Origin of the sequence: Virgibacillus kekensis (assembly GCF_042654125.1) — a bacterium.
Classification (GTDB): domain Bacteria; phylum Bacillota; class Bacilli; order Bacillales; family Amphibacillaceae; genus Lentibacillus; species Lentibacillus kekensis.
In genome coordinates, this window is sequence record NZ_JBHSFU010000006.1 from 1 (window position 1) to 115,343 (window position 115,343).

Here is a 115,343-nt window from a genome sequence, read left to right on the forward strand (position 1 = left end):
ATACTCCCTTCATAAGTAGTAGGAGAATTTTTTATTATTTCTCTGTCTACTATAAAGGGAGCATATCAGATTGTTCGGATTACTATATAATTTATACACTTTACTCCCAGCCTCTTAGATTGCGTGAACTCCTATTCTGTTACAGTTCCATAGATTAGCGGCGGAGCTTCTACGGGTTGATCGGATACGGTGATGCTAGCGTATAGTTTTTCTTTCACGTCTGATATATCCTCATTATTTGCGTAAATTGTCAGTAATGGTTCACCTTCTGAAACATGGTCACCAATTTTTTTATGAAGGATAATTCCAACTGCTAGATCAATTTCAGATTCTTTCGTTGCTCGTCCGGCTCCTAGCATCATTGCAGCCGTGCCAATGTTATCGGCAACCATTTCAGAAACGATTCCTGATTTCAATGCAGGTAGTTCAACTTTATGGGACGCCTGTGGCATAATTTCCGGATTATCAGCAACTGACGGGTCACCACCCTGTGACTCAAGAAAAACCTTGAACTTTTCCAGTGCTTTGCCGTTTGTCAGATTAGCTTTCAACTGTTCTTTTGCTTGTTCAAGACTGTCTGCTTTGTTTGCCAGAACGACCATTTGGCTTCCAAGTGTCAGGCACAGTTCCGTTAGATCTTCAGGCCCTTCACCTTTTAGGGTATCGATTGCTTCTTTTACTTCAAGCGCATTTCCAATCGCATTACCCAGTGGCTGACTCATATCGGAAATGACAGCCATAGTATTTCTTCCAACCCGGTTACCGATTGATACCATTGCGGCAGCCAATTCATTCGCCTCATCCAATTCTTTCATAAATGCACCGGCACCGGTTTTTACGTCCAGCACGATAGCATCGGCACCTGAGGCTATTTTTTTGCTCATAATCGAACTTGCGATCAGGGGGATGGAGTTAACTGTGGCTGTAACATCACGTAGACTGTACAGCTTTTTATCAGCTGGTGTCAGATTACCGGTCTGCCCTACCACTGCAACTTTATTTTTATTTACCAAATTAATAAATTCATCACTTGTGATTTCCACATGGAATCCTGGAATAGCTTCCAGTTTATCAATAGTTCCACCTGTATGGCCCAGCCCTCTTCCACTCATCTTCGCTACTGGCACACCAAGGGAAGCAACTAGCGGAGCCAAAATCAAGGTAGTCGTATCACCGACTCCTCCTGTTGAGTGCTTATCAACTTTAATACCTGAAATCGCAGACAAATCTATCTTATCACCTGAATCCACCATGGCAGATGTCAGGGCTGCACGTTCCTCTTCGGTCATATCCTGGAAAAAAACAGCCATTAACAGAGCACTAACTTGATAATCCGGAATTTCACCTTTTGTGTAGCCGTCAATAAAAAAGCGGATTTCCTGCTCGCTTAACTGTTCCCCGTCTCTTTTTTTCTGAATGATGTCATACATTCGCATAATTTATCACCTTTATTTTTATCAGTTTGGTAGTGTACGGATAATTTCTTTTACTAATCGAAGAAAGTCTTCCCGGACTTTTTCGGTAGTTTCAATTACTTCGGTATGTGTCAATGATTGATCAAGTATTCCTGCGGCCATATTTGAAATACAGGAAATTCCCAAAACACGCAAGCCGGAATGACGAGCAACAATTACTTCAGGAACAGTGGACATTCCAACGGCGTCCCCTCCCATTGTCCGCAACATTTTAATTTCGGCTGGGGTTTCATAGGTTGGTCCTGTGTTACCTACGTAAACACCCTCCTGTAGAGATAAACCTAGTTTATGGGCACAGCTTTTGGCATGCTCGATATAAATATAATCATAACTCTGTGACATGTCCGGGAAGCGATCACCCAAGGTTTCATTATTAGGTCCTATGAGCGGATTATCACCCATATTATTTATATGGTCGGTAATCAGCATTAAATCACCTGGATTATAGGTTTTATTTATTCCCCCTGCAGCGTTCGTTACCATTATAGATTCAATACCAAGTGCTTTCATTACCCGAACAGGAAAAGTTACTTGCTGCATTGTATATCCTTCGTAATAATGGAAACGTCCCTGCATGGCAATTACCGGCTGACCTTCCAGCATACCTGCAACAAGCTGTCCCTTATGACCCGAAACAGTAGATTCAAGGAAATGCGGAATATCTTTATACGGAATAGTCACCGGATTATCAATTTCATCAGCCAGAACTCCAAGACCGGACCCAAGAATCAGGCCAACTGAAGGGGCAATGTTTAATTTGTCTTTTATGTGGGCTGTTGCCTCTTTTATAATTTGCTCATCCATCCAATATCTCTCCTCTTATTTAATTTCATTCAAAAAACTTGATCCGTGCTCAGGCATGGTAATACGGAAATTCTCCGCAATTGTCGCACCGATATCAGCAAAGGTCTCACGTAAAGGCAGTGATTTACCATTTTCAATCCCTGTATGATGGACCAGAAGTGGGACATATTCGCGAGTATGATCAGTACCATGATGGACAGGATCGTTTCCATGGTCTGCAGTAATGATCAGCAGGTCATCAGGTTGCAATTTTTCCAGAACTTCAGGTAACCGCGCGTCATACGTCTCCAAAGCTTTTCCATACCCCTTTGGATCACGGCGGTGCCCAAATTTCGCATCAAAATCGACCAGGTTGAGAAAGCTTAGGCCATTAAAATTCTTATCCATTGACTCGACAAGCTTAGTCATCCCATCTTCATTATCAGCCGTGCGTATTGTCTCCGTTACGCCTTCCCCATCATAAATATCGGAAATCTTCCCAAGCGCAATAACATCTTTGCCGGCATCTTTCAGTTCGTTCATAACCGTACGACCAAATGGTTTCAATGCGTAATCGTGTCTGTGAGAAGTCCTTTCGAATGCCCCAGGTTGACCAACAAATGGACGTGCTATAACGCGGCCAACCATATATTTCTCATCAAGCGTAAGTTTCCGGGCGATTTCACAGATTTTGTACTGCTCTTCAATAGGAACCACCTCTTCATGCGCTGCAATTTGAAGGACAGAATCCGCGGAAGTATAAACAATAAGAGCTCCGGTTTCCATATGTTCCGCCCCAAGTTCATCCAGGATAGCGGTACCTGAAGCCGGTTTATTACCAATTATTTTTCTTCCAGTTTTCTCTTCCAGTTCATTGATAAGCTCGGCTGGAAATCCATCCGGAAACGTGCGGAATGGCTGCTGAATGTTCAGCCCCATTATTTCCCAGTGCCCAGTCATCGTATCTTTTCCGTTGGACGCTTCCTGCATTTTTGTATAATGGGCGTCTGGAGAATCAGCTTTCTCAATACCTTTAATTTCGCGGATGTTGCTTAACCCCAATTTAGCCATATTTGGCATGTGAAGGCCGTTCATTTGTTCTGCAATATGGCCAAGTGTATCTGCGCCTTTATCATTAAATTTGTCTGCGTCCGGAGCTTCTCCGATTCCAACAGAGTCCATTACAATTAGAAAAACACGTTTAAAATTATCCATGATGTAAAACCTCCCGTAATTTGTATTCCCTATTTTTACCGATTATATGTTAACGAAGATGTGTTGTAGGATGTCAGACGACTAAGAATAAAGAACTAGGCTCGCGGATGATAAGATTGGTAGATATCTTTTAATCTCGTCTTTGTTACATGTGTGTAAATCTGCGTTGTCGATATATCCGCATGCCCCAGCATTTCCTGTACGGAACGTAAATCAGCACCATTCTCAAGAAGATGTGTTGCAAAAGAGTGCCTTAACGTGTGAGGAGTTATTCGCTTTGTAATCCCCGTATCCTGTGCTATCCCCTTAAGAATCTTCCAGAAACCCTGACGGGAAAGCGGCCGACCATGCTGATTGACAAACAGAGCGTTCTCATCGTTCTTCCGTTTAACAAGAAGCCCTCGTGCCTCAGTAAGATAATTCTCCACCGCTTCCTTCGCAACATCGCCAAGCGGTACAATCCTTTCCTTAGAACCTTTTCCAAAACAGCGGACGAACCCCATTGTTAAATGAAGATCACTTACTTTTAGAGAAATAAGTTCGGAAACTCGCAGACCGGTAGCGTACAGCAGTTCAAGCATCGCCTTATTTCTAATAGATAAAGGGTTTTTCGGCTGTATTGTTAAAAGCGCGTCAACATCCTGTGGCGACAGGATGCTTGGAAGACGCTTTTCTTTTTTCGGTGTTTCAATATGTATACTTGCATCATGTGTTACAAGCCGTTCCCTGATCATGAACTGATGAAAGGAACGAATTGATGAGATGACGCGGGCAAGAGTTGCTGATGACTTTCCCTGATCTTTCATTTTGTATAGAAAACTAATGATATCGGCACGTACGACTGATTCCCAGTCAGATTTACTGCTGACTTTATCGATATAATTCATATACTGGACCAAGTCACGCTTGTAGGATTTTAAGGTGTTATCCGACAACCCTTTCTCCACCTGCAAATAATGTATAAAATCTTCAAGACTAGATTTGAGCATCACAATTACTCTCCCAATCGCAGAAATAAATTCAGTCGGTCAATGAAACTTTCATTCAGCTCAAACACCTTAACCGAAGGACCCTCCGGCGGGTCATAGCGGTGAAACTGTTCGTACTCTTTGTGCATCATTTGCAGACCGGCATAAAATATAACGGTGCACGCTATGAAAATCACAAACACTTTAACCGTGTCCCATATTAATTTTCGCATGTAGGCATGTCCCCTCTTCTGCATATCTATTATTAAAAGATATGCCAAAAAAGGATGACAATATACGTCCAAGCATAAAACTGCAGTTAACTTTTTATTTTTCCTCATGTGTTTTTAGATTAATAAAAAGCTAGCCTATTCTGTAAGTATGCTTGCATGAGAACCCTTTCGCATTTCATCTTTCTTCCATAAAAATAACCTATTTGGTCCTGAATGTAAATTAATTTAGGAATTTAAGACAAAATAAAAAGCCTTTCTTCAACTGATAGAAAAAAGGCACTGTGGTTTTATATGTTATGTCGAAGATTTCACGGTTACTTTTTGGCACTGTCTGCAGACACCGTGAAAAGTGAGCCGGTGATCTTTCACTTTAAATCCCCAGTCGTTTTCTACTATCTTTTCAACATCCTCAAGCAGATCATCCACTATTTCTTCTACTGAGCCACATTCAATGCACACCAGATGGTGATGAAAATGCTCGGCACCCTCTTTGCGGAGATCATAACGTGATACACCGTCACCAAAGTTAATTTTGTCCACGATTTTTAATTCAGATAATAATTCCAATGTACGGTAAACAGTAGCCAAACCTATCTCAGGTGCTTTTTCTTTTACAAGCAGGTATACATCCTCTGCACTCAGATGATCCTCTTCACGTTCCAACAAAACCCTAACCGTTGCTTCCCGTTGTGGAGTGAGCTTATAACTTTGTGCATGGAGCTGCTTCTTTATACGTTCTATCCGGTGTTCCATAGCAAGTCTCCTCCCTAATATCCCCACTTACTATTATATGCACTCCTATATAGCGTGTCAAAGTATAATTATTATAAACTGTTATCAATAATAAATATTATACAATAGTAATTATTATTTGTAAAACGACCTAATAATCATGCCCATTGCTTCGTTGGCGATAAATGCCTCTATTGCAGCTGCAACTATTGACACCACCAAAAGCAAAGAGAATACTGTGACATATTTTCCGAGTGGCTGGAGCACCGGCTGAGCGATTCGTCGTGTAAATAATTTTCCCAGTAATGTAAGTGAGAATATCATGGAGAGACTACCTGCTGTTATATAAATCGGAATGATTAACAGATTTTGCGGAGCGATGGACAATGATGCCAACAGAAATCCTTTCATTCCAAGCTGATTTACAATAAAGCCCACGGAAAAACCTACTACCAGTCCTTTTAAAAACAGCAGAACCCATACTAACGGTAATCCAACAACAGAAAGCCCAAGGATAAAAAGCAATAATAAATATTTCGCGTGATAAGAAAAACTGCTTTTTAAAATTTCATCTCCCGCTATTTGATCCTCATCAGCAATTTGCCCAAAAAATCTCTCCAGATAAAAAAACAAATCTTCTTTCTGAGCCCAATTCATACTGTTGACAATTATGGCACCGAAAATAACGCCGGTCAAAAACAGGATGATCATAAAGATATAGATGGTTGCATGTTCTTTTAAATGGTTTACGATAAGCGCACGTTTGGTATACATGGGGATCCTCCATAAGCGTTATTTTCCTTTTAGGCAGTTTACTGAAAGTACCCAAAACTTATATTCTTATCTGCCTATTTAAAAACTATGAAAAATTCCGTCCAAACATACCAAATTCGCATAGATTCTTTTACCTGTTTTCTTCACTCGGAACTGGTGATACTCCCGTATTTCCCGCCGCCACCAGCTTTAATGGACAATCTGCCCCCTCTCATATTTATAATGGCTGTTGCTAGTTTTACAGGGACAACTTTCTCGAGTTCTTCTTTTTTCACGTGATGAATGACATTCATTTCTGTCTGAAAGTGTTCTAGCAGTTTTGTAAACGTCTTTGGACCAAGTGCCGGCAGATATTCCAATGGCACCTGGTAAAGATACGGCGGACGTTCTCTTGAACCATGAGTATCAGCAAGTTCCTTGATGCGGTCAAAAACACCTTTGACAATCTTGGTTGATCCACAGTTCGAACATTTCGCTGCATCACGCGACAAAGGTTCCAGACACTGACTGCACACGGTCGTATGATATTTCCCCAGGTGAGGGTTCATTCCAAAATTCTGCTTGATTTTACGTCCTTCCACCTGATGCAATGCCCAATTGAATTCTTTAAAGGAAGGTTCCTCCATCAGGATTTCCTGATATTCACGTGCTATCTTGGCCAGTGAATGGGCGTCGGAATTCGATACAAATGTATAGTGATGAAGTTCCTGAATTTGGTCAGCCATTTCCGTATCGGAACTTAATCCCAGTTCGACCGCGTCAATCAAATCAGGGTCAAGCACTTCAGTCAGCGATTTTCTAACACCTTTCCCGTAGAGGCTTTTAAATGGCGTGAATACATGCGCCGGAATAAAGAGGCCATCCAGTTCTTTCACTTTATATTGAAGGTCCTTTGCCGTCCCGTAATAACGCTGGGAACTTAGGGTAATATTTTTCATTTTACCTGTAAGCCACTCAGAAAAGCGTGTGATTGTATTCAAGGTAGGGAAAAAACACAGCACATGTATAGGTCCCTGACAGTTCTCATCGTAAACCTCTATTTCAGATCCCAGCAGGAGTGTCACATTCTCAAAGCGTACTCCCCCCTCATCGAGTTCATACGCTTTTCCTTTTTCAATCAGCTGCCGGATCTCTTCCTGAACAGCAGGTGCATGACTATCAATTACACCAACCATATGAATTCCCTTGTTTCTGCTTGCTTCCAGCAAAACATTCGTAAGGGTCAACGTTTTAGCGCCAGTTATTTTTACCGGTTTGTTATATATATCTCTACCGATATGAATATGCATATCAGCGAAATAAGAGTTCAACATGACTTACATCCTTCCAACACTACGTAAAAAGCAACATCGTAGTTAATGTCTATTGCACTGGTTAAAGAGCAACAAAGTTTAATAAAAGAGCTTATAAAAATAACATTAGGTTAGATACTTTATGTTTGCTTACTAGCTAAATATAGAACCGCATAGTTTGTTTTCGCATCGTGGATCCGCTGGTCCTGCACATACTGTTTTGCTTCTTCAAGTGTAAGCTCCAGCAGCTCCACAAATTCATCGTCATCCCCAGCAACCGTTTCCTTAAGGGGCTCTATGTCTTCTGTTATATACAGATACATAAGCTCATCAGCAAATCCAGGCGAGGTATAAAATGAAGTTACGAATTCCATGGAGTTCGCAGTATAACCTGTTTCCTCCTCCAGTTCACGGTATGCGGTGGTTTCTGGTCCTTCCCCCGGCTCAAGTTTTCCTGCAGGAATCTCCACTAGTGATTTTTCGAGCGGCTTACGGTACTGCTCAACAAACAGTATTTTTTTATCTTCCGTAATTGCAATAACGGCTACAGCGCCGGGATGTTTGATCAATTCCCTTTTTGACGTCTTTCCATTCGGCAGTGTGACATCGTCGACCTGCAGGTTCACTACTTTCCCATCATATATTTTTTCTGTATGGATCGTTTTCTCCTCAAATTTCTTCATACATTTTACCCTGCCTTTTCTAGAATAGTCGTATATGAAATCTATTCTAGCATACGCGAATCAGTTGTAATACATGGAAGAATATCCGTACAATTAACAGAGGGACAGATTAAATGGAGGTCGATTACAGATGAAAAAGAATCAACTTGGGAATTCAGATATTTCCATCTCAGAATTGACGCTTGGCTGTATGTCGCTTGGCGCAGATAATAAAGCTGCCACGACTATTATTGATCAGGCAATTGATATGGGTGTTAATCACCTGGATACTGCCGATTTATATGAGTTTGGCGCTAATGAGGAAATCGTCGGGGAAGCCCTGAAAGGACGCCGTAACCAGGTTGTTTTAACGTCAAAAGTCGGCAATCATTTTGATAAGGATAAAAAAGACTGGTTCTGGGACCCATCAGAGAAACACATTAAAGAAGGAATCAAGGCGAGTTTGCACCGGCTGCAGACCGACTATATCGACTTTTACATGCTTCACGGCGGAACAATTGATGATCCGATCGATGAGTCAATTGGTGCCTTTGAGGATCTTAAAAAAGAGGGACTGATTCGCGCGTATGGTATTTCGTCCATTCGCCCAAATGTCATCCGTGAATATGTGAAGCGTTCCAATATCGATGGTGTGATGATGCAATACAGCCTGCTCGACCGCCGTCCTGAAGAGGAAGTTCTTGATTTGCTCAAGGAAAATAACATCAGTGTATTGGCACGTGGCCCTCTTGCCAAAGGGATGTTAAGCAACAATGCTGCTGAGCAAATTGCGAAAAAAGGGGCTGATGGTTTTCTGGATTATTCGCATGAGGAATTAGCCTCTGTCCACCGGCTCTTAACGGAAAAACTCGAACTGGAAGAGTCACTTAACACCGTCGCACTTAAGTATGTACTGAAACATCCGGCAGTCACAAGCGCTGTTTTCGGTGCCAGTTCGCCGGAACAGGTTATTGAAAATACCAGCGCTAATTTTACTAATGCCCTTTCTGACGAAGTGTACCAGACGCTTAAAGGGATTACCAAAGCAAATAAATACGAGAAACACCGATAATGGATGACAGGGAGGCAATATTTTTCACCCCCCTTTCTTTGTCTATCAAGGGATTTGGCTTTCACTTCCCCCAGTAGACGGATGAACACATATATTTCCATTGATTATAATTCGCTGATTAGCATATAATGAGAACAAACGTTCCTATTGAGAGGTGTAATTTGTAATGGATTACAACGATTACCCCCGCAACGATGTTCTTTGTATCGATATGCGATCATTCTATGCAAGTGTAGAAGCGGTTAAACTTGGATACGATCCAATGACTGTTCAGCTGGCTGTCGTCGGTGACCCTGAACGACGGGGAAGTATCGTGCTGGCGGCCTCCCCCACTCTGAAAAAGAAACACGGAATCAGTAATGTCAGCCGTTTTTTTGAATTGCCCGATGACCCGGAGATTGTTGTAGTTCCTGCCCATATGGCTGACTATCTTCAGGTATCGATGGAAATCACCAGACTGATCAATCAGTATGTGCCAAAAGAAGCGATTCACCAGTATTCAGTGGATGAAGTTTGGGTAACAGTAAACGGACTGGAACGCTTATTCGGTAGCCGTTGGCATGTAGCTAGACTGATTAAACAGGATATTATGGAAAACTTTGGAATAACTTGTTCAATTGGAATCGGTGATAATAAATTTCTGGCCAAAGTAGTAATGGACCTGCACGCCAAAAAGGTCGGTATAGCCGAATGCAGATATGAGGATGTAGAAGAAAAACTGTGGCCATTCCCCGTACAGGATATTTGGGGGGTTGGCCGAAGAATGCAAAACAATTTAAACCGGATGGGAATTGTGACCCTCGGACAGCTCGCTAGATTTCCGTTAAAGCAGCTAAAAAAGCGGTTTGGCATCATGGGAGAGCAACTGTACTGGCATTCATGGGGAGTTGACCTCAGTCCGGTGCTTGGTAATTTCACCAAGTCCGAACAGAAGGGATTTGGACATGGGATTGCCCTGTTGCGCGATTATTCTGGGGAGGAAACTGCCGCCTGTATTCTCGATCTCTGTGAAGAGGTATGCCGCAGGGCCCGAACAGCCGGGAAAGCCGGACGAACAATCCATCTCGGTATCGCTTATTCCAAGGTGACCGGCGGCGGAGGATTCAGCCGCTCACGGTCGGTTGCGCTTCCGACCAACATAACCATGGATATTTATGCAGTCAGTATGCAGCTGTTCCATGAATTTTACGACGGACAGAGCGATATCCGACATGTGTCTGTCAGTCTGGATAACCTGTATGAGAACGGTGAAACCCAGCTTGACCTGTTCGATGATAAACCAAAGAAAAAGGACATCGGTTATGTAATGGATTCTATCCGTGACACGTATGGGTCTACCGCCATCCTCCGTGCCACCAGTTACACGGAGGATGGCGTGACCATCGGCCGAAGTAAAAAAATTGGTGGCCATTATGCTTGATTATTTATATACTATTTGGCTCATACTAAGCCCTGATTATACTCAACAGGAATGGAGCTGAATTTATATGGAAACAGAGGCAAGAAATTCAACGGAGGCTGCATTGCTTCACTACAAAGAAGGACTGGGACTATTCAACAGGAAAATGCCAAGATTATCGGAACAGTATAATGCTTTTACGGAAGAATGCTTTGAAGAGGGGGAGTTATCCAAACGGGAGAAACAACTGATTGCCCTGGGGATAAGCCTGTATGCACAAGATGAATATTGTATTATCTATCATGTAAAAGGTTGTCTCGACCAAGGGTGTTCCGAGCAGGAAATCCTGGAAGCTGTGGGTGTTACAGCAGCATTTGGTGGTGGAGCAGCAATGAGCCAGGCTGTAACCCTTGTTCAGGAATCAATTGACGAACTGAATCAATTAACCCAATAGGAACATTAGAAAAGCCACCTAAAATCAGGTGGCTTTTTAAACTCCGCTTCACAACTACTCTACGTAAATTATTTTTTGTTAAATTGACCTTTCATCATCTTTTCCAACAAACGCGGAGAAAGATGATAAATTTTGGTGGCTGCCTCCATCCACCATGGCATATTAATCTCCCGTTTTGGCGTAAATAGGCTGTCAGCTACCTTTTCAGCCACTTTATCCGGATCAAGCATATACCGCTCAACACTTTGCTGATAGCTGCCACCAGGATCAGCCACAGCAAAAAAATTCGTCCGCACTGGTCCAAGATTGACGGCTGTAATATGTATATTATGTGGAGCAGCTTCCAGCCGGAGCGCGTTGGTAAACCCCAGAACAGCATGTTTCGTTGAGGCATACACAGCGGATTTGGGCGTGGCAATTTTACCGGCCATTGAGGCAATATTAACAATGTGTCCTTCCCTGTTTCCTTTAAAATGCGGCAGGACTAACTTCGTTCCTTGTACCAGCGCCAGCACATTAAGCTGGAACATCCGCGTAACATCTTCCCACTCCATATCCTCCACATACTCAAAAACGCCTGATCCTGCGTTATTAATTAAACCATGGATTGGAGGATGTTCATCCAAAATCCTGCCTATAACCGTTTTCAGCTCCTGTTCATTCAATAAATCAGCTTGATAGACATGGCTTTTCATGCCAAAAGCTTGCTCGATTTCGCGTTGATTCTGTTCTAGTTTATCAATTGAACGGGCAATCATGATCGGCACCCCGCCATTTTTGGCGATATACCATGCCAGCCTTTCCCCTATACCGGAAGACGCCCCGGTGATAATAATTTTTTTGCCTCTGATTCTATTTTGCATGATAGTAAAAAACACCGTCCCGAAGTGTTTTTTCCACTCGATTCTCATCCTCCAGAAAATCAAGCTGTCCCACTGTTTCGGAGATGGTGAGATCCAACTGTTTTTCATACTGCCTTGGAAAAATCTGCCGGCAAAGTTCAAAAACTGTCTGTGGCTTTGCCTCAAGTAAGCTATGTACTTTACCGGCCCGCTGTTCCTGCTTCTCCAGACGGACCGGTATCATTCCCGCTGTATCCGTAAAAATCTTCCCATGCCCAGGAAAAACTTTCCGGATATCAAGATCCAGGCACTTCAATAGGTTTTTACGGTACTGCAGCATTGGCTTGGAACGACTGGTTTCGCCGATCCTTGGTGGCTCAAGAAGCGGGTTCGGCGAGATATGCTCAAGCAGATGATCACCACCAATGAAAGCACCATCCTGTTCGCGCAGGAATGACAAATGGCTCTGTGCATGTCCTGCTGTTTCAATAACACGCCATTCCTCATGGCCTGGAAGGGTATGCCCTTCCTGAATTATCCCGGTAAGGTGCCCTTCTCCGATATACTTAAGCGGTGTCTTTAATTTATTCAATTCAGCAAGAAATTCGGACGGGATACCGCACTGCAGGAAAAATTCATAAAAAAATTGCTCGTAATGCTCAAAGTAAACCGGATCCCGGCGCAGCCACAAATCTACATCCTGATGTGCGACTATATCCTTTAATCGAGGAAACTTATCAACAAGTCCCATATGATCCGGATGATGGTGTGTCAAGATAACCTGCTCGATATCTTCAGGACCATAGCCAAGCTCGTTTAATTGGATTGTCAGAGCCTCCCAGGCCTCCTTGGTTTTTACACCAGCATCCACAAGGGACAACGTATCCCCTTTTAATAGATATACATGAACGTCCCCCACAGGAAATGGTGTGGGCATCGTCATTTGACTGATTGTTTTATCAAGTAACTTCATTAGTTCGAATCCCCCTGAAATGAATGACGATTCAGTTATTTCTTTTATTGTATCCCTTTTATCAAAAAAAGTCACATACTAACTGTCTATTTTCGCAAATAACTGATGAATCGTTTCTGTCAGTATAGATGGTAAATGGTCAAAGCTGTATGTCAATTCAATGCGTTCTGTCCACTGATGCGGGTCCTTTCCAAGCGGACCAACATTGAGAATGGGCATAGTAAGCCTCTCCATAATATCTTCAGGGAATACAAACCCATTATTCTGCAGCGGCATATTAGTTGTCAGCTGATTTAGTCTGCTTTTGGATGATACTGGTCCAAGAAAGCTTAAGTCCGAAAGCCCGGTGAAGTACTCTGCCACTGTCAGGTTAAGCTGATAATTATTTTTGGTGTAAGTTTTTACATAGTCCATTACCTCGGTGATATATGGATCATCGTTAGATGAAACTGCCGGATAAAACGGTGGACTGTAAAAAAGAACAATCAATGGCGCCAAATCCTTACACATGGCTGCCAATTCCTGAACAAGCAAGGTGGAAAAATCACGGTCCCCTTTATCCCGCTGACTGACCAGCAGATTCTGCCGCCTTGTAATTTCCTTCTCGCCATATCGTTTTGTCGCTTCCTCGTATAATTCTTCGTACATCATGACATTTACTTTTGCGGACGGCATGGAAAATTCGTCAGATACCTCTCCAAATCTAGCCGCTTTTTCGTTAATATATTTCTCGATTTCTTTAGCGGCAGTACATGCGCCGTTCAAAAGTTTTTCATTGATCTCCTTAAACGTTTGCTTCAAATATAATACATTGTACATGGATATTGCGGCCTGAGGTGTCTGGACAGAATATTCCTCTTTCAGGTCGCGTTGCATAAGACTGACAGGTGGTGGTGTCACTTCTCCATCAATCTTTTCGATAAAGTCCTCACTGAGTTCAAGCTGCTGGGATAAAAAGCTGGTCATCAGATTAGGATTGATCCCGGCAAAAGGTTCACCGACATGTGACCCTTTTCCATAACAATAGAATCCGGGCAGAACTTTTCCAATCGAGCCAGCATAAACATAATATGCGGGATCCCCAGGGTATTTACTGAACATTGGCTCGCCGTTCAAACAAGCATTATAGGTCAGGTTCTCTTCTTCTTTTAATTTTTCCAAAACGGGCAATGCTGCCAACATACCCTGGGAATTAACTTCCTCATCAGGAACCGTTAACAAAAGAATATTTCCGTCGAAATCACCATTAATCGCTTTCTCGAGCATGCAAAAATGCAGGGCAAGACCTGCCTTCATGTCCATAGAACCGCGTCCGAATAGCCACTCACCTGAATCAGAATTAATATCTTCCTTGACTGTATCCGGTAATTCATCTTTTATTTTCTCCATTTCCCGGGTTAGTTCCCTAGGATGGAAAGCAAGATTTTCCAGTGACCCATAATCCTCAATCCCGACCACATCAAAGTGGCTCAGTAATATCACTGTTTCAGATGTATCCTTCCCCTTTACGAGAGCTGTCAGCAGCCGTCTCCCGTCTTCAAGCGGATGAAGCTTTAAATGATCCGGGTTTTCCTGGTAATAAGGATTCTGCTGCAGCAAATGTTCCAGATATTCCGCAAGCGCAATCTCAGCGGTACTTCCTGTTATGCTCTGGTGATTAACAAGTGAGCACAAGAGATCTGTCAGTTGTTCCTTCGTTTGCCAATTATTCATCTAATCCCCTCCCATTTGAATTGACTTATACCCGGAAATCAAACACAATCTAACTTGAGGTGAGCGTATTGACTAAAATAATTGCACATCGCGGTGCGAGCGCGGTTGCTCCCGAAAATACCATGTCAGCCTTTGAACTTGCATATCGCGCGGGAGCAGAAGGCATTGAGACAGATGTCCATTTGACACGGGACAATATTCCGGTGCTGATGCATGACGAGCGTGTTAACCGTACGACTAATGGTACAGGCTACATAAAGGACTATTCATTTGCCCAATTACAGCAGCTTGACGCCGGGTCCTGGTTTGCTTCCCGTTTCAAGGATTCCAGGGTGCTTTCCTTAATGGAATTTCTCGAATGGGTAAAAGATAAACCGTTAAACTTAAATATTGAGCTAAAAAATAATAAAATAGATTATGAGAATCTGGAACAGATTGTGTATGAACAGGTTTCGCACTATCGATTACTAAATCGTACCATACTGTCAACCTTTAATCCAAGAAGTGTGCAGCGTCTGAAGCACGCTAACCAGGACATTGGGGTAGCCTTACTTACGTCCAGACGAAACCGGAATCTCGTGCAGCATGCCCGAACTCTAGGGGCCAATGCCGTACATATTAAATACCGGTTACTGAATAACCTTCTTGTTAATCAGTGTCACCAAGAAAAGATGTCGGTGCGTGTCTATACCATCAACCGAACAAGACAGATGGGAACTTGCTTTAGCCTGGACTGTGACGGTATTTTTACCGACGTACCACACCTTGCACTTGACTATCGAGATAAGTTCAACCAAAGCCATTGAAAAATATAGGAGGATTTAAAAATGCCAAAACTGTTCGAACCGATTAACTTTAAAAACGTTACACTTAAAAATCGGATCACTATGTCACCGATGTGTATGTATTCCTGTACAGCCCAGGACGGAAAGCTTACTCCTTTTCATTTTACGCATTATGTATCAAGAGCAGTAGGCCAGACCGGTCTGGTAATGACCGAAGCAACCGCTGTCCTTCCTGAAGGTCGTATTTCACCTGAAGACCTGGGAATATGGGAGGACGAACATACTTCCGGACTTAAGGAGCTGAATAGAGAGCTTCACAGCTACGGGTCTGCTACAGCAATTCAGCTTGCTCATGCCGGACGAAAAGCACGGCTGGATTCAAAAATTTACGCACCCAGCGCCATTCCTTTTAATGAATCATCCGATACTCCTGAAGAAATGTCTTCTGAGGATATTAAACGGACAATTGTAGCGTTTAAAGACGCTGCACGTAGATCTAAAGAGTCCGGCTTTGATATTATTGAAATTCATGCAGCCCATGGCTATCTCATTAATCAGTTTCTCTCGCCGCTAACCAATAAACGTTCCGATGAATATGGTGGTAGTCGTGAAAATCGTTATCGTTTTCTTTCACAAATAATTGATACTATTCAAACCGTATGGGATGGACCTTTATTCGTCCGAATTTCCACGGATGAATACAGTGAAGCGGGTAATTCGCTGGAAGATATGATTTATTTCGCGGAGCAATTGAATCATCAAGGGGTCGATTTAATTGATTGCAGTTCCGGTGGCGTCGTACCAGCGTCCATTAATCCATACCCTGGTTACCAGGTTAAGCGTTGTGAAGCAATTAAACATAAAGCATCCATTTCTACCGGTGCAGTTGGACTTATAACTAGTGGAATCCAGGCGGAGGAAATATTGCAGAACGACCGAGCGGACCTTGTATTTATCGGCCGTTCCCTACTGCGGAATCCATACTGGGCAAAAGCTGCAGCCGAGGAACTCGGATATTCACCGGAAGCTCCAAAACAGTATGAACGGGGATGGAACTAAATGGAACTGCATTTTCTTGGAACAGGTTCTGGTGTTCCATCCAAAGACCGGAACGTATCCGCCTTGGCTCTCACCCTGCTCCAGGAACAAAACAGTATCTGGTTGTTTGACTGCGGGGAAGCAACACAGCACCAAATCCTGAATACATCACTTAAACCAAGGAAAATCAATCGGATATTCATCACCCATCTCCATGGAGACCATATTTTTGGCCTTCCAGGTCTGTTAAGCAGCAGGTCATTCCAAGGTGGAGATGACCTCTTAACGGTATATGGTCCCAATGGAATCAAGGAATATATCGAAACGAGCCTAAAGATAAGTGGGACTCATCTGAAATATCCACTATCCATAGTGGAAATAACCGATGGACACGTAGTGGAAGATAAGCAATTTACTGTTACAGCTAAAAAGCTGGAACATGGTATCGACAGTTATGGTTACCGCATCACAGAAAAAGATAGACCCGGAGAGCTGCTGGCAGATAAATTGCAGGCAGCCGGAATTATGCCAGGACCGATTTATCAGGAGATCAAAGAAAATGAGAAGATATCTATCGCAGACGGAAAGGTTATTCTCCGAGAGGACTTTATTGGTCCTGATAAGAAGGGACGCGTCCTTACCATCCTGGGTGATACCCGGTCAAGCCATCAGTTTGCATCATTTGTAAAAGACTCGGATGTACTAATTCATGAAGCTACCTTTGATCAGTCAATGGCCGAAATGGCTCACCAATACCATCATTCAACTACTGTACAGGCAGCATCTCTGGCCAAAAACAGTCAGGTAAAAAAGCTCGTTCTTACCCATGTATCCTCCCGTTATCAGAAAGAGGATTACAAAAAGCTGCTTGACGAAGCAAGGGGAATTTTTCCAGACACAGAACTTGCGAATGATTTTTCAAAAGTTGTGATTAATTCCAATTAGTGGGGAGTGCTTTACATGCAAACTATTGAGAAACTGGTGAATAACCAGAAGGAGTATTTTTTCAGTGGTAATACACGGAAGTATGAAGTACGTAAAAACCAACTGAAAGCTCTTAAAAAGATGCTCAAGGAACATGAAGATGAAATTTATCAGGCCTTGAAAACTGACCTAAATAAATCACCTCATGAGTCACTGACAACAGAGCTGGGATTCCTTTATTCGGAGATTGATCTCACCCTTAAACAGCTAAAAAATTGGATGACACCGAAAAAAGTGTATGCTCCCCTCACACACAAGGGAACGAAAAGCTATATTATTAAAGAACCATATGGTACATCATTGGTGATTGCTCCCTGGAATTATCCCGTTCATCTGGCCATTGCTCCTGCAATTGGCGCAATTGCAGCAGGTAACACAGTTGTATTAAAACCTTCCGAGTTCACTCCTGCTGTATCGTCATTACTAGCTAATATGATTGGTAAAACATTTGATCCTTCTTTTTTTGCAGTAATTGAGGGTACAAAAGAGGTAAGCCAACAGCTGCTCGAACAATCTTTTGATTATATTTTCTTTACGGGCAGTACTGCAGTCGGCAAAATCGTTATGGAGAAGGCAAGCCGAAATTTAACACCAGTAACATTGGAACTTGGCGGAAAAAGCCCGGCAATTGTTAACAAGGATGCCGACATAAATCTTGCCGCAAAACGTCTTGTATGGGGCAAATTCACCAATGCAGGTCAGACCTGTGTAGCCCCCGATTATTTATATGTACATGAAAAAGCAAAGAAAAAACTGCTGAAAGCAATGAAGAAGTATATTAAAGAATTTTATGGTAAAAGCCCGCTTGAAAATGATGAAAATACCCGGATAGTAAACGAGAACCACTTCCACAGGTTAACTAAGTTCTTGACCGAAGGCGAGATTGTATATGGTGGCAACGGAAATCTGGAAAAGCGTACGATTGAACCGACTATTTTAGATAATATTAGCTGGGACGATGCTGTTATGCAGGATGAGATTTTTGGACCAATTTTGCCGGTATTATCCTTTAATAACCTAAACGAGGTAGTTGAAAAACTTAAGCGAATGGAAAAACCGTTGGCACTGTATTACTTTGGTGAAAAAGAAAAACACCAGCATTTAGTTCTGGAAAATATCTCGTTTGGTGGCGGCTGTGTCAATGACACCTTGTATCACCTGGCAAACCCCCACCTTCCTTTTGGTGGTGTCGGACACAGCGGGCAGGGTGCATACCATGGAAAATACAGTTTTGACACCTTCTCCCATAGGAAAAGTATTATGAAACAGACAACGAAATTTGATATCCCTCTACGTTATCCGGGAAGTAAAATCGCTCAATCGTTGGTGAAGACGATCATGAAATAATACGTATCCAAAGAAGGTAAGGGCTGGAACAAAAGTGTAGAAGTCATGAAAAATCCGAACTATCTTGTGTAAGGTAGTTCAGATTTTATGTTGTGTCATATAAGATATAAAATGCGGCATATCATCGAAGCTCCGCTCCGGCAGAACACTTCGCTTTCACCGCTCCGGGTGCAAGGTCAACATCTGTTCAAGCTAAAGCTTTCACAGTGTTTCCTTTGCCGTGGGCACGGCCTCAGCCTCCTCGTTTGCCAAGATCGCTCACTGTGGGTTCTCTTAGGCTCGTTGTTCCACAGGAGTCTTCGTGTATTGCTTACGCTTAGTGTCCATAACTTATAAGGGGTTGAGCATGTTTCGAACTGCCTTCCACTGATATCTGGTACTTCGGTAACCTGGCGTTGATTGGAGCGTAAGGCAGTCGACTCCAACGGGAAAAGCAACAGCTGAAAATCCCGCAGGAAGTGGTTTTCTTCCGAGGAAGTTGAAGCGTTGCCCGTGGAAAGCGACGGCCTGAAGCGGAAATCAACCTCGCTACTATGTCTCAATTTATAGAAACTCCGAAATAAGATTCACTAATAGAACATTTTAGTATTCCTATACTAATTCGTTCGTCTCACGAAGACTATCGTTTGTAATCATCGAGAAAATCTTTTTGAAAGCTTGTTCTGGGCTGCTCTGTCTTGTCCTCATTGTGAAGCCGGACAAATGGATTCTTACCAAACTTCTCTGAAAGTTCATCAATCGCCGTGTACAGCTTTTCTTTGCCAGCTTCTTTTTGGTATGTGAACAAGTCCAACTGCTGGGCAATATTCTGCTTCTCTTCTACATCCTGTACCGTAATCCCCAACAACCGGATCGGTTCTAAGTTCCAGTGCTTCTGAAAAAGGTCACTGGCAACTCCAAGAATATCTTCTTTGGTCTCGATATAGCGCTGCAGCTTTTTACTCCGGGTAACTGTTTTATGATCAAAATACCGGATCATGATCTGAACACTTCTTCCTGCAGCTTGCTTTCGTTTCATTCGACGGACCACATTGTCCGCCAAAAGATTCATCAGCGCCTTTATGTCTGTTTCGTCAGTCGTATCCTGTGGAAGAGTCTGTGAGCTGCCTATACTCTTAAACTCATGAACGGCATCGGGGTCGACAGGGCGTGTGTCAATCCCATTAGCACGGTTCTTGAGCCTTTCCCCATTTATTCCAAGGACACTCTTCAGTTGGTAGACATCTCCATTTGCCAGGTCACCAATTGTTTCCATATCAATTTTACGCAGTTTTTCAGCTGTCTTCGCTCCTACACCGTACATCTCCTCGAGCGGGAGCGGCCATAGTTTATGTTGGATATCCCTTTTCCGTAGAATAGTAATACCCATTGGTTTCTTCATATCAGAAGCCATTTTTGCCAGAAATTTATTTGGAGCAATTCCAATACTGCAAGGCAAATCCAGTTCTTGCTGGATCCGTTGTTGCAGATTGTTTGCTATTTCAATTGGCGTTCCATGTTTTTCGCTGTCTGTAATATCCATGTATCCTTCGTCAATGGAAACCGGCTGGACATACGGCGTTATTTCAGCCAGCATTCTGAACATTTCACGTGAAGCGGTCCGATAACGGTCAAAATTAGGGGGAAGCACGATTAACTCCGGACACAGCTTCCTTGCCTGCCACAACGGCATGGTTGTTTTTACTCCTTTTGCCCGGGCTTCATAGCTGCTAGTAACAATAATTCCTTTTCGTTCCCCGGGATTCCCCGCAATGGCCAGTGGTCTACCTTTTAGACTAGGATTATACGCCATCTCAACCGACGCATAAAAAGAATTCATATCTAGGTGAAAGATTACACGGCCTTTTTTGGGATACCATTGTGACATATCTATCCATCCCTTTTACAGAACTGTTGTTTCTCTATACCAATTATAACATACACAACAAAAGGGCCCTTTTGTAAGAGCCCCTTGTTCGGTTTTGGAGTACAAAAACATATTTAGAAGATAAAATAACAGCAAAATTATCGCACCGATTAACAAAGAATATAACACTATAAATTGGTAAAGAGCAACGCTTGGATTTTAAATATCCAAGCGTTCTGTTTACATTGTTTTGTTAAATTAAACTAGCACCCGTAAGCTTAAGAACATTCCAACTATCGCTATTTGAATTGAAAAGCTTTATTCCACCAATAATTTTCCATTCTTTTTAATTCTTACAACTATATCACCGGATTTCGCCAATTGAGTATGGTGTTGAACATATATTAGATCTTTAACATCATTAGGCACTTCATAAGTCAATAACGATTCTACTCTTCCTCCAGGCCAAACTCTAATTTTGTTCCATTTTTCTGATACAAGATTTTTGTAATGAACAGGTTTGTATTTGTTTCCTTTACTATCCATTAAATAGTAATAACCAAAATGAGGCTGGTAATGAAGTTTACCACCATTTTCATCGATAGTTACTTCTGTCTGTAAGGTTATTAACTCTGTATCCGTGCCTTTTCGTTTAACACCTTCAGGATGATTGGCTAAATCAAATGAAATATGCTCAGTGTAAACATCATAGTTTTCTCCTACTTTTAATAAACGATAAGCCTCGTTTATTTTAGCATTGAACATATCTGAGTTGGGTTCTTCAAGCAAGACCTCTGTATTCGCTCCTGTCTCTTTTGAAACAGCTTCCTCGGATTCTCCTAACAACTTGCCATTTTCCATTATACGAACCGCAAAAACCCCTGATTTTGGAAACTTACTAAGGTCCTGAACATAAACCAATTCTTTGATACTCTTGGGTACTTCATATGTTAGAAGAGATTTCACCTGACCGCCTGGCCATATATAAGTTTTATTCTCCCACTTCTCAGCGACCAGACTTTTGTAGTGAACAGGCTTATATTTGTTGCCCTCTCCATCCACTAGATAATAGTATCCGAAGTGTGGCTGATAGGAAAGCTTACTTACTAGGCCTTCTTCAAGGTTATCATTTTTTACATCGGTCATGAGAGTGATTAGTTGGTTATCAGGAGTTTTTTTCGTAACACCTTTTGGCGTTTCGGCTAGCTCGAAGTTCATATAGTAATCATACCCTTCATATTTCTCACCTAGTTGTAAGGACCGATACGCCTCTTCTATGATGGTTTCAGGTACGGGTTTCTCTGAATCTTCTTCGCTTTTCGCTCCATCCGCCTCTTTTTCTTCAGGTGAGGAAATAACTTCCTGTACTTCTCCTTCTGTTCCTTTCACCGCCCCCGATTCGACAGGTTGTGAAGGTGTGGCTTTTTCTTCCACATGCGGGATGGCTTGGGTTAAGAGGGCAATGATGCCCACAAATAAGAGAATTCCAACTGTGCTGAACGTATACTGAAAGCTTTTCTCCGCTTTTTTTGTATTCACCATGGTCCCAGTCATGCCCTGATATGGTTGGAGTTTTACCGCTTTAGAGGCAGGAAGCAACGCTCCAATCACTCCGGTAAGGATAGGAATGATGATCGTTCCTACCAAATATGGGAGCTCTTCTTTTGGCAATTGGCCATACATGAAACTTACCATGCCAAATGCCAGTGAGATTCCAAGCACACCCGCAATAAGACCGTTTAAAGCTCCTTCCATCAGGACCATCCAACGTACGGTGCTGTTCTGCCATCCAACCGCCTTTAGTACGGCAAGTTCCGGTTGTCGTTCTGCGACGTTTTGCCAGATAATCTCTGCCGTAGTCAGGATGGCAATCGCAATGGCTACTCCCATCGCCACGTAATGCATGGTGCCGACTTCCATGGCCACGTATTCCCCAAGCCAAGTGGTATACATAATCCCTTGCAGGCGGAACGTGATGAACAGGAAGAATACGAGTAAGCCAGTCGGTAATGCAATTGCCAGGATGGAAAGGATGCTGCGCTTCCATTTGCCGAGCAAATTATTCAAACTCATCGCTATTACGGATGTCGTTTTAAACAGATAGCGTTTCTGATGGGTGATTTCTCCTGTTTTCATGGTCTCGTAAGGGGATATTTTCCTCACCAAAAACCCGGGAATCATAGCACCCAACAGATAGATGGCTATCCCGAAAACCCCAATCAGCAATAAGCGCCAGCCGGACGTTTGAATGTCATTGGTTACATAGATATACCCCAGTATCAACCAGCTTATCATCGATACAAACAGACCGATCAAGGCAGCTTCCGTGAACAATAATCTGGTAAGCTGATTCGGCCGCCAACCGATGGAAAGCAGCACCGCGAATTCCTTTTTCCTCGCATACATCATAATGATGTTGGAAGAAAACACATAAACAATAGCCACCAGGATGACACTCGCAATAATGCCGGACATACTCACTTTCGATTCTTTGAAAATGGAAACAGAAGAGCCGAGCTTAATCCATGGCTGCTGAATCCAGCCAATATTCTCTCCGTTTTCCACACCTGGTATATGCGTTAATGCCGGTTGAGGAGAGGATCCTAACGTAATATCCGTAATCAACCCGGTATCCTTCTCAATTTGGTCAGCGACTGCTTGGAGTATCTTCTCACTTTCCTCTGTTAATTCGTTTATCCCGGAAACTTTCACCCGAACAGCAGATATTGGATTCTCACCAAGCACGTTTGCAGCTGCTTCAATAGTTGTTAACATCAACGGAGGCTTAGTCAGGAAGCCATATGGATTATTAAGCGGTTTCATTTGTTGAGGCGGGTTCACAGGTTTCTCGTTTTTATCGAGTACCCATTCCGCTTTCGATGGGAAATAGGTTTCCATTGGCAGTTCCGTTAAAGGGTCTTTGGAGATTTCAAGCTTCCCCGGGTCAAAAATGCCTTTAAAATCGAATTGCAGCCGCGGCCATTCCGAACTGTCCTTGCCAAACGATGTAACCGGCCGATAAGATTGATTGACGGCCAACAGGGAATCTTCAGGAATCGTATAGGGCTTCACTTCATAAGTAAAAGGCCATCTTTCCGGATATGGGCTGGATATCGGTCGATAATCAATGGAAGACGGCTTAAACATCATCCAGTGTGATTCATTAAGGGTGCTGCCATCCACGATTTGATTCACAATCTTTTCATGTGTCTCCTCCGTCGTATAGGTGTACTCCTCCACTTCTTTTCCGCTTTGTTTCTCCAGGAAACGGCGGCCCCCACTTTCTTTCACGCTTTCCATTGTTTTGGTCAAATTCGTGTCTTCCGAAAGTTCCAGTCGCTCAAAAGTGTACGTTATGTTTCCATCAACAAATTGCTGATTGCTTAACAATACTGGAATACTGGTCGCTTCTACCCCTTCTGTTACCTCAAACGTTTGAGGATTATCTGTATTAGAAATATAAGTGCTTTTCCCCTTGTTCACCAGGGCTTGATCAAGCCCAACCAACGCTGCTTCCGCCTCCGGATCAATCCCTGCAATCAATATGTCCGTTCCATAGGAGACCTCTCCCGTATACCGAGTCACTCCATACTCGCTTGCATCAGAAGGGGCTGACCAGGATCCTACCGTGAAATAAACGTTATCCTTCTGTGTTACATTTTCAATTCCATTGTTTGTAACCTTTTTAATCGTCATACGGTAAACGCCAGGTTCAGTGAAAATTGCTTTGTCCAGAGTTGTGGAATTATGGACATACCCCATCATCGAAATCGGAGCAGCGATATTTACTTCCGGGATATTCCTTATTTCTTGCAGTTGTTCAAGTGAAATACCACCTGACAAGCCACTGAGATAGTTAGGTTCCAAAAGATTTTTATCTTCGGTCACACTGCGGGTATCAGGTGGCCTGACAACAATATGGTAGGAAGACTTCCATCGTTTTTGCAGTTCATCCACAATTGTTCCTTTGTTAGCCTGTGTAATGCCAACTAAGTAACTTAATCCAATACTGACAATGAGCGCTCCGATAATTACTAACAGTAATCGTTCCTTATTTCGCCACCATGAGTTCCAAATAAACTTAAGCATATGCCTGCTTCCTCGTGTCCCTGACTATTTTTCCATTTTTCATTTCGACAATACGATCAGCCCGCTCAGCTAATTCAGAATCATGGGTAACAACAATTACTCCGCACCCCTTATTCCGATTGAGCCCATGCAGTGTATCGAAAATAATCTCCCCTGTATCGGTATCAAGATTCCCAGTCGGTTCATCAGCCAGCAGCCAGTTTGGTTCATGGACAAGAGCCCGGGCAATGGCCACCCGTTGCTGCTGGCCGCCGGATAACTGGGATAGAAGTGAATTGTATTTATCCTGCAAACCGACCTGATTCAGCATCGTCTCTGCACGTTCCTTTTTATTGTAGGGAACTTTTCTGGAAAACAATGGAGACATCACATTTTCCAGCGCCGTCAAAGTTGGCAGCAGATGGAATTGCTGAAAGATGAAGCCAATGTTCTCGAAACGGAAATCAGCCAGTTTTCTTGAAGAATACTCATTTAAGGGGGAACCGTTATAAGTTACATTTCCACTGGTAGTAAGATCAAGAGTTCCAAGCAAGCTAAGTATTGTCGATTTTCCCGAGCCTGAAGGGCCAACTATTGCCACAAATTCCCCTTCCTCAAACGTTACATTAATATCTTCCAGTGCATACGTACTAACTCCGTCGCCCTTGAACACTTTACTTACTTCAACACACTCCATTTTATGACTCACTTCTTAACTCCCCTTTTTATGAATTTTCTATTAATAAAATTATTTAAATTGTAACATAATTGTAAATAAAATCCATGTGATTTTTCATAAAAGAAGCTCAGCTGATTGAATATGCTGAGCTTGAATTTTTGATTGAAAAATGTTTAAAAACTATTAAATTGAATCAAACTGAGGGAGTTTAAGTACAATTATTCAAATTCCTATTATTATTTCAACATAAATATCCATTTTGCTTGCATATTGTATGGAAAATTAGCACAGCAATTAGAGCATTTTAGCAACCGAATTATGCAGTAGACAAGACTTTATGTTAAATCAGCAAAAATAAGCAGTCCAATTTATTTGTTAATTGAACTGCTAAAAGGTTTGTTATTTTATATTTGCACTCTTGTTATTTATTTGCTGTTTCCTGAATTATTGCAGTGACGAATTCAGTTATCTTAACTAGTTCATCCACCGGCATCCGTTCGTTTGTTGTATGAATTTCCTCGTATCCTACGGCAAGGTTTACTGTCGGAATGCCATACCCTGCGATAATGTTGGCGTCACTTCCGCCACCGCTTTTCTCAAGCTTGCTTTCCCGGCCAATTGTCTTTGCAGCTCTCCTGGCGACCTCAACCACTTCATCGCCTGCTTCATGTTTGAAGCCTGGATACATAATTTTTATGTCAACGTCCGCACTGCCACCTAATTCCTCGGCGGTTTTTTCAAATGCTTCCTTCATTTTGGCAACCTGTGCTTCCATTTTTTCAGGAACAAGTGAACGTGCCTCAGCAAGAATCTCAACATAATCACAAACTATATTGGTCTGCTGTCCACCCTCGAACCGGCCGATGTTTGCGGTGGTATCTTCATCAATACGGCCAAGCGGCATTTTAGCAATTGCCTTTGCTGCAAGTGTAATTGCTGAAACGCCTTTTTCCGGAGCCACTCCTGCATGTGCTGTCTTACCTTTCATAACCGCGAATATTTTTGCCTGTGTGGGCGCAGCTACTATAATATCGCCGACCGAACCATTACTGTCGATTGCGTAACCATACTTGGCATTTAATAAAGATTCATCCAACGCCTTTGCACCAACAAGTCCTGATTCCTCACCAACTGTAATCACAAACTGAATATCTCCATGCTCCAGATTATTCTCCTTGATTGTCCGGATGGTCTCGAGGATAGCTGCCAGTCCAGCCTTATCGTCCGATCCCAGGATAGTACTGCCATCCGACACAATATAACCCTCTTTAATCGACGGTTTTATTCCTTTCCCCGGGACTACGGTATCCATATGGGAAGTAAAATAAATCGGGTCAACGCCATCTTTATTTCCTTTTAAAGTACAAATCAGATTACCGGCACCATGCCCGGTTTTATCTTTACTATCATCCTCAATAACCTCAAGACCGAGTTCAGTAAATTTCTTTTTTAAAACGGCTGCAATTTTTTCTTCGTGTTTTGTCTCAGAATCTACTTGAACCAGTTCGAAAAACTCGTCAAGCAGACGTTCTTTGTTGACTGCTGTCATATAAGTTTCCTCCAGTACTAATTACAACGGTATATTCCCGTGCTTCTTTTTTGGTCTGTCTTCATGTTTATTTTGTAGCATTTCAAGGGCCTGTACTAGTTTAGTCCGTGTCTCGCGTGGATCGATTACATCATCAATCATACCAAGTCCGGCAGCGATATATGGATTTGCGAATTTTTCGCGGTATGTTTCAATTTTTTCCTGACGGGTCTTTTCAGGATTCTCACTTTCAGCAATCTCTTTAGCAAAAATGATGTTAGCCGCACCTTCAGGACCCATAACTGCGATTTCCGCGTTTGGCCACGCGTAAACTAAGTCAGCTCCTATTGATTTACTGTTTAATGCCACATATGCACCACCAAATGCTTTACGGGTTATTACCGTAATCTTTGGAACGGTGGCTTCAGAATAGGCATATAAAATTTTTGCGCCATGACGGATAATCCCGCCATGTTCCTGCTTGACCCCTGGGAAGAATCCTGTCACGTCTTCAAAGGTTATAAGCGGCACATTAAATGAATCACAGAACCGAATAAACCTTGCTGCTTTATCACTTGAGTCAATATCAAGCCCACCAGCCAGATATTTTGGCTGATTGCAAACAAGTCCTATAGTCTGACCTTTGATTCGTGCAAATCCTACTACAATATTTTTTGCAAAGTCTTTATGAATCTCAAAAAAGCTGTCCTGGTCGACAACCTGCTCGATTACCTGTTTTACATCATACGGTCGCGTTGAGTTGAACGGGACAATGTCAGTCATATCAGGCCGTGTATCATCGCCTGAGTCAGCTTCGGCAACTGGCGGCTTTTCAGTATTGTTTGGCGGCAAATACTTTACAAGGTTCTTAACCGCATCGAGTGCCTGCTCTTCATTTTCCGCCTTAATGTGCGCATTACCGCTTTTAGAGTTATGTACATGCGCTCCGCCAAGTTCCTCGGAAGTAATTTTCTCCCCTGTTACTGTTCCAATTACTTTGGGACCGGTGATGAACATCTGAGATGTCTTTTCCACCATAATGACAAAGTCTGTTATTGCCGGAGAATAAACCGCTCCCCCCGCACTTGGCCCCATAATAACTGAAATTTGCGGAATTACTCCTGAATAAATTGAGTTCCGATAAAAAACCTGTCCATATCCATCAAGGGAGGAAACCCCTTCCTGAATCCGAGCGCCGCCCGAATCGTTCAATCCAATAAAGGGAACACCATTTTTCGCAGCAAGGTCCATTACGGCTGCAATTTTTTTACCGTGCATTTCACCAAGAGCCCCGCCATATACGGTAAAGTCCTGAGCAAATAAATATACTGGCCGGCCATCGATTTTCCCATAACCGGTTACGACTCCCTCACCATTGGCAGTTGAATTATTCATGCCAAAGTCGGTCTCACGGTGTTCAATGAACGGATTCAATTCCACAAACGAACCTTTATCAAGCAGATAATCAATCCGCTCCCTGGCAGTCAGTTTTCCTTTTTCATGCTGCCGGTCAATCCGTTCATCGCCTCCACCTAGTTCAACTTGTCTTCTTTTATCATATAGTTCATTGATTTTATCAAATATGTCCATTACGATTCACTTCCCTCACTATGGTCACACATTTCAAAAAGAACCCCATTGGCAGCCTTTGGGTGTATGAAGGCTATACGGCTGTTGTGTGCCCCTGTTTTAGGCTGCTCATTAATCAATTGAATACCCTTTTTTTTCATGCTGGTTAAGCGCTCGTTTATATTGTCGACTTCCAATGCGATATGATGAATCCCCTCACCCTTTTTATCCAGGTAGCGTTTAATTGCCGACGATTCATTAAGTGGCTCCAGCAATTCAATCCGCGAATCACCAATCTTCAGGAATGCAACTTTCACACCTTCCGACTCAACTTCCTCTACAGCTTCCAATTGAAGTCCAAGTGTATCTGTGTAGAAGGAGAGCGCCTGGTCAATTTTTTTGACTGCAATACCGATATGGGCTATCTTTTCAGGTGGATCCACCTCTTCACTTTCCGGTTGAATCAACTGCTTTATATAGGTTGCTAACGCCTCGGTAGATGAACCACTTGTGAAAATCTTGTTAACTCCCTTTTCCAGCAGAAATGGTATATCTTCCGCTGGTATTACTCCTCCACCAACTACCGGAATATCTCCAGCATTACGCGCCTCGAGCGCTTCCACTACTTTTGGAAACAATGTTTTGTGTGCCCCTGACAAGGATGAAAGACCAACGACATCGACATCTTCCTGTATTGCTGCTTGTGCTATTTGAACCGGTGACTGTCTAAGCCCTGTATAAATAACTTCCATCCCGTGATCACGAAGCGCTTGTGCAATTACAAGGGCACCGCGGTCATGGCCATCAAGTCCCGGTTTGGCAATTAAAACACGAATTTTCCCCATCTGAGTCTCCCCTTTATTATCCTGCATATTCACCAAACTCCTCACGCAATACATTACAAATCTCGCCCACTGTTGCATATACCTTAACTGCATCCAGTATATACGGGATTAAGTTACTATCTTCATTTCTTGCATGCTGACGGATAGCTGATAAAGTTCGCTCGACCTCAGCCTGATCTCGGTCGGCACGAATCCGTTGGACGGATTCGATCTGATCCTTCTCCAGTTCCTCATCCACTTTCATTAAGTCCGGATTCACTTCTTCATCAAGTGTAAACTTATTGAGTCCAACAATAATTTCTTCCTCTTTTTCTATTTTTTTCTGCGTCTCATAGGCATTTCGGTGAATCTCACGTTGCATGAAGCCTTCCTCAACAGCCTGAACCGCTCCACCTATATCACGAATACGGTTCAGATAAGATTCTACCTCTTTTTCAATCTGATCAGTGAGTTCCTCAACGTAGTATGAGCCCCCTAGTGGATCGACCGTATCAGCAACACCACTTTCATTAGCAATGATTTGCTGGGTGCGAAGTGCAATTCGGGCTGACTCCTCTGTCGGCAAAGAAAGCGCCTCATCCCTTGAGTTGGTGTGAAGACTTTGCGTTCCGCCCAATACAGCAGCAAGCGCTTGCATTGTTACGCGCACCACATTGTTATCTGGCTGCTGCGCGGTAAGCGTTGATCCGCCTGTTTGTGTGTGGAAACGCAACTTCCAGCTCTTTTCATTTTTTGCCTTGTAATGGTCTTTCATGATTCTAGCCCAGATCCTTCTGGCTGCCCGAAACTTGGCAACTTCCTCAAAGAAATTATTGTGAGCGTTAAAGAAAAATGCAAGCCGCGGTGCGAACGCATCAATATCAAGACCCGCATCTAACGCTGCATCCACATATGCCATGCCGTTTGCAATTGTGAAGGCTGCTTCCTGTACAGCTGTGGATCCTGCCTCGCGGATATGATAGCCAGATATACTGATGGTATTAAATTTAGGAAGGTGGTTCTGGCAATATGCAAAAATATCAGTAATCAGTCGCATAGATGGTTTCGGAGGAAAAATATAAGTTCCACGTGCAATATATTCTTTTAAAATATCGTTCTGTATGGTTCCAGTAAGTTTTTCGAACGGCACTCCCTGCTTTTCTCCTACAGCAATATACATGCACAAGAGAACAGATGCTGGAGCGTTGATTGTCATGGATGTACTTACCCGGTCAAGTGGAATCTGATCCAGCAATTGCTCCATATCTTTCAGCGAGTCAATCGCTACCCCAACTTTTCCTACTTCTCCTTCAGCCATAACATCGTCCGAATCGTATCCGATTTGTGTTGGGAGGTCAAATGCCACTGAAAGACCTGTCTGCCCTTGGTCAAGTAAGTAACGAAAACGCTTATTGGTTTCCATTGCCGAACCAAATCCTGCATACTGTCGCATCGTCCAGAACCTGCTTCGATACATAGTAGGTTGGATCCCCCGGGTATATGGGTATGTTCCCGGATACCCCAGTTTTTCATCGTATTCCTGATCATTCTCAGGATAATATAAACGACCCACTTCAATGTCGGAGGAGGTAGTAAACGGTTCCTTCCGTTCTGGGAAACGTTCCACTGTCTTTTCGACGGCCGCTTTCCACTTCTTTTCCTTCGATTGAAACTTATCATCACTCATAGTTGGAACCCCCAATATAAATTTTTGTATCCGATTGCACTTGTCCAATCCCGTGATAAACGGTAAAATACAATTATGATACGGGATTGAAGGAGGATTAAAATTGGCTAAAAATCAAAATACACAGACGCCCAGAAGAAAGTCAAAGCGGGAACGAAGAATGAAGATTATTATTTATATCATGATTCTTGCAATGGTACTATCTTCCCTGACGACCGGCCTGGTAATGTTTTTATAATAGATAATAGATTAATGAATTCTCAAGACTGGAGGCTATGCCTTTCCAGTCTTTTTAATTCTTTTCTTTTCAGATACATCACTTTTCTTAAATTTCTTTTTAAGCAGCAGATAGTCCTCGATTTCATGTAACAGACGAAATAGGTTCGCCCGTGTCTCAAACTCTTCCTGTGTTTCAGGCAGGTTTTCCTGATCAAAACTGCGTCGCAATTCCTTCAATTCATCAAGATAAAGCACTGCCGTATTCCCGGGATGGACTGCATCGGACAGCTTCTCGAAAAATGCAGCTATTTTCCTTGAAATCGAGTCGGTATTTGGCAATCTGCTGACTAGAGGCAGCATCCGCTGAAGTAATTCAAACTGCTGTCTACGCATAACAAAATAGTCGTAATAAGGATGTTTATTCCTTAAAAGATGATTCTCCCTGTCCAATGATACCAGGTACATAGCATCCTGAAGAATATCCTCACAAATCGTCAGCTCTTTACCATCCCATGTTTCATTTTTGTCCCTAATGTAGGCAGCAATTTCCTCCAGAATCACCTGGAAGTTGTTCTCCAGTTCATCCTGTTTTTCCCTGAGTTGCTTTTCCATGCTTGGCATGTATACATTAACCAGCAGACCGACACCTATCCCAATGAGAATCAAAATAAACTGATCCAGGATAAATGAGAGCGAGATTCCTCCCTCGCCAAAAAAATTTAATATAATGACCGAGCTTGTGGCAATGCCAGGAGTGATTTTCAGATAAACCGTAACTGGAATAAACAATGCCAATATGATCCCTACCACCACTGGGTTATAGGCGATAGTTTCAAAAAACACCACGGCAAAAACAGCAGCGATAATACATGCCAGAAAACGATGCCATGCACTTAGAACCGATTTTTTTCTCGAAGGTTGAATACAAAGAATGGTAAGAATCCCTGCAGAAACAAAGTTTGTGAGCCCCAGCAATTGGGCAATTGTCATGGAAATGGGAGTACCGATTGCTGTCTTTATTGTCCTGGAGCCAATTTTCACACTCAAAATCTCCCCTGTTATGTAATAAGCCGGTAACTGATCGACTTAATAAAATGAGGCTGACCCGGTATGATTGAGACAGCCTCATTACAACTAGTATATTCTAGTCGATTTATATTTCCTCACAATGTTCATCAAACACCCGCTGAAGCTTGCCTACTACATCTACAGCGCTTGATCCTTCAATATCATGACGTTCAAGCATGGTCACGATTTTACCATCCTTTAGGAAGGCAAATGATGGTGATGATGGTGGGTAACCTTCAAAATATTCTCTGGCTTTCTCGGTTGCCTCGCGGTCCTGTCCTGCAAAAACAGTAACGAGGTGATCCGGCCGTTTATCAAAATGAATAGCATTCGCAGCTGCAGGACGTGCTACCCCGCCAGCACATCCACAAACTGAGTTAACCATAACAAGTGTGGACCCTTCACGCTTCATAGCCTGATCAACATCTTCAGGAGTTCTTAGCTCCTCATAGCCTGCTTCCTTAATATCCGTACGCGCTGCATCTACAACGTCGTTCATGAACAAGTTAAAATCCATTTGAACATCCATCCCCTTATCGAAATTAGTAAAAAATGTAGCTTAAATTCAGCTTACCAATTTCAGGACGAGATTTCAATCCATTTAAACTCTAGTAAACGTTTGTCGTATCAGGATTAATATTTTCAAGTATCTCTTTAACTCTTGCCAGGAATTGTCCACAAATCAGGCCATCCAGGATACGGTGGTCTAGTGACAATGAAAGGTTGACCATGTCTCTTGCGGCAAACATATCATCCACGATAACCGGGCGCTTCACAATGGACTCAACCTGCAGGATAGCTGCCTGTGGGTGGTTGATCACACCCATGGAATGAATGGAGCCGAATGAACCTGTGTTATTAACCGTAAAAGTACCACCCTTCATATCGTCAGATGTTAATTTACCAGACCGTGCTTTCATCGCAAGTTCGTAAATATCTTTGGCAATACCTTTGATGCTCTTCTCATCGGCATTTTTTATAACCGGGACAAATAGCTCCTGATCCTTTGCTACAGCGATTGACAGGTTGATATCTTTCCGCTGGATGATTTTATCTTCAGCCCATGTGCTGTTAAGTTGCGGATATTCTTTCAGTGCCTGCGCGACAGCTTTTACAAAGAATGCAAAGAACGTCAGCCCAAAGCCTTCCTTCTGCTTGAATTCATCTTTGATTTTACTTCTGTATTTAACTAGTTCGGTTACATCTGCTTCAACCGTCATCCAGGCATGCGGGATTTCAGTCGTGGAACGTACCATATTCTGAGCAATCGCTTTTCTTACTCCCGTAACAGGGATTTCTATATCACCTGTCTGTGCCGTCTGCTGTGGTGCTGGTGCAGCTTTTGGCTGTGACTTGGCTGTTTCTTTTTCAACCTGTTCCTGTTTGTGTGAGGAACTCTCTGCCGCCTGTGGTATTTCCCCAGATGCGATAATTTTCTCGATGTCTTTTCGTGTAATTCTTCCACCTCGACCTGAGCCATTAACCTGTTCCAGATCAATATCGTTTTCTTGCGCAAGTCGAAGAACAGCAGGTGAATAACGTTTTTTCATGGACTGATCAGCTGAACTGTCTGATTCCTGTTCCACTTGCGGTACCACTTCCTCCGTACCAGTTGATTTTGCTTCATCGGAAGATCCACTGTCTTCGGTTTCGATATAGCACATCAGCTCACCAACCTCGATGGTGTCACCTTCTTGTGCGACTAATTCCTTAATAACTCCAGTGAATGAAGATGGAACTTCAGCGTTTACTTTATCCGTCATAACCTCTGCAATCGGGTCGTACTTATTGACTTTATCACCAACACTTACCAGCCAGGAACTGATCGTACCCTCGGTTACACTTTCACCCAGCTGTGGCATATTTATTTTTTCGGTAGACATTATGGTTCCCTCCTTCTATCTTTACATCTATCATTTAGGCACGTTTTGTAAATTTTTGTTGCCCTTAATCTTCGCAGTTGATATAAATTGCGAAGTAATAATAATTTATAATGTGTTTTTCATCATTAGGCTAATGATAAGTTTAACCGACGCTGCGGAAAAACACTCCCTTTCCGGGGGCAGCACCTCAGCCTCCTCGCTCGTTCCCTCGCTGTGGGGTCTTCGGAAGCTGCTCTTCCCCCTGGAGTGTCGCATTTTTCCGCAGCTTAGGATAGCTTTCAAAATTAGGATGAAATAAACCTCATTCATATAACGAAGGACTGTACAAATCCTTGATCAAAATACTAACAAGCGGAGGAAATACACGAAGACTCCTGCGGGAAAGCGAAGACGTTGATACCCCACAGTGAGCGTTCTTGGCGAACGAGGAGGCTCAGCGCGAGCCCGCGGAAAGCGTAGTGTATTTCCGGAGCGAAGTCTCGCTGTTATGTCGCAGTTTATAGATCTTGCGTAAAAAGCAACAATCAGTTATAAAAAACAACATTCGTTTACAAAAGTTGTATTTGGTTGTTAAAATTCTGCAAGATTACGGATTGCTTTTTCAACTTTATCCGGATTAATCATAAAGTACTTTTCCATGGTAGGCGCATATGGCATTGCCGGTACGTCTGGTCCAGCCAGCCGTTCAACTGGTGCATCCAAATCAAATAGACAATTCTCCGCGATTATGGCGGAAACCTCACCAATAATGCTTCCTTCCTTATTGTCTTCGGTGATCAGCAATACTTTACCTGTCTTTTTCGCCGCTTCAATAATGGCCTCTTTATCAAGCGGATATACTGTACGCAAATCGAGGATATGTGCATCGATCCCTTCCTCTGCAAGCTTTTCGGCTGCCTGCAAAGCAAAATGGACACATAACCCATACGTAATAACCGTAACGTCCGATCCTTCCCTCTTTACATCGGCTTTACCAATTGGCAATACATAATCATCTTCAGGTACATCACCCTTCAGCAGACGATAAGCACGCTTATGTTCAAAGAATAAAACCGGGTCATTATCACGTATAGCTGCTTTAAGAAGCCCTTTTACATCGTACGGAGTCGACGGCATTACAATTTTCAGTCCAGGCTGGTTTGCAAAAACCGCTTCAACAGACTGTGAATGGTATAAAGCACCATGAACACCGCCACCATATGGAGCCCTTATCGTCATTGGAACATTCCAGTCATTGTTGGAACGATAGCGTGCTTTTGCCGCTTCGGAAATAATCTGGTTGACAGCCGGCATTATAAAATCAGCGAACTGCATTTCAGCAACTGGTCGCATTCCATACATGGCTGCTCCAATTCCAACGCCTGCAATAGCTGATTCAGCCAGTGGCGTATCAAGAACACGGTATTCGCCGAATTCGTCATAGAGCCCTTTGGTCGCTCCAAACACACCGCCTTTTTTACCGACATCTTCCCCCAAAACAAACACTTTCTCATCACGCTGCATCTCCTCTTTCAACGCAGCGGTGACAGCTTGAATATATGACATTACTGGCATAGCAATTTTCCCTCCCTACTTTTCTTCATATACGTATTTCAGTGCGTCTTCTGCATCTGCATACGGTGCATTCTCTGCATAGTCTGTCGCTTCATTCACAATCTCGCCAAGTTCGCCATTTATTTCTCTTTCCAGTTCCTCCGTTAAAATGCCGGCATCCCTCAGATAAGCGGCAAATGTTATCAAGGAATCCTTTTTCTTAGCTTCCTCGACTTCATCGCTTTCACGGTATTGACGGTCGTCATCATCACTTGAGTGGGCTGTCAATCGATAGGAAACTGCCTCAATCAATGTTGGGCCTTCTCCGTTCACTGCACGCTCTCTTGCATCCCGAACAGCTTCATATACTGCGAGCGGGTCATTGCCGTCAACAGTAAACCCTGGCATACCATAGGAAATCGCCCGGTCTGAAACATTTTCGCTGGCTACCTGTTTCTCCATTGGCACTGAGATAGCATACTTATTATTTTCTACCATTGTAATGACCGGCAGCTTATGTACTCCGGCAAAGTTCAGTCCTTCATGGAAGTCTCCCTGGTTAGAGGAACCTTCTCCCAACGTGACAAAAGAAACAAAATTCTTCTTCTCCATTTTGGCGGCTAGTGCTACCCCTACTGCGTGCGGAAGCTGGGTGGTAACCGGTGAAGACCCTGTCAATATTCTGTTCTTCTTTTGACCGAAATGTCCTGGCATTTGACGGCCGCCTGAGTTTGGATCCTCAGCTTTCGCGAATCCGGACAGCATCAGTTCTTTCGGTGTCATGCCAAATGCAAGTACGACTCCCATGTCCCGGTAATACGGTGCAGTATAATCTTCATCCCGGTTCAGTGCAAAAGAGGCACCTACCTGGGCAGCTTCCTGTCCCTGACACGAGATAACAAACGGAATCTTGCCGGCACGGTTCAGAAGCCACATTCTTTCATCAATTTTTCGTGCAAGAAGCATGGTTTTATACATATCTAAAACCTGCTCATCCGATAATCCTAATGATTCATGGCGGTTTTTTGCCATTAATAATCCCTCCCTTAAATTTAAACCTTGGTTTTATCCGTGAATCTGTTTTCCTTCTACAGCAAGTGCAGCTTCACCCATTACTTCCGACAATGTCGGATGCGGGTGAATGCTTTCTGCAATTTCCCATGCAGTAGCATCTAGAACCTTTGCAAGCCCTGCTTCTGAGATCATATCGGTAACATGCGGTCCAATCATATGGACTCCAAGTAAATCTTCGTTATCCTTATTGGTGATTACTTTGACAAAACCTTCAGAATCGCCATGCACAAGAGCTTTTCCGACAGCTTTGAAAGGGAATTTACCTACCTTGACTGCATACCCTTGGTCTTTCGCTTGCTTTTCAGTCAGTCCAACGCTTGCAATTTCAGGATTAGAATAGATGCATGATGGAACATTGTCATAGTTAATCGGCTGCGGACTCTGGTCTGCCATATGTTCGACAGCTGTGATTCCTTCATGGGAAGCCACATGTGCAAGCTGCATACCGCCAATTACGTCACCAATGGCATAAATATGTGCTTCCTTCGTCTGAAAATGCTTGTTAGTTTGGATAAATCCCCGGTCGACAACTATGTCGGTATTTTCTAGACCGATATTTGTGGTATTTGCTTCACGCCCAACTGAAACCAGCATTTTGTCTGCTTGGAATGTTTCGTTCTTTCCATCGATTTCGGCCTTTACCTTTACGCCGTCTTCTTTTTCAAGCGTATCTGGGAGCACTTTAGCACCTTTATAGAAAGTAATTCCTTTCTTCTTAAGCTGCTTTTCTGCCTCTTTTACTACTTCTTCATCCTCAGTCGGTAAAATCTGATTTAGGTACTCAACCACTGTCACATCCACACCGAAATCCGCCAGCATAGAAGCCCATTCGATTCCAATTACGCCTCCTCCGACAATAATTATCGAGGAAGGTAACTCCTCCATATTAAGCGCATCATCTGACGTCATAACGCTCTTTCCGTCGATTTCAAGACCTGGTAGCGATTTTGGCCTTGAACCTGTTGCAACTAGTACATATTTCGGAACAATCATGGTGTTTTCATCGCCATTTTCATACTCTATGGAGATAGTTCCAGGCATTGGGGAAAATATACTTGGTCCTAGAATCCGGCCAAATCCGGTGTACACGTCAATTTTCCCCTTTTTCATCAGTCCCTGAACTCCCTGGTGTAATTGTTGGACTATCTTATTTTTCCTTTCCTGAACTTTAAGGAAGTTTAGTGTTGTATTATTGGTTTCAACGCCATATTCAGTAGCTTCCTTTGTCTGCTTAAATACTTCGGCACTACGAAGTAAGGCTTTTGACGGAATACATCCCCTGTGCAGACACGTTCCACCAAGTTCTCCTTTTTCTACCACTGCTACCTGCATTCCCAGCTGGGAGGCACGGATTGCTGCCACATATCCGCCGGTACCACCGCCAAGTATAACTAGATCGTAATCTTTCGCCATTTGATGAACACCCCTTTATCTATTCGTTAGCAGGATACTGTTTCGATGTTTCTTCTCCCCGCAGCACCCTTAATGTTCCTTCATTCAAGGCTTGCAGTTCGTTTTCTCCCGGATAAACGATGATATCCGCTATCCATTTCACGCGTCTTGCAATCATGTCTACGAACACTTTTCCATATGCAAGACCCCCTGTGAGTACGATTGCATCTACTTCACCATCAAGAACTGCACCCATTGCACCTATTTCTTTTGCAATCTGATAGGCCATCGTGTCGTATACAAACGCTGCGTACTCGTCACCATTCTCAATTTTACGCTCTATTTCCAACGCGTCATTTGTTTTCAGATAGGCCATCAAGCCGCCATGGCCAACTATCTTCTTCATTACTTCATCCCGATAATACTGTCCTGAGAAACACATAGAAACAAGATCACCAGCTGGAATCGTTCCTGCACGCTCGGGAGAGAAAGGACCGTCGCCATGCAGACCGTTATTAACATCGATAACTTTTCCATTTTTATGGGCACCAACAGTAATACCCCCGCCCATGTGGGTAACAATCAAATTAACATCTGTGTACGAACTACCTCTTTCTTTCGCAGCCCGTCTGGCAACAGCTTTCTGATTGAGCGCATGAAAGATACTTTTACGCGGAATTTCGGGTACCCCTGATAACCTTGCTGTATCCATTAATTCGTCTACCACAACCGGATCAACAATATAGGATGGGATATTAAGACCCCCAGCGATTTCGTAAGCCAAAATCCCACCAAGGTTAGAAGCGTGTTCACCGTTGAACCCTATCCGCAAGTCAGCAAGCATTGCTTCATTAACCTCGTATGTACCTCCGGCAATCGGACGGAGCAATCCACCCCGGCCACAGACTGCGTCTAATTTTGAAATATTGATACCCTCATAATCAAGCTGGTCCAGAATCACCTTTTTACGGAACTCATGTTGGTTAATTACCCCGTTAAACTCGTCTAATTCCCCGGAATTATGGCGAATCGTCTTCTCAAAGATGCAATTTTCATTTTCAAATACCCCTATCTTAGTTGAGGTCGATCCTGGATTGATAACTAAAATTCTGTATTGTTGATCTGCCAATTTAATTTACCTCCGTACGTTAGACATCGATTTACCGTCTGCTTAGGGTATGATGTCCATTCAATAAAAACTGGTTTCGTGATTTGCTGACTGACTGGATCCGCTCCTCAGCCATGCGATCTGCAGCGACATAAGTTGGTACGTTATCCCGCTTAGAAATTTTGAAGACGTTCATCAGATTATCATAGATGCCTTCAACCTTTTTCATTGCTCGCGCCTGACTGTAACCGTTCAGTTCATCTGCCACATTGATGACACCACCTGAATTTATGACATAATCCGGCGCATACACAACACCCTTTTCATGGATAATATCACCATGTTTGGTTGATTTAAGCTGATTATTTGCGGAACCGGCAATAACCTTGGCTTTCAGGCGTGGAATAGTATCATCATTTATCGTTGCCCCTAGCGCACATGGAGCATATATGTCACAGTCAACGTCATAGATGTCATCAGGATCTACGGCCTCTGCACCAAATGCATCCACTGCACGCTGCACGGCTTCCTTATGGATATCGGTAACTACGAGTTTCGCACCTTCCTTATGTAAGTGTTCGCATAAAGTATAGGCTACATTTCCGACACCCTGGACCGCAACTACTTTACCTTCGAGTGAATCATCGCCATAAGCCTCCATCGCAGCAGCTTTCATTCCTTTATACACGCCATATGCTGTTATAGGTGAAGGATTGCCGGACGAGCCAAATTCTGGAGAAATTCCGGTTACAAAATCAGTCTCCATGTGGATTAGATCCATGTCCTGCACAGTGGTTCCAACATCCTCCGCAGTAATATAGCGTCCGTTTAAGCCCTGTATATAACGTCCAAAAGCACGGAACATCTCCGGATTTTTATCTTTACGTGGGTCACCAATAATAACCGTTTTCCCTCCGCCAAGATTCAGGCCTGCTGCGGCATTTTTGTATGTCATTCCTTTAGCTAGACGCAGCGCATCCTCGATTGCCTCTTCTTCTGAATTGTACGTCCACATTCTTGTACCACCAAGCGCCGGCCCCAGAGTAGTATCGTGAATGGCAATGATAGCTTTTAAACCTGAGTTTTTATCCTGACAGAAAACCAATTGTTCATAATCGTATTTTTCCATATAAGTGAAAATTTCCATTGTAATTCCTCCTAGAATGTTTTTGATGATAATAATGCAAGTGATAAAGAGTATAATTTGCTCTCACTGGAATCAGCTCGAGATGTTAGTACAATCGGTGCTTTTGCGCCGCTTAGCACAGAAGCTACTTTTGCGTTGGCAAAATACATAAATGATTTGTATAGTGCATTTCCTGTTTCAATGTTTGGAACAACAAGAATATCTGCCATACCTGCAACGTCCGAAGTTATATTTTTTTGACCGGCCGCTTTAAGGGATACCGCATTGTCGAATGCAAGTGGTCCATCAACAATACAGCCGCCGATTTGACCACGTTTCTGCATTTGAGTAAGCAAAGCAGCATCGGTCGTTGCCTGCATAGATTCATTCACAACTTCAACTGCTGCAAGCACCGCTGCTTTTGGCTCCCCTAAGCCTATTCCGTGAGCTACTTTTACCGCATTTTTTATAATCTCTGTTTTCTCTTTTAAACCTGGTGATATATTCATTGCGGCATCAGTCAGGAATATCACACGCTCATATGCTGGGATTTCGAAAAGGGCTACATGGGAAAGTACGGATCCACTCCTCAAACCCCATTCTTTATTCAGTACTGCAGCCAACAATGTCTTAGTCGGGACATTGCCTTTCATTAAAATATCAGCAGACTTATCATTTACGGTCCTCACCGCCGATCCAGCAGGGTCACCGCCAGCATCTACTACATTTATTTGATCAGAGTTCAAATAAAGTCCCACAGAACCCGCCTGTTTATGTATCTCCGCTTCATTTCCAAAAAGCAGAAAAGAACAAAGGTTGAGTTCTGCTGCTTTTTTTACAGCTATAAGAACTTCTCGGTCAGCCGCCGCCGCAACCGCGACAGTTTTCTTTTGTTCATGTTTCGCTTTTTCTGTAAGTTCCGCCAAAGTTTGCATTACTGCCTCCAATCTGCCTCCATTATTCCCTTGCAAAAACTATGCCAAAACCAAAATTAATGAAAGCGCTTTATTCAAGCGATTTTCTTTTTGCAAGAATCTGCAACTATGAATGATCTTGCGTGCTCTTTTTTTCAATATGATGTTTTTCAAGTTTATAATAAAGATTACGTATAGAGATATTTAAATCTTTCGCAGTCCGCGTTTTGTTAAAGTTATTACGCTCATAAACCTTGTGAATATATTCCCGTTCAAATCGATCAACAGCACCCTGAAGGTCCTGATCAAAAGTATTCTCTAAACTCATTGTATTCTCAGGGTTATCTACAGTGGCAGCTAATGCAGGAATGTGTTCTTTCCTGATAACTTCTTCACTAACATCCATGTAAATCATGGCCCGGCCGATAACATTTTCTAGTTCACGGACATTGCCTGGCCAATGGTATTCCTCCAAATGTTCTAGTGCGTCCTGATCGATTGACTTAACGCTCCTGCCGTAATCCTGATTTAGCTTTCCGATTAAATGCTGTGTCAGTTCAGACAAGTCACTTATTCGTTCTTTAAGACTCGGAATATAAATTGGAAGTCGGTTTAAACGATAATAAAGGTCTTCACGAAAAGTTTTGTTCATGATTGCTTTTTCCAAATTAGCGTTTGTTGCGGTAATAATACGGACATTAATGGAGATAGGATCAGTTCCACCCACTCTGACAATTTCATTTTCCTGTAGTACACGTAACAGTTTAGCCTGCATACTAAGAGAAAGTTCACCAATCTCGTCTAAAAAGATACTGCCCAGGTTAGCTTCCTCAAAGAGCCCTTTTTTACCACCCTGCCGCGCACCAGAAAATGCACCTTCTTCATACCCGAACAATTCGCTTTCCAATATAGATTCCGCAATTGCTGCACAGTTAACACGGATAAATTTGTTATGCTTTCGGTCACTCTCATTATGAATTGCATGCGCAAACAACTCTTTACCTGTTCCCGATTCTCCGCGTAATAATACAGTTGCAGGCGTTTTTGCGCCGACCTTAGCCTGTTCTAGCGCCAATTTCATTTCTGGTGAAGGACCTATTATGTCGTCAAAAGTATACTTTGCCTCCAGGTTTCTGATAATTTGCCTTGCTCGTCTTAACTCACTTGTCAGAGATTTGATTTCAGACACATCATGCAGTACACCAACACTTCCCTTAAGCTTCCCATCCACAATAACTGGTGCTACATTCACAAGCACATCTTTCTTGGCTGGTCCAACTTTCATACGGACTCCGCGGACACCCCGCCGCGTTTTCAGCACCTTCATATGCATGCTTTCTCCTTCAGAAATATCTGCAGTAGCGGGTTTACCCACTATATCCGTTTCTTTGAGTCCTGTAATTCGTGTATAAGCAGGATTAATCATTATCCCCGTTCCGTTTTCGTCTACAACCGTTATTGCCTCATCAGATGAATGTATAATTGCCTCAAGCATCGTTTTAATTTCTTTTAAATCGGTATTTTCCTCTGCTAAATTCACTACTTCAGTAATATCCTTGAAAACAGCAAATGCACCAATCAGACGGTCTTCCGCATTTATAATCGGAATGCGGGTGGTGATAATTTTTCTTCCATTTTCAAGAACCAATTTCTGATTCACTTCTCTACGCCGGCTCTGCAGCACGTGTGGTAACCTTGTATCAGAAATGACATTTTTTATATCTTGCCCAATTATTTCTTCCCTTTTCAAGCCCAGGATTCGTTCTGCACTTTTATTAACAAACTGTATTTTACTTTCATTATTAATCACAATCATACCATCACGTATGTTGTGGAGAATTAGTTCCTGGTTATTAGTCTGCAATTTTAACCGGTCCAACAGCGATTCCTTTTCTTCAAACAGTTCGGCTATTATGTATGCGACTGTACCAGGTATAACAACGGTCTTCCGGTCTCTGGCCTCAAGTAATCGTTCAAGTACAGATTCATCTCCGGTTGCTTCAACGATTATATCGATGTCTTTGTCTATCCAGTCTCCCCAATCGCTACCAGTAGGAATTCCAAGATCTTGTGCAGATTTCAATCCATCTGCATTCTTGTCTATATCCACCATACCAACTATTTTCATACGGTCTGTATTCAGTAATATTTCCAGCAAGGCACTACCGCCTTTGCCAGCCCCGACAATAAGTACGCGTTTCATAGACACCCACCTTGCAATTTTTTGCACATAATTATCATACGTTATTCTGCAGTATTAAGCAAATTTTCATCGATTCCTATTTTTAAAAGAATTTGCTATACTAATGTAATGACTTACAGTTAAAAGGGGAATAGACATGGCACGACTGATTGGGGTATCATTGTTACTAATTCCGGGACTTATTTCCGCATACGGAATAAAATTGATGCGGGATACCCTTTTTGACGACTTTAATCCTATTTTTTTACATATCGGTGTGCAATTCACATTGGGTATGCTCTTATTTGCAGGAGGGATTATTTTCATTGGGGGATTTATCGTGCATCGTGACAGAAAAAGACAGCAGAACAGGAAAAAGAATAGCATCGATAAGTAAAACAGTTATTACATAGAATGAAATCTCAGATAATGGAGCGATTCAAATGAAGGTAGCAAAATTTGGAGGAAGTTCAGTAGCAAGCGCCAACCAGATAAAGAAAATCAGCAACATCATTAAAAATGACAGTGATCGAAGAATTATTGTTGTTTCCGCACCAGGTAAAAGGTTTAAAAATGATATTAAAATGACTGACTTACTAATCCAGCTCGGTGACCTGGCATTGGCCAAACAATCCTACACTGAAAAATTAACAGAGATAATGACAAGGTTTTCCGAAATTATCGAAGAACTTGGCCTTTCCTCACATCTTACTGAAGAAATTGAAGGAACAATTAACTCCGCGCTGATTAGTAGTGAATCAGACGAAATGAAGATGGATGCACTGAAGTCAATTGGCGAAGACAGCAGCGCGAAAATCGTCAGTGAGTATTTAACTCAATCAGGATTAAACGCTCAATACTTAAACCCCAGAGAAGCAGGGATAATAGTAAGTGATGATCCTGGTCAAGCGCAGATCCTGCAGGAAAGCTTCACTGAATTATATAAACTCCGGAAAAAGGACGGAGTTATGGTTATACCAGGCTTTTTCGGATTCTCCAGGAAAGGGCACCTCGTAACATTTTCTCGGGGTGGTTCAGATATAACTGGCTCCATAGTAGCTGCCGGCGTTCAGGCGGATTTGTACGAGAACTTTACTGATGTGGATTCTGTCTATGCAGTCAATCCTACTATTGTTGATAACCCACAAAAGATTACTGCGCTTACTTATAAAGAGATGCGGGAATTATCGTACGCAGGCTTTTCTGTATTTCACGATGAAGCCCTGATACCTGCTTTCAAGCAGAAAATTCCGGTTTGTATAAAAAACACAAATAACCCCAGCGCCGAAGGAACTATGATTGTTGCTGAAAAAGAACAGCAAAACAATTGTGTGGTGGGGATTGCCAGTGACAATGGTTTTTCCAGTCTTTATGTAAGTAAGTATCTGATGAACCGTGAACTTGGTTTCGGGCGGAAGCTTTTGCAGATTCTAGAGGACGAGTCCATTTCCTTTGAGCATGCGCCATCCGGTATCGATGATATGTCCGTAATTATCAGGGACAGCCAGTTAACGCCGCATAAGAAAGAAATGATTACAGAAAGAATTAACAACGAACTAAACCCGGAAATGATCACTTTCCATCATAATCTCGCGATGATTATGATTGTAGGTGAAGGTTTAATGAGTACGATGGGTATAGCTAGAACAGCGACTACGGCTCTGACTGACGCAGATGTTAATATTGAGATGATAAACCAAGGTTCTTCAGATGTATCGATGATGTTTGGAATTCAGGCTGAAGGCTTAAATCGCGCAATCAGGTCACTATACAACGCTTTTTTCAATTAAGGTCATTGAATTTTTTAAATAAGTACATCAAAAAACTGTATGTGAGTGATTCACATACAGTTTTTTAAGATGAATTTCAGCTAGCTTTATGCTCCAGCCGCAAACGGTCTGCTACCATGGCGATAAACTCGGAGTTAGTTGGCTTTGCCTTTGAAATACTGACCGTATATCCAAACAAAGCAGAAATTGATTCAATATTACCTCTGCTCCAGGCAACTTCAATTGCATGACGAATTGCACGCTCAACCCGTGATGCTGTTGTATTGTACTTCTTAGCAATATCCGGGTAAAGAACTTTAGTAATAGATCCCAGCAATTCGATATCGTTATAAACCATTGTAATGGCTTCCCTCAAGTACATATATCCCTTAATGTGTGCCGGCACGCCTATTTCATGAATAATGTTGGTAATGCTTGTCTCCAGATCTTTTTTCCGCCGTTCGGTATTGTTACCTGATTTCTTTGGAGTTGTCTGAACTGGTGCATTACCCTGCACCTGACGAATCTGATCAGCCAAATTATCTAGCTCAAATGGTTTTAAGATAAAATATGATGCCCCTAAATTAACAGCTTTCTTCATTACTTCTTCCTGCCCAAATGCTGTTAGCATTATTACATGGGGATGTGATTCCATGTCCATATTCCTGACCGTATTTAAAACGCCCAGCCCATCCACATGTGGCATAATAATATCGAGTACCAGAACATCAGGATCAATTTCCTCCATCAATTCCAGGCATTCTCTTCCATTGTACGCAACGCCAATTATTTCTATATCATCCTGACCGTCAAAATATTCCTCCATCATGCTAATTAATTCCCTATTGTCATCCACCAAACATACTGAAATTTTCTCCACTTATTTACTTCCTCCTTTATGTATTTCGAGCTTCTTCCCACGTAATATATTCGACACAGGTTCCAAATATCCTTCTTTTTATTGAAAAACTTTAGATTTTTTTAAATTTGCTTAGATTTGCGCTGGTTTCCTATGAATATCGAGTTAATTCGATAATTTATGACAGAGAAATTTTGTATTTGTCGAAAAATATTTATTTGCTAAATTATACCATAAAAGAATGACTTGTTACAGGGATTTTCCCATAACAAGTCATTTCATCAGCTTGCTTTATCTTTAATTTTAAGTCCTGTTTCTTGAAGCATCCATTCAATATGCACTCCATAACCCGATGTAGGATCATTTACAAATACATGAGTAACCGCACCGATTAGCTTTCCGTCCTGTATGATCGGACTTCCACTCATTCCTTGAACAATTCCACCCGTTTTCTCAAGTAATTCCGGGTCAGTAATTTGGATGATCATCCCTTTGGTAGCAGGGAATTTTTGAGGAACGCTGCTTACTATTTCAACATCAAACTCCTCGACCTTTTCGCCTTCAATAACGGTTAGGATTTTTGCTGGTCCCTCTTTAACCTGGTGGGAAAGAGCGATGGGCAGTGGTTTATTATACTTTCCATTTTTTAGTGGTTTGTTTAGTTTCCCGAATATCCCAAATGGACTATTTTTACTGATGGTTCCTATCTTGTTTTCCTCTACGGAGAACTTGGCTTGCTTTTCACCCGGCACACCGTTATTCCCCTTCTCGATCGAGGTAACATTAGATCGGACAATTGTTCCCTTATGAATTTCAATTGGTTTTTGCGTATCCATATCTGAAATAACGTGACCCAGAGCTCCATATTTCTGACTTTCGGGGTTATAGAAAGTCATGGTTCCTATACCTGCTGCGGAGTCCCTGATATACAGACCTATCCGGTATTCATCTTCTTCATCGTCCAGTACCGGGTCCAGCGTGGTTTTTAAAGTTTCTTTCCCACGCTTGATGGTCAGTTTCAGCTCTTCATCAGCTTCCCCTGCTTTTTCCACAAGGGGTTTTACGTCTTCCATATCCTGGATCTCTTTTCCGTTAATTCTAAGAATAACGTCACCAACTTTTATATTGGCCTTTTCTCCAGGAGACACTTTACCATCTTTGCCATCAACTTGATGGTGACCAACAACGAGTACGCCAAGTGTATGGAGTTGAACTCCGATTGACTGACCTCCTGGGATAATACGCACGTCTTCAAGAACAGATACATCCACCTTTTTTACAGGAAGGCCTGCGACTTCGTAAAACAGCTCGCTATTACCTGTCTTATCTGTACGGATTGTTGAGGAATCTACGGCATGAATACTTTCTCCCGAAGCTTTAACATTTACATGGTCCTCAAATGCGGGGATATCAAGTGATGTGTTTTGGCTTTCAAACGCTAAAATCTGGTCAGGAATAGCAAGGTATTTCTGTACTGGTTGTGTAAAAGGAATAGCAGCTACTGCAATTAACAGCAGGATTCCCAGCCATATTCGGATTTTATTAAGGTTCATGTTTGAAGTTCACTCTCCTCTTCCCTAACCCATACCAATTGTTTTTATCTGTACTTCTAATTTGACCTAAGAAAGGTGGTTTTAAACTGGTGAAAAATAAGTAAAGATGTGTATCATTTCCTGTATAATTTCAATAAATATTCCGTATGGAGAGGGCCAACACGGAATGTTCCACTTTTAAATTAAATTGGAGATAATGTACATAATAAAAAAACCAGATAATATAGCATCTGGCTTTTCCGTTAAAAATATCCGTTATTTTGCTTTAAAATTGGATGCAAGTTCGAGCAATTCTTTTGCATGTTCCCGAGCAGTATCAGTTAGTTTTGTACCTGTTATCATCCTGCTTAATTCATCAATCTTCTGTTCTGTGGACAGCTCCATAACTGAAGTGGATGTACGATTATTGTGTTCACTTTTCTCAATCAGTTTATGCGTATCTGACATGGCCGCCACCTGTGGCAAGTGGGTGATGCATAGAACTTGTGAATCCCTGGAAATTTGGTGTATTTTTTCGGCTATTGCCTGTGCAACACGACCACTCACTCCAGTATCCACCTCGTCAAAAATAACACTTGTAACTCCCTGATGTTTGGCGAAAATATTTTTCAGGGCCAGCATAATCCTTGAGAGTTCTCCGCCGGAAGCCACTTTACTTAACTCTTTGAGCGGTTCACCAGGATTAGTGGAGATCAGAAAATGTACATAATCAAATCCGTTAGCATGTAATTTTACGGATGTATCTTCCTCCTGATCGGGATTTTCTTTTGTCTGAAAGGAAACTGAAAAAGTAGCTTTTTCAAGATATAGCCCCTTCAATTCTTTATGAATGTCTTTCGTCAATGAATCTGCAGCCTTTTGACGGAGATCGTGCAGTTGTTTTGCCTCTAGATAGGCATCCTGGGCAGTTTCTCTAATTTCATCAGCCAACCTCGAAAGGTGGGAATCTTTATTCGTAATTTGTTCTATTTCCTCTTCTATTTTCCCCATATATTCAATCATTTCATTTACCGTCGGACCATACTTCTTCTTAAGTCGGTTAATTTCATCCAATCTGGCTTCGATATCGTTCAGCCGGGCAGGATCAAACTGCATAGTATCAATATAATTCCGCAAATCATACATTAATTCTTCCAACAAATAGTAATGATTGGACATTTCCTCGGCCTTTTCAGCAATAAAAGAATCATGTGCAGCGTTCTCCTGTAAAGCCTGGTTGGCTGTACTCAACCATTCAATCCCTCGCTGTTCACCATACAATGCAGTGTATGCATCCTGCAGGCCTTTAAATATCCGTTCAAAGTTAGCCAATTTGCTTCGTTCTTCTTCCAGTTCCGTATCCTCATCAGGTTCAAGATTAGCCTGTTCCAGTTCACTGACCTGAAATTCCAGCAAATCAAGTCTATGGGTCATTTCCTGTTCATTCTCACTCAAATCTCTGTAGCGTTTCTTTAAAGTAGTCAGTTTGTCGTAAAGACGAGTATATTCCTTTTTAGCTTTTGCAATTTGTTTTTCATCATACGTATCGAGCAGGTTAATATGATTGTCAGGATCCATCAGTGACTGTGTTTCGTGCTGACTGTGTACATCTATAAGATTTCTACCGAATTCCTTTAAAATAGCTAACGTCACAAGTTTTCCATTGACTCTGCAAATACTCTTTCCATTGGCGGTTATAGTACGATGCAGAACAACCATATTATCCTCAATTTCAATACCAAAGTACTCTCCAGTCGAGTATATCTGGTGGTCTTTGGAATCAATGCTAAATAACCCTTCAATCTCAGCCTTCCTGGAACCATGCCGTACAAATTCCACCGAGCCTCTTCCTCCGGCAAGCAGTTGAACAGCATCTATGATAATTGATTTCCCTGCACCAGTTTCCCCCGTCAGTACTGTAAGTCCTTCATTAAAAGTGATGGAAACTTTATCAATAATAGCAAAATCCTGAATTGAAAGTTCTGTTAACAACACTGTCACCCCATTACTAAAGCATGTTCAAAAAACGATTCTGTATCGATGCTGATTCTTGCTCGGTTCTGCAGATAATAAGGCAGGTATCATCACCACAGATGGTTCCCATGATTTCCTCCCATTCCAGGTTATCAATTAAAACACCAATAGCATGGGCGTTACCTGGCAGCGTTTTAAGCACAATAAAATGCCCGGCATGTTCGATTTTCACAAAAGCATCCATGATTAGCCGTTTTAACTTATCATGCGGGTTAAAGCGCTGGTCTGCCGGCAGGCTATATTTATACCTGCCGTTTACTGACGGGACCTTTACTAGATGGAGTTCCTTAATATCCCTTGAAACAGTAGCCTGAGTTACATTGTAGCCGAGGGCTTTAAGATGGTCGACCAGCTCATCCTGGGTTTCGACCTCTCCCTCTGTAATAAGTTCGCGAATTTTTATATGGCGTTGGATTTTACTCATTGAAAGCCCCCATTTTTAACAAAATTTAGTTGGTCTGTTTGTTTGTAAGATCCTGGTGTGCAGTAGCTACTACCTGTTCAATTTCAATTTTTTCCTGGTCAACAGGGTCATCCTTTTTCCAACCAAAATGAGCCAGAAACTCAATATTGCCATCTCCACCGGTAATCGGTGAAAAAGTTAAGGCTAGAAGCTGGAACCCTTCATCCTCAGCAAACCTGATTGTGTTTTCAAGAACCTGGTTGTGAACTTTTCTGTCCCTGACGATACCTTTTTTCCCAACCTGTTCTCGACCTGCCTCAAACTGTGGTTTAATCAAGGCCACCACATCACTATTGGACTCGAGCAGTTTTCCAAGAACTGGTAGTATTAATTTTAAAGAGATAAAAGAGACATCGATAGTTGCAAAGTCAGGTCGTCCTTTGGTAATCATATCTGGTGTCACATAACGGAAATTTGTCCGCTCCATAACAACCACCCGGTCATCATTACGGAGTTTCCAGTCCAGCTGGTTATAACCCACATCAATTGCATAGCAAAGTTGTACCCCATTTTGCAGGGCACAGTCGGTAAATCCGCCGGTGGACGAGCCAATATCCATCATGATTTTGTCTTCAAGGTTTAACGAGAATTGCTGGAGTGCTTTCTCGAGTTTTAGTCCACCGCGGCCGACATAAGGAATCAGCTTACCTTTTATTTTCAAAGGTATTTCCTCATCCACTTTGATACCCGGCTTGTCCATACGGACTTCATCAGAAAAAACAAGCCCTGCCATAATTACACGTTTTGCTTTTTCCCTTGTCTCGATTAAATTCCGTTCAACCAGTAAAACATCTAAACGTTTTTTACCCATTCAAAATTTCCTTTTCTGATTTATTGTATGTTTCATCTTATAACTGCTAATCATATTAGTATCCTGAGATGTGTATTATACTTGTTTGTCCGCTTGTTTTTTACGCGGTAATATTTTTAATTTAAGGTTTCGTTCCAAAAATGCAATCGTTTTGCCAGCAAAGAAAATAATGCTTGTGGAGGCATTGATTGCAAAGTATTTTCCAATTGCCTTCCCTCCAACAGTAAGTGCAGCAACAAAACTGGTAAGGACTACTGATAAAGTGATCTGTACTGCTGAGCCTTCATCTGCCCCCAGGATATTCGCAATCTGAAGGATGACAATTGCTGAAGCTGTACCACTGACGATTCCGGAGATATCACCAATAACATCATTACAGAAGCTGGCAAACTTATCAGCATTTCTGATAATGATAACTGATTCTTTAGCTCCAGAAACTTTCTCGGCGGCCATTGCATGAAAAGGCGCTTCATCGGCTGCTGTAGAAGCAATACCAAGCATGTCAAAAATAACACCGATTAACACGATGATAAAAACAATAATCAACCCAACACTCCATACTACTTCACCTAGGATTGAGGAGGAAACTATTGAAAAAATAGCCGCTAACACAAATGTGATAACGGCTATGATCAGACTGAATCTAAGTGATTTTCTTATTTGTGATTTCATTTCAAACCTCTAAACTTTTTAATATGTATAAGGGATGGCCATTTAAAAGATTAAAATTGCGGCTTAGGTCCAGTAGGTTTTCCCAGATGGTTACCCCATGTTGCCATTGAGGCGGTTCCCCTTTAAAACCATCTTAGCCCGGTCACCCGAGGCTAGACTGGATTACCACTCAGTCCACACCATAATCCCTTTTAAATGTCCATCGGAACAGTCTAGGAGATTTCCTCAACAGTCTTTAACCGATCCCTAGCCTCTTTTGCAGCAGTGATTTCATAGAGATAAAAACACCAATCCAGTGGCCACCTGAGTTGGTATCTATGGCCCTAATCCCCTCACTGCCACTCAAGGCAGGCTACGCTGCAAATAGGATTCCCCACCCTATTACGCAGGTTCATACCCCATTCCATAATGATCACTAGCTTAGCAATCACCACAGATATGGGCCTCCGCGGTAATCGGGTCAACGCCCACATGCCTTTGTGGATCGCCCGAAAACCTTAACTCCCAGCACCGACCCAAGGCTGGGCGCCTCAAGCCAGCACAAGGAACTTCATCGATGTGCCCTTTGGCGGATTTTTAGGCCCGCCTTCAGAAACGGTAGACTGACTAGAATACTGCACCATCCCTTGATTAATTATATTATAGCATAAAATACAAAAAAACTCTAATAAGCGCTTGTTTTAGTGGTCTCTGTTACTGATGTAATCGGTAAAATCCATTAGATAAGAATCAGCAGCACTCGCCTGTTCTAGCGCCTGTTTTGCCATATTCACGTACTGATCTTTTTTCTCAATTGCCCCTTGAAGTCCAAGAAGTTTCGGATACGTATTTTTCTCATTCAGTTCATCACTGCCAACAGGTTTTCCTATCTTCTCCTGATCACCGGTCACGTCAAGAATATCATCCTGCACCTGAAAAATAAGTCCGAGGTAATGGGAGTATTCATCCAGTTTTTCAATCTGCTTATCCGTGGCACCGCCAAGGTAAGCTCCAGTTCTTACAGCAAACTTCAGAAGTTCTCCTGTCTTTAATTTATGGATGGTTTCCAATTCCTCCAAGGTAATCTCCCGCTTTTCAGCTTCCATATCAAGTATTTGTCCACCCACCATGCCATTTGGCCCGCTTGCCTTTGCTAAATGTTTAATGATAACTACTTTTTGGGTCTCGGTTAATGCAGGTTCATTTGCAATTATTTCAAAACTGTAGGTCAAAAGAGCGTCCCCTGCAAGAATAGCTGTAGCTTCATTGAATACCTTGTGATTAGTTGGTTCCCCGCGCCGCAGATCATCATCATCCATTGCCGGCAAATCATCATGAATAAGCGAGTAGGTATGAATAAATTCCAGTGCAACGGCCGAGGAAAGTACTCGTTTCATGTCTTCACTGTATGCTTTAAAACTTGCCAGCATGAGCAACGGGCGAAGTCGCTTACCTCCGGCTTTTACGGAATAAACCATGGAATCCTTCAATTGTTCAGGAATAGTTAAATTGTGCATTTGCCTACTTAATTCTTCCTGGATAATCTTCTTATTCTCTTCTATAAATTCAGATAAATTGTGCTGCACAATTATTCTTCCTCCTGTACCTCAAAAGGTTCAATTTCACCTTGCTCGTTCATAATACTTGTCATTTTCTCCTGTACGTTAGTAAGTTTTTCACTGCATAGCTTGGAGAGTTTCATACCCTCCTGGTAATATGTAATCGCCTTTTCAAGAGGCACATCGCCTTCTTCAAGCTTTTCGACAATCTGTTCGAGTTCCTTCATAGCCTCTTCAAATGTGATATCCTTTTCTTTATCCATTGCTCTCCTCCTTAATCTCCAGCACTCGACATTCAAGTGAACCATCAGAAAGTCGTACCGCAATCTGTTCATCTGTCTTCACATCGCCTGTTGACTTGATAAGCTCTCCTGTCTGTGCATAGGGCAAAGCATATCCACGCTTCATAACTTCAAGCGGATTTAGAAGTGTCAACTTTTCGAGTTTGTTCGTGAATTCAGCCTTTTTTTGTTCCAGTATCTTTTCCATTTGTTGATTATATCTTTTTTTTAGCAGGCTTAGTTCTTTTCCTGCCCGCTGAGTCTGGCGCTTTGGATGCTGTGCAGTTAGTCGTGTGTTCAAACTTAAAAGCATCTCTTTTCTTCGGTTCTGCGCATTTGCGGTTATTTTCTCCAGCCGCTCTACATGCCGGTCCAGTTCTTGTTCTTTTTGAGTAAGTAACTGTCCCGGATAACGGAAGGCATAAGATTGCTTAATACGTCTTAAGTGACGTTCCGCTCCGGTCGTTTTTTCTTGCATTGTTTTTGTCATGGAACGCTGAATGCTCTGTACTCTGTCGTAAAGGTCAAGTCTGGAAGGTACGGCAATTTCAGCAGCACCGGTCGGGGTGGCAGCACGGACATCGGCAACGAAATCACTGATTGTAACATCTGTCTCATGGCCAACCGCTGATATAATAGGTATAGTGGATTTGAATATCGCATCCGCTACAATTTCCTCGTTAAAACTCCACAATTCCTCTATTGACCCACCGCCACGTCCAATTATTAGTACGTCGAATTTACTTAGCTTATTAGCTTTACTTATAGCCTGCCGAATCGATTCAGCGGAGTTGGGCCCTTGTACAAGCACAGGGATTACCGTGGTATTTACTATTGGATACCTGCGTTTCAGGGTTGTGATGATATCACGGACAGCTGCTCCGGTAGGTGACGTGATAACACCAATATGTTCAGGAAAACGAGGAAGCTCTTTTTTTATACCTTTATCAAAATACCCCTGCTTATTAAGCTTTTCTTTAAGCTGTTCAAATGCCAGGTGCAAAGATCCAATGCCATCAGGTTCCATTTGCTGTATATATAGCTGGTATTGACCGTGTGGCTCAAAGACACCTATCTCGCCCTTGATCAGCACCTTCATCCCGTTCTCTGGACTGAATTTCAGAGAACGGTTATTACCTGCAAACATCACCGACTGTATTCGTGTATTGTCATCTTTAATAGTTAGATACATATGTCCACGACTGTGATGTTTAAAGTTGGAAATTTCACCTCTAAGCCAGACTTGCTTCAGATGAGGATCCGTATCGAATTTACGTTTGATATAGCGGGTCAACGCTGTAACCGTTAGATATTTATCTTTCACTTTCGGCCAGCCCTTTTGCCGCTTTTATCGTATTTTTTAGCAACATGGTAATTGTCATTGGACCAACTCCACGAGGTACTGGTGTGATGTAGGAAACCTTATCCAGAACACCATCGAAATCAACATCCCCGGTAAGTTTTCCATCTTCCTGACGGTTAATTCCTACATCTATCACGACCGCCCCCTTTTTGAGATGTTCTGCCTTGATAAAGTGTGGTTTTCCTATCGCAGCAATCAAAATATCTGCTGATCTAGTATAATCTAGTAAACTTTCAGTTCTGGAATGACAATATGTAACGGTTGCATTTTCATTCAATAACAACTGGCCAACTGGTTTACCTACAATATTGCTCCGCCCTACGATGACCGCATGTTTACCTTCAATCTCCACATCAAACGATTTAAGCATCGTTAGTATACCAAACGGTGTGCATGGTAGAAATGTATCCTGCCCTGTCATCATTCGGCCAATATTAACCGGATGGAAGCCATCCACATCTTTCTCCGGACTGATTGCTTCGATAATGTGCTGTTCATCGATATGGTCAGGCAGTGGGAGCTGAACAAGGATTCCATGAACCGCTTCATCATTATTTAATTGATCAATCTGTTTAAGTAATTCGGATTCTGTTGTAGAAACAGGTAGTTCAATAACTTCAGAAGAAATACCAGTTTCCGTTGAGGCTTTTCTCTTCCCGTTTACATATGATTTGGAGGCAGGATTATCCCCAATTAGAATTACTGTTAAATGCGGCACAATTCCATTGGCTTTCATTTGCGCGACTTCCTTACTCATTTCTGCCTTCAGCTTGTGAGCTAATTCTTTACCATTAATAATTGTTGCTGACATCGTGTGCATCCCCTTTAGGCTACAATTTTGGACAGAACTCCATTAACAAATTTCCCTGATTTCTCATCACCAAAGACATTTGCAAGTTCTACTGCTTCATTTATCGAAACACTGCTGGGTATATCTTCTTGGTATTTCAACTCAAAAACCGCCAAGCGAAGTATCGTTCGCTCAACTGCTGCAATCCGGTCAATTGTCCACTTCTCAAGGTGTTCAGTTATGACCTGGTCAAGTTCAGTCTTATGGGTGGAAACTCCTTCGACCAATGTCTTTAAAAAATTATCAATTTCTAGTGTATCTGTATGTTCTTCAATTGCTTCTTTTGCATCCCTGTCGTTTATCTCTAATTGAAAAAGTATCTGGAAGGCATTTTCTCTTGCTGTGTGCCGATTCATCCTACATTGCTCCTTTATTACGCATCTCTTAAAATCATAACATGATTGGCTGTACTACGCTAGAACCAGCCTTTTATACTTTTGGAAAGGCTCTTTTTGTAAATTTTTTTATACTCTTTAACCTACGAAGTTGATATAAACTGCGAAGTAGTGAATTTTGGAAATAGTAGGCAACCGCTTCACCAATACACTTCGCTTTCCATGGACTCACCACGAGCCTCCTCGTTCGCCAAGATCGCTCACTGTGGGGTCTCTTAGGCTCGTTGTTCCACAGGAGTCTTCGTGTATTGCTTACGCTTACGCTTGTTGAATTTGGCATCATTCCAATAGGCTTGCACTGAAGTCTACATAAATCTGCTTCGCTAACTTGGCGTTGATTGGAGCGTAGGGTAGTCGACTCCTGCGGGTCACCGGCTAAAAACGGTCACGTCCTGTGACCAACGCCGGTACTAGAACGTCCTGTTCGTCGAAGCAAACAGCTGAAAATCCCGCAGGAAGTGGTCTTCTTCCGAGGAAGTTGAAGCGTTGCCCGGCGGCAAAGGAGACCCTGCGAATTTATGAGCAGATGTCGTACTTACACCCGGAGTGGTGAAAGCGACTGCCAGTAGCGGAAATCAACTAGGCGAATGCTTCGTAGTTTATAGTTTATGTATCAAAAACAACGGTCTTTTAAAAATAGCTATTTAATACGACTCATAGACGGTTGTCCTTTTGTTTGGTCCCGATTATTCACCCTTTAATATGCCCTCTTATCCTGACTCGTAAAAAAATGAACTGTCGTATCGTTCAGTACCCTTAATTAGTTGGCGAAGAAAATAAACCACCAACAAGTTCACCCTCTCCCTTATCAATTACCCATAGTATTTTAAAAATACTGGTCTTAGGTAAGTTCTTTATAGATAAGACAGGAAAGAAAGTTAATTAATTCCTTTTCTGCCAAAAAACAAAGCGAGGCCAAAAGAACTTGAATTCTTTTGACCTCTAACTGACTCTATTCGTTTTCTTCGGCTCCATCCATCTGAATACCCACTACATGTATGTTGATCTCATCAATTTCTAGGGCTGTCATATTTTTAAGCGTCTGCCTGATATTATCCTGAAGTTGTTGCGCTACTTTAGGGATAGATGTACCAAAGTTCAGTACCACATAAAGGTCAATTAGGATACCGGTTTCAGTAAGTTCGACTTTGACACCTTTTCCGTGTGATTTTTTACCAAAACGTTCAACTACACCAGTAGCAAAATTCCCGCGCATTGACGAAAGGCCTTCTACTTCCGACGCGGCGATACCGGTTATAACTTCAATCACTTCAGGTGCTATTTCAACTTTGCCAAGACTTGTGTCTTCACTAACATTCAATAATGGTTGTTCGCTCACTTTTCTACACCCCTTTACTTTTCCTCAAGAATCGGGTTCTCTTCAAGAAAGTTCGTGTTAAAATCACCCTTCACAAATACTTCATGATTCATAATTTGGCGATGGAACGCTATTGTAGTATCGACCCCTTCTACAATAAACTCATCAAGCGCCCTTCTCATTCGTCGAACCGCTTCCTCACGGGTAGACCCATAAGTGATCAGCTTGGCGATCATGGAATCATAAAACGGAGGAATCTTATAACCAGGATATGCAGCAGAATCCACTCTTACCCCTAAACCTCCTGGTGGAAGATACATTTCTATCTTGCCTGGAGAAGGCATGAAGTTTTTGTATGGATTTTCAGCGTTTATACGGCACTCAATTGCCCATCCATTAAATTCAATTTCTTCCTGTGTAAACGAAAGTTTTTCGTTGTTCGCAATCTTTATCTGTTCTTTAATCAGATCTACACCAGTAACCATTTCGGTTACAGGGTGTTCAACCTGAATCCGTGTATTCATTTCCATAAAATAGAAGTCTTGACTTTTACGGTCAAAAATAAATTCAATTGTTCCAGCACCAACATAGTCAACCGCTTTTGCCGCTTTTACTGATGCCTCTCCCATTTTGGCACGGATTTCTGGAGTGATAGCAGGAGATGGTGTCTCCTCAACCAGTTTTTGCAGTCGGCGCTGGATGGAGCAGTCCCGCTCCCCCAAATGAACTACATTTCCATGCTGGTCTGCCAATACCTGGATTTCTACATGTCTGAAATCCTCAATAAATTTCTCTATGTATACTCCAGGATTGCCAAACGCTTTTTCAGCCTCTTTCTGTGTTACACGGATACCCTTAATTAAATCTTCCTCTGTCCGTGCAACGCGGATTCCTTTTCCTCCACCGCCGGCAGTGGCTTTAATAATAACGGGATATCCGATTTGTTCTGCTATTTCAACTGCCTCTTCTTCACTATCAATTATTCCTTCTGAACCTGGAACAATAGGTACGTTCGCCTCTTTCATCGTTTCCCGGGCAACGTCCTTGATTCCCATCTTCTGAATCGCCTGTGCTGAAGGTCCGACAAATGTAATATTGCATGCTTTACAAATCTCAGCAAAGTCAGCATTCTCAGCAAGAAAACCATAGCCGGGATGAATAGCATCAACTTTGGTGGACGCAGCCAGACTTATAATATTTGTAAAATTGAGGTAGCTGTCTTTACTTTGTGTTGGTCCAATACAGTATGCTTCATCTGCGAGTTGGACGTGTAATGCGTCTTTGTCCGCTTCGGAATAGACAGCAACTGTTTCAATATCCATCTCTTTTGCTGCCCGTATAATACGTACCGCAATTTCTCCTCTATTGGCTATTAACAGTTTTTTTATCATACGCTACATCCCCTTATTTAGTCTTTACTCTAAACAGTGGTTGACCGTATTCTACCAATTCGCCATCTTCCACTAGAATTTCTGTGATTTCCCCGGAGACCTCTGCCTCGATTTCATTAAACAGTTTCATTGCCTCAACTATACATACAACAGAATCTTTCTCAACCTTTGATCCTTTTTGTACATATGGGTCACTTTCCGGGTTAGGGGCAGTATACAGCGTACCTACCATTGGGGAAACTATTTCATGATCAAAATCTGCTGAACTCTCTGCAGCAGGTTCTTCATTTTTGCTCTCTTTTGGAGCCTCTGCAACTGGTGCTTTGGTTTCTTCTTTTACAACTGGAGCAGTTGGCTGTTCTACTTGTGCTGCATGCTGTTCCACTGTCTTAACTTCCTGCTGAACACCTGATTTTTTCATGGATACTGTAGTTCCATTGGTTTCATAAGTAAATTCATCGATAGAAGACTGATCAACTAGTTTTATTAATTCTCTTAATTCTTGAACCTTTAACATATCTGGCACCCCTTCGTCTATTACTGAATTGATAACAGGTCCTAATAATACCTCTTAATATTTTACGATAAATTAAAGGAAAACATCAACTATTTTCACGCAGGTAGGGTATTAGTCCTGATTACAGGTATACTGAAATGATTTCACCATTTCAATTATAGCAGTCATAAGAACAATATGCGAATTCCTGCAAACATACAAAAACCGGACGAAATTGTATCGTCCGGTCATCAATATAATTGTTAATTACCTGGAAATTCATAGAAGAATTTAGCAGTTACTGATCCGTCTTCATTCTGCGTAATATCTGTTACATGAATACCGGAGTCAGCCGGCGTTGGATTATCTTCTCTCCAGAAATAATAGGAACCAGTATGAACATTTTTCGAGTTAGGTGTGATCTTATCACCAGTTGTAAAGAAGTCTCCAGCATCACCTCGGTTGTTGTAGCGCTCCAGGTCATATTCACCGTCTGCCTGCAGAACGGACAAACCGTAATGGGTTACCAGATCACCATCTGATGCAACTGCTGATTCATTGTGCTGGAATCGCTTGTTCATATAATTTGCTACATTATTGGGTCTGAAACCTGCATCGTGATATTTGTCAATAACATTTTCATCTACGTGCCATGCGACAAGCCCCTCTGAATTTTCGCCGTATTCAGCGAATCCTTTATTGAAGCCTTCCTGCTGGATGTTTTCAAATAAGAAGTATTCAGTTCCATCTGAGCCGGGCACGACCATCTTAACTACAACCTGTGCTTCATTGACAGGCTGCAATGTTAGTTCCTGAACCCCATCTTCAGGTGTCACTTCAATCGGATCAAGCCATCCTAGGAATATTTTAGAATACGGGTCAAAACCTGTTGGCGAGTTTCCGGAATAAGCTGAAGCAGCAGGATAACGCATCCAGGATCCTCCAGCCATCATCGTATATTCACCTGCACCCTCTGAAGTATAGGTAGTATCATAGAAGTCAGGCAGTCCAAGTGCATGTCCAAATTCGTGGGCGAACACACCAGGTTGTGCAGGATAAGGTCCTTCTTCCAGTTCGTCTTTATACGTGTTTGTTGCAAGGTCATATCCTGCTGCATTTCCGCCGATTGACGGTTCGATTGTATAGTTGTTTACAACTACACCATCGTATGTCATATCTTCTTTGATTGTTTTGGCAATCCATTCACTTTGACTCATACCTTCCTGAGCTGCAGCTGGTATTCCATCATCATAGTATGGTCCATAAAATAGTGCACTAAGTATATTCCATTTATGGGACCAGATTTGCGCAGGATCACGGCTGAATTCAGCCCCTGTGCCTTCGTGAACTACAAATATGTTTGGAACTTCACCATCTTCAGCATACTTGGAGAAGTCGACATACGGGTCTGCTGCCTGCAAGAGATCACGAACCAACTCACCCATATGGGCATCGCCATTAGCATTACCCAGAAGATATTTGCCTCCGTTGGCATATTTTCCTGTCTGATCAAGATAATAGGAAGCACCTTTTGGAAGCTCAACCCAGCCAATGTCTGTCATATCATCATACGTAACAAGTTCAACTTTTCCATAACTGGACTCTTTATAAATATTTTGCATGGTACTGTTGGTCGGTACCAGTTCACCGTTATATTCGGCGTATTGCTGGAATGGTCCATATTCATATGGATTATATTCCGTGCTAAAAATTAAGTCATTAAGGTAGCGTGCTGGTACCGGCTCGTCCAATGCACCTTTTGGCTGGTCGCCATCTGGATACTTAGCAAGGAGCACCAGCATTGGCACCTCTCCTTCTGCTTCCTCATACGTTACATGATTACCTGCAGCCTGCTTGAACTTTGCACCTTGATTCGCAAAGTGTTCCTTTGCTGGATCTGCTTTAGAAATATCAATCTTAGCCTTTTTAGCTTTTTCAGCAAGTTCAGGCACAGCTGTAACATAACTCGCCGGTTGAATTCCATAATCTGGAGCTGAACCAGCAGCTTGTCCATTCGGAACCGCACTTGCATAGACACTTGAAGCAATTCCGGAAGCAAGCAGCACAGATGCCGCTGCTGATGTAAATACTTTTTTACTTATCAATAAATTCCCTCCTCTTTTTAATATTAAAAAAAGTTTACCATATCCGTTATCTAAATTTATTGAATTTAGCAAAAAACCAGTAAAATTACCTGGTATATTTCTAATAATTAGCAATATTGACTCACGCAAAAAGTGCCAGACTTCATTAGCCTGACACCAAAAGCGATGATTTGAGATTTAACAATAACTAACCAGCTGTTGGCCGGTAATCAACATTCACAGGGATTTCTCCAAATTCATCACGTACCAATTGCATAATATTAACCACTTCTGTCTTGCTTAGTTCATCTACCCTAACATGCACATGTACTTTATTTTCATCATGCCGAACCAGTACATCTCTATAATCAGCCGATGCCTGTATTGATTCCTCAAGGATTGATTCTTTGGTCTTTACTGCTTCTATTTGCTGAATAGCATTTCTTGCTTCGTTCTTCTCTTCAATGGATGCACTACTGGATGCAACAATATCATCCAGGCGGTCAATATCCTGGCTACGCTTATCTTGGATTTCCATTCGAAGGGTAGTAAACAGCTCATCCTCCCCTACATTGGAAAGATCATCGACCTCCGTTCCTGATTCCCCTGCTGTAGAATCTGATGCTGTTTCCTCAGAAGAATCGTTCCCTTCGTTCAAATAAGCAAGATCACCACTGCTTGGAGATGTCATGTAGTAGACACTCAACACAATCATCAAACTTAACATTGTCAAAAGCCAAACCGTTTGTTTTTTCAACATATTTCATCCTCCTAATTTTTTGGCATTACAGAAACTCTATGAGTCGGGACATCCAAAACTCGAGAAGTCGCCTCCACCACCCATTTTTTAACGGTGGCATGGTCAACCCCTTTCGCCACGATAAACACACCTCTTACTTCAGGTTTTCTTGTCTGGATAAGAAGCGGGACTTCTTTGTCCCCTTGTCTTACCAGTACAACCTGCGTTTCTTTTGTATTCTCTTCTATCTCACGCTTGCCTCCATTTTTGTCAGTTTCTTCAGTGGACTGCTGACCGGAAATTAGGTTTTTTTCATAGACTTTTACTTTGGTAGATTCTAGATTCACCATAACCTCAACCTCTGAAACTCCCTGGATTTTCTCAAGCATTCCTGTCAAATCCTTCTCATAGCTGGCTTCAATTTCTTGTACATCTGAGGTACTGCCGGATTTCTTGGAAAATGTCTCTTTGGTTGGTTCTTCAACCTCAACAGAAACATCGCTTGCCATTGATGATGGACTCTTATTTTCTGAAAAAATATTGCTTGTTATTAGGATCAGCAATCCGACCAGTCCAACGATCAGAATATAACCTGTCCGCTTGGGAAGCTTACCGCCAGACTCCTTCTTGTCTGATTGCAGCATATTCTTTAATTTTTCCTTCAAGGTGCCCCTCCCTCCCATGAAATGGTTAGCTTTTTGTTTTTAAGCTCCCAGACCTCCTGCAGCAATAGTTTGATTCCTTCTGTATCTGCCTCACTTTCATCGGTGACTGGCTTGTCAGTGTTTATTACAACATCATCTACAGCATTCACTGCTCCCTCCCCCATACTTGACTCTTGTAAAAACACAATGACTTCCTTAAGGCTCTCGTATGTAGGATTGGATTCATCGGAGAATCGGAAGTCAATATGCGTTATTGCTGCCTGATACTCTTCCTGTAAGGGTGCTTCAGCTAAATCTTTCAGCTGGACAGCCATTTCTTCTAAAATATATGCAGTTTGGGAGGCTTGTATTTCTTTTTTTTGGATTTTTGTTAAATTTTCCACCTGTTCTGCCTCCATTGCTTCCCCTTCAATCTGTGCAAACGACCGCTCCAGAGCATCCTGGGCGTTAAAGTCAAACAACATAAAAATAGGCTTTAAAAATATAAGAACGAGAATCAGTCCAACTACCAGTTTGATATATTTCTTCATTGATGTGGCGGGTATCAGCAAATCGATCAGTGAAGCAACAAGGAGGAATATAATTATTTGGGTAACCCACTGGATGACCATTTCCATTGTTATCTCCCCCTAACGCATAATAATGGTAATATTGCTGGCGACAACCAGAATAACTATTGCAAGAAAGAACATTAGCGATACGGCTAACAGACATGCAAGAACATAAACGATATATTTACTTATGGTATTAAGCGATGCAATAACCGGGCCATCACCAATCGGTTGCAGAATCGCAGCAGCCAGTTTGTATATAAGAGCAATCGCGAAAATTTTCAGCGCTGGAAAAATAGCAATAAATACAACAATCAAAACACCGACAATTCCCACTGAATTCTTTAATAAAAGCGATGCACTGAGGATGGTGTCGGCTGCATCAGTAAAGGTCCGCCCAACCACAGGAATGAAATTTCCGGTAATAAATTTAGTCGTTTTCATTGCCACTCCGTCGGACACAGCAGTGGAGGCTCCCTGAACGGACATTACCCCGAGAAATACGGTAAGAAAAACTCCTAGCGCACCAAGCGCTACTGTTTTGAACAGTTCAGCCAGATGTGTAACTTTATAATTATCGTTTAAAGTGCTAACAATCAGCAGTAATGCCGACAGAAACAGTAACGGCAAAATAAACTTGGAAACCAGCAGTCCGCTAAAGTGAATTAAAAACACGATAATGGGATGAAAAAAAGAAACAGTGATTATATTCCCAAGTGTCGCCATGATTGCAAGGACGAGCGGAAGCAGGGCAAACATGAATCCACTCATAGTTTCGATTGCATCCATGGCGTATGAAACTGCCAGATGAAAACTGTTTAATGCAAGATAGATGAGAACGATATAAACGACATAGTAGGCAATTTTACTTACTGTACTTTTTTCAAATGCTGTATGCATTGTTTGCAGTACTATTGAAAATAGAGTCAGCATTAATAACATTCCAAGCAGTTTTCCATTTACAATTAGTTCATGCAATAGATACTCGATAAGTCCCCAGAAAGCACTCTTAACTGACAATGCGCCGTTATCTTTTACAAATTCGTAAATACTCGTTTTTTGCAATTCTGGTATATATCCACCATAATCTTTCACCAGTCTTTGCCAGAATGTCTGGACACCATCCAGAGACACCTCATTAAGGATTCCTTCCTGCAAATCTGCCGGCTGCTTAGGCTCAGCTGATACAGTGGCCTGTCCCAAAAAGAGTAAAAATATAATCAGTATCGCACAGGGAATCCATTTATTGTGTACCATTCAGCATTCTTACTCCTTTCAGGTGAAAAGCTATATCTAAGCTGAAGGTATAAAACTGAATATTGCTTCGATTACTGCCGTAATGATGGGAATGGCCAGCAGTAGAATAAAGATTTTTCCCGCCAGTTCAATTTTGTCTGCCACAGAACTGAGTCCGGCGTCTTTGGTAAGATTGGCGCCAAGTTCCGCGATATAGGCAATTCCTATGATCTTAAGGATCGTCTCCATGTACATCCCGTCGATGTTTGCTTTTTCGCCCAAAGATTCAATCATCTGAAAGATTGTTCCAATTTGTTGAATAACAGCAAGAAAGATGAATACTCCGGTGATAATAAGTACAAAGAATGCAAATGATGAATTTGCATCTTTTAATACGATATAAAGGATACTTGCAACGAGCCCCAGAATGACGATTTGTACAATATCCATAGAATCCTACCCCTGAAACAGGAATACAGACTTTATCTGCTGAAAAAGTTCAGAAAGCTGGTTGATGACGATGACCAGAACAATGACAAACCCTACCACTGTCGCAAAGTAGGCAATATCCTCTTTGCCCATCTGTTTAAGGATGGTATGAATAATTGCGACCGTAATACCTATTCCTGCAATTTGAAATAATAACGATGCATCGGACAGCATAGAAGTACCCCTTTCCCGCTAAATAAGTAATAATACAACGAATAATCCACACAAGAGACCTAAACTTTTAGCCATTTTGCTGTATCGTGCCTGGTTCTCTCGTGCATCTTCTAGTTCACGGTCCAGATGATTGATGGTAAGCATTATGTGTTTTTGCTGTTGTTCAAAATCATGCTGACCAAGTGTGCGACCAAATTGTTTCAGAATTTCCCCTTCATTTGCCCCAAGCGCAGATTCTCTTAGTAGTTCATTTACATGCTCATTCCAAAAACGGAATAACTCCGTGTTACCTTTTGAAATGGACTCATTTAACGATTGAAAAAAATTACTGACAGGCTGGGGGATCTGTCTGGCAATTGTTTGAAATGCATCCTGAAGTGGGAGCTGGCTGTAAAGAATTTCAGCTTCAAGTATCTGAAGAGCGTTTTTCAATTGCCTTATATGTTTTGGCCTGTTATTCAATCGGCTGCTGATTTCAAACCCTATCCACGTTGTTGTGCCTATGAAAAGAAGCGCTCCAATCCAATTCATTCTTAAAGCACCTCGTTTTATTAAAAATATTTTCACTGTTTGAATTATAGATTTGGCTTATGGACCCCGGCTGGCCCTTTCTGTCCAGAAGCACAATCCTGTCAAAAACCCTTTGTTCAAATAATGGAACTAATGATGGACGTTTTTTAAGCTCGTCCAGCGTGTCTCCGTGAATGGTGCAGATTACCGTGACTCCTGCGTTAAGGGCTTCCATTAACGCATTGACATCTCGCTGACTGCCAATTTCATCGACTATCAGGACTTCAGGTGACATCGAACGTATCATCATCATCATGCCTTCTGCCTTTGGACATGCATCCATCACATCTGTCCGAAGCCCAAGATCATGCTGTGGGACTCCTTTTTTTGACCCGGCAATTTCAGATCGTTCGTCAATTACACCTACTTTTCGTGCGGGCACAGTACCCCAGCCTGATCCAATTAGTCGAGCAATATCTCTGATTAGTGTGGTTTTTCCTGTCTGTGGAGGACCTATCAAAAGCGTATTGCGGTAGTTTTCCTCATAGAGATATGGGATGAGGGGAAGCGCCGCTCCTATTTTTTGCTTTGCAATTCTGATGTTGAAAAAGGCTATATATTGGAGTGCCTTTACTGCACCATTTAACGTATTGACTTTTCCGGAAAGTCCTACCCGGTGGCCGCCTTCAATTGTCACATAGCCTTCACGCAGCTCGTCCTCCATCCGGTATAAGGAGAACTCACTAAGCTGATTAAGTACAAAAATACCATCATTTCTGTCTGGTCTAACTCCCTCCAGCCATTCGGTTCCTTTATCAAATATCAACTCCAGCGGACGGTTCATCCGAAAACGGATTTCCTGGATGGTATGCCACCGTCCTGTTACCTGATTGCTTAATGCTTGTCTGATTTTTTCAGGAAATAAACGCATTATTTCATCCATAATACATGTCCCCATTTGTTAGAATAGCTTAGTAGTAAATGTATGTTTCCAACGCCAAATTATGACTGATCAACCCACAACATAAAAAGAGCAGCCCTTAATAGGACTGCTCTTTAAAAAGATATTTAGCACGATTGGCTATGCTCTTGAAACGTATTTACCATCTGTTGTGCTTATAACCAGTACATCACCCTGGTTAATGAAGAATGGAACCTGTACAGTATATCCAGTTTCCAATGTTGCAGGTTTAGAACCTCCGCTTGCAGTGTCGCCTTTGATTCCAGGCTCAGTTTCTGTAACGGTAAGCTCCACGTTCTTCGGAAGGTCAACACCCAGAATCTCACCTTCATAGGTAATCACGTGAACTTCCATATTCTCTTTCATAAAGTTAAGCTCGTTCTTCAATTGACTGCCAGGTATCTCAAGCTGTTCATACGTATTCGAATCCATAAATGCATGGCTGTCCCCAGATGCATAAAGGTACTGCATCTTTCTATTCTCAATATGCGCTTTATTTACTTTCTCTCCACCCCGGAATGTTTTCTCCTGAATATTTCCGTTTCGGAGATTCCGAAGTTTAGAACGGACAAATGCAGCGCCTTTACCCGGTTTTACATGCTGGAAATCGATTACCTGCCAAATATCACCGTCAACTTCAATCGTTAAACCAGTCTTAAAATCGTTTACAGAAATCATAAATAAGAAATCCTCCTCTGTCCTACAATACGAATAATTCTTTTGATGAGTTAGTTAACCGCTCGTTTCCTGTCTCGGTAATCACAATATCGTCTTCAATACGACATCCGCCTACATTCGGAACGTAGATTCCTGGTTCAACCGTAACCACCATATTCTTTTCGAGTTTCTTATCTGATCTGAATGACAGACCTGGTCCCTCGTGAACTTCCATACCAAGACCATGACCTGTGGAATGGCCAAAATAGTCACCATAACCTTTTTCTTTAATATAGTCCCTTGTAAGTGCATCGGCTTCTTTACCTGTGATACCCGCTTTTGTACCTTCTACTCCACGCAACTGAGCTTCAAGCACGGTATTATAGATAGTTCTCAGTTTATCATTTATTTCACCAACTGCAACTGTTCTGGTAATATCCGAACAATAACCGTTATAAAGTGCGCCGTAATCTAGTGTAACCAGTTCACCAGATTCGATTTTTTTATCAGAAGCGACACCATGCGGCAGTGCGGATCGATATCCCGACGCTACAATAATATCGAAGCTTGAAGAGGTTGCACCCTGTTTACGCATGAAGAATTCCAGCTCGTTGGAAACATCGATTTCCCTTACTCCTGGTTTTATAAATTCTTTAATGTGTTCAAATGCGTCATCAGCAATTTTAGCGGCCTGGCGCATCACCGTCAATTCGTCCTCTGTTTTCACCAGACGAAGCTCTTCAACAATTCCGCTGACAGGGACCAGTTCAGTAGTAAACAATTCGTTGTACTGACCGAATGTTGAGTAGGTTACATGGTCTTGCTCAAATCCAAGACGTTGTACCTTAATACGATCAAGCTGATCTTTAATTTCTTCGTGAATAATTTTTTTATGTTCGATAACCTCAAAACCCTCAGCCTGTTCATTTGCTTGCTCTATGTACCTAAAGTCAGTGATGAATAACGCATGTTCCTGACTGACAATCACTGCACCAGCAGTCCCGGTGAACCCGGTAATATAACGCCGGTTAATAGGACTGGTAATGAGAATAGCATCAATATCATTTTCCCCTAGTGATTTACGTAGTTTATTCAGTTTCTCCATTCATTTTCTCCCCTTTTAATTATTTTCCATAAATGCGAGTGCAGCCATCCGATAGCCGACTCTACCAAGTCCGACAATCTGCCCATAGCAGACCGGAGCCAGCATAGAGTGATGGCGAAAATTCTCTCGCTGATGGACATTGGAAATATGGACTTCAATTACAGGAGTGTCGATTGCTGCTATTGCATCTCGGAGTGCTATACTTGTATGTGTATATGCCGCCGGATTAAAAACAACTCCAACATACTGGCCGTCTGCCTGCTGAAGGCGATCAACTAACTCTCCTTCATGGTTGGATTGAAACGTGTCCAGTTCAAAACCATGATTTTTTGCCAAAGAGGTAATATCCTGTTCAATATCTGCCAGTGTAAATTCTCCGTAAAATTCTTTTTCCCGTTTGCCAAGCATATTAATATTGGGACCATTCATTAATAAAAGTCGATCCATCAGCTTTTTTCATCCTTTTCATTCAATTTGATACGACTTTTATAGTTTATCATAAACAAAAACTTTTGAATAATTGTTTAATCTCCGTTGTCAGCGGCCTTTCTTTTTTTCTCTGCCGTCATCCGCATATTATCATGATAATCGTAGGAAATGGAGTAACCTATAAAGGTACCATACAACGTAAACAGGCATAAAGTGGAGACAATTGTATAACGATTCAGCTCCAATAAATCAGGGATATTCGGAAATATTGGCTGCAGAATATAAAAAACTAAAACCCACAGGATCAGTCCATAGCCAACCCCCATCCAGATTGAATTTATCTTTTTGAATAACCCGAAGTAAATGAAAGAGGTCAAAAGGGAAATCACCCCTACCATTACAATGGACAAAATATTACCGAGCCAGTTATCTGTCCAGTCAGCAGTAACCCATGAACGAATCAAATAACTTTTCGGGGATACTTCAGAAAAATTGAAAAAGTATAGAACCACCCCTATCGCACCCCAAAAAAGCCCCCCTACAAACCCTGTGATTAATGACCTTGTCACAAGGGACCTTGGTTTCTCCTGCTTATTTTGTTCAAGTTTTTCACTGTTTTCCATTTGCTTTCACCTCTCCCCGTATTGTTACCAATTGCCTTAAAACCAATTCTTCATAAAGAAATTTGTCGATTTTCAAAACTAGTTATTACGGCGACTTTTTAGTAAAATAAAGATGAAAGCACAATCTTTTGTGTCTTGTAGTACAAAAATATATAGTTATTGAATATTTTCATTACGGAAGGAAACAATTTTAAGGACAATCGTTTTAAAAATTTTCCGGAATAATGATATAAATACCGAAATAAGTGGTATACAAAAAATAGTTATGTATTTTGTACATCGGAAAGGAGGACATCTATATGGTCCGCAATAAATTTACCTGGCTGGTTTATATGATTGTGGGTTTAGCAGTTGTCGGAGTTGTCGTACAACTGTTCACAAACACTGCTTCCTTTTTATCAAATTTAGTTTGGATGCTTGCAATCGGTGCAGCAATCTCTGCTGCCATCTATTTTATTTTCCTCAGAAAAAGGGCTCCTTCACATGAGACCAGAAAATATAAACAAGCAGTTAAACAATCAAAAATGAAATATAAGAATACAAACAACAATCCAAGTGTTGCCTCTAAACGCCCACAACCTATCCAAATGAAGCGCAAATTGAATAAACGAGCTTCCCATTTAAGGGTTATTGACGGCAACAAATCCAAAAGAAAAGACCGAGCCAGTTTTTAATAGGCTCGGCCTTTTCTTTATTTATTTTGACGTATTACCTGACGCAGATCTTCTACTCGTTGCGTGTCTGATTTGAAAAATTCGACAAGATCACCGATTCTGTCAATAGAATTCCAGCTCAAGTGATGTTCGATTCCTTCGACATCCTCATAAATCTTATCCGAATCCACTCCGATTATCTTCAGAAAGTCCTCGAGTAATTCATGACGGAATACCAATCGCTCTCCAAGTTTTTTTCCTTTGGAAGTTAAGATGAACCCTCTGTATTTTTCATAGTTCAAATACTCATCTTTATCCAGTTTCTGAACCATTTTTGTTACGGACGAGGGGTGCACCTCTAACACCTCTGCGATATCTGATACGCGGGCATAGCCCTTGGATTCCATTAAATTATATATTTGTTCAATGTAGTCCTCCATGCTTGGAGTTGGCATAACATCAGCTCGTTTCAAGAAAAGTTTTTAGTCTGGGCAAAAGTGTTTCTATAAAAAGAATACATGAAAATATCAATTCAGACAACCTCCAAACAAAAAGAAAGAGAACCAGCTTAATTGCCAGTTCCCCTTTGTGTATTTTACAAGCCACATTTAAGCTGTGCTCCACAGCTTGTACATGTGTTACAGCCACCGATATCTTCAATGCTTCCTTCACGGCATACCGGACAGGTATCACCGACTTCGGAACCAATGGTAACATTGGTTTTATCCAGTTCTTGTATTGTATCCATCAGAACAACTTTTGGTTTCTCTTCCTCTTCCTCAAACAGTTCGGTTTGCTCACCGAATGAATTCTCTTCTGCTTTCAGTGTCAATACCTGCGAATCACGGCTTCCGTCCACATAAACCGTTCCGCCTTTTGCCCCGCCATTATAGAGGCGACGGTAAACACTTTCCACCTGATCAACAGAATAACCACGTGGGGCATTAACTGTCTTAGAAATGGAGCTGTCTACCCAGCGCTGAATAACACATTGAGTATCCGCATGTGCTTCAGGTGAAAGGTCCATTGCTGTTACAAAGAAGTCCGGAAGATTTTCAGGATTGGCATCCGGGTTGCGATCGAGGTATTCCTGAACAATATCCGCTTTAACTTCAATAAACTTCCCTAATCTTCCGCTCCTGTAGTAGGAGAAGGAGAAGTATGGTTCTAAACCTGTTGAAACTCCAACCATTGTACCTGTGCTTCCTGTAGGAGCAACAGTCAATAAATGCGAATTACGGATTCCATATTCAAGAATATCCAATTTGATATCTTCAGGCATCTTCTTCATATAACCAGTGTTAATAAACGCTTCCCGAAGTTCTCTCGTCTCTTCTTCTGTATCACCTATAAGAAATGGAAAACTTCCTTTTTCTTTGGCTAATTCAATTGACTCACGATAGGCAGTGGTCGCAATCGTTTCAAACACCTTGTCCACGAGGTCATTACCTTCATTTGAACCATAAGGTGTTGCACAATAGATGAGAAGATCATGCATTCCCATAACACCAAGACCTACACGGCGCTCACCAAGTGCCTGCTTTTTATTCTCTTCAAGAAAATATGGTGTTGCATCGATTACGTTATCCTGCATACGAACACCGGTTTTTACGGTTTGCTTTAATTTATCAAAATTAACCGTTTTTGTATCTTTGTCTGCCATCTCGGCCAGATTAACTGCGGCCAAATTGCAGACTGAATAAGGTGCAAGTGGTTGTTCTCCACATGGATTTGTTGCAACTACCTGGTCGCCATATGCTTTGGCGTTAGTCATCTCATTTGCATTATCAATATAGAAGATACCTGGTTCAGCCGAGTAAGTTGCACAAATATTAATCAGATTCCACAGCTCTTTTGCTTTAATACGACGATATACACGCACGCCATAACCCATTTCTTCCCATTTGCGTACGTCGCCGATTTTATCCCAGTTCTCGTTGTACTCTTTCATTTCTTCTTGGGTATAGTTTTCTACATCCGGAAAACGAAGTTCATACATATCATCATTTTCTATGGCTTCCATCAGTTCTTTTGTAATACAGACCGAAATATTTGCACCTGTCAAAAACTCTGGGTTATGAACGGAGTAAGTTCCGCCTGTTCGCAGTTTGTCTTCTGCTTCACGAATAGCAGCATCCGTGAAACCACCCTGCCCCGGGATACTCCGATAATTCAAGATGCCCTGATACAGATCTGCCTCTGTCTCAGTCAGTGGTGTAAACTTCAGTTTCTCCTGGGCAAGACGTTTAATCTGCTCATCTTCGGTATTCTCTATCAAATAACGTAGAATTCTAGGGTTCTGCATTTTTGAAATGATAAATTCAATAATATCCGGATGAGAATCCACCAACATTATCATTTGTGCCAATTTGTTATGCTGTCTCGTTACGACAGCTCTTCAGGTCACCCTGAAGTTCAGACCATATCTTACACAGTAAGTCTGTGTCCCCGCGCTTCGAAATCACTTGATTTCTACTCTACTCACTTCCGTCAATGACGTGTTTTCGATGGTCGTTGAACCTTCTCCTGTACGGAGCTTGGCTGCTGATTGTCTTTATCCCCCTGTTGTTTTTACGCCTTCACGCTTACCGTTTCCGGTTACGTTGTGGCCAACAGGTCATTAAAGAGTTCCCAGCAATTCACGAGGTTTATTTATAGACGAGGCACGCTTTTTACCACGTCTTGAACCGCCTTGCTCAACCAGATGGGTCAGCTTTGCAATATCATCAAGCCAGGATACTGAACCTGACGACTTACCATTTACTCCTCGGGCAAGTGTGTTTCTTGGTCTCAGCGTTGAGCCGTTCGTACCTACACCACCACCACGTGACATAATCTCCATAACCTGTTTACGATGGTCGGAAATCCCTTCACGCGAATCCTTAATATAAGGCATCACATAGCAGTTAAAATACGTAACGTCTGTGTCAGCTCCTGCACCATACAAGACACGGCCAGCCGGGATGAAGTTAAGACTCCTTAGTTCATCATTAAACTTTTGGAACCATTCCTGTTGTTTTTCCTTGGTAGTTTCTACTGCAGAAAGACCTGTGGCATTTCGCTTAGCTATCTGCTCATAAAAGACTTCCAACGGCTTGTCTATTACATCAAGTGAGCGGTTTACAACTCCTGTGTCGGCCTCTTCTTCTTTGTCCAAAACAGATACGAACTCTGAATCTACCTGAATCTCGGCTTCTTTGTTATCCCAGTTAATAGACTTAACAATACCAAGCCCTCGAGCTGGGAACTTCGGGTCCGCCTTCACGGTCAGGACGACAAAGTCGCCCTCTTTCAATGTTTTCTTTTCAGTGTCTTTAAAGGCGTAACGGTCCAGCATAACCAACCTTGATACGCCTTTATGTGTTAATTTCATGTCATTTGTAATTGGGTGAACCTGGGGGAATGCTTTGATATCTTCATTAAGTGCATCCACGTTAATATGGTTCTTTGTTTCAACAGCAATCGACATTTTTTGATCGCTCCTTTACATATTAATTTGTTATACTTAACATATCATAATAGATATATTAAAAACAATATATAGTGCTTTAAATTTTAAATAATACTATATATTGATATCTTTCCAAACTGTCAATCATCAGATGTCCTTAAAATATAAAGATAATGAGAGCATATTAAAGAATACATCAAAAAAACCAGTTGTCATTGCCTTTTTTGATTTTTCGTCGACAATTTACGAAACAACCCAACAAAATGCGACATATCAGCATTTTTACTATCCGTCTTTTTGTTCTAGCCATATTTAACTGCTATCATAAAAAAATACTTTGAAAAAAGATCTAAATCCACATATAATAGAGTAGACTATAATGTTGAATTACGGGGGATATAGAATGGAATTTTTAGTAATAGCACTTGTTCTTCTGGTTGGTTTCGGAGTTTTTCGTTACTTCAGACAAAAAAACGTGGTAACCATACTGACCGAGGATCAGTTTCGGGAAGGCTACCGTAAAGCACAGTTAATTGATGTTCGTGAACCTCAGGAATTTAAGAATGGTCATATTCTTGGGGCTAGAAATATACCAGTTACCCAAATGAAGCAGCGGCTTATTGAAATACGTAAAGATAAACCGGTATACCTGTATTGCGCGAATGGTACCAGAGCTGCAAGAGCTGCTCAGCTACTTCATAAAAAGGGGTATGAGGACATCAATCAGTTAAAAGGCGGATTTAAGAAATGGAACGGGAAAGTAAAACAAGGATGAGGTTTTTAGCCTCATCCTTGTTTTTTTATTAACCTTAATATTATTAGACTTCCGGAGTATATCGCAGGACTGGTTTACGTGCAGCGGTTGTTTCATCCATCCGCTTCATCACCGTATTGTGTGGCGCTTCCTGAACAATTTCCGGATTATCTTTTGCTTCATTTGAAATGGCAATCATTGTATCTATGAAACCATCAAGAGTTTCTTTTGATTCCGTTTCAGTCGGTTCGACCATTAATGCTTCCTCCACATTCAATGGGAAGTAGATTGTTGGTGGGTGATAGCCAAAGTCAAGTAGGCGTTTTGCAATATCCAGTGTTCTAACTCCCAGTTTCTTCTGTTTCTTGCCTGACAGTACAAACTCATGCTTGCAATGCTGGTCATATGGCAGTACATATTCGCTTTCCAGCTTACGCATCATGTAGTTGGCATTCAGTACGGCATACTCACTAACTTTTTTCAGCCCTTCGGCGCCCATTGTACGGATATAGGTATATGCACGAAGGTTAATACCGAAGTTTCCGTAATACGGTTTCACCCGGCCAATTGACTGTGGACGATCATAATTAAATTGGTACATACCGTCTTTCTTTATTAATACAGGCTTTGGCAAATATGGAGCCAGTTCATCTGATACCCCAACAGGTCCGGAACCAGGTCCACCTCCACCGTGTGGGCCGGTAAAAGTCTTATGCAGATTCAGGTGTACTACATCAAATCCCATATCGCCTGGACGAGTATAACCCATAATTGCATTCAAGTTTGCACCGTCATAATACAGCTTTCCACCTGCTTCATGGACAATTTCTGCCATCTCAAGGATTTCTGTCTCAAAAAGACCAAGTGTATTAGGATTTGTCAGCATTAATGCTGCAGTATCTTCCCCAACAACCCGCTTCAAATCCTCGAGATCAACGATTCCCTTTTCGTTGGATTTTACGGTAACTGCATCAAAACCTGCCACTGTCGCAGATGCTGGATTAGTTCCGTGCGCGGAGTCAGGCACGATTACTTTCGTACGGTTATAATCACCGTTTGCTTCATGAAAAGCGCGGATCATCATCAATCCAGTCCATTCACCTTGCGCTCCAGCAGCCGGTTGAAGAGAAACCTCTTGCATTCCGGTAATTTCTTTCAATGAGGACTGCAAGTCATAAAGCATCTCCATTGCTCCCTGTACACTCTTAGGATGCTGAAGGGGATGAATGTGGCTGAATCCCTCGAATCTGGCCACGTCTTCATTGATTTTTGGGTTATATTTCATTGTACAGGACCCCAGCGGATAAAACCCTGAATCCACACCATAATTTCTTCGTGATAAAGCGGTGTAATGGCGCATAATTTCGAGTTCACTTACTTCCGGTAAATCTGGAGCTTCTTTGCGAATAAAGGAATCGTCAAATTCATTGTCCAAATCCACTTCAGGTACATCAAGTTCCGGCAGACTATAGCTTGTTCTTCCTTCTTTACTCCGTTCAAAAATTAATGGAAAATCTGTATTAGCCATGGATGATATCCCCCAATTCATTGACAAAAGTATCAATCTCTTCTTTTGTCCGGATTTCTGTTACCGCCACTAGCATATTACCTTTCAATTCGGGATAATCTTGAGCCAAATCGTATCCTCCAATTATACCCTTATCAAGAAGTTTTTCATTAACTTCATTAATATCCTGATCTAGTCCGACAACTATCTCGTTGAAAAATTGCCCATCCGCAGTTACTTTGAAACCTGCTTTTTCAAATTGCTGCTTCGCATATCGAGCTTTCTGCATGTTTAGTTCAGCCATTTTTTTGAGACCGTTCTTGCCAATTGAACTCATGGCAACCGAGCTTGCCAGTGCGTTTAACGCCTGGTTGGAACAAATATTTGATGTCGCTTTATCACGACGGATATGCTGCTCTCTAGCCTGCAGTGTCAGTACAAAGCCTCGCTGTCCATCCTCATCGGTAGTTTGTCCGACAAGCCGCCCTGGCACTTTACGCATCAATTTCGACGTGGTGGCAAAATAACCACAATGTGGACCGCCGAATTGAGCTGGAATTCCAAATACTTGTGTATCACCAACCACAATATCTGCTCCAAATTCGCCAGGTGGGGTCAGGTAGCCAAGTGCGAGCGGATTGCTGGATACGATAAACATTGTTTTTTTCTGGGTGCGAATAATATCATTCACTTCATTTAATGGTTCGATTTGACCAAAGAAGTTCGGGTACTGCATAACAACGCCTGCAGTGTTTTCGTCAAGTTCATCAGCCAGTTGGTTCAAATCTGTCCGGCCATTATGCTGATCGATTTCCACGATTTCCAAATCCGGCCCTTTTGCATATGAATGGATCACTGCCCTTGATTCCGGATGAACTGCTTTTGAAACTAAAACCTTTTTGCGCTTTGTCTGCCCGGCACTTAAAGTAACAGCCTCAGCGAGCGCCGTTCCGCCATCATACATGGAGGAATTCGCTACCCCCATTCCGGTTAATTCAGAAATCATTGTTTGGAATTCAAAGATTGCCTGAAGTTCACCCTGAGAAATCTCAGGCTGATATGGCGTGTATGCTGTATAAAACTCTGATCGGGATATAACATGATCGACGACTGAGGGGATAAAATGATCGTATACCCCAGCCCCGAGAAATGAACTATACTCTATTAAATTGGCATTTTTCTTTGCAAGTCTGGCAAGCTCCTTCTTAAGCTGCTGTTCATTTGCAGGCTTTTTAAGGTTAAGCTCCCCTTTAAAACGAACTTTTTCCGGAATATCTGAAAATAATGCATCAGTCGACTCAACACCGATAGTATTCAGCATATCCTGTTTGTCGGCATCCGTCATTGGCAAATAACGAAATTCCATGTAAACCCCTCCTTATTTATCCGCGTTTGTAAAATGGTGTTTCCACTACTTTTGCTTTCAATCTGCGCTTACGTACCTGTACTTCAAGTTCTGTTCCGAGATCGGTATACTCACTATCCAGAATAGCAAGGCCCACATTTTTATTTAATGTTGGTGATTGTGTGCCAGTTGTAACAAAGCCGATTTCACGGTCACCAGCAAAAACTGAATATCCAGTTCTCGGAATACCCTTATCAATCATTTCGATTCCTGCAAGCTTACGTGAAGGACCGTTTTCAGCCTGCTCTTTCAGTTTTTCCTTACCAATAAAGTCGGATTCTTTTTTCAATTTAACCGCGAATTTCATTCCGGCTTCTATTGGTGATATGTCTTTTGAAATCTCCTGTCCATATAGAGGAAGTTTCGCCTCAAAACGAAGGGTATCACGGGCCCCAAGCCCTATAGGCTCCACTCCTTCAGGTGCTCCAGCTTCAAGAATAAGATTCCAAAGGTCTCTGCCACTGTTGGAAGAAATATAGATTTCGAATCCATCCTCACCAGTATACCCGGTTCTGGAAACAATCGCCGGATTATCAATAGAATTAAAATAAACCGGATTTTCGAATCGGAAAAACTTAACTTCATTTAAGTTCGTTTCCGTAAGTTTTTGCAAAATAGTTTGTGCTTTCGGTCCCTGCAGCGCGAGTTGAACATAATCAGGTGATACATTTTCGATTACTGCCCCAGTATCATTATTTTTTTTCAACCATTCAAAGTCTTTCTCGGTGTTTGCTGCATTGACTACAAGTAAATAATAGTTCTCCTCAATCATGTAAACAATCAAATCATCGACGGTGCCACCATCTTCATAGCACATAAATGTGTACTGGGCCCGTTTTGGGGTTAGCTTGGAAATATCATTGGTCATGACCTTTTGCAAAAACGCTTCACTGTCGAACCCTTTAACAATAATTTCACCCATATGGGATACATCGAATAATCCAGCTTTTGTCCGGGTTACCTCATGTTCATGCTTAATCCCTTTAAACTGAACAGGTAAATACCATCCGCCAAAATCGATTGTTTTGCCGCCTGATTTTTCATACTCAGGAAACAATGGCGTCCTCTTCAATTCACTCATTCCATCCACTCCCCTATTATTTTTTTACATAAAAATAGAGATTCCTCTGACTATCCAGGGAAATCTCTGTCCTACAACCAGAAAGTTGCGTGCCTCGGAAAACGCATCCATTTCCCTGAAAGCACTTGCTTCGTTGGTGGTTTACTAGCCGTAAACACTCTCCAGAGTTGCGTCCTACAAGAGTCTTTTTGCCTGAGAGATTCACTCCAAGTTTGCTCCTTCGGCGTTACTATTAAAAGTAAGCTCTCCCCTTGTATTCATTCGCATAATTAAATTTTAAGTATTGGATATACTATATACCGTAAGTCCGGAAAAATCTCCACTATTATACAGTCACATTATATCATAGGAAACATTGTAAAAATAGCTATAATTATTACTAATTAAAAAGGAAGTTTGTTATGGACCAGATAGAACTGCAGAAAGATTCCGGGTTTATTGATGAACTGGAAGTAAAACTTGAAAATGATGAGCCTCTTTCTTCGTGGGAGCTTTTTAGAATGGCATACGAGGCAGAGCAGACAACAATGGCTCCGACATTTGAAGGATTAAAAGCGTTGGATTACCTTCCCCATATGGAGTTTCTTGACCACCAGATAGACTCTGCCAAACAGGTTGTCGAAGAAATGAGCGGGAGAGCAATCCTCGCCGACGAGGTAGGTCTCGGAAAGACCATTGAAGCTGGTCTTATCTTAAAAGAATATATGCTGCGTGGCCTGGTAAGGAAAGCACTCATTCTGGTTCCTGCTTCACTTGTGAACCAGTGGGCGAAAGAACTTAATGGGAAATTTTTCATTCCTGCTATTGCGCACCGTAAAAACTATGGCTGGGACCAGTGTGATGTGATGATAACATCTATCGACACGGCAAAACGCTCACCACACAAGGAACAAATTCAGGAAATTGACTATGATTTTATTTTAATAGACGAGGCCCATAAACTTAAGAATCATAAAACCAAAAACTTTGCGTTCGTACGTTCGCTTAAGAAAAAATACTGCCTGCTTCTAACAGCTACACCTGTACAGAATCAGTTGGTGGAAATATTTAATCTGGTATCTATTTTGAAGCCAGGCCATCTGGGAGACTTTGATTCATTTCTGGATCGCTTTGGAAAAGACCGTAAAAGAATTAAACAGGATGCCTATCTGAAACAGCTTGTTCAAAAAGTGATGATTCGTAATACCCGAAACAGCACACAAATGGACACAATTAAGCGGAATATTGAATCAATCTGGATTGAATTTACCGATCAGGAAAAGGACGTATATACTCAGCTTGAGAGCATGACTGCTGCTTTCCCTGCCTTTTCCAAAATAACGTTGCTACGTGAATTGTGTTCTTCCAAAGAGGCATGTTTCCTGTCACTCCAAAAAATGGCAACCGATGAAGCCAGGGTTGAATTTATCAAACCAATCGCTGAAAAGCTCGGACAGCTCCCCTCAAATTCGAAAGCAGAAAAAGTTCTTGAACTTATTAAGCGGATAGGTGATGAAAAAGTAATTATTTTTACGGAATACCGAGCTACACAACTTTATCTGCAATGGTATCTGAAAGAAAATGGTATATCGTCTGTACCATTCCGGGGCGGGTTCAAAAAAGGGAAAAAGGACTGGATGAAACAGCTTTTTGAAAATCATGCCCAGGTTCTGATTGCAACCGAAGCTGGTGGCGAAGGAATTAACCTCCAATTCTGCAACCATCTTATAAATTACGATTTACCATGGAACCCGATGCGTCTTGAACAACGGATTGGAAGAATCCACAGATATGGACAAAAGAATGATGTTTTTATTTATAATCTGGCAATCCATGGGACGGTTGAGGAACATATTATGACGCTACTTTACGAAAAGATAAATTTATTTGAGCAAGTAATTGGGCAATTGGACCAGATACTCGATGAGTTGAATATTTCCGATATTGAATCCGAAATCAAAAACATTTTTAATGAGTCGTCATCGGCAGGTGAAACCAGAATAAAACTCGATAACCTCTCCTCTATTATTAAAATGACACAGGATCAGGCTGAACAGGAGGAAGAACGATATGGCAATTAGTAATTTGAATGAATTCCTGGAAAGCTACTTCACAGCGCATAATTGTGACATTATCGAGAACAATGAAGGGGTACTGAAAATCCAGCTTAACGAAAAAATGGACCGTGCTCTTATGAACCGGCCTTTTTACTGGCATTATGTAAAAAGTATGGGAAACCCGGGTCAGCCCATGCAATTGACCCTTATCACCGCCCCTGAAAAACGGGATGGCAAGAATGAGTGGATCCATTTTGGCAGTCCCCGTCTGCAGCAAATTCTTGGACATCTGAGAAATCATGAGAAGTTCACCCGCTTATTTGAGCAGGTGGTTGCTAATCATAATGTACCTTTATTCCCATGGCTTGTGACAAATGTGAAAATTAGCTATCAGGGAAAACAAAAACGAGATGAAATTATTTCAATCGGACTGCATCTTGTTAATGGATCCATGCGGATAGAAATGATGGACCGGCTGAAGGAGAAATCACTTCAGCTGGCAATCTCTGATTATTGTTATACAATCTCTCCGATCATCAAACTTAAAAGTGGATTCAAACGAATAGAAGGAGTTTTGGATAGCTACATCAATAATCAGTCGCATGACTGGGCAGAGGAATCATTAAAGACGATGGAAGAAGAACTTAAACTTGTACAACACTTTTACAGCGGGAAAGAAGAAGATGAAGAATTCAAAGACGATTTGCGAAAAGAAATAGAAGAAGTAAAAATGCGGTATACCCCTCGGATAACTTTTGAGGTAATTAATGGAGGAATTTTTTATCTGATCGATGATGGTAATAACTGAACAGGCAGTTCAGAAATGCCTGTTCAGTTTGCTTTTTTGATAAACATTTTTAAAGCTAAAGGTAGGACACCAAGCCATCTATTTGTATAACCTGGCATGCTGTGTTTGTGTGCTGACTTCTTTAACTTTTTTTCCTCCGCTGGGGTATCAATGTAAGTGGTGATTTGCTCAGTAAGATATTTTATATAATCATTTCCGGACATTTTTACCACCTCCTGAATTAGTGGTAATAGTTTTAGCTTAATTAAGGTAATTTATTCCCTTAAGGATTGTTTGTCCAGCTCTGCTAATATCTCTATCGCAATCTCTCTGGCCGACTTGTAATCAGTCTGGATGGATATGTCAGCATATTCTTCATAAAGTTTAATCCTTTTATCAAATAGGGTTTTTGTTTCCCCGTTATTATTGTTCCAAAGAGGTCTTGACGTATCATTCTTAAGCCGTCTCGCTATTTCCTCAAAAGAAGTCTGCAAGTAAATAATATACCCTGATTTCTTCATGGAATCGATGTTATCCCTTTTTCCCACTATTCCCCCACCAGTAGAAATAACACAGTCTTTGTGTGGAAAATCGGCCAATATTTCTGTTTCATATTTGCGAAATGTTGATTCTCCATATTTCCGGAAAATTTCCTTTATGCTTTCATCGTATTTTTCCTCAATCATTTGATCGGTATCGAGCACGGGAACTTCGGTGAGTTCACTCAACGCTGCACCTACACTTGTTTTCCCACTGCCCATAAAACCTGTCAAAAAAAGATTTTTCATTTGTATATCCCCGCCTTAAAATAATTTAAAAATATTTTCTTCAAAAAGAAGGAATTCGTCTAATCGTGTCGAATATAGGATAACTAAAGGAGGTGGAACTTTATTGACCACTGCTTCCGCCATATCAGAAAAACTTCTGCACGCTGCTGTTACCGCCAAAGCCTCGGATATTCACTTTTATCCCCTTCCAGACCAAGCAAATATTTACTTCCGAATTTTTGGAAAAAGAATTTTCCATCAAACCATTCCAATCAGTCAATATCATATACTTCTGACTTACTTTAAGTTTACATCAGGCATGGATATTGGTGAAATACGCAAACCACAGAATGGGACTATTTTTCATGAAACACCTGAAGGACATTACGCCTTACGCCTGTCCACACTTCCAGTAAACCACATGGAAAGCCTAGCTATACGCATTCTTCCGCAGGACAGCAACCTTCCGCTAGAACAACTTTTTCTTTTTCCCAACCAACTAAGAAAACTGAAAAAATGGATAACGAACCGATCAGGCATCATTCTGTTCACCGGTCCGACTGGAAGTGGCAAAACAACAACTCTCTATACTTTGTTACAGACCATTTTAGCAGAAAAATCGTATCAGACAATCACATTAGAGGATCCGATTGAAAAAGATATCTCTAATATTCTTCAGGTGCAGGTAAATGAGAAAGCAGGGATCACCTATCAGACTGGCCTAAAAGCTGCTCTTCGTCACGATCCGGACATTATTATGGTAGGAGAAATTCGTGATAATTTCACTGCACAGTTTGCATTCGACGCCTCCCTTACTGGCCATCTAGTGTTGAGTACCTTACACGCCAAAAATGCAGCAGGAACAATACACCGGCTTCTGGAAATGGGCCTGCAGCGTACCGACCTTAAACAATCGCTCATCGCAATCGCCGCCCTTCAACTAATTCCTATTCAAATAAGTGGAGAAATCACACGACGGGCTGCGCTTATGGAGCTTTTGGACGGGGAGTTATTGGAAATGATCCTAAACGGAACAGATTTGAAAACCAATGAACAGTTTCATTCATTTGAGCATTTACGAAAGAAGGCTTTTGCATATGGATTTATCTCGGAGGAAATTTACTTTACTGCAGAGGGAAAGACCGCCCAGCAGGGAAATTCAACTGCGATTTCTAAAAAGACTTGAACGATTATTGAAAAATGGCTACCCTCTTGTTGACGCACTCGAAATAATTAAATGGGATAGTCAGCTTGAACAAATTTCTGCAGCTGTGATTAATTCATTGAAATCGAGTGATACATTAGACGAAGCTCTTGAGAAAGAACGTTTCAATTCAACGATTACTTCATACCTTTATTTTGTCCGAGCAAACGGGGATATCCAATTAAGCATTGCAAAATGCATCCTTATGTACGAACAGCGGATATATTTTATGAAAAAACTTCAGGACACTACGCGGTATCCGGCTATATTATTTATAATCTTTGTGGCCATGCTATATCTTGTCAAACAGCTTGTCCTCCCTTCATTTGCTGATATTTTCCTTCTTAGTAATGGTACAACTTCAGCAGTAACTCTTGCCGTTTCATTTATCGACTTCTTTGGCATTCTCGCCGCTATCCTGATTTTTCTCTTCATTATCCTAGTGCTTACCTGGCAGCTGTATAAACGAAATTTCCCTATCGAAAATCGGATTTCAGTTTATCGTCTGATCCCAATCTATTACAAATATAAAAGGATGCAGACCTCACAATTATTTGCCTCGCATGTTAGTTCACTGCTCAAAACAGGTATGTCCATCAAAGAAATTCTGCATATTATGGCTGATCAAAGAAAACAGCCGATTTTATCCTATTATGCAACACTGCTGGAATCAGAACTATCAAGAGGATTTTTCATTAACAACCTTCTGGCAGAGCTTCCGATGTTCGATAAACAACTATCTGTAATATTTCACAGAAATACCGACGTCGAAGCTTTGGAGAAAGATCTCGTTGTCTATACGGAATTGATAACTGATGAAATGCACCGTAGAATTGCAAAATTAATTACCTGGATACAGCCTATATTCTTTATTGTATTAGCGGGATTTATCGTATTTATTTACGCCGCTTTAATGTGGCCAATGTTTGAATTGATTAATACCATCTAAAGGAGACTAAAACATGTTCAAAGATCAGAGAGGCTTTACATTAATAGAAATGCTGATTGTTTTAATGATTATTTCTGTTTTAATTATTCTGATTGTTCCTAATCTGAGTGATAAAAGCCGGGAAGTGTATGATAAAGGATGTAATGCATTGGTCAGTGTGGTCCAGGCCCAGGTTGACGCCTATTTCATTGAACAAAAAACTTATCCACTTGATATGGCTGAACTGCAAAGCTCTGGTTATATTACAGCTGAACAGGATACCTGCCCGGACGGTACTGTTTTAACTATTTCGGAGACCGGTGTTGTCAGCCAATAATAGCTATCAAAGAGGCTTTACGATGCTCGAAGTTCTGTTTGTTCTGTCAGTCTGGTCAATCATACTTCTTCTAAGTGCTCCTTTATATTTTCCTATCATGGATAAGTACGAAGAAAACAACTTCATAAGCACCTTTGAAATGGATTTGCTGTATATGCAAAGTCAGTCTTATGGGTCAACATCATATTACCGAATGTCATTCCCAGACAGTAGATCTTATGAAATCAGAAAGGATTTTCACGAAATTGTTCGTGAGAGAACGGTGCCGAAACATTGGCACATTGAAGGCAGGACACTTCCTGTAATTTCTTTTAACAAAACCGGTACAATAACACAACCGGGCAGCTTTAATATTATTACCGGTGCATCTGAATACACAGTTGTATGCCCACTTGGCAAAGGAAGATGTTACTTTGAAGAGCAATAAAGGATTTTCACTTATTGAATCACTTGTTGCTGTATCAATGTTATGCATGATGATTGTCACCCTTATTCCTCTGACAAGTCTTATTATGACTGAGCGCGATATTCTCCATGAAAAGCGTTTGTATTCCAATATTCTGCATGATAAATTTCAAGATTATATTTGGAACACTGGGGAACCCCTGCCCTCGCGGGTTGAAGAAGAGATTGCGGGGAAGAAACTTGTATTTACATTTACTATTGAAAATAAACTGCTGAAAGGGTGTGTGGTATGGACGAATGCCAAGAAAATGTCAGAGGAAACCTGTTTTTATGGGCGTACTGTTAAATAACCGTGGCTTCACATTCATCTCTGTATTCCTAATGATTACCTTTTTATTTATGGCTATCCCCTTCACTACCTATCTGACCAAAGGAGTGAATTATTCCACCAATTACGGTGAGTTATCACTTCAGCAGTTTTATTTATTCCTGCGAGAGGATGTGATGCGGGCTACAAATATGACGGTCACGCCTTCCAAAATAATACTTAATCATTTTGATGGATCAGTTGTGACCGTCGAAAAATATCAAAATCTGATAAGACGACAAATCGATGGAAAAGGGCATGAGATCTACCTTCGTAACGTTCACTCCGTCACCTTCACATCAAGCCCTTTAGGTTTCAAGCTATCAGTAACTTCCACAGAAGGTGAACACTTTGAAAAAGAAATTATCTTTTATCACTGAAGATCGAGGATTTATACTCCCCTATGTCCTATTTGCAATTTCCCTTGCGTTGATCATCGTTTCTTCGAGTTTAAATTTGTACCAAAATGAAATTTATATTACGCATAATCAGTATGAGCAATTAAAAGTAGAATCATTATTCCAAATGGCTCACAGTTCTATTCGAGAAGCAATTGTGGAGAAAAATATTCCAGATAGTCCAGTAATCTACAGGTATCCCTATGGAGAAGTTCGAATCGAATACATTAAGTTATCGGAATACGAATTCCATCTTTATTTCAGAATTTCCACCGATAATGGGATATCTTTCACAACTCCTCATCGACTAATAATCAGCCCGCATAATATCTAACTATTAATACAGAATAAGACTGTCACAAATTTATGAACAAACATGATGATGTGATATTGGTCACCAGCAACCCCACAGTTTTTAACTATAATAAAGGTAATTAACTTAGTGAGGTGGTTTACTGTGGAACAGACGTTAAAGGTGACCAATGTATTGAGTGACCCTACAAGGTACAGTATTTATCAGTATATGATTACCCAGCATAAAGAAGTAAATGTAACGGATATTGCCCGGAGTTTCAAAATTCATCCAAATGTGGCCAGACTTCATCTTACCAAATTAGAGGATATTAATTTAATTGAATCCTATGCACTTAAAACTGGTAAGGGTGGCCGTCCGAGCAGGATGTACCGTCTTTCCAACGAAGTAATTGAGCTGAATTTCCCGCATCGTGACTATAAGTTACTATCTACCATCGCGATGGAGTCGTTTGTGGAGTTAGGTGAGGCTGGCAGAAATGCGCTTTATAAAACAGGGAAAAAGTATGGCTCAGGAGTAGTGGAACGTTCACATGGTTTGAATAGGTCACTTGATATGTCAACCGAACAAAAGCTGAATCTTATAGAGGATGCAGGTATGATGCTTGGAATGTATCCGACCTTTAATTACAGTCCAGAATCCAACAGCGTCTCTTTCATTATCAGAAACTGCCCATTTAAAGAAGTAGCGGTGAATAACCATAAAATGGTATGTGAACTCCACAATTCTTTCATCAAGGGAATGTTCGAAGCATTATTTACAGGTGTCGTTTTAGAAGAAACCGAAAACATGTTCAATGGATGCGAAAATTGCTCCTACATGGCTAAATTTTCAATTGTTTAGGGAGAATAATTTACATTCTCCAATCAGTCGTTTATAATTACACTGATGATTTTATAAAAAGGAGGGGAAAACATGGATCGAATGTTTCGTGTCCTGGCTTTTTGGACTGGCATATTTACAGTCATGTTTTATGTAGGTGATATGAATAATGTTGCACTTCTATTCCTTGTCCAAACAGCATTTTTCCTGACAGTAAGCTACCTGAAATTATCAGAACGTATGTATATGTATCTTTTCGGAGCTTATTGTACTATATTTTTTGTCGGATTTACCTGGTATACAGAATTTATCTTAGTCCCAGGATTCGGACACTAAAACGAAAACCCTGCTTACATATACTAACGCAGGGTTTTTTTCTTTTGCTTTTTTTGTAAAGTATCTTACTCTTTATGACCGCAGTCGATATAAACTGCGCAGCAGTGAAAATTTAATATATGAGTGTTTGGACCCGTTCTGGCATAATACTTCGCTTTCACCACTCCGGGTGCAAGTACGACATCTGCTCATACTTTCGCAGTGTATCCTTTGCCGCCGGGCAACGCTTCAACTTCCTCGGAAGAAGACCACTTCCTGCGGGATTTTCAGCTGTTGCTTTTCCCGCAGGAGTCGACTACCCTACGCTCCAATCAACGCCAAATTAGCGAAAGAGGGGCTTGTAAAATCCAGTGAAAAGCCATTAGAAACACACTCAAATCCTAATAATTTACGGATGCAAAGCGTAAGCAATACACGTCCTGTGGAAAAACGAGCCTAAGAGACCCCGCAGTGAGCGATTTTTGCGAACGAGGAGGCTCGTGGTGAGTCCAACGGCAAAGGAAACACTGTGAAAGCTTTAGCTTGAACAGATGTTGACCTTGCACCCGGAGTGGTGAAAGCGAAGTGTATTGCTGAAGCGATTACCTAGCATTTCCTAAATTCACTACTTCGTAGTTTATAGATTCTGTGTTCAAAACAAAATTTTTTTAAACAGACTTACTTTTTTTAAGTTAACACTATTGACATGATGTAAATATACAATTATATTATAAATAGTAGCTTAACTTTTATCCCTAACCAACAAAGAGCAGAGCACATCCCCCTAAAGCCCTTCCTTCACGGAAGGGCTTTTTATCGTTTTCTAGACCTACTCCGGAACAAACGGATTATTTCTTTTCTCGTCACCAATTGTAGTCTTCGGTCCATGTCCGGGATGGACTATATAGTTGTCAGGCAGTACATACAGTGAGTCACGGATGCTTGCTTCAAGTTGACTGAAATTACCTCCTGGGAGGTCTGTACGTCCAATTCCCTGATTAAATAAAACATCTCCACTAATTATTTGTGCATCTTCAGCAAAGATGAATGTCATACTTCCTGGTGAGTGACCCGGAGTGTGAACAGCTTCCATGGAGATTGATCCAAATTCAAGTTTTCCGGGTTTTAGCAGGTGATCCGGTGCATCCGTTCTAATTTCTTCTCCCATAAATAGAGTAGAACCATTTTGCTGAGGATTTTCCAGCCAATCGGATTCTCTTTGATTCAAGTAAACGTCTAGGTGGTAATAATTCCTAACCTCGTGAACTGCCCCAATATGATCAAAATGTGCATGCGTCAGTAAAATGACCTGAGGTAGCAGTTGCTCTTCTTCCACGTAGTTAATTATTTTTTCCGGTTCGCCGCCTGGATCAATAATCAAGGCCTCTTTCTTTTCATTGTGCACTATATAGCAGTTGGTACCTAATGGGCCAAGTGGCATACTTTTAAAAATCATATCATACAACCTCTCTTCTAAATTTGTTACTGTTTCAGTCTCATATACCTCGACAAAAACTATTCTATACTATAAAATAAGTATAGAAAACCGTTTGTTACATAAAGATACAAATGAAGAAATACTACAAATAATCGCAAACGCTTCGTGATCACAAGGAGGATGTTTTTTATGGTATTGGCAATTATTCTTTTAATAGTTACCCTGTTATCAGTGGTATCCGTAGTACGTCAATTAAAAATTAAAAATCTAATGGCTCTTGGGTTCTCAGCCCTTTCCGCCGTAACATTTGGTTTCTTCTCAGTTATGACGCTAATTCAAGAGATTGGTGCCTTATACAGTTAAATAATGAATGAAGGGATTTCCACTCGGAAATCCCTTTTTTAAATCTGCACCGAAAAACAAACCCGGCGATTTATCGCCGGGTCTGTTTTTACTTTATTTATTTTTAGAGAAATCAACGAATCTGAACAGGTCTCCGTAAATAATGTCATCTGAGTAACCTAATTCTTTTTCAACTTTCTCCTTAATTGGAGTACAAGGTGACTCCTGCTTCTCTTCCGTTTTATCTATTTCCTGATCCTGGTTCACTGGTTCACCAGTATTCCGGTTATAGCAGATATCACTAGTTGAAATATACTTATCACTGATGAAATCTCCGTTTCTCAGTGCAACATATCCCTTACGTTTTTCGCTGAACAAGTCATTACCAAACAGAATATCATTTTTGGTTGAAATTCCAAGCATATGCAGCAGTGTCGGTTTAATATCAATCTGACCGGACACCTTAGACATTACTTTACCGCCTTCATATCCTGGGATATGAATGAACAACGGTACACGCTGTAACTGTACATGATCATAAGGCGTAATTTTTTCTTTCCCTAAATACTGGGCCATTGCTTTATCGTGGTTTTCACTTATACCGTAATGGTCACCCATAATAACAATGATGGAATCTTTATATAAGCCTGATTCTTTAAGCTGATTAAAGAATTGCTCAATTGATTCGTCCATATATCTTACAGTCGGAAAAAAGTTATTAAGTGTATTTGAATTTGAATTATATTCTTCGATTGAGCTATCTTCTTCACTAAGTTCATACGGAAAATGGTTTGTTAGGGTAATGAACTTAGAATAGAAAGGCTTATCCTGTGCCTTCAGATACTTCATTGACTGTTCAAAGAACGGCTTATCCTTCAATCCCCATCCGATTGAATTTTCTTTATTTACCTCATATGCTTCCACTCCATAAAAGTGTTCATAACCTAGGCTATTGTACATCTGATCACGATTCCAGAAACTTTTATTGTTAGCATGGAATGCAGAGGTATAATATCCTTTTTCATCCAGGATTTCCGGTATTCCATGATATTCATTCTGACCATGTGTGAAAAATACTGCCCCTCTTGGTAATGGATAAAGGGAGTTTTCCACCAGAAATTCTGAGTCGGAAGTTTTACCCTGCTGTGTCTGATGATAGAAGTTTTCGAAATAGAACGTGCTATCATCTTTAACAAGACTATTCAAGAACGGTGTGATTTCCTGCCCGTTCACATCGTTATTAATCACGAAACTCTGTATAGACTCCGCAGATATGAAGATAACATTCTTACCTTCAGCCACCCCGTATAAAGGTGACTTTTCGCTTATCTGTACATTTTCATTAACATATTTCTTTATTTCAGGAAGCTCGTTACCATCAGCGAAGACACGCTGTGTTTTAACTTTCGAGTGCAACGCAACATCATATACATGATAGTTGAACAGCCCGATATTTTTTACTAGATATTCACGATCGAAAGCACGGGTGAACAATTGCGGTCTCTCCATTTCAGCAAGAAAAAAGTTTCCCGCCAGAAGCATAAATGACATCGCAAGAGCAAATACCCTTCCACTCTTTGGATAGCTTACAGCCATTGAAGACCGTTTTTTCTTACTTAGGTACCAAACAACAACAACGTCTACGAAGAAAAGAATATCGTACACTTCGATAAGGGTCAGGATACTTGATCCAAGGTCTCCCATGTTACTTGCCTGGAACAATTGCGGTATGGTGATAAAGTCTGAAAAAGATCGGTAAAACACCAGGTTAAAGTATACTATCACAGTTCCGATCAATACAGTATACCGCAGAAACTTCATTTGCCACTCAGGTTTTTTAAACCAGACACTGATTGCAAAGATTAAAAACGCAGATACAAACGGATTTATTAATAAAATGAATTCCTGCATTGAGTTTTCCAGTTCAATGTGGAATAAGAAGCGATATATAAAGTAAGTTTTTATACCAAACAGGAGTGTGGCTAATATATATAACGGCATCTTGGCTTGTTTTAAATTCATGTTTGTTTCCTCCTCTACCTCACGTACCTCTAACATTTAATACCCCAAAAAGGCATTTTTAAAACGTGGCATAACGCCTATATTAATAAGACGAGTAACCTAGCAGAAAAGTTTCAACTAATCTACTTTTATTTCATCAGTTTTTTAGTTTATAAGAATAGGGTTATTATAAACTTATATATTACTCGTATTTACAATAAAAGTAAAGATTAAAAAGTTACATTTTCTTCATTTTGTTTTACAAGGAAAGCTGCTCCGATTATTCCTGCATCGTTCCCAAGCTGGGCGGTTTTGATTTGACAGACATCACTCACTCTTTTCAGAGCATATTTGCGAAAAGCTTTATCAATGGCTTGAATAAGCCTTTCTCCTGCCTTTGAGACCCCTCCGCCAATAAGCACCTTGGACGGGTTAATTGTTACCGCAAGATTGGCTATTACATATCCGAGAAGATCAGTAGTTCGCTTAATTATATCCTCGCACAGTGCATCACCCTCATTAGCCAGCGCAAAGACATCTTTTGCCGATAAATACCCCTTATTCTTATAGTATGCAGCTAACATGCTATCAGGATTGGACTCAATTCCTTTCATTGCCTGTCTGACTATACCTGTAGCTGACGCGACCGTTTCAAGGCAGCCTTTTCGCCCACAGTTACATGGTATTCCACCAGGTTCTACAGTTATATGACCAATTTCTCCTGCTGTGCCATTTTCACCGTTCAGTACAGTCCCATTTGCAATAATTCCGCCGCCAACCCCTGTGCCAAGAGTAACAGCAAGAAGGTTTTGAGCCTGCTCTCCCGCACCTTTCCAGTTTTCACCTAGAACAGCAATGTTGGCATCGTTCTGAACATAAACAGGCAAGTTGGACAGTGTTCCCAGCTCTTCTGAAATATTGATGTCTTTCCATCCAATATTTACGGCCTGATAAATCTTTCCATTTTCCGCATCCACAAATCCTGGCGCGCCGAGGCCAATGCCTGCGATTTTACCCCGGTCTATTCGGTTAACTGTCAGCTTCTTATTAATGGACAGCCAGATATCTTTCAATATGGAAATACCACCATTTGACGTGTCAGTTGGAATTTCCCACTTATCTAGAATATTCCCGTTTTCATTTATTATTCCAATTTTCACAGTGGTCCCGCCCACATCAATACCTATAATATGCCTTCCCATCAGGAATCAGCTCCTTTTTGGTCACGTACACGCGATGCTTCCTGTCTAAGAAGCAACAAAGCTGTTTTATATTGAGTTACGTCAATAAACCTAGCATCATATAATTCCTTTATTTCGCCTTCCATCAGTTCCAAATCGGCTATTCGGTTCCCAGTATAGATAAAGGTGCCAAACCGTTTCAGCAACTGTTGGATATCATATACAGTCTTCACTATAATCACCATTCTCCATTATACCAAAACGGTTTGCAATACGGAAGAATATAATGAACTAACCATAAACAGGAAAATCCGGACCAGTGTTTAGCGGTCCGGATCTCTGGGGTTCAAAAATGTAGGCCTGCGATTTTGCAGTGGTACAGGCGAACGCAGAAATACTCCACGGAACGCCCGATAATCAAATGGCATCAATGGCCAGAAGTAAGCCGTCTTAAAGGAAGTCATGTAGGTAAGATATAGCAACCAAAGTGTTATACCTGCCAAATAGCCAATTACACCGAATAGTCCGGTCACGGTTAACAGAAAGATTCGGACAAGGCGGTTAGCCAGACTTAATTCATAACTGGGAGTGGCATATGTGCCAATTGCTGCCAAGGCAAGATAGAGAACCACTTCGTTTGAAAATAAACCAACTTCTACAGCTACCTGCCCCATAAGTATGGCTGCAACCAGCCCAAGTGCAGTCGCCAAGGATGAGGGCGTATGAATAGCGGCTAGCCGCAACATATCAATTCCAATCTCGGCTATAAAAAACTGTAATAACAGTGGAATTGATGCCTCTTTTGCAAGCCCGATAAATTGCAGGTTTGGCGGAAGGAATTCCGGATGAACGGCAAATAGATAGTAAAGCGGTAATATAAATATAGAGGCGAACACGGCAAAAAAACGTACAAATCTTAAATACGCACCAACCAAGGGCTTTTGCCGGTATTCCTCTGCATGCTGGAGGTGGTGCCAGTAAGTTGCAGGGGTAATCATCACACTAGGAGAACCGTCAATAATTATTAACACGTGGCCCTCATACAAATGCGCCGCTGCAGTATCAGGTCGCTCTGTATATCTAACAGTGGGGTAAGGATTCCAGTGCCGCCCACTGATATATTCCTCAATGGTCTTTTCTGCCATGGGCAATCCATCCGTATCAATTGTCTGCAGAACATCTTTTAATTCTTTAACACGGTCCATATCCACAATATCTGATATATAGCAAAGACAAACATCTGTCAGGGACCGTCTCCCTATCTGCAGATATTCCATGCGGAGGGACCTGTCGCGCACCCTTCTTCTGGTGAGGGCAGTATTGAAAACGATGGTCTCCACATACCCATCACGTGCCCCGCGGACAACCCGCTCCAAATCTGGTTCAGCTGGTGATCGGACAGGGTACGTCCGTGCATCAATCATAATGATTTCCTCTAGCCCTTCAACAATCAGCGTAATTGGACCGCCAAGTGTCGTGTCAGCCGCTTTATTTAAATCTTCTTCTTTTCCAATTTCAATATATGGAATGTAAGTCTTAAATAATTTGCGTAACGGATCTGGCTCAAGCTGTTCCGGTTCAAGTTTTGCCAAAAGCTTCATGATATAATGCATAATTTCATCTTTGGCAAAACCATCAATAAGAAACATAGCCATTTTTCTCCCGGCATATTCCAGATCAAGATAAATAACATCGAAGCTTTCATCCACGGCGAGACGATCCTTCATATATTCGACACTTTTATCAAACGAAGAAAACAGTAGTTGTTTTTCTTTTTCCATTAAAGTCACCCATCATTTTACGTATTTCATTCCATATTTAGTCTGTTACGAAGAATGTATTCTATTCGAATTTAAGCATAATGGGTTGTCCGGAAGAATACATTTTATTCTAGGCGGAGATTAAAGAAGGTGATAAACGTGAAAAAACAAACGATTATAATCATAACTGTTCTAACAGCAGGTATTACCGCAAGCTTTCTGATTTGGAACCTCAATAGTGTACCCGCTATAACCTATTTCCCAACGGATAAGCAGACAAGCTTCGAATATGCCAACACGAATTTAGACATGCTGTCCGAGAAAACAGTGGATACGTATGAGGTTTTATGGAATATCAGCTCAAAAAGTGATCGAACCCTCTATTTAAGACAGGATGCCTCACTACTTTTCGTTAATGGAGTGTTACGGGGTATACGAAGCAAATGGGAAGAAGATACAGCAGGCATTGAAATTAAAGAAAAGCTGTCTGGGGAAGACAGCAGCTATTTTCAGTCAATTTCCTATCACCATGGCGAAGTTCATTATCCTGATGACAGAATAAAAAGCATTCATACCATGACGTATGATCAGCTTTACGTTATTGACTCACCAAACACGCCGCTTGAATCGTTTAAAGTCCCCAAGGATGATTATGAGACACAGTGGTCGACATTATTGATTCATACTACCCACCAGCAGCTTCTTTATTCATGGAAACAGCTGATCAATCATTTTCAGATAAACAACGAATCCTATTTGGCGGTTCCGCTCACCCGGCTATATAAATATAACCATGAACCTCTCCCGTCATTTACTCAGGATCAGACGAATCAAATTATCGGACAACTTTGGGAAGGATTATATAAAAATTACATCCTAACTGCCAAGAATATAGAGGAAGGTGAACAATTGAACAGTTATATTCCAATTATCCTTTTTGATAAGCAAAATAAACATCTTATTGTATTGTATGAATTGAATGGGGAAAAGCATCGGCTTATCCAGCAGTACCCTGATTTTGATGATTAGAAAAAATAGCTTTTGTGAAAGAGATAAAAGCGGCGCGCTTCTGAATTCAAAACTCAATGGGATTTTAACAAAACAATGAAAAAGGCTGGGACATAACTGCTAACGAATTAAGCACGGAACCTTATAATGTTATTCTTCTATAGTTGGATTTTTTTCAAAGTTGATATAAACTGCGACGTAGTGAAAACTCAATTGACTAGGAAACGCTATTGATGCGTGCGTCTTCGTCGCTTCGGAAATGCACTTCGCTTTCCGCAGGCGGCTGTTGAGCCTCCTCGTGCTTTGCACTCCGGGGTCTCAACGAGGCCTTCTCTCCTGCAGGAGTCTTCGTGCATTTCCTCAGCTGGATTGAAGCTGATTCGTATACTGTATTTACATTGGCCTTTTAACCTTATCAAATAGTAAACGCATTTTAGCGCAGGCAGAATACGAAGACTCCTGGGGGAACAGCACGAGTCTGAAGACCCCGCAGCGGCGATCTTTCCGCGAGGAGGCTGAAGCCGTGCCCACGGCAAAGGAAACACTGTGAAAGCTTTAGCTTGAACAGATGTTGACCTTGCACCCGGAGCGGTGAAAGCGAAGTATTCTGCCGGAGTAAAGCTTCGCAGTTATGTCGTAATTTAGAGATTTTTCGAAGAAGCCACTTATTTACTTTTGTCCCAGTCTCTTTAATCCATCGATTTTTCTTTAATCTGTTCATAAAGCTTCTGAATATCCTCTTTATCCGGACGTAAATCATATGCCTGTTCAATATGTTGTTTTGCTTTCTTCATCTCGCCTTGGTTTTGATAAAGAATGGCCAAATTATAGTGGGCTTCCGGAAAACTACTATTAATCTCCAGGGCATTTCTCAGATCATCAATTGCCTTTTTAGTCTGTCCCTCTTGAATATAGGCATACGACCGATGAAAAAGGAGTTGACTTTCAAATTCCCCCGTATACTCCAGCCCCTTCGTTGCAGTACCGATTACTTCTTCATGTTTTTCTTTTTTGATAAGCAATTCCGCTTTCATAACGTAATACATCTGACTTTCGAGATTCCGTTCTGTTCCATACTGGATTAACCCAAACAACATCGCTGCATACAGCAGCAACGCTGTTAGTTGGATTGCAATTTTCCGCTTACCAGGCAGATGGAGAATGGCCGAGGCAATAAATCCGGCAATTAACCCTCCGAAATGAGCCCCATTATCTATTTGTGGAACACTAAGACCAAATACTACATTTATTCCAATTACAATCAGTAAATTTGTCCCCATAGTCTGAAAAAATATTCGCTTATGCACGAGGCCAAAGAACAGTAACGCGCCAAACAGACCAAACAATGCACCAGATGCTCCTGCAGCTATACTTGTGTTAAAAGCAAAGCTCGCCAGACCACCTCCAATTCCGGCAAGGAAGTAAATTATAATAAACCGAAATGAACCGTAAATCCGTTCCACTGCTGTCCCAAGATAATAAACTGCCAGCATGTTCATCAGCAAATGCAAAAAGCCAATATGGAGAAACATGGAAGAGACGATCCGCCACCACTCGCCATCTTCAAGTATAGCCGGATTATATTTTGCACCATATTGAATCAAGACATCTGTTGATTCACTTCCTCCATTTGTTTCCAACAAATAAAACATAAAGATATTCACTGCCAAGAGGATATATGTCAGGAGTGGCTTTCCCTTTTTAAAAACATCCTCTTCTTCTTTGCGTCGCCTTTTATACTGGTCACCCAACCGGCTCCTAATCGTACGAACTTCCTCTTCCATCTCCTCTTCAGGCTGGTTGCTTGGAATATTAAATTTGATAGTACTGTCTGTATTACGTTGTAATCTGTTCAGTTCATTGGCGGCTTCCGCTTCTGAAAGATAGTAGACCTTCATTTTTATAGGATTTTTTTCGTCAAGCTGCATTGGCTTCTTCAATATTTCCCAGTCATCTACCGGTGAGTGGGAAGATATATATACATTATGAATTTGCACATGCTTACCACCAAAAAAGCGTTTCATACCTTTTGCTTTTTGAAAAACGGTTGCTATATCTCGCTTTAGATGGTTCTTCCAATCAAACCCTTCATGGACCAGCCGGACTACCTCGGAGGATTTCCGTTCATATTTCTCCAGCCAAATTTCCTTATTGTTTCCATCTATATGTATAACTTCAAAATTTCCTTTTTCAGTCAGTTGCTGTGCCAACCGATACATCGTCAGTTCCTCAATTAAATACATGCAGCAATCTCCCCCTGAGGCATGCTTATTTCCACACTAATCTTCTTAAAGTGTACCAAAAAGATAAAAGAAGCTGTAGTCTGACAGCTTCTTTATGGTTATCTATTTAATTTGACGGCCGGCTGAACAGCCCTGGTAATATCCGCTGTCGTATTTCCGGCATATTCATGGAGATCATCACGGCGACTCTACGCAGAAAGCTAACTGCCAATAAAGTATTTACAATGCGGTATCTCCATTTAAAGATAGCCGCTGCTGCAGATACTGCGAATGTAAGAACTAAAAATATTCTCATCCCGACACCCTCTTTTGATATATGGTGTTAATAGTTATTAACTATTACTCAAATATTATGCATCAGGATCCGATATAGCGGTCATACCACGTCCGGGCTGCAACCCGGTCCTCTGTCCCTTGAACAAGAACACGACCGTCAGGAAAAAGAACGAATTTTATATCTTCATTTATGGAGACTTTGAGTAAAAAAGGTGTCTGTTGAACGTTGGCTACCTTAGAGAGCCGCTCTTTCCATTCAACAAGATCGATGGCAGCTTTACTGTGTATCTGGACAGTATCACGGCCACAGAGCACCGTTTCTTCATCGCTGACGGATTTTTTCAGTGATGGATATTCTTCTGACTGGCATGTGGGGCAAGCAGGCTCAGGATTGGTTAACTTCATATCATAATGATGATTAAACCAGATATCAAAGGTTTTTAATGTATTACGAAGATGTTTCTGATTTCCCGTCAGGTATTTCAGTGTTTCGGTTACCTGGTAAGAAGCCGCAATATCAACTGCTGGTGATATTACCCCCACTGTATCGCATGTCTGACCATTTTCAGCACCTGGACTCGTTATACAGCGTAAACATGGTGTTTCACCAGGAACAAAAAATGCGGACATTCCCCTCGAACTGACAACCCCGCCGTATGAGAAAGGTATATTATATTTATAACAAGCATCGTTCAGGATAAATCTTGTAGAAAAATTATCTGTGCCATCAAGGACCACGTCGATCCCGGTTATATACTCATCAATAGTTTCATTGGAAACATTTCCTACAATCGCCTCGACATCAACCAAACTATTCATTTTAGTGAGTTTCTTTTTTGCCGCCACCGCTTTGGGAAGTGCATCTTCGACATCCTTTTCATCAAAAAGCGTTTGTCGCTGCAGATTGCTTAATTCGACATAGTCACGGTCAACTATTCTTAGTTTGCCAACACCCGCACGGACAAGATGATTAGATATGACGGTTCCAAGTGCTCCTGCTCCTACTATCAGTACCTTACTTTCACTTAATTTCTTCTGTCCTTCTTCCCCAATTGGAGCAAAAAGCATCTGTCTTGAGTATCGTGAATGGTCCATAAATCACGCCTCCCTATCCTGTTGAACCGTTTTCCGTAATAATTTTTTTAACCGGAATATCAAAGGTTTCGGCTGGCAGCTCGTCTACCAGTTGAACATTTGATGCCAGTGATATAGTCTTATTTGGAAAATCAGTTAGAAAACGATCGTAATATCCACCGCCAAATCCTATTCGATACCCTTTTTTATCAAAAAGAAGCCCTGGTACAACAAGCACGTCAATAAAATCCTTCTTCACTTTTTGGGTTTTTTTCGGGTCTGGTTCGAGCAAACTATAATAGACCACTTCAAGCTGGTCATAGGTATGTAGTTCATGAAAATCCATTGATCGCTGCTTTGGATGGCATTTAGGTACACAGACTGTCTTACCTTCCTTCCACGCCTCCTCGATTATTGGTCGAGTATTCCATTCGAATCCATTGGAAATCGTAATCCCGATTACATCAGCTAGCTTCCACTCGTCTGTCTGCGTCAAACGGTGCTTTAATTTCTCCTCGATAGATTCCCTTTTCGATTCAGGAACCTCTTTTAACATATTAATTGCACTTTTTCTCCATTCCGATTTCTTCATCACAATCACCTCTGTTTGCGCAACTACTAAAAGTATACTACCTGCTAATGTAAAAATAAAACTCTTACCATTGAATCTGGTAAGAGTTTTAGGAAAAACTATTTTGTTTCACGGTGCAAAGTGTGTTTTTTCAGACGTGGGCTATATTTCTTAAGCTCCAGACGCTCTGGGTTTGTACGCTTATTTTTAGTAGTGATGTAGTTACGGTCACCTGTTTCAGTACAAGCTAGAGTAATGTTTACGCGCATTTTTATCCCTCCAAACTATAAAGTCTTGCATTGTAAGCATTTATTATTACGTGTTCAGACTTAATTATAATAGCAGATGTCAGGAAAACATTCAACAACCCACTGTAAAAAATTGTGGATTTCGAAAATACTTTATATATGATATAACTATTATGGAGCTGAATGGAGGGAAACAGATGATTTATGCAATTGTATCTATTATTGTAATTGCTATTATTTTAATGGTTTTATCGTTCTTCATGAATGATAAATTCAAAGAACTGGAAAGCCAGCTGGAGCAATTTTCTATTTCTTCGATGCAGGAAACATACCAAATGAAGAAAAAGATAAAAGTTCTGGAAGAGGAACTGCTGACAGACGACTTTTCCGGTAATAACCTGCACAACTAAGCAAAAATCATATTAGAAACAGGGGAAGAATACATGAAACAATCAATTCGTGCTTTTGCGCTTGGACTTTTATCGGCAGGTATCATATTACTCATCTCGTTCATCATGTCTGACAGCGGAAAAACAGAAGAACTTACTGTTGATCAAATGGTGAAAGTTGTAGAAGAGAATGGGTATCATGTCATGACTGAATCTGAATACATATCTGTTTCAGTAGAAGAAAATGATGATAAAGAAAAAGAAAAGAAAGACCAGAAAGAAGATAAACAGCCAGCTACTGAGAATAAGAAGAAAGACGAATCAGCAAATGAAAAAGTGCCATCCAATCAGTCTCAGGAAGAAGAAAAACCTACGACTTATACTTTAACGATTGAATCAGGAATGGCTCCCTCAACTATTAGCGATGTGCTTCAGAAAAACGGTATCATTGAGAACGCTGATGAATTTACTAAATACCTTGAAGAACAGGATTACAGTACTAAAGTCCAGCTTGGAGAATTTAAATTAAATAGTGAAATGAGCCATTATGAAATAGCCGAAACACTTACAAATTAAGCTGTATTGCACCGCAATACAGCTTTTTCTTATCTTAATTCAATTTAAATGACTCTCCCTTAACAAGAAACAAAATGCTTTCGCCAATATTGGTAATATGATCTGCGTACCGCTCAATATAACGGGCGCTGAAAGCCATTTGCATAACATATTGTACCTTCTCTGGATTCGTTGCCGTTTCGGTCAACATTTCACGGACAACCGTTTCATACAGATCATCAACCTGGTCATCCATCTCAGATAATTTTCCCGCAATTGATATATCCTCGTATTGGAATGCATTCATTGACGTATCCATCATTTCAGACGCCATATCACGCATTTCTTTAATTGAAGGATGAATAATTAGTTTATGGTCTTCCCCAAGGTGAATAGCAGACTTAGCTATATTTTTAGCATTGTCCGCCATTCGCTCCAAGTCTGCGCTTACCCTGAGGGCAATAACCAAGCGGCGAAGATCAGATGCAACCGGCTGCTGTTTGGCAATTAGTAAAATAGTTCTGTCATTTATCTCTGCCTCCTGCCTGTCGATCTCCCTATCTTCATTTATAACGGTCTTAGCAAGCTCGATATCCTGATTGTATAAAGCATCAACAGCTTTCTGAAGTGCAGTTTCCGTCATATCAGCCAGTAAAACTATGTCTTCCTTCACCTTTTCCAGATCGGACTCAAACTGTTCTCGGATTCCCATCGAATTCCCCCTTGTTTTAGCCGAATCGGCCAGTAATATAGTCTTCAGTCCGCTTATCACTCGGATTAGAAAATAATTCACCAGTTTCCCTGTACTCAATTACTTCTCCGTTCAGGAAAAATGCTGTCCTGTCAGATATCCGGGCAGCCTGCTGCATATTATGGGTAACGATTATGATACTGTATTTTTCCTTTAATGTTTGGACCAGTTCTTCCACCTTAGCGGTTGAGATTGGATCGAGTGCTGATGTAGGCTCATCCATTAAAATAACTTCCGGCTCAATTGCGAGACACCGGGCAATGCACAATCTCTGTTGTTGCCCGCCCGAAAGACCAAAAGCATTTTCCTGCAGACGATCTTTAACTTCGTCCCATAATGCAGCATCCTTCAAGCTTTTTTCGACAATTTCATCTAGCACTTTCTTCTTTTTAATTCCATGAGTTTTTGGACCGTACGCTACATTCTCATATATGGATTTCGGAAATGGATTTGGCTTCTGAAAAACCATACCAACATTCGTACGCAATTCCTCAACTTTATACTTTGAACTGAAGATATCTCTTTCATCATTCATAATGCTTCCGGTCATCTTAACACTTGGAATTAGTTCGACCATCCGGTTAAGCGCCTTGATAAATGTTGATTTACCACAACCAGATGGACCAATGATTGCTGTCACTTTGTTAGCAGGGATATCAAGATTTATTTCGTTTAATGCCTGATCATTTCCATACCATAAATTAAAATCATTTATCTTATAAACTGACTTAGAAACGGTCTTAGGCTGCTTTTTTACTGCAACTGACTCTAACATCGTATTACCTCCTAATTAGAAACGTTTGGAAAACTTATTTCGGATTAATACAGCTATTGAATTCATGACAATCAGCATGACTAGCAGCACAATTATTCCTGCAGCTGCAACAAACTGAAATTCTTCCTGCGGTCGGCTGGTCCAATTAAAGATCTGGATTGGCATGACAGTGAAGCCCGACCATATATTCTCGGGAAGATAGGCAATAAACGTAATAGCTCCAATCATGAGTAATGGGGCAGTTTCCCCAATAGCTCTGGAAAGCGCCAGAATACTGCCTGTTAGAATACCAGGCAAAGCTGCTGGCAGAATGACCCGTCTGATAGTTTGCCATTTTGTCGCGCCCATGGCATACGATGCTTCATACTGTTCTTTAGAAACCGCCCGAAGTGCTTCCTGTGAAGCCACTACAATAATAGGTAAAATCAGTAGACTCATCGTAAGCCCTCCGGCAATAATACTTCGGCCCATTTCCATAAGACGGACAAAAACGGTCAGCCCTAAAAGACCAAATACAATTGATGGAACACCTGCCAGATTGGAGATGTTCATCTGTATAAATCGGTTAAACCGACTTTTTTTTGCGTATTCCTCCAGGTAAATCGCTGTTCCAACGCCTAATATAATGGAAATCGGGGCTGTGATTGCCATTAACCAAAAGGACCCGACAATTGCTGCCTTGAATCCTGCCTGTTCAGGAAATCTGGAGGCAAATTCGGTTAAGAATCCCAGATCCAGAAATCCAATCCCTTCTGTTAGAACTCTGACAAGTAACGTAAACAACACAATTATTCCAAACACGGTAGCAAGAAAGAACAGAACCCGGCCGGTGTTATTTTTCACTAAACGTTGTTTCATCTTAGCTTTGGTAATATTCTTATCAACCAGATTCATGCTAGTATTCCTCCTTGAACCGTCTTGATATATATTGGGCGATTAAATTCATGATCAACGTAAATACAAACAAGGTCATACCAACAGCATAGATACTGTAATAGATAGTAGAACCGTACGTCGCATCCCCCATGCTTACCTGAACGATATATGCCGTCATCGTTTGAATGGATTCGGTAACATCCAGAGAGAATCTTGGCGTAGAACCAGCTGCTACGGCAACAATCATTGTTTCACCGATAGCACGAGAAATACCTAGAACGAACGAAGCAATAATACCTGAAAATGCTGCAGGCAGGACAACTTTTAACGCTACTTCCAGCCTGGTTGAACCCATCGCCAGTGCCCCTTCCCTAATGGCGTTGGGAACGGAATTCATTGCGTCCTCTGATAGGGAAGCAATCATTGGAATGATCATGATTCCGACAACAATTCCAGCACTTAACGCATTAAAGATAGGCAGGTCCTTTATTATCGCCTGCAATAATGGAGTTACAAATGTTAAGGCGAAAAACCCGTAAACGATAGTTGGAATTCCAGCTAAAACTTCTAACACAGGTTTAATTACTTTTCTTGCTCGTGGTGTTGCATATTCACTCAAATAGATTGCTGAAGCCAAACCAATAGGGATGGATACGAGCATCGCTATAAATGTAATAAGCAATGTTCCAGCAATAAGCGAGCCAATTCCAAAACTCGGGCTTTCTTCACTGAATGGATACCATTCTGATGCTGTTATAAATTCAACGATTGATACCCGCTCGAAAAAACTAACAGTCTCGATTAATAACGTAAAAATAATACCGAGTGTTGTCAGCACGGAAATAACCGCACAGACCAAGAAAAAGAATGGTGCTGCTTTTTCGGAGACCTGTAGTAGTTTACGATTCGATTGTTTTTCCTTGATCATGTCTCTGACATTTGCTTCCATGTTGGCACTCCTTCCTGAAAACACACGAATGTGAGGGGAATTTCTACTGAAAACCCCTCACATTCAGGTATTCTTTTTTAAAATTTCATTTATTTACCAGCAATTTCTTTGATTTTCTGAATTGCATCTTTATACTCGCTATCCGGCAGCGCTACATATCCTACAGCTTCTGCCATTTTGCCGGCATTTTCAAACGTATATTTAGTAAAGTCATATACCGCGTCATTTTTAAGAGCTTCGTGTTTTACATAGATGAACAATGGGCGTGAAAGTGGCTCATATTTGCCTGACTGGATTGTTTCCTGATTTGGTTCTACAGCCTCTCCCTTGCTATTAACAATAGGGACAACCTTCAGTTCATCTTTATTCTCAAGGTAATAAGCATAGCCAAAGTAGCCAATTCCGTTTTTAGAACCAGTTACACCCTGAACTAACACGTTATCATCTTCTGACAGTGCTGCATCCCGGCGAATCTGTTCCCCTTGCAGTACAACTTCATCAAAATAATCAAATGTTCCTGAATCGCTTCCTGGGCTAAAGAATTTAATTTCTTCTTCTGGCCATCCTTCACGGACATCGGCCCATGTCTCAACTTCGCTGCTTTCAGACCACATTTTATTCAGCTCTTCAATAGTTAACTGATCTACCCAGTCGTTTTCTTTATTCACAACAACTGACAGACCATCCAATGCCAATTTAAATTCGGTATATTCAATTCCTTTTTCTTCAAGTAATTTCTTTTCTTCTTCTTTAATTGGACGGGAAGCATTTGAGATGTGTGTTTCACCTGCTATGAATTTTTCAAAACCTCCACCAGTTCCTGATACACCAATCGTAGCCCGTACATCCGGATTTGCAGCGGAGTATTCTTCAGCCACAGCCTCCATAATCGGGAATACGGTTGAAGATCCGTCTACCATAACTTTCTTGGAGCCATCACTCTGTGCACTTCCATTTCCGCATGCGGTTATTACCACAGCTAGTAACGACATAATTACTGCACCAACCCAAAACTTTGATTTCATCTGTAAAGCCCCCTATTTGAACGAAATTGTGTCAGAAAAGATACCTTTTATCTTTCCTGCACTTTCATCATAGGACATTAGTATTAACTCCCTATTAATTAGATGTAAAAACAATGTAAAGTTGGTTGTTTAAGAGATTTAATCCAAAGAACAAAAGCGCAAGCGCCCTGCTTATCACCGTATGACCTGGACGGAATCGTATGAGGATAAAGGAAACACAATGAGCAAAGCGAATTGATGTTGACTTATCGTAAGAAGAGTCCGGAAGGGCACTAGGTGATGGGCGCTGTAGCTGGACGTGGCTCTTGCTGGCAAAGAGCTTTATAGAGCCAATATTATATACTTTCTTACCTTGTAAAAAAAGCCCTAACCATTTTAACGGTTAGAGCTCCAATAAACTGTGACTACTCTTCATTATTTTCTCCTGATGGATTTTCTGTATCAGTTCACTCTTCGTTCCCAGTCTGTTCCTCTGAAGTATCTTTTGTCGGGTTTTTTCGTTCTTTCTTAAGCTGGAAGTACGTATCCAAAATACGTTCGCCTATCTTATTGTTGATACTGTTCCCAGCTTTGGTATGCGGCACGATTAGCGCAAAAGAAACTTCCGGCTTATCAAATGGCGCATAGCCTACGAGTGATAGATTCTCTGTATAGATCATATTACCATCTTCATAGATTTCAAATTCGGCGGTACCTGTTTTACCAGCTGGGTTATATGGTTTATCTGCAAAATAGCCATCTGCTGTTCCACTTGGCGTCTGAAATGCACGACGGAAACCTTCCTGAACCCTATCAATATATTTTTGGTCCATCTCAATCCTGTTTAAAACTTCGGTATTGTAGCTCTTATATACCGGTCCGAGTTTATCCTCATGTGGTACTGGCATCCGTGCTTCTTTTAAGAAATGCGGACGTACACGGTAACCCTCATTGGCGATGGTTGACACGTATTGTGCCAGCTGCATTACGGTATATGTGTCATACTGACCAATTGCGAAGTCAAGAAGGTTACCAGCCTGTGGAGCCGGTCCTTCATATCCTGCTGATTCGTATGGAAAGTCGACACCGGTAGGGACACCCAGACCGAACTGACTGAAGTAATTACGCATTTGCCTAAAAGCAGATGGATCAAAGTTCAACTTATCATTTCGTTGGTAGTTGAAATCCCCACCCATACGCATTGCGATATAGAACATATAAACGTTAGATGATTGTGCTAACGCTTCATAGTCATTGACTCGACCCAGATTTCTCCAGGAACTCTTCTCTGGTGTACCAGCAATTTTAATTGGTGCATCATAGAAACTCTGCCCCGGTTCAATTACTCCAGATTCATATCCGGAAAGTACTGTTGCACCCTTTACTGCAGAGCCTGGAGGGTGTGCTGCATATAAAGTTTTAAGACCTGTTGGTTTAAATTCATTTTTAACACGGTCATATGTCTGTCCGGCCACAGACAGTAGTTCTCCGGTCTGCGGATTCATGACTACTGCCATAGCAGTGTCGACATAACGGTTTTTGTAGGGGTTTTCCTTTATGATTGCGTTCAGTTCCTCTTTAAGTATCTTGTTTACTTCTTTTTGAAGTTTCATATCAATCGTCAGGACAAGGTCTTTTCCGCGCTCTCCTTCAACAGCCACTTCGGAATCAACCACTTTCCCCTGCTTATTTGTAGTGTACTGGATTTTTTCCTTACGGCCGCGTAAGAGGCTCTCATACTGTTCCTCTAAACCACTTTTCCCAACCCTGTCGTTTCGACTGTAGCCTCTGGTCAGGTAATACTCTTCCTTTGCAGCCAAAATACCTTGTGATTCGCTTGTAATAGAACCAACAAAGTTTCTGAACACGTCATCATAAGGGTATTTACGGTCCCAGTCAGTAGTTGCATTTACTCCGGGAAGCTCCCCAAGGTGTTCTGCCACTTTAGCAAATTCCTCTGGTGTAACATCCTCATTCTTAATCACCTGTGGAGTAAGCGTCATTGCTTTGTCCATCTCTTTTTTGATCGCCATTACCTCAAGCTGATGTTTTGTGAAGTCATCTACTTCTGTCTTTTTGATACGTTCCAGAATGGTATTATACTGCTCACCAGGCTCCATACCCTCAGCTTCTTCTGCCGACAGCCTGCTTTTTGCTTCTTCTTCGTTCTTTAGATACCAGTATTCTTTTTTATTCCGTAGCGTTACACCCTCCAAATCATCATTGGAATCCATGGATATATACTGGGCCAACTTCTCGGCAACTTTCAGACGTTCTATTGCCTGAATCCCCTTTGCTGGCGTATAAGTTATGGAATAATGAGCTTCATTATCAACAATCAGGTTGTGATTGCGGTCATACATTTTCCCTCTCGGTACTGGAATTTCTGTATAGTCCTTCGTTGTCCGTTCAATTTCCGCCTGAAACTCTTCCCCATTGAGAATCTGTACGACACCTAACTGCAGGATCAGTACGGAAAACAGTAAAAAGACAATAAAAAACAGTATATTTAAACGAAAAGGGAGTTGTGATTTTTTTTTCTTTTTCTTTTTCTCGACCATTTCTTTCCCCCTCAAGGCAAACATATTTTCTATATTATAACATTTTTTCGTCTGAAATCTAAGGGGCTACCTGTTTTTTTCATCAGCTAATGGCTCTTTGGTTAACACCTCTTTATCAGGAGGACTGCCAAGGTAAATATTTTTAATAAACATGAAAATAATCAGGTGTCCCAGTCCAAATACCGCAAGCAGAATAGGGATAATTTTTTCTGCTTGAAACAGGGTAATCCCAACTAAAAAAAGGATAATGGAGGTAACCCTGCCAAGGTTCACAAATAATTCCCTTACAACAATATATTCCACTCGATAATCCTTTGCCTTCCATGCCCGCCCAATTACATCATAGGTCATAGACGCGTATGGTACGTTTATTATAGGGTAGGCAATTCCAATGATTACCGCATAGATAATAAGTTGTGTATAACTAATCGTGAAAAGAATAATGTAGATAGATAAATATAGCGTCAGCCCTCCAGTAAGGATAGCTTTTTTACGCATGGACGGTTTAAGCCATTTTGTGACGAGAAAATAAAACACCAATGATAGACCAGACAGAAAAAGATTAAACATACCAAGTGCAAATTCACTTTGTGTTGTAAGGTATACCCATATCGCAATCACAAATAAAAAGATACCTTCTCTGAGTCCCTGAAATACATGAGCATTCAAAATCCTCCGCCAGTTACTATTATGCTTCCGCTCGGCAAGAACTCTTCTGAAATGGAACTTCCCTTCAGCCTGACGACGTTTCAGAATAAAGCTGCAGGCTACTGCCCCAATAAACAGGACGAAAGAAATGGTGAAAATGGTGGTATATCCAAGATTAGCCGGAAGCCTTGCGATAATGGTACCTGCGAGAAGCGGACCAATCATACCACCGAGTGACTGCAGAACACCGAGAAAGCCATTGAAAAAATCCCTCGACTCCGGTTCCGTTATTTCGAAGGTCAGTACATTAAATGCCAGCCAGTAAAATCCATATCCGATTCCCAAAAGACTACCCAACATGAAATTATAGGTAGATGCATCCTCAGCAATAATTAGCACACTTAAAAAAAATAGAGATAAGAATATTACCCCTAAACGAAGAACTATAACCCTGTCCACTTTTTTCGCAATTTTTCCAGCAAGAATAAATGTCAGCGGCTGAAATGTAAATATGCCAAGGTTGTACATGGCAATTGTTATATAATCATTTGATTGCTTCCATAAGTATATATTTACAAATGTATTGGATAGAAAAATTCCTAAAGAGTATAATCCACCTATTAATAACAAAAAGATAAGGTCTTTGTTTATATCCACTTTTCCTGCTAAGAACTTTAAGCTTTTTTGCATATCTTCTGCTCCTTTTTATCGTTAATAGTGTGAGCAAATAATAGTTAGATATGCAATATGGTTCCTGAGCACAGAAAAGGCATGGGAATTTATCCCATGCCTTTAATTTAATGATAATTATTTTGCTTCGTTATAGTTTTTGTTAACTTCATCCCAGTTAACAACGTTCCAGAATGCAGAAGCATAATCAGGACGCTTGTTTTGATATTTCAGGTAGTATGCATGCTCCCACACATCCAGCCCTAAAATAGGAGTTTTTCCTTCTGAAAGCGGTGAATCCTGGTTAGGAGTGCTTGTAACTTCAAGTTCGCCGTTATTCACAACAAGCCAAGCCCATCCGGAACCAAAACGCCCTTTTGCAGCTGTTTCGAATTCTTCCTTAAACTTATCGAAGCTGCCAAAAGTATCGTCAATTTTCTTAGCTAGATCGCCTGAAGGCTTTCCGCCACCGTCTGGAGACATCACTTTCCAGAAAAGACTGTGGTTTGCATGACCGCCACCATTGTTGCGGACTGCTGTACGGATATCTTGTGGTACTGAATCCAGATCACTTACAATTTCCTCAATTGACTTGTTCTGAAGATCTGAATGACCTTCCAAAGCACTGTTCAACTTAGTTACATAAGTATTATGATGCTTTGTGTGGTGAATGTTCATGGTCTCTTTATCAATTGTTGGTTCGAGTGCATCGTATGCGTATGGTAGTTCTGGTAATTCAAAGTTTGCCATTTCTAATTTCCTCCCTTAATAATATGGTTATTAAAAGGATTCGAAAATTCACCCTTTAATGAAAGCCTATCAGAGCATTTCTGTACTTGCAAATTATTTGCACGGTATTAAAGGGATTAAGAATGGATGGCCACTATCTAAAGCCCAACTGTTATGGAAACAAAAAAACAAGCATCTGCTTGTTTTTGAAAGATGGCTCCGGACGGAATCGAACCGCCGACACAAGGATTTTCAGTCCTTTGCTCTACCGACTGAGCTACAGAGCCATGAAAAGTAATTTATGGTGTGTTTGTGTTTAATCAAGTCGTCGTACAAAAATATGTATGGAGGAGGTGGAGGGATTCGAACCCCCGCGCGGTTTGACCCGCCTGTCGGTTTTCAAGACCGATCCCTTCAGCCAGACTTGGGTACACCTCCGTGTACAATATGGTGGACCCTGCAGGATTCGAACCTGCGACCGATCGGTTATGAGCCGATAGCTCTGACCAGCTGAGCTAAGGGTCCTTCAATTATGTTATTTTATGGGGCGACCGGTGGGGATCGAACCCACGAATGCCGGAGCCACAATCCGGTGCGTTAACCACTTCGCCACGACCGCCATATTAGTAAATATTTTATAAAATGAAAATTGGTGGCGGCGGAGGGGATCGAACCCCCGACCTCACGGGTATGAACCGTACGCTCTCGCCAGCTGAGCTACACCGCCCTGGCTCCACAGGTAGGAATCGAACCTACGACCGATCGGTTAACAGCCGATTGCTCTACCGCTGAGCTACTGTGGAATAAATTTAAGTATTTATGTTTTGCTTGTCTATGTTGTATTAATCATTTTAGCGACAAGATATAATTTACCATGTCCCACACAATCTGTCAATAACTTTCTTGCATTATTTTCATAGAGTATGGAATGCCTTCTGTACAAGCACCGATAAATACTATAGCATTAAACGCTCATGTTTTCAATCATAATATCTAATCACATAGCAAAAAAAGAGACGCCTAAGCGCCTCTTTCCTTTAATTAATCTCCAAGTACTTCTTCAGCGATGTTAACCGCGTGGTCGCCAATTCGCTCAAGGTTACTGATAATATCAACAAAGACAATACCCGCTGAACCACTGCACAATCCCTCGTTCATTCGAATGATGTGCTTTTTGCGGTATGTCCGTTCCATCTGATCAATTTCATCCTCTTTCTGAACTACAGCCAGCGCTTCTTCACGATCCATGTTATCCAATGCTCCAACCGCCTGCTTAACAGTCATGGTGGTTAGATTAAACATTTCATTTAAGTCATCTTGCGCCTGATCAGTAAGATGAACTTTGTTGGAAACTTTATAATCAACAAGTTCAATGATGTTTTCAAAATGATCACCAATCCGCTCTATATCACGTACAGAGTTCATTAGTGCTGAGTGTTTAGCACTTTCCAATTCTGACATGGATTCACGGGAAATATCAACCAGGTAATCCGTAATGCTGCGGTCCAAGCTGTTCAAAGCTCCCTCAATCTGTGTCGCCATTTCTGAATGCTTCTTGGACTTAGTATTTAAATAGTTATTTGTCTCTTCCAGTCCCTGATGAGCATACTCGCCCATTCGGATTACTTCGGCCTTAGCCTGGTCCAGTGCAAGGGCCGATGACTGCTGAATAAATATTGGATCGAGATGTTTTGGTTTGTATTCGACCGTCGTATCTTCTCCTGGAACCAACTTGGTTACCAGCCATGCAAGTCCCGCAATGAATGGAAACTGAATAAGAGTGTTTAAAAAGTTAAAGCTACCATGTGCCACCGCTATTGTCATTTTTTCATCAAGATTCCACTGTTCTTGTACAAAACCTACATAATCCCTAAAGAATCCTAACAATATTAAAAAGAGGGTTGTACCAATCAGATTGAAAATTACGTGTGTGAATGCAGCGCGTCTTGCTGCTACACTTGCCCCAATCGCCGCGAAAACCGCGGTAATTGTAGTACCGATGTTATCCCCGAACAATACAGGAATTGCTGCCTGAAGTCCAATTGCGCCCTCAGAGTATAATCCCTGAAGAACACCAATTGTAGCACTGGAGCTTTGCACAATTACAGTAAATAAAGTTCCAATTACCACCCCTAGTACTGGATTTTGACTCATGTTAACAGTTAATTCCTGAAATGCTTCCAGACTGCGAAGCGGGTGCATACCGCTGCTCATGAGTTCCAGACCATAAAACAGAGAGCCGAAGCCAAAAATAGATTGCCCAACAGCTTGTACTTTCTGATTTTTAATAAAGAAAAGCAAAAATGCGCCTGCAGCCATAATTGGCAGTGAGTATGCCCCTAGATCTATACCAATAATAAATGCTGTTACCGTTGTACCAATATTGGCACCCATAATAACACCAATAGCTTGTCGAAGTGTCATGAACCCTGCATTAACCAGTCCGACCGTCAGTACAGTCGTACCGGAGCTACTTTGAATCAAAATCGTAACGATTGCACCAGCGATTACCCCCATAAATGGGTTGCTTGTAAATCTATCCAAAATATCCCGGAGTCTATCCCCAGCTGACTTTTGAAGGCCTTCCCCCATATATTTGATACCAAGCAGGAAAATACCCAGACCGCCAATAAATTGAAATATAAGATCCTGAATATTAATATCCAACAGCCAAACCATCCCTTCAAATCAAAGTTGAATTTTGTCGCATTCCGCTACCCATTATTAAGTATCTAATTATGTTTTGTAAAGGACATCCATTAAAAATTTACATAGAATTTACATTATGTACTGTTTTACCTTTATTTAGTTACTACCCTAATCCAGGTCTTTTCATTCGCGAATAAAAAAAAGATAGTGCTCCATTAGAACACTACCTAATTGTTATTTAATTATATTTTTTCAACAAGGATGCGGGTTCCATCTACCTGCACTACTTTGATTTTTGTATCCTTTGGTATCCACTGTCCGTTGGAAACCGCACTGTAATCTTTTTTTTCAATTCGGATAGTCCCAACCGGCCGCAGATTGTTTAGTGTAACACCTTCCCGGCCCACTAATTTACTGTAGGACTCGTTCATCGAGTTATAACCTGCCTCATTTGTCAGTTGGTCAACTAGAGTTATTTTCGACCACATATCCCGCTTTTTAAAAACTTTTAGGAAAAAGAGTGAGGAAATCCCTCCACCCAGCACTCCTACTACTGCATACATTCCTGCATATAGGTTTGGTGCAGTAATTGCAACGGCTACCAGCATGCAGGCTAGCCCAATCACCGCAAGCGTTCCATCATTTAGAAGCTTACCGTCTACAATAATAAGTAATAATCCAATAAAATAAATAATAAGCATAATTATAAACGAGCCTGGTTCAAGATATACTGAAAAATATACCGTGATAAAGGCGATTCCAAGCAAGCCGAATAATCCACGCGTATTTACAAGTATTTCTCCAATAAGAAATAACGTCCCAAACCCGGTCAGGACAAGACCTATCCAATCTAGCGCAAATATCCCCATTCCAGCCCCTCCTTACCTGTATATACGTTTAACTAATTATTTTGTTTCATTATATTATAAGGAGAATTAAAATGGGTAGTTTTAAAAAAGCAATCTTGTACTTATTCACCATTTTACTACTGGTTAGTCTTTATAAAGATTTAACGGTCGGAACTTCACTGGATACACCTTACAAAGTAGGTGATGAGGAAGCAACTGAAATAGAAGGAAATAATGAAATGAGGATTTACTCAATGCAGGTGAAGGTACAGAATGGAGATACTGTGCTATCCATTGTAGAGAGGATTAATGTTGATTTACAGGAATCATTAAATATAGAAAAAATTTTAACAGACTTCACAGAATTAAATCCAACTGCTGACCCCAAAAATCTTACAGCCGGAAAATTTTATTCCTTTCCGGTTTATGAGAAAGGGACTGACAATTAATGTCAGTCCCTTACATCTATACAAACGGAAGTATAAACAGGGTAATCAAAATGGAAATTGCCCCTGCGGCAATAGCAACATTTCCTAACGTATCTGAACCTCGTCTTTTTGATACAAAACCGAGGATTATCCCTGCACCACCGAGTATGATTGGCCAAACAAAGAAGGAAATAACAGACAGTGACAAGGCAATCCAGCCAAAAGCACTGTTTACCTGTGTCCCCGATTCTTCTGAATTCCGCTCTCGCTCTAATGGTCCATCAACTGCTTCATCAGCGGTCATTTCGGCAGCAAATTCTTCATCACGGCCGTCACCGGTACCGTCAATCACCGGCTGTGTTCCGTTCAGATTTGTGGAGGCAATATCCTGTGTGTCCAGTCCTTCTGCCTGATTACCATGGTTGGCCTGTTTTTCACGGTAAGCCTCGTCTTCTTTTGCACTTATGCCATTTTTTATCCGTTGCCCTTCATCCATAGCACAAGACCTCTCTTTCCTAAAAATGAGGTGCGTTCATAGTTTATGGATGGTAAGCCAATATCATGTTGGTACTTTATGGATGACTATTCAGCGCTGGTCAATTGCTTATATTCATTAGCATTACTTAAAATTTCTACAGCATACCAGCTTTTGGCATGGCCATTTTCTGAAATGAAATGCTCTAATCCACCCATACCACGGTGATATGCAGTTAAGGCTTTATCCCACGTGCCGTAAAATTCATGCAGGAAATCTAAATACACAAATGACAAATGAATGGAATAATAAGGATCAAATAATAGCTCTTTCTTGTATTGGATACCAGACATTTCAGCAATCCATGGCGCAGTATTTTTCATAAATTGAGCCATCCCATATGCTCTTCCATAATCGGTTTCCGGCCCCACAAGTTTCGGGTTAAACGTGTTGCCTGTCTCCACTTTCAGTAATTCATATACAATATAGGGATTAATATCAAATGTCTCAGCTTGTTGGACAAGGTATATAGCCCATGATTTTTCAAATCTGCCATTACTTTCTGCTACCAGTTCATTCGCCTTTTCATTTACTTTTTGCCACGAATAATAACTGTTTTTCCGGGCATCAAGTAAATTCTCTGTGGCCAAAAAAGTGTTCTCCACTTTTAGATTATGATTTTCTGCTTTCAAACCATTATTTGTGGCCATCAATTTTTCATTCTCCTGTGTAACTAAAAATATTATTATGCTAAAAAAAGTACTTATAATTAAAAAAATTACAACCTGTCTTAATAAATATGGTTTTGTTGTGTTCATTTGCATCTCCTTATGTACAAGTTTATTTTCCGGTGGTTTCTGCATATAGTAAAACAGTATTCTTTTGAAGGAGTAGGATAATGACAAATTTTATAAAAGATATGGCGGCAAAAAAAATCAAGCAGCTTTCACCTGATGATCTGCTTCATTACAGCAAACAATATGGATTTTCAATCAGCAAACAACAGGCTGAACAAATAACTTCTTACCTGAAAACCAGTAAGGCGGATATTTTCAATAACAGACAACGGGAAAAAATGTTTAAAGATCTGGCAAAAATAACAGATGCTGAAACAGCCAGGAAAGCAAAAAAGTTGTTTAACGAACTGATTCGCACATATGGACTGGAACACCTATTCAGTTAGTACCCCAAATGAAAATTACTAAACAAAAAAGAGGAATTAACGCAATTACGCGTTATTCCTCTTTTTGTTTACTGTTAATTATTATCTAAAAGCTTGTGGTCGCAAAAGATATGAACTACGAAGTAGTGAATTTAAAAATGGTAGGCAACCGCTTCAGCAATACACTTCGCTTTCCGTGAACTCACCACGAGCCTCCTCGTTCGCCAAGATCGCTCACTGTGGGGTCTCTTAGGCTCGTTGTTCCACAGGAGTCTTCGTGTATTGCTAACGCTTAGTGTCCATAACTTATAAGGGATTGAGTATGTTTCCAACGACCTCTCACTGAACTCTAGATGAATCTTCTTCGGTAACCTGGCGTTGATTGGAGCGTAAGGCAGTCGACTCCTGCGGGAAAAGCAACAGCTGAAAATCCCGCAGGAAGCGTTTTTGCTTCCGAGGAAGTTGAAGCGTTGCCCGCGGCAAAGGAGACACTGCGAATTCATGAGCAGATGTCGTACTTGCACCCGGAGTGGTGAAAGCGACTGCCTGAAGCGGAAATCAACATAGCTCACTACTTCGCATTTTATATCAAATGCGATGGTTAAAGGTCAACTAAATTTAAAGAAAAAGCCTTACTGATTGACGATTTTTTCTTTAAGTCCCTCATCAAAGGTGCCTTCTTTAATCATGTCAATTTCAAATTTATATGGCGGCTTTTTGTTCTTTTTATCTTCTCCGACAAATGGTGTTTCTAAAATTTTTGGCAG

General features: G+C 41.4%; 113 protein-coding genes, 6 tRNA genes, 2 pseudogenes and 1 riboswitch (1 of these 122 running past the window's edge). Of the genes and pseudogenes, 28 read left to right on the plus strand and 93 right to left on the minus strand.

Features of this window, described 5'->3' with window-relative positions; translation table 11 throughout:
• Window positions 1-131: 131 nt before the first annotated feature.
• The 9 genes from ACFO3D_RS10915 to ACFO3D_RS10955 form a co-directional block, all read right to left on the minus strand.
• Entirely contained in the window at window positions 132-1,436 is a 1,305-nt protein-coding gene (locus ACFO3D_RS10915; protein ID WP_390295843.1) for a pyrimidine-nucleoside phosphorylase, read from the minus strand.
• Window positions 1,437-1,457: 21 nt separating this feature from the next.
• Entirely contained in the window at window positions 1,458-2,279 is an 822-nt protein-coding gene (locus tag ACFO3D_RS10920; protein WP_390295845.1) for a purine-nucleoside phosphorylase, read from the minus strand.
• A gap of 15 nt (window positions 2,280-2,294) precedes the next feature.
• Window positions 2,295-3,473, minus strand: coding sequence for a phosphopentomutase (gene deoB / locus ACFO3D_RS10925; protein ID WP_390295847.1), 1,179 nt, complete (start codon window positions 3,471-3,473; stop codon window positions 2,295-2,297).
• A 95-nt stretch (window positions 3,474-3,568) separates the two neighbouring features.
• Complete coding sequence (xerD, locus tag ACFO3D_RS10930; protein ID WP_390295850.1) at window positions 3,569-4,462, minus strand: site-specific tyrosine recombinase XerD; 894 nt, start codon at window positions 4,460-4,462, stop codon at window positions 3,569-3,571.
• A 5-nt stretch (window positions 4,463-4,467) separates the two neighbouring features.
• Entirely contained in the window at window positions 4,468-4,674 is a 207-nt protein-coding gene (locus ACFO3D_RS10935; protein ID WP_390295852.1) for a YqzK family protein, read from the minus strand.
• Window positions 4,675-4,968: 294 nt separating this feature from the next.
• Window positions 4,969-5,427 carry a ferric iron uptake transcriptional regulator gene (gene fur / locus ACFO3D_RS10940; RefSeq protein ID WP_390295854.1) on the minus strand — a complete coding sequence of 153 codons (459 nt, stop codon included), beginning with the start codon at window positions 5,425-5,427 and terminating at the stop codon, window positions 4,969-4,971.
• Between the two features lie 114 nt (window positions 5,428-5,541).
• Complete coding sequence (gene spoIIM, locus ACFO3D_RS10945; RefSeq protein ID WP_390295856.1) at window positions 5,542-6,180, minus strand: stage II sporulation protein M; 639 nt, start codon at window positions 6,178-6,180, stop codon at window positions 5,542-5,544.
• Window positions 6,181-6,323: 143 nt separating this feature from the next.
• Complete coding sequence (locus ACFO3D_RS10950) at window positions 6,324-7,493, minus strand: endonuclease Q family protein (RefSeq protein WP_390295859.1); 1,170 nt, start codon at window positions 7,491-7,493, stop codon at window positions 6,324-6,326.
• Between the two features lie 119 nt (window positions 7,494-7,612).
• Window positions 7,613-8,155: an NUDIX hydrolase gene (locus tag ACFO3D_RS10955; protein WP_390295861.1), complete on the minus strand. Its 543-nt coding sequence runs from the start codon at window positions 8,153-8,155 to the stop codon at window positions 7,613-7,615.
• 130 nt (window positions 8,156-8,285) lie between these two features.
• Here ACFO3D_RS10955 and ACFO3D_RS10960 point away from each other — a divergent pair, with 130 nt between their 5' ends.
• The 3 genes from ACFO3D_RS10960 (at window position 8,286) to ACFO3D_RS10970 (ending at window position 11,059) form a co-directional block, all read left to right on the plus strand.
• Window positions 8,286-9,206 carry an aldo/keto reductase gene (locus ACFO3D_RS10960; protein WP_390295863.1) on the plus strand — a complete coding sequence of 307 codons (921 nt, stop codon included), beginning with the start codon at window positions 8,286-8,288 and terminating at the stop codon, window positions 9,204-9,206.
• 166 nt (window positions 9,207-9,372) lie between these two features.
• Entirely contained in the window at window positions 9,373-10,626 is a 1,254-nt protein-coding gene (locus ACFO3D_RS10965) for a DNA polymerase IV (RefSeq protein ID WP_390295865.1), read from the plus strand.
• A 67-nt stretch (window positions 10,627-10,693) separates the two neighbouring features.
• Window positions 10,694-11,059 carry a carboxymuconolactone decarboxylase family protein gene (locus tag ACFO3D_RS10970; RefSeq protein ID WP_390295867.1) on the plus strand — a complete coding sequence of 122 codons (366 nt, stop codon included), beginning with the start codon at window positions 10,694-10,696 and terminating at the stop codon, window positions 11,057-11,059.
• A 68-nt stretch (window positions 11,060-11,127) separates the two neighbouring features.
• Here the strand turns inward: ACFO3D_RS10970 and ACFO3D_RS10975 are convergent, their stop codons facing one another.
• The 3 genes from ACFO3D_RS10975 to ACFO3D_RS10985 all read right to left on the minus strand — a co-directional run bounded on the left by ACFO3D_RS10975 (window position 11,128) and on the right by ACFO3D_RS10985 (window position 14,587).
• The gene (locus ACFO3D_RS10975) at window positions 11,128-11,922 is read right to left on the minus strand and encodes an SDR family NAD(P)-dependent oxidoreductase (RefSeq protein WP_390295869.1); all 795 of its coding nucleotides are present in this window, start codon (window positions 11,920-11,922) and stop codon (window positions 11,128-11,130) included.
• Window positions 11,912-12,874 (minus strand): MBL fold metallo-hydrolase, encoded by a 963-nt coding sequence (locus tag ACFO3D_RS10980; protein WP_390295871.1) that lies wholly within the window; start codon window positions 12,872-12,874, stop codon window positions 11,912-11,914. The genes ACFO3D_RS10975 and ACFO3D_RS10980 overlap by 11 nt, the downstream gene beginning before the upstream one ends.
• Before the next feature lie 78 nt (window positions 12,875-12,952).
• On the minus strand, window positions 12,953-14,587 hold the full coding sequence (locus tag ACFO3D_RS10985; RefSeq protein WP_390295873.1) for a M20/M25/M40 family metallo-hydrolase: 1,635 nt from the start codon (window positions 14,585-14,587) through the stop codon (window positions 12,953-12,955).
• Window positions 14,588-14,655: 68 nt separating this feature from the next.
• On the opposite strand from ACFO3D_RS10985, the gene ACFO3D_RS10990 reads away from it, so the two are divergent.
• Genes ACFO3D_RS10990 through ACFO3D_RS11005 form a run of 4 tightly spaced genes read left to right on the plus strand, consistent with a single transcriptional unit; the run spans window position 14,656 to window position 18,741 of the window.
• Window positions 14,656-15,393, plus strand: coding sequence for a glycerophosphodiester phosphodiesterase (locus ACFO3D_RS10990; protein WP_390295875.1), 738 nt, complete (start codon window positions 14,656-14,658; stop codon window positions 15,391-15,393).
• A 21-nt stretch (window positions 15,394-15,414) separates the two neighbouring features.
• Window positions 15,415-16,431, plus strand: coding sequence for an NADPH dehydrogenase NamA (namA, locus tag ACFO3D_RS10995; protein ID WP_390295877.1), 1,017 nt, complete (start codon window positions 15,415-15,417; stop codon window positions 16,429-16,431).
• Window positions 16,432-17,355: a ribonuclease Z gene (rnz, locus tag ACFO3D_RS11000; protein ID WP_390295879.1), complete on the plus strand. Its 924-nt coding sequence runs from the start codon at window positions 16,432-16,434 to the stop codon at window positions 17,353-17,355.
• A gap of 15 nt (window positions 17,356-17,370) precedes the next feature.
• Complete coding sequence (locus ACFO3D_RS11005) at window positions 17,371-18,741, plus strand: aldehyde dehydrogenase (RefSeq protein WP_390295881.1); 1,371 nt, start codon at window positions 17,371-17,373, stop codon at window positions 18,739-18,741.
• A gap of 619 nt (window positions 18,742-19,360) precedes the next feature.
• On the opposite strand, the gene ACFO3D_RS11010 is transcribed toward ACFO3D_RS11005, so the two are convergent.
• From ACFO3D_RS11010 to ACFO3D_RS11040, 7 genes are all read right to left on the minus strand, one after another.
• A complete protein-coding gene (locus ACFO3D_RS11010) occupies window positions 19,361-20,608 on the minus strand; it encodes a DNA polymerase IV (protein WP_390295883.1) in 1,248 nt (415 codons plus the stop codon).
• A gap of 297 nt (window positions 20,609-20,905) precedes the next feature.
• Complete coding sequence (locus tag ACFO3D_RS11015; RefSeq protein WP_390295885.1) at window positions 20,906-24,676, minus strand: ABC transporter permease; 3,771 nt, start codon at window positions 24,674-24,676, stop codon at window positions 20,906-20,908.
• Window positions 24,669-25,364, minus strand: a complete 696-nt coding sequence (locus ACFO3D_RS11020) for an ABC transporter ATP-binding protein (RefSeq protein ID WP_390295887.1) — start codon at window positions 25,362-25,364, stop codon at window positions 24,669-24,671. Before ACFO3D_RS11020 ends, ACFO3D_RS11015 begins: the two co-directional genes overlap by 8 nt.
• Window positions 25,365-25,755: 391 nt before the next feature.
• A complete protein-coding gene (locus ACFO3D_RS11025) occupies window positions 25,756-26,883 on the minus strand; it encodes a M20/M25/M40 family metallo-hydrolase (RefSeq protein WP_390295889.1) in 1,128 nt (375 codons plus the stop codon).
• 21 nt (window positions 26,884-26,904) lie between these two features.
• Window positions 26,905-28,452, minus strand: a complete 1,548-nt coding sequence (locus tag ACFO3D_RS11030; protein ID WP_390295891.1) for an acyl-CoA carboxylase subunit beta — start codon at window positions 28,450-28,452, stop codon at window positions 26,905-26,907.
• Window positions 28,452-29,276 (minus strand): methylmalonyl-CoA epimerase, encoded by an 825-nt coding sequence (gene mce, locus ACFO3D_RS11035; protein ID WP_390295893.1) that lies wholly within the window; start codon window positions 29,274-29,276, stop codon window positions 28,452-28,454. The genes ACFO3D_RS11030 and mce overlap by 1 nt, the downstream gene beginning before the upstream one ends.
• A 16-nt stretch (window positions 29,277-29,292) precedes the next feature.
• Window positions 29,293-30,942, minus strand: coding sequence for an acyl-CoA mutase large subunit family protein (locus ACFO3D_RS11040; RefSeq protein WP_390295895.1), 1,650 nt, complete (start codon window positions 30,940-30,942; stop codon window positions 29,293-29,295).
• Window positions 30,943-31,045: 103 nt separating this feature from the next.
• Here ACFO3D_RS11040 and prli42 point away from each other — a divergent pair, with 103 nt between their 5' ends.
• Window positions 31,046-31,180: a stressosome-associated protein Prli42 gene (gene prli42 / locus ACFO3D_RS11045; RefSeq protein WP_390295897.1), complete on the plus strand. Its 135-nt coding sequence runs from the start codon at window positions 31,046-31,048 to the stop codon at window positions 31,178-31,180.
• Between the two features lie 35 nt (window positions 31,181-31,215).
• Here the strand turns inward: prli42 and ACFO3D_RS11050 are convergent, their stop codons facing one another.
• The 10 genes from ACFO3D_RS11050 to ACFO3D_RS11095 form a co-directional block, all read right to left on the minus strand.
• A complete protein-coding gene (locus tag ACFO3D_RS11050; RefSeq protein ID WP_390295899.1) occupies window positions 31,216-32,202 on the minus strand; it encodes an aromatic acid exporter family protein in 987 nt (328 codons plus the stop codon).
• A 112-nt stretch (window positions 32,203-32,314) separates the two neighbouring features.
• Complete coding sequence (locus tag ACFO3D_RS11055; RefSeq protein WP_390295901.1) at window positions 32,315-32,746, minus strand: BrxA/BrxB family bacilliredoxin; 432 nt, start codon at window positions 32,744-32,746, stop codon at window positions 32,315-32,317.
• Between the two features lie 91 nt (window positions 32,747-32,837).
• The gene (locus tag ACFO3D_RS11060; protein WP_390295903.1) at window positions 32,838-34,112 is read right to left on the minus strand and encodes a dihydrolipoamide acetyltransferase family protein; all 1,275 of its coding nucleotides are present in this window, start codon (window positions 34,110-34,112) and stop codon (window positions 32,838-32,840) included.
• 570 nt (window positions 34,113-34,682) lie between these two features.
• Window positions 34,683-35,666, minus strand: coding sequence for an alpha-ketoacid dehydrogenase subunit beta (locus tag ACFO3D_RS11065; RefSeq protein WP_390295905.1), 984 nt, complete (start codon window positions 35,664-35,666; stop codon window positions 34,683-34,685).
• A 15-nt stretch (window positions 35,667-35,681) separates the two neighbouring features.
• Window positions 35,682-36,677 carry a thiamine pyrophosphate-dependent dehydrogenase E1 component subunit alpha gene (locus ACFO3D_RS11070; RefSeq protein ID WP_390295907.1) on the minus strand — a complete coding sequence of 332 codons (996 nt, stop codon included), beginning with the start codon at window positions 36,675-36,677 and terminating at the stop codon, window positions 35,682-35,684.
• A 33-nt stretch (window positions 36,678-36,710) separates the two neighbouring features.
• Entirely contained in the window at window positions 36,711-38,132 is a 1,422-nt protein-coding gene (lpdA, locus tag ACFO3D_RS11075; protein WP_390295909.1) for a dihydrolipoyl dehydrogenase, read from the minus strand.
• Window positions 38,133-38,151: 19 nt separating this feature from the next.
• Window positions 38,152-39,240 carry a butyrate kinase gene (buk, locus tag ACFO3D_RS11080; RefSeq protein WP_390295911.1) on the minus strand — a complete coding sequence of 363 codons (1,089 nt, stop codon included), beginning with the start codon at window positions 39,238-39,240 and terminating at the stop codon, window positions 38,152-38,154.
• A gap of 31 nt (window positions 39,241-39,271) precedes the next feature.
• Window positions 39,272-40,366, minus strand: coding sequence for a branched-chain amino acid dehydrogenase (gene bcd / locus ACFO3D_RS11085; RefSeq protein ID WP_390295913.1), 1,095 nt, complete (start codon window positions 40,364-40,366; stop codon window positions 39,272-39,274).
• 11 nt (window positions 40,367-40,377) lie between these two features.
• Window positions 40,378-41,280 (minus strand): phosphate butyryltransferase, encoded by a 903-nt coding sequence (gene yqiS / locus ACFO3D_RS11090; RefSeq protein ID WP_390295916.1) that lies wholly within the window; start codon window positions 41,278-41,280, stop codon window positions 40,378-40,380.
• A 106-nt stretch (window positions 41,281-41,386) separates the two neighbouring features.
• Window positions 41,387-43,462 (minus strand): sigma 54-interacting transcriptional regulator, encoded by a 2,076-nt coding sequence (locus ACFO3D_RS11095; protein WP_390295918.1) that lies wholly within the window; start codon window positions 43,460-43,462, stop codon window positions 41,387-41,389.
• A gap of 136 nt (window positions 43,463-43,598) precedes the next feature.
• On the opposite strand from ACFO3D_RS11095, the gene ACFO3D_RS11100 reads away from it, so the two are divergent.
• Together ACFO3D_RS11100 and ACFO3D_RS11105 are read left to right on the plus strand one after the other, a co-directional pair.
• Window positions 43,599-43,838, plus strand: a complete 240-nt coding sequence (locus tag ACFO3D_RS11100) for a DUF2627 family protein (RefSeq protein WP_390295920.1) — start codon at window positions 43,599-43,601, stop codon at window positions 43,836-43,838.
• 46 nt (window positions 43,839-43,884) lie between these two features.
• Window positions 43,885-45,231, plus strand: a complete 1,347-nt coding sequence (locus tag ACFO3D_RS11105; RefSeq protein ID WP_390295922.1) for an aspartate kinase — start codon at window positions 43,885-43,887, stop codon at window positions 45,229-45,231.
• A 76-nt stretch (window positions 45,232-45,307) separates the two neighbouring features.
• Here ACFO3D_RS11105 and spo0A read toward each other — a convergent pair whose 3' ends face one another.
• The 27 genes from spo0A to ACFO3D_RS11240 all read right to left on the minus strand — a co-directional run bounded on the left by spo0A (window position 45,308) and on the right by ACFO3D_RS11240 (window position 69,436).
• A complete protein-coding gene (gene spo0A, locus ACFO3D_RS11110) occupies window positions 45,308-46,090 on the minus strand; it encodes a sporulation transcription factor Spo0A (protein ID WP_390295924.1) in 783 nt (260 codons plus the stop codon).
• 260 nt (window positions 46,091-46,350) lie between these two features.
• Window positions 46,351-47,622 carry a SpoIVB peptidase gene (gene spoIVB / locus ACFO3D_RS11115; RefSeq protein ID WP_390295926.1) on the minus strand — a complete coding sequence of 424 codons (1,272 nt, stop codon included), beginning with the start codon at window positions 47,620-47,622 and terminating at the stop codon, window positions 46,351-46,353.
• A gap of 255 nt (window positions 47,623-47,877) precedes the next feature.
• On the minus strand, window positions 47,878-49,593 hold the full coding sequence (recN, locus tag ACFO3D_RS11120; protein WP_390295928.1) for a DNA repair protein RecN: 1,716 nt from the start codon (window positions 49,591-49,593) through the stop codon (window positions 47,878-47,880).
• Window positions 49,594-49,609: 16 nt separating this feature from the next.
• Window positions 49,610-50,059: a transcriptional regulator AhrC/ArgR gene (ahrC, locus tag ACFO3D_RS11125; protein ID WP_390295931.1), complete on the minus strand. Its 450-nt coding sequence runs from the start codon at window positions 50,057-50,059 to the stop codon at window positions 49,610-49,612.
• Window positions 50,060-50,084: 25 nt separating this feature from the next.
• Entirely contained in the window at window positions 50,085-50,909 is an 825-nt protein-coding gene (locus tag ACFO3D_RS11130) for a TlyA family RNA methyltransferase (protein ID WP_390295933.1), read from the minus strand.
• A 75-nt stretch (window positions 50,910-50,984) separates the two neighbouring features.
• On the minus strand, window positions 50,985-51,581 hold the full coding sequence (locus ACFO3D_RS11135) for a hypothetical protein (RefSeq protein ID WP_390295936.1): 597 nt from the start codon (window positions 51,579-51,581) through the stop codon (window positions 50,985-50,987).
• A 680-nt stretch (window positions 51,582-52,261) separates the two neighbouring features.
• Window positions 52,262-53,146, minus strand: a complete 885-nt coding sequence (locus tag ACFO3D_RS11140; RefSeq protein ID WP_390295938.1) for a polyprenyl synthetase family protein — start codon at window positions 53,144-53,146, stop codon at window positions 52,262-52,264.
• 2 nt (window positions 53,147-53,148) lie between these two features.
• Window positions 53,149-53,382: an exodeoxyribonuclease VII small subunit gene (locus tag ACFO3D_RS11145; RefSeq protein WP_390295940.1), complete on the minus strand. Its 234-nt coding sequence runs from the start codon at window positions 53,380-53,382 to the stop codon at window positions 53,149-53,151.
• A complete protein-coding gene (gene xseA, locus ACFO3D_RS11150) occupies window positions 53,375-54,724 on the minus strand; it encodes an exodeoxyribonuclease VII large subunit (RefSeq protein ID WP_390295942.1) in 1,350 nt (449 codons plus the stop codon). Before xseA ends, ACFO3D_RS11145 begins: the two co-directional genes overlap by 8 nt.
• Window positions 54,714-55,574, minus strand: a complete 861-nt coding sequence (gene folD / locus ACFO3D_RS11155; RefSeq protein WP_390295944.1) for a bifunctional methylenetetrahydrofolate dehydrogenase/methenyltetrahydrofolate cyclohydrolase FolD — start codon at window positions 55,572-55,574, stop codon at window positions 54,714-54,716. Before folD ends, xseA begins: the two co-directional genes overlap by 11 nt.
• A 14-nt stretch (window positions 55,575-55,588) precedes the next feature.
• The gene (nusB, locus tag ACFO3D_RS11160; protein WP_390295946.1) at window positions 55,589-55,969 is read right to left on the minus strand and encodes a transcription antitermination factor NusB; all 381 of its coding nucleotides are present in this window, start codon (window positions 55,967-55,969) and stop codon (window positions 55,589-55,591) included.
• Between the two features lie 991 nt (window positions 55,970-56,960).
• On the minus strand, window positions 56,961-57,347 hold the full coding sequence (locus ACFO3D_RS11165) for an Asp23/Gls24 family envelope stress response protein (RefSeq protein WP_390295948.1): 387 nt from the start codon (window positions 57,345-57,347) through the stop codon (window positions 56,961-56,963).
• A 14-nt stretch (window positions 57,348-57,361) separates the two neighbouring features.
• On the minus strand, window positions 57,362-58,717 hold the full coding sequence (gene accC / locus ACFO3D_RS11170; protein WP_390295951.1) for an acetyl-CoA carboxylase biotin carboxylase subunit: 1,356 nt from the start codon (window positions 58,715-58,717) through the stop codon (window positions 57,362-57,364).
• A 13-nt stretch (window positions 58,718-58,730) separates the two neighbouring features.
• On the minus strand, window positions 58,731-59,234 hold the full coding sequence (gene accB, locus ACFO3D_RS11175) for an acetyl-CoA carboxylase biotin carboxyl carrier protein (RefSeq protein ID WP_390295953.1): 504 nt from the start codon (window positions 59,232-59,234) through the stop codon (window positions 58,731-58,733).
• A gap of 242 nt (window positions 59,235-59,476) precedes the next feature.
• On the minus strand, window positions 59,477-61,318 hold the full coding sequence (locus ACFO3D_RS11180; RefSeq protein ID WP_390295955.1) for a M6 family metalloprotease domain-containing protein: 1,842 nt from the start codon (window positions 61,316-61,318) through the stop codon (window positions 59,477-59,479).
• A gap of 187 nt (window positions 61,319-61,505) precedes the next feature.
• Window positions 61,506-62,057, minus strand: a complete 552-nt coding sequence (locus tag ACFO3D_RS11185; RefSeq protein ID WP_390295958.1) for a SpoIIIAH-like family protein — start codon at window positions 62,055-62,057, stop codon at window positions 61,506-61,508.
• An 11-nt stretch (window positions 62,058-62,068) separates the two neighbouring features.
• Window positions 62,069-62,701, minus strand: a complete 633-nt coding sequence (gene spoIIIAG, locus ACFO3D_RS11190; protein WP_390295960.1) for a stage III sporulation protein AG — start codon at window positions 62,699-62,701, stop codon at window positions 62,069-62,071.
• Window positions 62,698-63,318 (minus strand): stage III sporulation protein AF, encoded by a 621-nt coding sequence (gene spoIIIAF, locus ACFO3D_RS11195; RefSeq protein ID WP_390295961.1) that lies wholly within the window; start codon window positions 63,316-63,318, stop codon window positions 62,698-62,700. The genes spoIIIAG and spoIIIAF overlap by 4 nt, the downstream gene beginning before the upstream one ends.
• 12 nt (window positions 63,319-63,330) lie before the next feature.
• Window positions 63,331-64,509 carry a stage III sporulation protein AE gene (gene spoIIIAE, locus ACFO3D_RS11200; RefSeq protein ID WP_390295963.1) on the minus strand — a complete coding sequence of 393 codons (1,179 nt, stop codon included), beginning with the start codon at window positions 64,507-64,509 and terminating at the stop codon, window positions 63,331-63,333.
• A 36-nt stretch (window positions 64,510-64,545) separates the two neighbouring features.
• Entirely contained in the window at window positions 64,546-64,938 is a 393-nt protein-coding gene (gene spoIIIAD / locus ACFO3D_RS11205) for a stage III sporulation protein AD (RefSeq protein ID WP_390295965.1), read from the minus strand.
• 6 nt (window positions 64,939-64,944) lie between these two features.
• Entirely contained in the window at window positions 64,945-65,151 is a 207-nt protein-coding gene (gene spoIIIAC, locus ACFO3D_RS11210; protein ID WP_390295967.1) for a stage III sporulation protein AC, read from the minus strand.
• 18 nt (window positions 65,152-65,169) lie between these two features.
• The gene (spoIIIAB, locus tag ACFO3D_RS11215) at window positions 65,170-65,682 is read right to left on the minus strand and encodes a stage III sporulation protein SpoIIIAB (RefSeq protein WP_390295969.1); all 513 of its coding nucleotides are present in this window, start codon (window positions 65,680-65,682) and stop codon (window positions 65,170-65,172) included.
• Window positions 65,627-66,604, minus strand: coding sequence for a stage III sporulation protein AA (gene spoIIIAA, locus ACFO3D_RS11220; RefSeq protein ID WP_390295971.1), 978 nt, complete (start codon window positions 66,602-66,604; stop codon window positions 65,627-65,629). Before spoIIIAA ends, spoIIIAB begins: the two co-directional genes overlap by 56 nt.
• Before the next feature lie 138 nt (window positions 66,605-66,742).
• Window positions 66,743-67,300, minus strand: a complete 558-nt coding sequence (efp, locus tag ACFO3D_RS11225) for an elongation factor P (RefSeq protein ID WP_390295974.1) — start codon at window positions 67,298-67,300, stop codon at window positions 66,743-66,745.
• A gap of 22 nt (window positions 67,301-67,322) precedes the next feature.
• Window positions 67,323-68,384, minus strand: coding sequence for a M24 family metallopeptidase (locus tag ACFO3D_RS11230; protein WP_390295976.1), 1,062 nt, complete (start codon window positions 68,382-68,384; stop codon window positions 67,323-67,325).
• Between the two features lie 15 nt (window positions 68,385-68,399).
• On the minus strand, window positions 68,400-68,831 hold the full coding sequence (gene aroQ, locus ACFO3D_RS11235; RefSeq protein WP_390295978.1) for a type II 3-dehydroquinate dehydratase: 432 nt from the start codon (window positions 68,829-68,831) through the stop codon (window positions 68,400-68,402).
• 77 nt (window positions 68,832-68,908) lie between these two features.
• Complete coding sequence (locus ACFO3D_RS11240) at window positions 68,909-69,436, minus strand: YqhR family membrane protein (RefSeq protein ID WP_390295980.1); 528 nt, start codon at window positions 69,434-69,436, stop codon at window positions 68,909-68,911.
• Window positions 69,437-69,735: 299 nt separating this feature from the next.
• Here ACFO3D_RS11240 and ACFO3D_RS11245 point away from each other — a divergent pair, with 299 nt between their 5' ends.
• Window positions 69,736-70,110, plus strand: a complete 375-nt coding sequence (locus tag ACFO3D_RS11245; protein ID WP_390295982.1) for an SA1362 family protein — start codon at window positions 69,736-69,738, stop codon at window positions 70,108-70,110.
• A 17-nt stretch (window positions 70,111-70,127) separates the two neighbouring features.
• Here the strand turns inward: ACFO3D_RS11245 and mntR are convergent, their stop codons facing one another.
• The 3 genes and pseudogenes from mntR to ACFO3D_RS11260 form a co-directional block, all read right to left on the minus strand.
• Window positions 70,128-70,544 carry a transcriptional regulator MntR gene (mntR, locus tag ACFO3D_RS11250; protein WP_390295984.1) on the minus strand — a complete coding sequence of 139 codons (417 nt, stop codon included), beginning with the start codon at window positions 70,542-70,544 and terminating at the stop codon, window positions 70,128-70,130.
• Window positions 70,545-70,684: 140 nt separating this feature from the next.
• Window positions 70,685-72,454, minus strand: a pseudogene (locus ACFO3D_RS11255) (vitamin B12-dependent ribonucleotide reductase); the annotation flags it as partial.
• Window positions 72,455-72,763: 309 nt separating this feature from the next.
• Window positions 72,764-73,558, minus strand: a pseudogene (locus tag ACFO3D_RS11260) (ribonucleotide reductase N-terminal alpha domain-containing protein); the annotation flags it as partial.
• Between the two features lie 385 nt (window positions 73,559-73,943).
• On the opposite strand from ACFO3D_RS11260, the gene ACFO3D_RS11265 reads away from it, so the two are divergent.
• Window positions 73,944-74,315, plus strand: coding sequence for a rhodanese-like domain-containing protein (locus ACFO3D_RS11265; protein ID WP_390295986.1), 372 nt, complete (start codon window positions 73,944-73,946; stop codon window positions 74,313-74,315).
• A 43-nt stretch (window positions 74,316-74,358) separates the two neighbouring features.
• On the opposite strand, the gene gcvPB is transcribed toward ACFO3D_RS11265, so the two are convergent.
• Genes gcvPB through gcvT form a run of 3 tightly spaced genes read right to left on the minus strand, consistent with a single transcriptional unit; the run spans window position 74,359 to window position 78,287 of the window.
• Window positions 74,359-75,822 carry an aminomethyl-transferring glycine dehydrogenase subunit GcvPB gene (gene gcvPB / locus ACFO3D_RS11270; RefSeq protein ID WP_390295988.1) on the minus strand — a complete coding sequence of 488 codons (1,464 nt, stop codon included), beginning with the start codon at window positions 75,820-75,822 and terminating at the stop codon, window positions 74,359-74,361.
• On the minus strand, window positions 75,815-77,167 hold the full coding sequence (gene gcvPA / locus ACFO3D_RS11275; RefSeq protein WP_390295991.1) for an aminomethyl-transferring glycine dehydrogenase subunit GcvPA: 1,353 nt from the start codon (window positions 77,165-77,167) through the stop codon (window positions 75,815-75,817). Before gcvPA ends, gcvPB begins: the two co-directional genes overlap by 8 nt.
• Before the next feature lie 16 nt (window positions 77,168-77,183).
• A complete protein-coding gene (gcvT, locus tag ACFO3D_RS11280) occupies window positions 77,184-78,287 on the minus strand; it encodes a glycine cleavage system aminomethyltransferase GcvT (protein WP_390295993.1) in 1,104 nt (367 codons plus the stop codon).
• Window positions 78,288-78,457: 170 nt separating this feature from the next.
• Window positions 78,458-78,548, minus strand: a riboswitch (glycine riboswitch).
• Window positions 78,549-78,688: 140 nt separating this feature from the next.
• Between gcvT and ACFO3D_RS11285 the strand changes: the two genes are divergently transcribed.
• Complete coding sequence (locus tag ACFO3D_RS11285) at window positions 78,689-80,347, plus strand: DEAD/DEAH box helicase (RefSeq protein ID WP_390295995.1); 1,659 nt, start codon at window positions 78,689-78,691, stop codon at window positions 80,345-80,347.
• Complete coding sequence (locus tag ACFO3D_RS11290; RefSeq protein ID WP_390295997.1) at window positions 80,337-81,131, plus strand: YqhG family protein; 795 nt, start codon at window positions 80,337-80,339, stop codon at window positions 81,129-81,131. The genes ACFO3D_RS11285 and ACFO3D_RS11290 overlap by 11 nt, the downstream gene beginning before the upstream one ends.
• A gap of 23 nt (window positions 81,132-81,154) precedes the next feature.
• Here the strand turns inward: ACFO3D_RS11290 and ACFO3D_RS11295 are convergent, their stop codons facing one another.
• Together ACFO3D_RS11295 and ACFO3D_RS11300 are read right to left on the minus strand one after the other, a co-directional pair.
• Window positions 81,155-81,334, minus strand: a complete 180-nt coding sequence (locus ACFO3D_RS11295) for a YqzE family protein (protein WP_390295999.1) — start codon at window positions 81,332-81,334, stop codon at window positions 81,155-81,157.
• 51 nt (window positions 81,335-81,385) lie between these two features.
• On the minus strand, window positions 81,386-81,898 hold the full coding sequence (locus tag ACFO3D_RS11300; protein WP_390296002.1) for a shikimate kinase: 513 nt from the start codon (window positions 81,896-81,898) through the stop codon (window positions 81,386-81,388).
• Window positions 81,899-82,001: 103 nt separating this feature from the next.
• On the opposite strand from ACFO3D_RS11300, the gene comGA reads away from it, so the two are divergent.
• The 8 genes from comGA (at window position 82,002) to ACFO3D_RS11340 (ending at window position 86,987) form a co-directional block, all read left to right on the plus strand.
• Window positions 82,002-83,063 carry a competence type IV pilus ATPase ComGA gene (gene comGA / locus ACFO3D_RS11305; RefSeq protein WP_390296004.1) on the plus strand — a complete coding sequence of 354 codons (1,062 nt, stop codon included), beginning with the start codon at window positions 82,002-82,004 and terminating at the stop codon, window positions 83,061-83,063.
• A gap of 7 nt (window positions 83,064-83,070) precedes the next feature.
• The gene (locus ACFO3D_RS11310; protein ID WP_390296006.1) at window positions 83,071-84,030 is read left to right on the plus strand and encodes a type II secretion system F family protein; all 960 of its coding nucleotides are present in this window, start codon (window positions 83,071-83,073) and stop codon (window positions 84,028-84,030) included.
• Between the two features lie 13 nt (window positions 84,031-84,043).
• Entirely contained in the window at window positions 84,044-84,346 is a 303-nt protein-coding gene (gene comGC, locus ACFO3D_RS11315) for a competence type IV pilus major pilin ComGC (protein WP_390296008.1), read from the plus strand.
• Window positions 84,330-84,773, plus strand: coding sequence for a competence type IV pilus minor pilin ComGD (gene comGD / locus ACFO3D_RS11320; protein WP_390296010.1), 444 nt, complete (start codon window positions 84,330-84,332; stop codon window positions 84,771-84,773). The genes comGC and comGD overlap by 17 nt, the downstream gene beginning before the upstream one ends.
• Window positions 84,760-85,101: a prepilin-type N-terminal cleavage/methylation domain-containing protein gene (locus ACFO3D_RS11325; RefSeq protein WP_390296012.1), complete on the plus strand. Its 342-nt coding sequence runs from the start codon at window positions 84,760-84,762 to the stop codon at window positions 85,099-85,101. Before comGD ends, ACFO3D_RS11325 begins: the two co-directional genes overlap by 14 nt.
• Window positions 85,082-85,498: a competence type IV pilus minor pilin ComGF gene (locus tag ACFO3D_RS11330; RefSeq protein WP_390296014.1), complete on the plus strand. Its 417-nt coding sequence runs from the start codon at window positions 85,082-85,084 to the stop codon at window positions 85,496-85,498. Before ACFO3D_RS11325 ends, ACFO3D_RS11330 begins: the two co-directional genes overlap by 20 nt.
• Window positions 85,499-85,973: 475 nt before the next feature.
• Entirely contained in the window at window positions 85,974-86,672 is a 699-nt protein-coding gene (locus ACFO3D_RS11335) for a helix-turn-helix transcriptional regulator (RefSeq protein WP_390296016.1), read from the plus strand.
• 72 nt (window positions 86,673-86,744) lie between these two features.
• Window positions 86,745-86,987, plus strand: a complete 243-nt coding sequence (locus ACFO3D_RS11340; RefSeq protein ID WP_390296018.1) for a DUF2626 domain-containing protein — start codon at window positions 86,745-86,747, stop codon at window positions 86,985-86,987.
• Window positions 86,988-87,795: 808 nt separating this feature from the next.
• Here the strand turns inward: ACFO3D_RS11340 and ACFO3D_RS11345 are convergent.
• Window positions 87,796-88,422 carry an MBL fold metallo-hydrolase gene (locus tag ACFO3D_RS11345; protein ID WP_390296020.1) on the minus strand — a complete coding sequence of 209 codons (627 nt, stop codon included), beginning with the start codon at window positions 88,420-88,422 and terminating at the stop codon, window positions 87,796-87,798.
• Window positions 88,423-88,593: 171 nt separating this feature from the next.
• Here ACFO3D_RS11345 and ACFO3D_RS11350 point away from each other — a divergent pair, with 171 nt between their 5' ends.
• Window positions 88,594-88,767 (plus strand): DUF2759 family protein, encoded by a 174-nt coding sequence (locus tag ACFO3D_RS11350; protein ID WP_390296022.1) that lies wholly within the window; start codon window positions 88,594-88,596, stop codon window positions 88,765-88,767.
• Window positions 88,768-88,860: 93 nt separating this feature from the next.
• On the opposite strand, the gene ACFO3D_RS11355 is transcribed toward ACFO3D_RS11350, so the two are convergent.
• From ACFO3D_RS11355 to ACFO3D_RS11370, 4 genes are all read right to left on the minus strand, one after another.
• Window positions 88,861-90,768 carry an LTA synthase family protein gene (locus tag ACFO3D_RS11355; protein ID WP_390296024.1) on the minus strand — a complete coding sequence of 636 codons (1,908 nt, stop codon included), beginning with the start codon at window positions 90,766-90,768 and terminating at the stop codon, window positions 88,861-88,863.
• A 209-nt stretch (window positions 90,769-90,977) separates the two neighbouring features.
• Window positions 90,978-91,949, minus strand: a complete 972-nt coding sequence (locus ACFO3D_RS11360; protein WP_390296026.1) for an ROK family glucokinase — start codon at window positions 91,947-91,949, stop codon at window positions 90,978-90,980.
• Window positions 91,949-92,161 (minus strand): YqgQ family protein, encoded by a 213-nt coding sequence (locus tag ACFO3D_RS11365; protein ID WP_390296028.1) that lies wholly within the window; start codon window positions 92,159-92,161, stop codon window positions 91,949-91,951. Before ACFO3D_RS11365 ends, ACFO3D_RS11360 begins: the two co-directional genes overlap by 1 nt.
• Window positions 92,162-92,251: 90 nt before the next feature.
• Entirely contained in the window at window positions 92,252-93,709 is a 1,458-nt protein-coding gene (locus tag ACFO3D_RS11370) for a spore germination protein (protein ID WP_390296030.1), read from the minus strand.
• 138 nt (window positions 93,710-93,847) lie between these two features.
• On the opposite strand from ACFO3D_RS11370, the gene ACFO3D_RS11375 reads away from it, so the two are divergent.
• Window positions 93,848-94,717: a hypothetical protein gene (locus tag ACFO3D_RS11375; protein WP_390296032.1), complete on the plus strand. Its 870-nt coding sequence runs from the start codon at window positions 93,848-93,850 to the stop codon at window positions 94,715-94,717.
• A gap of 668 nt (window positions 94,718-95,385) precedes the next feature.
• Here ACFO3D_RS11375 and ACFO3D_RS11380 read toward each other — a convergent pair.
• From ACFO3D_RS11380 to rpmG, 5 genes are all read right to left on the minus strand, one after another.
• Entirely contained in the window at window positions 95,386-96,939 is a 1,554-nt protein-coding gene (locus ACFO3D_RS11380; RefSeq protein ID WP_390296034.1) for a rhomboid family intramembrane serine protease, read from the minus strand.
• A gap of 106 nt (window positions 96,940-97,045) precedes the next feature.
• Window positions 97,046-97,234, minus strand: coding sequence for a hypothetical protein (locus tag ACFO3D_RS11385; protein WP_390296036.1), 189 nt, complete (start codon window positions 97,232-97,234; stop codon window positions 97,046-97,048).
• 62 nt (window positions 97,235-97,296) lie between these two features.
• A complete protein-coding gene (locus tag ACFO3D_RS11390) occupies window positions 97,297-98,310 on the minus strand; it encodes a ThiF family adenylyltransferase (protein ID WP_390296038.1) in 1,014 nt (337 codons plus the stop codon).
• 13 nt (window positions 98,311-98,323) lie between these two features.
• Complete coding sequence (locus ACFO3D_RS11395; protein ID WP_390296041.1) at window positions 98,324-98,881, minus strand: 5-formyltetrahydrofolate cyclo-ligase; 558 nt, start codon at window positions 98,879-98,881, stop codon at window positions 98,324-98,326.
• A 98-nt stretch (window positions 98,882-98,979) separates the two neighbouring features.
• Window positions 98,980-99,129 (minus strand): 50S ribosomal protein L33, encoded by a 150-nt coding sequence (rpmG, locus tag ACFO3D_RS11400; protein ID WP_156646551.1) that lies wholly within the window; start codon window positions 99,127-99,129, stop codon window positions 98,980-98,982.
• Between the two features lie 176 nt (window positions 99,130-99,305).
• Between rpmG and ACFO3D_RS11405 the strand changes: the two genes are divergently transcribed.
• Both ACFO3D_RS11405 and ACFO3D_RS11410 read left to right on the plus strand, forming a co-directional pair.
• Window positions 99,306-99,518: a hypothetical protein gene (locus ACFO3D_RS11405; protein ID WP_390296044.1), complete on the plus strand. Its 213-nt coding sequence runs from the start codon at window positions 99,306-99,308 to the stop codon at window positions 99,516-99,518.
• Between the two features lie 33 nt (window positions 99,519-99,551).
• On the plus strand, window positions 99,552-100,073 hold the full coding sequence (locus tag ACFO3D_RS11410; protein WP_390296046.1) for a hypothetical protein: 522 nt from the start codon (window positions 99,552-99,554) through the stop codon (window positions 100,071-100,073).
• A gap of 34 nt (window positions 100,074-100,107) precedes the next feature.
• Here the strand turns inward: ACFO3D_RS11410 and phoU are convergent, their stop codons facing one another.
• From phoU to ACFO3D_RS11490, 16 genes are all read right to left on the minus strand, one after another.
• Window positions 100,108-100,764, minus strand: a complete 657-nt coding sequence (gene phoU, locus ACFO3D_RS11415) for a phosphate signaling complex protein PhoU (RefSeq protein WP_390296048.1) — start codon at window positions 100,762-100,764, stop codon at window positions 100,108-100,110.
• 16 nt (window positions 100,765-100,780) lie between these two features.
• Window positions 100,781-101,578, minus strand: coding sequence for a phosphate ABC transporter ATP-binding protein PstB (gene pstB / locus ACFO3D_RS11420; RefSeq protein WP_390296050.1), 798 nt, complete (start codon window positions 101,576-101,578; stop codon window positions 100,781-100,783).
• A gap of 15 nt (window positions 101,579-101,593) precedes the next feature.
• Window positions 101,594-102,472, minus strand: coding sequence for a phosphate ABC transporter permease PstA (pstA, locus tag ACFO3D_RS11425; RefSeq protein WP_390296052.1), 879 nt, complete (start codon window positions 102,470-102,472; stop codon window positions 101,594-101,596).
• A 1-nt stretch (window position 102,473) separates the two neighbouring features.
• Window positions 102,474-103,403, minus strand: a complete 930-nt coding sequence (gene pstC, locus ACFO3D_RS11430; RefSeq protein ID WP_390296054.1) for a phosphate ABC transporter permease subunit PstC — start codon at window positions 103,401-103,403, stop codon at window positions 102,474-102,476.
• Between the two features lie 89 nt (window positions 103,404-103,492).
• Complete coding sequence (locus ACFO3D_RS11435; protein ID WP_390296056.1) at window positions 103,493-104,428, minus strand: PstS family phosphate ABC transporter substrate-binding protein; 936 nt, start codon at window positions 104,426-104,428, stop codon at window positions 103,493-103,495.
• A gap of 446 nt (window positions 104,429-104,874) precedes the next feature.
• Window positions 104,875-106,968 carry a peptidoglycan D,D-transpeptidase FtsI family protein gene (locus tag ACFO3D_RS11440; protein WP_390296058.1) on the minus strand — a complete coding sequence of 698 codons (2,094 nt, stop codon included), beginning with the start codon at window positions 106,966-106,968 and terminating at the stop codon, window positions 104,875-104,877.
• Window positions 106,969-107,034: 66 nt separating this feature from the next.
• On the minus strand, window positions 107,035-108,306 hold the full coding sequence (locus ACFO3D_RS11445; RefSeq protein ID WP_390296061.1) for an MFS transporter: 1,272 nt from the start codon (window positions 108,304-108,306) through the stop codon (window positions 107,035-107,037).
• A 117-nt stretch (window positions 108,307-108,423) separates the two neighbouring features.
• Complete coding sequence (locus ACFO3D_RS11450) at window positions 108,424-109,035, minus strand: superoxide dismutase (RefSeq protein ID WP_390296064.1); 612 nt, start codon at window positions 109,033-109,035, stop codon at window positions 108,424-108,426.
• Window positions 109,036-109,228: 193 nt separating this feature from the next.
• Window positions 109,229-109,301 (minus strand) — tRNA-Phe (locus tag ACFO3D_RS11455).
• A gap of 58 nt (window positions 109,302-109,359) precedes the next feature.
• Window positions 109,360-109,452: transfer RNA gene (locus ACFO3D_RS11460), tRNA-Ser, on the minus strand.
• A gap of 10 nt (window positions 109,453-109,462) precedes the next feature.
• Window positions 109,463-109,539 (minus strand) — tRNA-Ile (locus ACFO3D_RS11465).
• Between the two features lie 18 nt (window positions 109,540-109,557).
• A tRNA-His gene (locus ACFO3D_RS11470) sits at window positions 109,558-109,633 on the minus strand.
• A 31-nt stretch (window positions 109,634-109,664) separates the two neighbouring features.
• Window positions 109,665-109,741 (minus strand) — tRNA-Met (locus tag ACFO3D_RS11475).
• Window position 109,742: 1 nt separating this feature from the next.
• Window positions 109,743-109,817: transfer RNA gene (locus ACFO3D_RS11480), tRNA-Asn, on the minus strand.
• Between the two features lie 238 nt (window positions 109,818-110,055).
• Entirely contained in the window at window positions 110,056-111,693 is a 1,638-nt protein-coding gene (locus tag ACFO3D_RS11485) for a Na/Pi cotransporter family protein (protein WP_390296066.1), read from the minus strand.
• Window positions 111,694-111,905: 212 nt separating this feature from the next.
• Window positions 111,906-112,532: an NfeD family protein gene (locus ACFO3D_RS11490; RefSeq protein WP_390296068.1), complete on the minus strand. Its 627-nt coding sequence runs from the start codon at window positions 112,530-112,532 to the stop codon at window positions 111,906-111,908.
• Between the two features lie 71 nt (window positions 112,533-112,603).
• Between ACFO3D_RS11490 and ACFO3D_RS11495 the strand changes: the two genes are divergently transcribed.
• The gene (locus ACFO3D_RS11495) at window positions 112,604-112,960 is read left to right on the plus strand and encodes a hypothetical protein (RefSeq protein WP_390296070.1); all 357 of its coding nucleotides are present in this window, start codon (window positions 112,604-112,606) and stop codon (window positions 112,958-112,960) included.
• Between the two features lie 16 nt (window positions 112,961-112,976).
• On the opposite strand, the gene ACFO3D_RS11500 is transcribed toward ACFO3D_RS11495, so the two are convergent.
• Window positions 112,977-113,435: a hypothetical protein gene (locus ACFO3D_RS11500; protein ID WP_390296072.1), complete on the minus strand. Its 459-nt coding sequence runs from the start codon at window positions 113,433-113,435 to the stop codon at window positions 112,977-112,979.
• Window positions 113,436-113,521: 86 nt separating this feature from the next.
• The gene (locus ACFO3D_RS11505; RefSeq protein ID WP_390296336.1) at window positions 113,522-114,124 is read right to left on the minus strand and encodes a transglycosylase SLT domain-containing protein; all 603 of its coding nucleotides are present in this window, start codon (window positions 114,122-114,124) and stop codon (window positions 113,522-113,524) included.
• A 188-nt stretch (window positions 114,125-114,312) separates the two neighbouring features.
• On the opposite strand from ACFO3D_RS11505, the gene ACFO3D_RS11510 reads away from it, so the two are divergent.
• Window positions 114,313-114,597: a DUF2624 domain-containing protein gene (locus ACFO3D_RS11510; RefSeq protein ID WP_390296074.1), complete on the plus strand. Its 285-nt coding sequence runs from the start codon at window positions 114,313-114,315 to the stop codon at window positions 114,595-114,597.
• A gap of 611 nt (window positions 114,598-115,208) precedes the next feature.
• Here the strand turns inward: ACFO3D_RS11510 and ACFO3D_RS11515 are convergent.
• Window positions 115,209-115,343, minus strand: the 3' end of a protein-coding gene (locus ACFO3D_RS11515; protein WP_390296076.1) for a deoxyribonuclease IV. 759 nt of this gene lie beyond the right edge of the window; the window shows 135 of its 894 coding nt (coding positions 760-894); its start codon lies beyond the right edge, outside the window — the gene reads right to left on this strand; its stop codon occupies window positions 115,209-115,211.

Excerpts from the sequence above, each read along its gene's own strand:
- ACFO3D_RS11145 (WP_390295940.1), bottom strand. The coding sequence starts at position 53,382 with ATGGATAAAGAAAAGGATATCACATTTGAAGAGGCTATGAAGGAACTC.
- ACFO3D_RS11435 (WP_390296056.1), bottom strand. The coding sequence starts at position 104,428 with ATGAAATCAAAGTTTTGGGTTGGTGCAGTAATTATGTCGTTACTAGCT.
- ACFO3D_RS11105 (WP_390295922.1), top strand. The coding sequence starts at position 43,885 with ATGAAGGTAGCAAAATTTGGAGGAAGTTCAGTAGCAAGCGCCAACCAG.
- gcvPB (WP_390295988.1), bottom strand. The coding sequence starts at position 75,822 with ATGGCTAATACAGATTTTCCATTAATTTTTGAACGGAGTAAAGAAGGA.
- spoIVB (WP_390295926.1), bottom strand. The coding sequence starts at position 47,622 with ATGAACCTTAATAAAATCCGAATATGGCTGGGAATCCTGCTGTTAATT.
- rnz (WP_390295879.1), top strand. The coding sequence starts at position 16,432 with ATGGAACTGCATTTTCTTGGAACAGGTTCTGGTGTTCCATCCAAAGAC.
- aroQ (WP_390295978.1), bottom strand. The coding sequence starts at position 68,831 with ATGGATCGACTTTTATTAATGAATGGTCCCAATATTAATATGCTTGGC.
- ACFO3D_RS11485 (WP_390296066.1), bottom strand. The coding sequence starts at position 111,693 with ATGGTTTGGCTGTTGGATATTAATATTCAGGATCTTATATTTCAATTT.
- ACFO3D_RS11185 (WP_390295958.1), bottom strand. The coding sequence starts at position 62,057 with ATGTTGAAAAAACAAACGGTTTGGCTTTTGACAATGTTAAGTTTGATG.
- ACFO3D_RS11380 (WP_390296034.1), bottom strand. The coding sequence starts at position 96,939 with ATGTATTTAATTGAGGAACTGACGATGTATCGGTTGGCACAGCAACTG.
- ACFO3D_RS11350 (WP_390296022.1), top strand. The coding sequence starts at position 88,594 with ATGGTATTGGCAATTATTCTTTTAATAGTTACCCTGTTATCAGTGGTA.
- ACFO3D_RS10955 (WP_390295861.1), bottom strand. The coding sequence starts at position 8,155 with ATGAAGAAATTTGAGGAGAAAACGATCCATACAGAAAAAATATATGAT.
- spoIIM (WP_390295856.1), bottom strand. The coding sequence starts at position 6,180 with ATGTATACCAAACGTGCGCTTATCGTAAACCATTTAAAAGAACATGCA.
- pstC (WP_390296054.1), bottom strand. The coding sequence starts at position 103,403 with ATGGAAGCAAATGTCAGAGACATGATCAAGGAAAAACAATCGAATCGT.
- ACFO3D_RS10920 (WP_390295845.1), bottom strand. The coding sequence starts at position 2,279 with ATGGATGAGCAAATTATAAAAGAGGCAACAGCCCACATAAAAGACAAA.
- spoIIIAF (WP_390295961.1), bottom strand. The coding sequence starts at position 63,318 with ATGGAAATGGTCATCCAGTGGGTTACCCAAATAATTATATTCCTCCTT.
- ACFO3D_RS11440 (WP_390296058.1), bottom strand. The coding sequence starts at position 106,968 with ATGGTCGAGAAAAAGAAAAAGAAAAAAAAATCACAACTCCCTTTTCGT.
- pstA (WP_390296052.1), bottom strand. The coding sequence starts at position 102,472 with ATGAATCTGGTTGATAAGAATATTACCAAAGCTAAGATGAAACAACGT.
- ACFO3D_RS10915 (WP_390295843.1), bottom strand. The coding sequence starts at position 1,436 with ATGCGAATGTATGACATCATTCAGAAAAAAAGAGACGGGGAACAGTTA.
- folD (WP_390295944.1), bottom strand. The coding sequence starts at position 55,574 with ATGTCAGCAACAATTATTAATGGTAAAGAATTAGCTCACAAGCTGAAG.
- ACFO3D_RS11330 (WP_390296014.1), top strand. The coding sequence starts at position 85,082 with ATGGGCGTACTGTTAAATAACCGTGGCTTCACATTCATCTCTGTATTC.
- ACFO3D_RS11290 (WP_390295997.1), top strand. The coding sequence starts at position 80,337 with ATGGCAATTAGTAATTTGAATGAATTCCTGGAAAGCTACTTCACAGCG.
- ACFO3D_RS11390 (WP_390296038.1), bottom strand. The coding sequence starts at position 98,310 with ATGGACCATTCACGATACTCAAGACAGATGCTTTTTGCTCCAATTGGG.
- nusB (WP_390295946.1), bottom strand. The coding sequence starts at position 55,969 with ATGAATCGGCACACAGCAAGAGAAAATGCCTTCCAGATACTTTTTCAA.
- ACFO3D_RS11300 (WP_390296002.1), bottom strand. The coding sequence starts at position 81,898 with ATGAAAAATCTTTTTTTGACAGGTTTTATGGGCAGTGGGAAAACAAGT.
- comGC (WP_390296008.1), top strand. The coding sequence starts at position 84,044 with ATGTTCAAAGATCAGAGAGGCTTTACATTAATAGAAATGCTGATTGTT.
- ACFO3D_RS11065 (WP_390295905.1), bottom strand. The coding sequence starts at position 35,666 with ATGCCAGTAATGTCATATATTCAAGCTGTCACCGCTGCGTTGAAAGAG.
- ACFO3D_RS11040 (WP_390295895.1), bottom strand. The coding sequence starts at position 30,942 with ATGAGTGATGATAAGTTTCAATCGAAGGAAAAGAAGTGGAAAGCGGCC.
- ACFO3D_RS11385 (WP_390296036.1), bottom strand. The coding sequence starts at position 97,234 with ATGAGAATATTTTTAGTTCTTACATTCGCAGTATCTGCAGCAGCGGCT.
- ACFO3D_RS10985 (WP_390295873.1), bottom strand. The coding sequence starts at position 14,587 with ATGAATAATTGGCAAACGAAGGAACAACTGACAGATCTCTTGTGCTCA.
- ACFO3D_RS11495 (WP_390296070.1), top strand. The coding sequence starts at position 112,604 with ATGGGTAGTTTTAAAAAAGCAATCTTGTACTTATTCACCATTTTACTA.
- ACFO3D_RS11015 (WP_390295885.1), bottom strand. The coding sequence starts at position 24,676 with ATGCTTAAGTTTATTTGGAACTCATGGTGGCGAAATAAGGAACGATTA.
- spoIIIAC (WP_390295967.1), bottom strand. The coding sequence starts at position 65,151 with ATGCTGTCCGATGCATCGTTATTATTTCAAATTGCAGGAATAGGTATT.
- spoIIIAB (WP_390295969.1), bottom strand. The coding sequence starts at position 65,682 with ATGAATTGGATTGGAGCGCTTCTTTTCATAGGCACAACAACGTGGATA.
- efp (WP_390295974.1), bottom strand. The coding sequence starts at position 67,300 with ATGATTTCTGTAAACGATTTTAAGACTGGTTTAACGATTGAAGTTGAC.
- ACFO3D_RS11395 (WP_390296041.1), bottom strand. The coding sequence starts at position 98,881 with ATGAAGAAATCGGAATGGAGAAAAAGTGCAATTAATATGTTAAAAGAG.
- ahrC (WP_390295931.1), bottom strand. The coding sequence starts at position 50,059 with ATGAGTAAAATCCAACGCCATATAAAAATTCGCGAACTTATTACAGAG.
- ACFO3D_RS11355 (WP_390296024.1), bottom strand. The coding sequence starts at position 90,768 with ATGAATTTAAAACAAGCCAAGATGCCGTTATATATATTAGCCACACTC.
- ACFO3D_RS10975 (WP_390295869.1), bottom strand. The coding sequence starts at position 11,922 with ATGCAAAATAGAATCAGAGGCAAAAAAATTATTATCACCGGGGCGTCT.
- bcd (WP_390295913.1), bottom strand. The coding sequence starts at position 40,366 with ATGGAAATTTTCACTTATATGGAAAAATACGATTATGAACAATTGGTT.
- ACFO3D_RS10935 (WP_390295852.1), bottom strand. The coding sequence starts at position 4,674 with ATGCGAAAATTAATATGGGACACGGTTAAAGTGTTTGTGATTTTCATA.
- ACFO3D_RS11030 (WP_390295891.1), bottom strand. The coding sequence starts at position 28,452 with ATGGACATATTTGATAAAATCAATGAACTATATGATAAAAGAAGACAA.
- ACFO3D_RS11285 (WP_390295995.1), top strand. The coding sequence starts at position 78,689 with ATGGACCAGATAGAACTGCAGAAAGATTCCGGGTTTATTGATGAACTG.
- ACFO3D_RS11135 (WP_390295936.1), bottom strand. The coding sequence starts at position 51,581 with ATGAAATCACAAATAAGAAAATCACTTAGATTCAGTCTGATCATAGCC.
- ACFO3D_RS11450 (WP_390296064.1), bottom strand. The coding sequence starts at position 109,035 with ATGGCAAACTTTGAATTACCAGAACTACCATACGCATACGATGCACTC.
- ACFO3D_RS11130 (WP_390295933.1), bottom strand. The coding sequence starts at position 50,909 with ATGGGTAAAAAACGTTTAGATGTTTTACTGGTTGAACGGAATTTAATC.
- ACFO3D_RS11345 (WP_390296020.1), bottom strand. The coding sequence starts at position 88,422 with ATGATTTTTAAAAGTATGCCACTTGGCCCATTAGGTACCAACTGCTAT.
- ACFO3D_RS11245 (WP_390295982.1), top strand. The coding sequence starts at position 69,736 with ATGGTCCGCAATAAATTTACCTGGCTGGTTTATATGATTGTGGGTTTA.
- pstB (WP_390296050.1), bottom strand. The coding sequence starts at position 101,578 with ATGTTAGAGTCAGTTGCAGTAAAAAAGCAGCCTAAGACCGTTTCTAAG.
- ACFO3D_RS10970 (WP_390295867.1), top strand. The coding sequence starts at position 10,694 with ATGGAAACAGAGGCAAGAAATTCAACGGAGGCTGCATTGCTTCACTAC.
- ACFO3D_RS11070 (WP_390295907.1), bottom strand. The coding sequence starts at position 36,677 with ATGGCAAAAAACCGCCATGAATCATTAGGATTATCGGATGAGCAGGTT.
- ACFO3D_RS11010 (WP_390295883.1), bottom strand. The coding sequence starts at position 20,608 with ATGTCACAATGGTATCCCAAAAAAGGCCGTGTAATCTTTCACCTAGAT.
- yqiS (WP_390295916.1), bottom strand. The coding sequence starts at position 41,280 with ATGCAAACTTTGGCGGAACTTACAGAAAAAGCGAAACATGAACAAAAG.
- ACFO3D_RS11410 (WP_390296046.1), top strand. The coding sequence starts at position 99,552 with ATGAAACAATCAATTCGTGCTTTTGCGCTTGGACTTTTATCGGCAGGT.
- ACFO3D_RS11360 (WP_390296026.1), bottom strand. The coding sequence starts at position 91,949 with ATGGGAAGGCATATTATAGGTATTGATGTGGGCGGGACCACTGTGAAA.
- ACFO3D_RS11295 (WP_390295999.1), bottom strand. The coding sequence starts at position 81,334 with ATGTCCGGAAATGATTATATAAAATATCTTACTGAGCAAATCACCACT.
- mntR (WP_390295984.1), bottom strand. The coding sequence starts at position 70,544 with ATGCCAACTCCAAGCATGGAGGACTACATTGAACAAATATATAATTTA.
- ACFO3D_RS11370 (WP_390296030.1), bottom strand. The coding sequence starts at position 93,709 with ATGGAAAAAGAAAAACAACTACTGTTTTCTTCGTTTGATAAAAGTGTC.
- spoIIIAD (WP_390295965.1), bottom strand. The coding sequence starts at position 64,938 with ATGGATATTGTACAAATCGTCATTCTGGGGCTCGTTGCAAGTATCCTT.
- ACFO3D_RS11100 (WP_390295920.1), top strand. The coding sequence starts at position 43,599 with ATGGCACGACTGATTGGGGTATCATTGTTACTAATTCCGGGACTTATT.
- ACFO3D_RS11060 (WP_390295903.1), bottom strand. The coding sequence starts at position 34,112 with ATGTCTACCGAAAAAATAAATATGCCACAGCTGGGTGAAAGTGTAACC.
- ACFO3D_RS10980 (WP_390295871.1), bottom strand. The coding sequence starts at position 12,874 with ATGAAGTTACTTGATAAAACAATCAGTCAAATGACGATGCCCACACCA.
- gcvT (WP_390295993.1), bottom strand. The coding sequence starts at position 78,287 with ATGAGTGAATTGAAGAGGACGCCATTGTTTCCTGAGTATGAAAAATCA.
- lpdA (WP_390295909.1), bottom strand. The coding sequence starts at position 38,132 with ATGGCGAAAGATTACGATCTAGTTATACTTGGCGGTGGTACCGGCGGA.
- accB (WP_390295953.1), bottom strand. The coding sequence starts at position 59,234 with ATGTTAAAGGTTCAAGAATTAAGAGAATTAATAAAACTAGTTGATCAG.
- ACFO3D_RS10950 (WP_390295859.1), bottom strand. The coding sequence starts at position 7,493 with ATGTTGAACTCTTATTTCGCTGATATGCATATTCATATCGGTAGAGAT.
- ACFO3D_RS11025 (WP_390295889.1), bottom strand. The coding sequence starts at position 26,883 with ATGACAGCAGTCAACAAAGAACGTCTGCTTGACGAGTTTTTCGAACTG.
- namA (WP_390295877.1), top strand. The coding sequence starts at position 15,415 with ATGCCAAAACTGTTCGAACCGATTAACTTTAAAAACGTTACACTTAAA.
- xerD (WP_390295850.1), bottom strand. The coding sequence starts at position 4,462 with ATGCTCAAATCTAGTCTTGAAGATTTTATACATTATTTGCAGGTGGAG.
- ACFO3D_RS11510 (WP_390296074.1), top strand. The coding sequence starts at position 114,313 with ATGACAAATTTTATAAAAGATATGGCGGCAAAAAAAATCAAGCAGCTT.
- ACFO3D_RS11505 (WP_390296336.1), bottom strand. The coding sequence starts at position 114,124 with ATGGCCACAAATAATGGTTTGAAAGCAGAAAATCATAATCTAAAAGTG.
- rpmG (WP_156646551.1), bottom strand. The coding sequence starts at position 99,129 with ATGCGCGTAAACATTACTCTAGCTTGTACTGAAACAGGTGACCGTAAC.
- ACFO3D_RS11340 (WP_390296018.1), top strand. The coding sequence starts at position 86,745 with ATGGATCGAATGTTTCGTGTCCTGGCTTTTTGGACTGGCATATTTACA.
- phoU (WP_390296048.1), bottom strand. The coding sequence starts at position 100,764 with ATGGGAATCCGAGAACAGTTTGAGTCCGATCTGGAAAAGGTGAAGGAA.
- ACFO3D_RS11240 (WP_390295980.1), bottom strand. The coding sequence starts at position 69,436 with ATGGAAAACAGTGAAAAACTTGAACAAAATAAGCAGGAGAAACCAAGG.
- deoB (WP_390295847.1), bottom strand. The coding sequence starts at position 3,473 with ATGGATAATTTTAAACGTGTTTTTCTAATTGTAATGGACTCTGTTGGA.
- ACFO3D_RS11445 (WP_390296061.1), bottom strand. The coding sequence starts at position 108,306 with ATGCAAAAAAGCTTAAAGTTCTTAGCAGGAAAAGTGGATATAAACAAA.
- ACFO3D_RS11055 (WP_390295901.1), bottom strand. The coding sequence starts at position 32,746 with ATGGATTTTAACTTGTTCATGAACGACGTTGTAGATGCAGCGCGTACG.
- spoIIIAA (WP_390295971.1), bottom strand. The coding sequence starts at position 66,604 with ATGGATGAAATAATGCGTTTATTTCCTGAAAAAATCAGACAAGCATTA.
- ACFO3D_RS11095 (WP_390295918.1), bottom strand. The coding sequence starts at position 43,462 with ATGAAACGCGTACTTATTGTCGGGGCTGGCAAAGGCGGTAGTGCCTTG.
- accC (WP_390295951.1), bottom strand. The coding sequence starts at position 58,717 with ATGATAAAAAAACTGTTAATAGCCAATAGAGGAGAAATTGCGGTACGT.
- gcvPA (WP_390295991.1), bottom strand. The coding sequence starts at position 77,167 with ATGGAATTTCGTTATTTGCCAATGACGGATGCCGACAAACAGGATATG.
- mce (WP_390295893.1), bottom strand. The coding sequence starts at position 29,276 with ATGGGGAAAATTCGTGTTTTAATTGCCAAACCGGGACTTGATGGCCAT.
- fur (WP_390295854.1), bottom strand. The coding sequence starts at position 5,427 with ATGGAACACCGGATAGAACGTATAAAGAAGCAGCTCCATGCACAAAGT.
- ACFO3D_RS11405 (WP_390296044.1), top strand. The coding sequence starts at position 99,306 with ATGATTTATGCAATTGTATCTATTATTGTAATTGCTATTATTTTAATG.
- ACFO3D_RS11005 (WP_390295881.1), top strand. The coding sequence starts at position 17,371 with ATGCAAACTATTGAGAAACTGGTGAATAACCAGAAGGAGTATTTTTTC.
- ACFO3D_RS10960 (WP_390295863.1), top strand. The coding sequence starts at position 8,286 with ATGAAAAAGAATCAACTTGGGAATTCAGATATTTCCATCTCAGAATTG.
- ACFO3D_RS11265 (WP_390295986.1), top strand. The coding sequence starts at position 73,944 with ATGGAATTTTTAGTAATAGCACTTGTTCTTCTGGTTGGTTTCGGAGTT.
- ACFO3D_RS10965 (WP_390295865.1), top strand. The coding sequence starts at position 9,373 with ATGGATTACAACGATTACCCCCGCAACGATGTTCTTTGTATCGATATG.
- ACFO3D_RS11230 (WP_390295976.1), bottom strand. The coding sequence starts at position 68,384 with ATGGAGAAACTGAATAAACTACGTAAATCACTAGGGGAAAATGATATT.
- ACFO3D_RS11490 (WP_390296068.1), bottom strand. The coding sequence starts at position 112,532 with ATGGGGATATTTGCGCTAGATTGGATAGGTCTTGTCCTGACCGGGTTT.
- spoIIIAE (WP_390295963.1), bottom strand. The coding sequence starts at position 64,509 with ATGGTACACAATAAATGGATTCCCTGTGCGATACTGATTATATTTTTA.
- ACFO3D_RS11500 (WP_390296072.1), bottom strand. The coding sequence starts at position 113,435 with ATGGATGAAGGGCAACGGATAAAAAATGGCATAAGTGCAAAAGAAGAC.